The organism is Nocardia sp. NPDC004068 (assembly GCF_042874315.1).
Classification (GTDB): Bacteria; Actinomycetota; Actinomycetes; order Mycobacteriales; family Mycobacteriaceae; genus Nocardia.
In genome coordinates, this window is record NZ_JBIAMW010000005.1 from 221207 (window position 1) to 328491 (window position 107285).

The window sequence follows — 107285 nt, forward strand, 5'->3', positions numbered from 1 at the left end:
GGGGCGAGGCGCCGATGTCGGTGAAGGCCATCGCCGAAGCGATCCAACTGGATTCGCCCACGCTCTCGCCCCTGCTCAAACGGCTCGAGGCGGCGGGGCTGATCACCCGGCGGCGGCACGAACACGACGAACGGACATTGCTGATCGACCTCACCGCGGACGGCCGGGCGCTGCGCGCGCGGGCCGAACGCATCCCGCCCGCGGTGGTGGAACGGCTCGGGGTGAGCCTGGCCGATCTGGAGGAACTGCGCGAGGTGCTGACCCGCGTCAACGAGGCGGCCCGGCGGGCGGCCACCGGCAGGGAGAACTGATGGACCGACCGAATCCGATGCAGCGCGTCCGCTACGCCCTCGGCGGGACGCTGCCACCGAACCTGCGCGAGTGGGTGCTCGAGGACCTGACCGGCCCCGGCGCCGCGCGGCGCTACCTGCTGCGCTTCCTGATCCCGGTCGTTCCTGTGCTGTGCCTGTTCCTGCTGGTCCCCGGCCCGGCGTGGATCGGGCTGTCGATGATGGCGCTGCTGTACATTCCGCTGATCTTCTTCACCGTCGCGCTGATGTACGTCTACCGTCGTCACCGCCTGCTCCAGCACGGGCTCGACCCCGAACTCGCCGACATCCGCGACCGTCGCCGCGCGGCCGCGGAACGGGAGGCGTACGAGTCGCGGCACGGCCGGGGGTGATCACCCCTCCGGGGCCAGCAGGCCCTCGCGGCGCACCGTCGGCAGCGACAGCGTGCGATAGCCCGCCGACTCGAAAAGCACTGTGACACGGTCGTTCTCGACGTGTACGACCTCGCCGGGGCCCCACTCCTCGTGCCGGACGGCCGTGCCGGGGGCGTAGGTGTCGTCGGCCGGTTCGTGGTCCCGGGCGGTGCCCGCGGCGCAGGTGTCGCAGAAGCCGCACGGGCCGGGCAGGGTCTCGCCGAAGTAGCCGAGCAGCAATTGCCTTCGGCAGGAACGAGTTTCGGCGTACTCGCGCAGCACGTGCAGGCGGGTGCGGTCGAGTCGGTCACGGCGCTCGGCCGTTTCGCGCACGAGGTCGGCCGCGTGGGCCGGGTCGTCGCCGCGGTAGTGGAAGCGGCCGTGCCGGTCGGCGTGGGCCAGGCGGGTCTGCTCGAGGAGGTTCAGGGCGGTGGTGACGCGCCGATGGGAGTGTCCCAGTTCGGTTTCCAGCTCCTCGGTGGTGCTGCCGTCGTGGTCACGCAGGGCGGCGGCGACCTCGGCGACGGTGTCGGCGTCGAGGCGGCGGGCGGTGAGGAAGGTCTGCACGCCGAGATCCTCGGGGCGGTAGCACAGCAGCGCGTCGGCGCGCTGGCCGTCGCGTCCGGCGCGGCCGATCTGCTGATAGTAGGAGTCCAGCGAATCCGGGACCGAGGCGTGCACGACGAAGCGCACATCGGGTTTATCGATGCCCATGCCGAACGCCGACGTCGCCACGACCACGGCCACCCGGTCGGAGAGGAAGTCGTCGTGCACCCGGTCGCGTTCGGCCGCGCGCATCCCCGCGTGATAGGCCGCCGCGCGGACGCCGCGCCGAACCAGTTCCGCGGCAAGGGTTTCGGTGTCTGCGCGGGTGGCGGCGTAGACCAGTCCGGGTTCGGGGAAGCGGTCGACCGCGGCGTGCACGGCGTCGCGCTTGTCGTCCTCCTCGATCGCGCGGTGCACGGCCAGGAACAGGTTGGGCCGGTCGAAGCCCGACACCACCTGCACCGGGTCGCGCAGGCGCAGATTGTCGACGATGTCGTCGCGGACCGGTCCGCCCGCGGTCGCGGTGAGCGCCAGCACCGGAGGATGGCCGAGGCGTTCGATGGTGTCACCGAGGCGCAGGTAGTCGGGTCGGAAATCGTGTCCCCAGGCCGAGACGCAGTGCGCCTCGTCCACCACGAACAGGCTCGGTCGCATGCGCTCGAGTTCGGCCACGACCTCGGGTTTGGCGAGTTGTTCCGGGGCGAGGAACAAGTATTCGGCGGTGCCGTCGCGCACGGTGTCCCACGCCTCGCGCTCGGCGGTACGGGACAGGGTCGAGTTCACCGCCACCGCGGTCGGGGCGTCGCTGTCGGCGATCTGCCCGACCTGGTCGCGCTGCAACGCCGTCAGCGGCGACACCACCAGCGTCGGCCCGTCCAGCAATAGCGCGGGCACCTGGTACACGGCGGATTTCCCCGCGCCCGTGGGCATCACCACGACCGTGTCGCGGCGCTGCGCCACGGCGGTCATCGCGGTCAGTTGATCGTCGCGCAGTTCGTCCCAGCCGAACGTCTCGCGGGCGACGCGCCGCAGTTCGGCGCCGACATCTCGAGGCACGGGCTCGGCGTGCCCGCTGGATCGCGGTCGAAACCGCGTAGTGGTCTTGTCCGCGGGGTACGGCCAGGACGAGCGAGCGAGGAGGATGTCATGGCGAACGATCTGACGCGGATGCTGCACGAGATGATCATGAGCTTGCAGGCGATGGGGATTCTGGCCCCGATCCAGACGTAGTCTCCCGGGTGGTCAGTCGCGGCGGCGCAGGCGGGTGGCCTCGGCGTCGAGAGCCGCTGCGCGCAAATAGGTTTCGGTGGCCTCGCCGACGCGGTCGTGCCAGAAACCCACCCGCTGCGCGCAGCGTTCGACGTGCGCGGTGGCGGCGTCGAGCGCGGACTCGTCGGCGTCGCGAGCGAGCCGCCGTTCCCGGCGTTGGGCCTCGGCGAGACGCTGTTCGGCCTCGAAGAGTTTGCGGCGGCAGTGATCGGGGTCGACGACGCTCTCGCGCAGATCGTCGGCCTCGGCCTCGAGGTCGGTGATGCGCTGCTGCTCGGCGGGCGGCGGCTCGGGGGGATCGGGGCGCGGAATGACCGGCGGCGCAATGATTTCGGTGAACCACCGGTCGGTTTCCTCGGGCTCCTCGGCGCGCAGTCGCCGGGCCTCCGCGGCGCGGCGGTCCTCCTCCTCGCTGGCGCGCAGGCGTTCGATCGCGTCCTGGACGTCCTCGGCGGTGACAGGGACGTGTTCGAGGCGGGCGGTCATGTGCACGAGTTCGGCGCCGGACCGGTCGCGCAGGACGACCGAGACCGTGCCCACCGGGCGCGGATCGGGGCGGCCCTCCATGCGGGCGTCGATGGTGGTGTCGTGGCAATCCTCGATGGCGCAGGCGCAGGCCAGGTCGAACAGTTCGCTGCCCATCTCGTACGGGCTGGTGGCCGCCTTGCCGGTCCAGGGATGTTCATCGCTCCAGGACAGTGCGCCGTACTCCACGACCCGATCGTCGTGGCGCAGCTCCCAGGAGTAGTCGGCGTCGGATCCTTGTATGGACACTCCTCGATTGTGGCCCGGCCGGGGTCGCTCGCGCGGCGGATCCCCGGTTATCCCGTATTCCGGGCTACGTGCCGATGACGGCGTTCATGATGGTGCCCGCGCTGGTCGCGACGATGCCCCCGATCATGGCTCCCGCCACCATCTTCGGCGCGTTGGAGCCGCCGCCGGTCCACTTCTCCCACGCGAAGCGACCGCCCGCGTAGGTGATCGCGAGAATGCCGGACAGCAGCACGAACCAGGTGAAATACCGCACCAGCTTCATGAGCTTGTCCGCGGCGGGCGGGGTCTCGGGGGTGGGATTGCCGATCTGAGCGAGGACGGTGTCGTGCAGGGCCGCGAGAATCATGGTGAGGCTCTTTCGAAGTCGTGACTTGCTCGGAACCGGACAATGAAAATGCTAGAGCCCGAGCGAGTTTCACCGCCAGTCCTCCCGAAAACCTCCTGCTCAAACCACATTCCGACCCACCGGTACCCAAACCCAGCCGCACCCCTTGTTCGGATCCGCAACCGTTTCAGGGCCGTGCAGGGGGTGCGGATTCGAACAAGGGGTGCGGCTGGGGTGGTCAGCGGGTGGGGGTGGCCAGTTCGGTGCGGAGGTGGGTGATTTCGCGGGCCAGGGTTTCGCGGTGGTGTTCGCGTTCGCGGAGGCTGGCGCGGAGGCTTTCGAGGGTGTCGTCCATGGCGGCGAGGCGGCGGGTGGCGCCCTCGAGGCGCCAGGACAGGACGGCGTGCTGGTCCACGCGGGTGCTCACGTCCTCGAGCCAGGCGACGGTGTATTCGATCCAGTCGGGCTGTTTGGGCATGGGGTCGGTGTCGGTCCAGCCGCGGCGGAGGGCGGGCTTGGTGGAAAGCACGCGCTCGGAATCGTTTTCGACCAGCGTCACCAGGGTGAGTTTCCCGGCGCTGGTGACCACCGCCGTGATCCGGTACCGCCCCGCCAGATGCATCCGCAACTCCGCCGTCCCCCGCCCGTCCGCGTCCATGGCCCCCAGCCACGGCCCGTACGCCGAATCCAGCAACGCCTCGAGCATCCCCAGCTGCCCCACCCCCCGCCGCAACCGCCCCGCCCGTTTCCGCAGCTCCTCCGGCGTGGCGGTCATCTGGTCCCAGTGCATCCCCCGAATCTATCCACCCCATCCCCTTACCCCTGGTAACGACTCCGGCGCGCCGAACCCGGCGCGCGCCGCCTGCCGGGACTACCTCGCCATCGCCCGCGAGCCCCGCGCGGCACCGAACCCCACGGCCGCTGACGGCAACGCCGATTGTGCTGGCAACGATGAGCGATCGTGCACGCCGCAACCCGCGTGGTGGTCGTGTGCGATGTTCGTTCGGGGGCACGCGGCGCACACCGCGCGGTGGTCACGTGCGATACGCGATCGGGGGACGCGCCGCAAACCGACGCGGTGGTCGCGCGCGGTGTCGTCGGGTGCCGACGGTGGTCCGGGACCGCGCAGTGCGGGTGACCGCGAACGCGGTGGTCGTGGGCGGCAGCCGAAATCGGATCCGACGTTGGCGCCAGCGCCGTGAAGTGTGCTGGCCGTGGTTCGATTACAGCGCTGCCGGGGTCGGGCCGATTGGGCACGAGTGTTCCGGAGGTGCCTCGGTGGTATCGCCCTGGCATCGCGTGGACGGGCTGCCGCTGTCCGCATGCTTGCGCAGCGCGACAGCGTTCGTCATCACGGCCGTGTACCGCGTGGGAACGCTTGCGCCGCAGGGTCTCTCGCGGTACTCGTGGCCGTAGGGGAGGGGCGCGGTGCCCCTCCCGGTCGGGTCGTTCAGCCCTCGCTCGGTTGGCCGCTTTCGGTGCGGGTGGTGCGGTGGCTGTGTCTGCCGCCCTTGGCCTTTGCCTCGGTCGGTTGTGCTTTGGCCCCCTTGCGGCCCGCCGCGCGCGGGTCGGCGGACTTCGCGGCACCGAAACTTCCGGTGCTGGCCAGGCCGCCCTTGCGGGCTTGTTCCTTGGTGTCCGCGCGGTTGCCGAACTGCCCAGGATTCTTCGGATCAGCCATCTTCGGCTCGCTCCTTCGTCGATGGTCGACACTTCGGCCGTATTACGCCGGTACCCCGGCTCTACCCCGAGGCAAGGGGCGTAATCGTCACGGTTGGACCTGCCGTTCGCGGGTACGTCCGCAACATGATCACGCGAGGACCCCTGCGGTATTGCGCGGCGGCGGCCATCACGGCCTCGGCCCTGTCGGTCTCCCTGTTCGTGAGCGGTTGCGAGCAGACCAAGGAGGCGGTGAACAAGGGCGGGGACACCCCGTGCAGCGAATTCGTCCAGCAGGACAACGACAAGCAGCACGTGACCGTCCGCAAATACCTCGAGCAGGACAACAAGACCAACGGCAAACCCGACGACCAGCTGGTCGACCGCTCGGTCACGGCCATCCAGCTCATGTGCAAGGCGCAGGCCAACCCCGACACCCAGATCCGCAACGCGGACCTGACCGGCATCCTGGTTCCGAAGTAGGAGATTCGATGAGTACCGACGCGATCGTGCTGCTGCGCGAGGACCACAAGGCGATCCGCAAGCTGTTCCGCAAGTTCGAGAAGGCGGGCGACCGGGCGCACGCCACCAAGGGGCGGCTGGTGAAGAAGATCATCGAGGCGCTCACCGTGCACACCTACATCGAGAACGAGTGCATGTACCCCGAGGTCCGCAAGCTCGTGCCCGACCTCGAGGACGACATCCTCGAGTCCTACGAGGAGCACCACGTCGCCGATGTGCTGACGATGGAACTGGCCGCGATGAAGCCCGCCGACGAGCACTTCACCGCCAAGACCACCGTGCTCATCGAGAACGTCGACCACCACATCGACGAGGAAGAGAAGGAGTGGTTCCCCCAGGTCCGGGAAGCCTTGAGCCGCAAGCAACTTCAGGAGATCGGTGCCCGCATGCTCGAATTGCGCAAGCAGGCCCCGACCTCGCCCAAGCAGCCCTCGGCGATCGAGAAGGCCGTGCACGCCGTCACGGCCTGAGGATACGGATCGACCACACAGAACCGCCCCGGACGCCGAAGCGTCCGGGGCGGAAGTCTGCCGGGAACCGGGGTCAGACGCCGGGGCGGGGTACGTCGCCGCGCCAGGCGCCGGTCTCGCCGCCGCGCTCCTCGATGTACTTCTTGAAGCGGTCCAGATCGCCCTTGACGCGGCGGTCCAGGACGCCGAGCTTGTCGCCGACGTTCTCCACGAAACCCTCGGGGTCGACGTCCATTTGGGTGATGACCCGGGTGGTGGAGTCGTCGATGCGGTGGAAGGTGACCACGCCCGCGTGCTCGGGGCCCGCGTCCGAGCGCCAGGCGATGCGCTCGTCGGGGTGCTGCTCGGTGATGGTGGCGTCGAATTCGCGTTCGACCGGGCCGATCTTGACCTTCCAGTGGGTGTGGGTGTCGTCGATCTGATCGATGCGCTCGACGCCCTCCATGAACCGCGGGAACGATTCGAACTGCGTCCACTGGTTGTAGGCGGTGTGGATCGGGACATTCACTTCGGTCGAAGCGGTCACGGTGCTCATGTACAGACCTCGCTTCCTCCGGCGGCCGCCGGACATCGTCGAACTTGCTGTGCAGTGGGCCCATCGCTCGGCTACCCGGCGGTTGCCGCACCAAACGACGGGTCGAGTCGTGACGGAACGCTGACGTTTCACGAAATCGGCCGTGTCCAGGCGCGATTCGCCGCCCGGGACGGCGAGAATGCTTCGCGTCCGGGCGTCGTCTCCTTCAGAAAGGCCGAATGATGCGGATTCTGCTCACCGGTGCGGCGGGCTTCATCGGAACCCACGTGCTGCGCGCGCTGCACGACGCGGGGCACGAGGTGGTGGCGATCGATACGATGCTGGCCGCCGCGCACGGTCCCGGGGCCGCGCCCCCCGACGGGGTGGCGCGGGTGGACGTGCGCGATCCCGAGGCGCTCGACGCGCGGTTGCGCGGGGTCGAGGCGGTGTGCCACCAGGCGGCGGTGGTGGGGGCGGGGGTGAGTCCGCAGGACGCGCCCGCCTACGCCAGCCACAACGATCTGGGGACCGCGGTGCTGCTGGCGGCCATGGCTCGGGCGGGCTGTCGCCATCTGGTGCTCGCCTCGTCGATGGTTGTGTACGGGGAGGGGCGCTATGTGGACGGTCGCGGCGAACCCGTGGAACCGGCGCCGCGCGAACCCGCGGATCTGGCTCGCGGTGTGTTCGACCATCGTTCGGCTACGGGAGAGGTACTGACCTGGGCGCCGGTGGACGAGGACGCCCCGTTGCGGCCCCGTAGCCTGTACGCGGCGAGCAAACTAGCCCAGGAGCACTACGCCGCCGCGTGGGCCGCCGCCACCGGGGGCACGGTGACCGCGCTGCGCTACCACAATGTCTACGGAGACGGAATGCCCAGGGACACACCGTATTCCGGGGTCGCCGCCATCTTCCGTTCGGCCCTCGAACGCGGCGAGGCGCCCCGCGTCTTCGAAGACGGTTGCCAGGCACGCGATTTCGTCCACGTCCGCGATATCGCCGCCGCGAACGTGGCCGCCCTCGAACACCCACTCTCCACCTTCCGCCCGGTCAACATCGCCTCCGGCCACCCCGTCACCATCGCCGAGGTCGCCGCCCTGCTCGCCACCGCCGCCGACGGCAAACAGCCCGTCACCACCGGTGAATTCCGCCCCGGCGACGTCCGCCACATCGTCGCCTCGCCCGACCGCGCCCGCCGCGACCTTGGCTTCACCGCCGCGATCTCACCGCGGCGCGGCCTCACCGAATTCGCCTGTGCCCCTTTGCGTCCCGCATCCGGCACCGGTGCGCCGGAGTGGCGCTGAGCGGGGCCGTCCGAATCGCCAGATCTCCACTCTGGGAACTTCGAGTACTCGAACTCGAACGGGCGGTCCACCCTCGCCGGGTGGGTCATCCGGCGAGCGGCAGGCTCACCTCGAAGCACGCTCCGGCACTGCGTGATTCGCCCGCCGGGACGGCCCGAATAGTCCCCCCGTGCGCCGCCACCAGCCCGGCGGCGATGGCCAGACCCATGCCGCTGCTGCTGCCGAGGTCGTCGGCGGTGGGGGTGCGGGCGGTGCTGCCGCGGTAGCCCGCCTCGAAGATGCGGGGGAGGTCGGCGGGGGAGATGCCGGGGCCGGTGTCGGTGACGCGGACGAGGGCGTGGTGGTCGGCGGTGGTGACGGTGATGTCGATGCGGCCACCCGCGGGGGTGTGGGCGACGGCGTTGGCGATGAGGTTGGTGAAGACGCGGGTGAGGGCGCGGTTGCTGCCCGCGACGGGGACCCGGTCGGCGGGTTGGGTTGTGCCGAGGGCGATTTCGGCGCGGGCGGCGGTGGGTTCGGCGGCGGCGGCGACCTCGTCGACGACCTCGCGCAGGTCGAGGGGTTCCAGGGCCAGGCGCAGGGCGCCCGCGTTGATCTTCGACATCTCGAACAGGTCGTCCACCAGGGCGGCGAGGCGATGGGTCTCGCGGACGACGGTGCGGCCGTAGCGGGCCACGTCGCCGGGCTGGTCCACCACGCCGTCGGCGAGCGCCTCGCCCATGGCGCGGATCCCGGCCAGGGGCGTGCGCAGGTCGTGGCTGACCCAGGCGACGAGTTCGCGGCGGGAGCGTTCGGCGGCGCGTTCCTGTTCGCGCATCTGCTTCTCCCACACCATGGTTCGGGCCTGGGCGCGGCCGAGCAGCACCGCCGCGGGGACGGTCACCGCGGACACCACGCCCAGGACCACGGCGGTGCGCTCGAGTTCGTCGGTGAACATCAGCCCGCTGACCGCGATGACGCCGGTGAGGGCGGCGAGGGTGGGGATGAGCACCAGCACGGCCGTGCTCGTGCCGAGCGAGCGGTCGCGGGTCCAGCGCAGCAGCAGCGCGCCGAGACCGACCACCGGCAGCGAGCCCGCCAGCGCGTAGGCGATCAGCCCCCAGGTGTCATTCGGCATCGTCGGAATCTGTTCTGCCCCAGGCGTATCCACGACCCCAGACGGTGTCGATGCGATGCGCGTCGCCGAGTTTGGCGCGCAGCCGTTTGATGTGCACGGTCACCGTGGACAGGTCGCCGAACGTCCAGCCCCACACCTGGGCGAGCAGTTCCTGGCGGCTGAACACCCGCTGCTGATGCGCGAGCAGGAAGGCCAGCAGATCGAATTCGCGGGCGGTGAGATCGACCGGCGCGCCGTCGATCTGGACCGTGCGGGAGGCGCGGCGCAGCTCGACCGCGCCGCCGCGCAGCACCTCGTCCTCGCCGCCGGGCGCGGGGTGGGCGCGGCGCAGCACCGAGGCCACCCGCAGGGCCAGCTCGCGCGGGCTGAACGGTTTGGTGACGTAATCGTCGGCGCCCGCGCGCAATCCGATGATCCGGTCGTCCTCCTCGCCGAGCGCGGTGAGCAGGATGATCGGCGTGTCGGGATGCGGTCCGGCGCGGACGGTCCGGCACAGTTCGACGCCGTCGGGCGGGGGCATCATGACATCGAGGATCGCCAGGTCGATGTCGTTGTCGGCCAGGACTTTCGCCGTCGCCGGGCCGTCGGCGGTCTCGACGACGGTCAGCCCGTCGCGTTCGAGGTAGCGGCGCACCACCTCCCGGACCACCGGATCGTCGTCGGCCACCAGAATGCGCATCGGCTCACCAATTCGTCAGGATCAGATGGTTGATCAGCAGGGCCGCCACGGCTTGGGCGGCCAGCCACCAGCGCGCCCCACGCGCGGGCAGCAGGGCGGTGGCGGCGAGCACCCACATGTCGAACGGCAACCAGATCCGTTCGGTCTCGGCCTTGCTCAGCCCGCTGAGGTCCGCGGCGAGAATGGCGGCGAGGCCCGCGGCCGCGAGCACCGCCGCGGGATCGATGGCCGCCAGGCGTCGCCGGAATGGCCGCGCGGGAACGTTCGGTGCGCGGGTGACGGTCGCGGCGCCGCCGCTCGGGGTTTCCCGTATCGGGACCGGTCGTGCCTCGGGGACGACGGGGATCGACGAATCTCCCTGTGGTGCGGGGCGTTCGGCTTTCGAAGAGTCTCGACGCAACGGCAGCAGGAACGCGCGCGGGACGCGATGGATCGCCGCCACGGCGGCGGGCCCGAGAGCGCAGGCGGTGGCCGCGAGATTGCCCCACACCCAGTACGAGAACGGCCGCTCCGCGGCGATGCCCTGGTAATAGCGTTGCACCACAAGGTGATACCCGTCGAACCACCGGAACCCGGCCGCGGTGAACACCCCGGCCACCAGGAGCGCGCCCACCGCCACGGCGAACAGCGGCCGCGCGATCGACGCCGCCCGCCGCGCGCGCAGCATCCCGAGGATCAGCACCCCGGCCGCCGGAACCGCCATCAGAGCCAGACCGTAGCTGAGGTAGATCCCGAATCCGAACAACACCCCCGAGACGAAAGCCTCAGCGAGCCAACGGTTCCCGAGCCGCACCGCGAGCGCGAGCAATGCCACCGCCCAGGCCGTCACCCCCGCGAACAAGGCGTCCGCCGACACCGCCACCCAGATCGCGGCCGGGGCCAGCACCAGGAAGGGCATTGCCGCCCGGGCGCTGTCCTCGGAGCCGAGCGCCCGCACCGCCACCGCCACCGCCGCCGACGCGCTCGCCCCGACCAGCGTGCACAGCGCCGCCGCCCACGCCCCGCCGCCCAACCCGACCCGATCCAGCAGGACGAACGTCAGCAACGCCCCCGGCGGATGACCGGAGACGTGGGTGGTCCAGGAATCGGGCTGGAAATCCAGGATGCGCCCGGCGAATCCGCGCAGCGTGGCGGCGATATCGGTGACGCCGCCGACCTCGTGCAGATACTCGTCGCGGGTGGTCAGCCGCCCGGCGAAACCGCGCTGCCAGCCATCGATCATGGCCAGCGCGAACGCCCACGCCGCCGCGGTGAGCCAGCCGGACACGAGCAGCCGTCGCCACGGCGCGCGGCGCGTCAGCGCCGGCCCGCGCGCGACCACGACCACCGCGATCGCCACGGCGGGTACGGTGCCCCAGCCGATATGGCCGAGCCACTGCCCGAACAGCGGGGCCGCTCCCGCGTACAGCCGACGACTCCACTGTTCGCCGAGAATTCGCGGGACTTCCACGGCGGCGGCCACGAGGGCGAGCCCGGCGGCGGCACAGGCGATGTCGGCCCGGGTGGCGGTCTCGGCGGTCTTCGGCACGGGTACACCCTAGGGCCGCGCGCGGCCGGAGGCGGGGAGGACGGGCGTCGGTCCAGGTGCCGTCATACTTTTGTCACCGATTCGCTGACCCGTTCCGGGGTGTCGCGGCCCTACGGTCTTCGGTGTGACCGAACCAGAGGAGGAGCCGGGAGTCACCGTGGTGATCCCGTGCCGTGACGAGGCGGGTGCGTTGCCGACTGTACTCTCGGCCGTTCCGCCGGGTTATCGAGTGATCGTGGTGGACAACGGTTCCACCGACGCGACCGCGGCCGTCGCCCGCTCGGCGGGGGCGACGGTGGTCGTGGAACCCCGGCCCGGATACGGCAGCGCGGTGCGGGCCGGAATAGACGCCGCCCGCACCGATGTGGTGGCCGTCCTGGACGGGGACGGATCCATGGATCCGGGCGAATTGCCCGCTCTGGTGGCCGAACTCGGGCCGCGGGTGGACATGGTCGTGGGGCGGCGGCGGCCCGTGACGCGCGGGGCCTGGCCCTGGCACGCGCGGCTCGGCAATGTGCTGGTGGCCCAGCGGCTCCGGCGTCGCTACGGGTTGCCGGTCCATGATGTGGCCGCGATGCGGGTCACCCGGAGGGCGCGGCTGCGGGCGCTCGGGCCGCTGCATCCGCGGTCGGGCTATCCCCTCGAGCTGCTCGTGCGCGCGGCGCGGGCCGGGTGGCGGATCGTCGAACGCGATGTGAGTTATCGGCCCAGAAGCGCTGGGGTGTCGAAGGTTTCGGGTTCGGTGCGCGGCACGATCCGCGCGGCGCGCGACTTCTGGAGCGTGCGATGACCGGGACCGATATCGCCGCGACGCTGCTCGTGGTCGCCAAGGCGCCGATCGCCGGATTCGCCAAGACGCGGCTCACCCCGCCGCTGGCCCCCCGCGAGGCGGCGCGGCTGGCCGCGGACGCGCTGCTCGACACCCTCGCCGCCGTGCGCGCCAGCGGCGCCCGGCACGCGGTGGTGGCCTGGACGGGGGACCTGTCGCGCGCCGAGCACGCCGACGAGATCGCCACGGCCCTAAGGGAATTCACCGTGGTGCCCCAGCGCGGCGACGGCTTCGGCGAACGGCTCGCCAACGCGCACGCCGACGCGGCCCGATTCGGCCTGCCGGTGGTGCAGATCGGCATGGACACGCCGCAGGCCGATGCCGAAACGCTCGGCGCGGCGGCACGATTGCTGCTGGTCACCGGCGATACCGTCCTCGGGCTCGCCGCCGACGGCGGCTGGTGGGCCCTCGGCCTGTCCGACCCCCGCCCCGCCCGGCTGCTCACCGAGGTCCCGATGTCCACCGACCGCACCGGCGAGCTGACCCGGAACATGCTGCGCCGCTGCGGTTTCCCCGTGCACGCGCTGCCGGTCCTCACCGATGTCGACCACTATCGCGACGCGCTCACCGTGGCCGCGCAGAGCGACGGCCGCTTCGCCCACACGGTCCGGCTGCTCGACGAGTCCGCGCTCACGCCCGCCACGAGTTCGTCTCCGCGCGTGTGAGTTTCGGTGTCTTCCGGGATCGGCGACCTGACGGTCGCGTCCCGGAACCTCGCCGTGGACACCGGGTTCGGTTGGCGCGTCCGGAATCTGGCCGTGGGCAGCGGGTTCGGCGGTCGCGTCCCGAACCCGGCCGCGGATACGGGGTTCGGCAGTCGCGTCCCTAATCTCACTGCGGACACCGGTTCGGCTGCCCGGGTTCGGGTTCCGTGCGGGCCGTCGTTCTCGGCCGGGATGGGTTCGGGTGGGTTTAGGGCGGCGCGGGCGGGTATGGCGAGGGTGATGATCGCGCCGGAAGATCCGGCGCCCGCGGAATGGAGGACGACATGCTCGGACTGGGCATCATCGGGTGGATCGTGGTCGGCGGCCTGGCGGGCTGGATCGCCAGCAAGATCATGGGGACCGACGCGCAGCAGGGGATTCTGCTGAACGTCGTCGTCGGCGTGATCGGCGGCCTGATCGGCGGCTTCCTGTTGAAGCTGTTCGGTGTGGACGTGGCCGGTGGCGGGCTGATCTTCAGCTTCCTGACCTGCTTGGCGGGGGCGGTGGTACTGCTGTTCCTGGTCGGACTGGCGACCGGTCGGCGCGCGGTGCGCTGACCGGATCAACGGAACGGGCCGGTGGTCACGACCACCGGTCTTTTTCGTATCCAAAGAGTGCCATTGACAAATGGCACATAAGCCGGTGATGCTGTGGGCATGGCTAGTACATGGTCAACGGCGACCAGCGCCCCGGCCCCGGTTCCCGCCGCGGCCGCCCTGCGCACCCGGCTCGCGGCCTCGGCCTCCGTGCTGGGTTTGCGACAGGTGCACGCGGTGTTGCCGCCCAATCGAATCGGCATCGGCATCGGCCGGGCGATCATCGCCAGCGTCATGGCCGCCTTCGGCCCACCCCTGCCCGGCACCCGCGTCACCCCCGTCCGCGCGGGTGAGGTGCGTGGGGAGTGGGTGCGGGCGGCCGGGGTCGCGCACGGGACGCGGGCGATCTACTTCATCCACGGCAGCGGGTACGTGGTGTGCTCGGCGCGCACGCATCGGGGGCTGGCCTCGCGGCTGTCGAAGGCGACCGGGCTGCCGGTGTTCGTGATCGACTACCGGCTCGCGCCCGAACACCGGTTCCCCGCGGCGGCCCGCGATGTGGAGGCGGGCTACCGGTGGCTGCGGGAGCAGGGTTTCCGCCCCCACGATCTGGTGGTCGGCGGCGACTCCGCGGGCGGGCATCTGGCCCTGGATCTGGTGCTCGAGAATCTGCGCACCGGAACCGAGCAGCCCGCGGGCGTGTTCACCTTCTCGCCGCTGCTGGATCTCACCCTCGGCCTGGCCGAGACCCAGGACCGGCTGCGGCCCGACCCGATGGCCCCCGCGCGCGTCGGCCGCCGCCTGCTCGAGCTGTACACGGTCGGCCATCCGCCGGATTCGCCGCGGCTGCGCCTGGTCGTCCCGGCCGGGGCCGCGCTGCCGCCCATGCTGGTGCAGGCCGCCGCCGAGGAGATGCTGTCGGCGGACGCCCGCGCGTGGCACGACATGATCGTCGCCGCCGGGGGCCGCTGCGAACTCGAGCTGTGGCCGGGCCGGATCCACGTCTTCCAGGCCCTGCCCCTGCTGGTTCCCGAGGCCGCCCCGGCCCTCCGCCGCGCCGCCGCCTTCGTGAAAGGCGCGCTCGCGCAGGCGGATTCACCCATCGACACGAAGGCCGGCTGAGATGACCGCGTTCTCGACCCTGTTCTCCTCCCTCGTCCCGGCGGCCCTGCTGCCCGGTACCCGCCGCACCCACGACGCCAAGGCCGTCGTCACCGGCGCGGGCAGCGGCATCGGCCGGGCCTTCGCCCTCGAGATCGCCGCGCGCGGTGGAGAAGTCGTGTGCGCCGACATCGATGCCGAGCGCGCCGCGGAGACCGTGCGGCTCATCGCCGACCGCCACGGCCGCCCCGCCCACGCCTACCGCTGCGACGTCGCCGACCGTGACGACATGGAGAGCCTGGCCCTGCACGCCGAACTGATCTTCGGCGGTCCCCCGACCCTGGTGGTGAACAACGCGGGCGTGGGCATCGGCGGAAAACCGGTGGGCGAAATCGGTTTCGACGACTGGCGCTGGGCGCTGGGCATCAATCTGTGGGGCGTGGTGCACGGCTGCGAGATCTTCGCCCCGCGCCTGCGGGCGGCCGGGCGGGGCGGCATCGTCAACGTCGCCTCCGCCGCCGGATTCGCGGCCGCGCCCGGCATGGCCGCCTACAACGTGTCCAAGGCCGGGGTGCTGTCGCTGTCGGAGACCCTGGCCGCCGAACTCGCGGGCACCGACGTGGCCGTGACCGTGCTGTGCCCGACCTTCGTCAAGACCAATGTGGTGCGCGACGGCCGGATCACCTCCGGCTCGTCGAACCTGGCCGAAAGCCTCATGCGCCGCACCGGTTTCGCGCCCGAACGGGTCGCGCGCGACGCGCTCGACGCCAACGACCGCGGCCGGCTGTACGTGCTGCCGCAACTCGACGCCCGGGCGATCTGGCTGCTCAAGCGGCAGTTCCCGAGTCTGTACACGCACGCCCTCGGCGTGCTCAACCACGTGCTGCCGCAAGCGGATTCGCCGTCCGCGGCGCACGCGAGCAAGACAGGAGTGTGACATGGCCTTCGACTTCGACGCCATGCTGGCCAAGATCAAGGCCCGGCAGTGGGCCCTGGCCGAGATCGACTGGGACGCCCCGGGTGCGGACCTGATCACCCCCGAACAGCACGCCAAACTCAAACCGTTCATGGCCGATCTGATGTGGATCGAGAACGTCGGCGCGCGCGGCTTCGCGGCCATGGCCAAGAAGGCGCCGACCGCGACGCTGCGCGAGATCTACCGCTACTTCCACGCCGAGGAGCAGCGGCACGCCAACGCCGAACTCGCGCTCATGCGCCGGTGGAACATGCTCGACGGCGACGAGATCCCCGAGCCGAACATCAACGTCAAACTCGTCATCGACTTCCTGGACAAGTACTCCGACGGCATGTCGCTGTCGTTCCTGGGCACGGTCATCCCGATGCTCGAGGTTGCCCTGGACGGCGCGCTGATCAAGTTCATCACCGACGAGATCGCCGATCCGGTCGCGCAGGAGGTGTTCAAGAAGATCAATTCCGACGAATCCCGCCATCTGGCAACCGATTACGCGGTGATGGAACTGCTCGGGCACGCCGAGGCGCGCAAGCTGCTCATCGATCTGGTCGGCGGCTGGGCGAAACCGAGCCTGCTGATCGGCGTGCTCAGCTACATCCCGCTGCTGAACAAGATGCGCGACAACATCGTCGCCATGGGCGTGGACGAGGAGAAGCTCTACGCCGCGCTGCGCAAGTACAAGGCGGTGGGGGAGCGGATGCCGCTGGCCAAGCGGGTGCCCATGTACCGGATCGTCAGCATGCACGGCATGTGGGTCGTCGACCGCCGCCACCCCTATCACCTGTTCGCCGACGCCCTGGTGAAACTCACCGCCCGCGTGCCCGACCGGCTCCTGCCGCCACAGCCCACGTGGTCGAAGGAACTGACCTACGAGCCGGTCGCGTGAGCGGGGTCAGCGCGCCGCTGGACGTGGCGATCATCGGCGCGGGATTCGCCGGGATCGGCACCGCGATCCGCCTGCGGCAGAAGGGAATCGGGAACTTCGCGCTGTTCGAGCGCGGCACCCGGGTCGGCGGGACCTGGCGCGACAACACCTATCCGGGTGCGGCGTGCGATATTCCGTCGCGGCTGTACTCCTACCGGTTCGCGCCGAATCCGGACTGGTCGCAGACCTATTCGGGGAGCGCGGAGATCCTGGGCTACATCGATCGGATGGTCGAGCAGTTCGGGCTCGCGCCCGCGATCCGGTTCGGCCACACCGTGACCGGGCTCGAGTTCGACGAGACCAGCGGGCTGTGGGACGTCGCGCTCGACGGGCGGCCGAATGTCAAGGCGCGCAGCGTGGTCGTGGCCTCGGGGCCGCTGGCCAATCCGGGGTTCCCGGCGCTGCCGGGCCTGGACGACTTCGAGGGCCACCGGATCCACAGCGCCCGGTGGGATCACGACTACGACTTCACCGGCAAGTCGGTCGCGGTCGTCGGGACCGGCGCGAGCGCGGTGCAGATCATTCCGGAGCTGGTGCGAAAGGCGGGCAGCGTCAAGGTCTTCCAGCGCACCCCGGGCTGGGTGCTGCCGCGGGTGAACCGGTCCACCCATCCGCTCACCCGGCAGCTGTACCGCAGCGTGCCGCTGACCCAGTCGCTGGCGCGCGAGGCGTGGTTCTGGGGACACGAGTCGGTGGCGCTGGGCGTGGTGTGGAATTCGCCGCTGACCCGGGTGGTGGAGGCGGTGGCGCTCGCGCATCTGCGGCGGCAGGTGCGCGATCCGTGGCTGCGCCGCCAGCTGACCCCCGACTTCCGGGCGGGCTGCAAACGGCTGCTGCTGAGCAACGACTACTACCCGGCGTTGCAGGCGCCCAACTGCCGCCTGGTCACCTGGCCGATCGCGCGGATCGTGCCGCACGGCATCCGGACCGCGGAGGGCATCGAGCATCGCGCCGACTGCATCGTGTTCGCCACCGGCTTCGAGGTGTCCAAGCAGGGCACCCCGTTCCCGATCGTCGGGCGCGCGGGCCGGGTGCTGGCCGAGGAGTGGAGTCGCGGGGCGTACGCGTACAAGAGCGTGACCGTCGCGGGGTACCCGAATCTGTTCTTCACCTTCGGGCCCAATTCCGGTCCGGGCCACAATTCGGCGCTGGTGTACATGGAGGCGCAGATCGACTATCTCACCGACGCGGTGGGCCTGATCCTGGATCGCGATCTGCGGATGTTCGAGGTGCGGCGCGACCGTCAGGACCGCTACAACGCGGGGCTGCAACGGCGGCTGGCTGCGACCACGTGGAATTCCGGTTGCCGCAGTTGGTATCTCACCGAGGACGGCTTCAACGCCACCATGTATCCGGGCTTCGGCACCCAGTACACCCGCCAGCTCGCGGCCGTGGATCCGGACGACTACGTGGCCGTGCCGCGCGACGCGGCGCGGATCGGCCCGCGGATCGGGGCCGGACTGGGCTAATGTCGACACCTGTCGAGTGAACGACCGGGCGAGCAGGAGGGGCGAGACGCGAATGGCGGAGTACCGCATCGACGATCTCGCCCGCGCGGCCGGAACGACGACCCGCAACGTGCGCAACTATCAGGAACGCGGCCTGCTGCCCGTGCCCACGCGGCGCAGCGGCCGCGCCCTGATCTACGACGATTCGCATCTGGCCCGGCTGCGGATCATCGACGCGCTGCTGGCCCGCGGCTTCACCACCGCGCACATCGCGGACTTCATCACCAGCTGGGAGACGGGCAAGGACCTCACCGAGATCCTGGGCCTGCAACAGGCCGTCACCGCCACCTGGGGTTCGGGCGAGGAGCCGATGTCGGTGCCGCGCGAACTGGTCGATAGCTTCCTCGGCGACGGCGAACCGGTCGGACAGGCGGAACTGGATCGGCTGGCCGACCTCGGCTTGGTCCGATTGCACGGGGACACAATCGAATTCACTCAGCCCGAACTGCTCGAGACGTTTGGCGCGCTGCACAACTACGGCTTCGGGCTGAGCGGGCTCATCGAGGTGTACGCGGCGGTGACCGGGCGGGTCAACGACATCGCCGACACCATGGTCGCGGCGGCGAAGGACCACATCGAGGCCGAGCACGGTCCGGGCTGGCTGCCCGACAGCGACGCCGAGATCGCCGAGACCACCCGCATGCTCAACCAGCTGCGCGAACTCGGGGTGGCGGCGGTGCACAACACGCTCAATCAGGCGCTCGACCACACCCTGCGACGGGAGTTGAGCGCGTATCTGGCCACCGCGGCCGAGCGGCACGGCAGCCGCGAGAAGGCGTGAACGCGACCGGGCGGCGGGAACGAATCCCGCCGCCCGGTGCGCTCGTCGGTCGCCTACTTCTTGAACGCGTCCTTGATCTTCTCGCCCGCGTCCTTGAGGTTGGACTTGATCTGGTCGGCCTTGCCCTCGTTCTGCGTGTCCCGATCGCCGGTGGCCTCGCCGAACTTCTCCTTGGCCTGCCCGCCCAGATCGTCGAGCTTGTTCTTCGCCTTGTCGGTGCCGCTCATGGTGCGTCCCCTTTCCGGAGTGAAACTCTCGACCCGCGTCGGTCGGGGCCGACATGGAGGCGATAACCCGTGCGGGGGGCGGTAAACGGATACCGCCCGTCGTTCACGTCTCGAAGGGGCGCGAAAGTGATGTGGATCACCTATTGTCGGTCCGATCCGCCCGGTGAGGCAGCGCGAAGTCCTTCGAGTCCTGGGTCCTTCTCGGCAGGAGCAGATATGGATACACCCTCGTGACGGCCCCCGACGAGGCGCGGGGCGTCGGCGTGTTCCCGGAGGCCGGGCCGTCGTGCCCGGTCGAGCGGCGCGGCGAGCCGGAGCTGGCCCGGCTGTTGGCCGGGCTGCTCGGCCGCGTCGGGCGCGGCGATCGGGCGGCGTTCACCGAGTTCTACCGGCTGACCAACCATCGCGTGTTCGGGCTCGCGGTGCGGATGCTGCGCAACCGGTCCGCGGCCGAGGAGATCACGCAGGAGGTGTATGTGCAGGCGTGGTCGCTGGCCGACCAGTACGACCAGCGGCGGTCGAGCCCGATGGGCTGGCTGATCATGCTCACCCATCGCCGCGCGGTGGACCGCATCCGCAGCGAGCGGGCCGCGTCCGATCGGGACGTGGTGTACGGGCACACCCAGCTCGGCCGCGACCACGACGTGGTGGCCGAGACGGTGACCCAGCGCGCGGAGGAACGAGCGGTGGTGCGCTGCCTGGACACGCTCACCTCCCGCCAGCGCGAGACCATCGCGCTGGCCTACTACGGCGGCCGCACCTACACCGAGGTGGCCCGGCAGCTCGAAATCCCCTTGGCCACAGTCAAATCCCGGGTCCGCGACGGGTTGAAACGACTCGCGGCCTGTCTGACCGGAAGTGAGTCGCGGTGAGCACCACCGAATCGCCGGACGAGCTGTCCGACGCCATCCACCCCTACGCGCTGGACGCCACCTCGGAATTCGAGCGCCGCCGCATCGAACGCGCCCGCGCCGCCGCCGCGCCCGAGGCCGCCGACCGGTTCGACGCGGAGGTCGCCCGGGTGCGCGAGCTGCTCGCCGAACTCACCGTCGTCGACTCGCTCGCCCCGCCCGACGAGCTCGAGGCGCGGATTCTCGCCGCCGTGGGCTCCGCGCCCGCCCGCCGGACGATCCGGCCGAGGCACACCCAGTGGCTGGCCGCCGCGGTCGTGGCGGTGCTGGTGGCGGTCGGTGGGATTCTCGTGACAACCGTTGTGCGCCAGGGTGATTCGCCGTCACCGGGGGTCAGCGCGGTGCGGACGATCGAGCGGCAGCGCGACGCGATCACGCGCAGCGCCGAGCTGGCGGGCGGCGGCACGATCGTGGTGCGCACGTCTGCGGCCTTGTCGCTGATGGCGGTGAGTTTCGAGGATGTGCCCGCGCCCGGCGCGGGCCGCAGCTATCAGATGTGGGTCGGGCCGGGCGACGGGGTCATGCACTCGGCGGCGGTGCTGAGCCGGGTCCCCGCCGAACCCGTTGTGGCGCGGTATGTTCCGGCCGAGAGCATGGCCATCACCGTCGAACCCGCGGGCGGTTCGCCCGGTCCGACCACGACGCCGATGGTCGTGGTCGAACTGAGCTGAGCCGCGGGCTATTTGGCGGGGTACTCGTGCTCGGTCAGCACGCGGGCCAGATGCGCCGCGTTGCGGGCCATGGTCGCGGTGGTCGACGCCACCGCCTCGGGCACGCTGTCCAGATCGCGGTAGTCGGTGCTGCCCATGGCCTGGTCGTTCCAGTACGTGCAGCCCTGCGCGGGGATGGTGAACCCGATGTCGTCGAGTCCCTGGAACAGATCGGCCACGATCTTGTGGGCGCCGTCCTCGTTGCCGACCACGGCGGCCAGACCGATCTTGCCGGTCATGGCCGGGCGGCCCTGATCGTCGGTCTCGGACAGTTCGGCGTCGAGCCGCTCGAGCACCCGCTGCGCCACCGAGGACATATGTCCGACCCAGGTGGGGGTGGCGATGAGCAGGATGTCGGCGGCCCGCAGCCGTTCGCGGATCTGCGGCCACTCGTCGCCCGAGCCCTCGTCGGCGCTCACCCCCGGATGCACGTCGTAGTCGACCACGCGCAGCACATCGCCGGTCACGTCGTGCACGGCCAGTTCGTCGAGCACCTGCCGGGCGATCAGATCGCTGGAGGAGTCCGCGGGGGACTTCTTCAGCGTGCAGACCAGGGCGAGGGCGTTCAGTGGCATGATGCGATCCTTTCGTCAGTGTCCGCGCTGTTCGTGCAGGGCCAGCCCCTCCTGGGCCTTGACCCGCCGATGTTCGAGCAGCAGCCAGCCGAATCCGCCGAGCAGCGCGGCCGCGCACAGCACCCCGGCCACGATCGCCCATCCGGTGAAGCCGTATCCCGCCGCGGTGAGCGCGCAGGCGAGCGCGACCAGACCCAGCGCGCAGAGCACGATTCCGGGAATGTTGTAGCCGTCCTCGATACCCTCGCCCGCGTGATTGCGCGTGTTCCGCGAGGTGTCCGGAAAGTTCGCTCGCGCCTGATCCGCTGCCATCGTGCACCTCCCTGTGAGTGGTCACCGGGGTCCTCCGCGCCCCGGAATCTGGTTCAGCACTACCCGGGTTCGGGCGCGGCAATCAGCGAGGCGGCCACGACGGTCACGTTTGCCGACGGGCGGGTGGGGTAGCTCGGCGGCATGGTCGGGATCTTCCTCGTCGACGATCACGAGGTCGTCCGGGTGGGTCTGCGTGGTCTGATCGATGCGCAGCCCGACCTCGAGACGGTCGGCGAGGCCGGTAGCTGTGCGGAGGCTCTCGCGACGCTGCCGCGCTCGGGCGCGGATGTGGCCGTGCTCGACGTGCATCTGCCCGACGGCAGCGGCATCGAGCTGTGCGGCGCGCTGCGGGAGCGGATGCCGGGTCTGCGCACGATGATCCTGACCTCCTACACCGACGAACACTCGGTGATGGGGGCGGTGCTCGCCGGGGCCGACGGTTACGTCCTCAAGGACATCGACGCCCCGCACCTGCTCGAGACCGTGCGCGCGGTCGCGAAAGGCCAAGCGCTGCTGGACAATCGGGCCACCGCGGTGCTGATGGCGCGGGTGCGGGCCGAGGCCGCCGAGCGGCGCGGGCCGATCGCCCATCTCACCGACCGCGAGCGGGAGCTGCTGCGGCTGTTGGGGGAGGGCCGCACCAATCGCGATATCGCCGAGCGGATGTTCCTGTCCGAGCGGACCGTGAAGAACTACGTCTCCCAGCTGCTGCGCAAACTCGGGCTGGATCGGCGCGCCCAGGCCGCGGTCATGGCGGCCAAACTCGGCCTCGACGGCGGGAAGTGACCTTCGGACCCGACCTTGGTCACGGGGGTCGGTGACCTTCGCGCCGATGCCGGATCGCGGCGGGCTCGCGAGGCTGGACGGTGTCCCGTTCGCTTCCGAAAGGAATCATCCGATCATGGTCCTCGCGCGTCCCGAAGCCGAAACCCTCCGGAGCGCAATCGGATCGGCGCAGCACGCGCCGTCGGTGCACAATTCGCAGCCGTGGCGGTGGGAGGTGGACGGCGCGACGGTCCGGCTGTACGCCGACCCGTCCCGGCACCTGGTCGCGACCGATCCGCAGGGCCGGGCCCTGATGCTGAGCTGCGGCACGGCCCTGCACCATCTGCGGGTCGCGCTGGCCGCGCGGGGCTGGGCGTCGCGGGTGCGGCATCTGCCCGAGCCGGGCGATCCGCTGCGCCTGGCCGAACTGACGCTCGAGCCCCGCCAGCCCGAGCGGGACGACATCGAACTCGCCGCGGCCATCGCGCACCGCCGCAGCGATCGCCGCCGGTTCCGGTCCGGCCGGATACCGAGCCTGCGCACCTGGGCCGCCGCCGAATACGCGCGCCGCTTCGGCGCGGACGTGTGCACGCTGGGCGAGGACGAGCGCGCCCGCCTCGCCCCGATGTTCCGCACCGCCGCCCGAGAGCACGCGCAGGACGCCCTGTACCAGGTCGAACTCGCCACCTGGAGCGGGCACGACGGCGAGACCGGCGACGGCGTCCCGGCCCGCAACGCCGCGCCCATCCACACCGACGACCAGCTGCCGGGTCGCGCGTTCGCCAACCCCGCCCTGATCGATCCGGCCGCGCGGCCCGACGGCGCCGAATGGCTCGCCGTCTGCACCGAGGCCGACGACCGCGTGGACGAACTGCGCGCGGGGGAGGCGCTCAGCGCGCTGCTGCTGTCGGCCACGAGACTGGGCCTGGCCACGTGTGTGCAGACCGAACCGCTCGGCGTCGTCGAACTGCGAGAGCGGATGCGCCACTCGGTCTGCGGGGACGCCTATCCGCAGGCCCTGGTCCGCACCGGCGTCCCGCTCGGCGCCGCGCCCCTGCCCGAGACCCCGCGCCGCGGTGTCGACGAGGTGGCCGGACCCTAGACGCGCGCGGGAGAAGCCTTGGCGGCCTTGCGTTCTCGGGGTACGAGCAACGCGAGCAGCGCGACGACGGTGGCGCCGCCGAACAGGTACAGCCCCCACGTCCCGCTGAGCAGATGACGGTAGTCGTGGCGCAGCCGGTCGTCGAAGCGCTCGTCCAGCCGCCAGGTGAGCACGGCCAGCGCCGCGATCGCGGCGAGCACGCCGAGCCAGCCCAGCAGGCGCGAGCCGGTCAGCGCGGCGAGCAGCACCACGGCCGCACAGCACAGCAGCACCAAGGCGAGGGAGAGATAGAACTCGACCGACACCCCCGCCAACTGGTCGAGGCCGCGATCGGTCGGGAGGCCGTCGCGCAGATCGAGGAGTCGAACGTGCCGGGCCCGCAGCGATCCGAGCAACGGCCCGAACGCGCCGACACCCATCACGATGGCACAGGCGAACAGCAGCAAATGGACGAACGTGCGCATACCTCCACGGTATTGCGCGTCGCGGGGAAACGCCCCCTTACATCTCGAGTTCCTCCTCGATGCCCTTGAGGCGGTGCCGCGCGAGGGCGAGATTGGCCCGGCCGCGATCGAGGGCCAGATACAGGAACAGCCCCTTGGCCTTGCGTCCGGTCATCGGGCGGATGATGTGGTACTGGCTGGACAGGGTGATGAGGATGTCCTCGATGTCCTCGTTGAGATTGAGCTGATCGATGGTGCGCATCTTGGCCCGCACCACCTCGGTGTTGCCCGCGGCGGCGACCTGGAGGTCCAGGGCCTTGGAGCTGCCCAGCATCCCGAGCGCCATACCGCTGCCGTAGTCGACGACGGCGGCGCCGACCGCGCCGTCGATGACCATCATGTCCTTCAACGCCAGATCCATGTTCACGGCGGTGTTTCCTCTCAATCGGTGTTTCATCGGGTGGTTCCATCGGTGGTGGCGGTGAGGTGATCGGCGATCGCGCGGGCCACCGGGCGCGATTCCAGGTGCAGCCGACCGACATTCACGTCCGGTTCGGCGAGCACGGTGAGCGCGGACCAGCCCGCGGCGTAGACCACCACGTGGCCGGCCGAGCCCTGCACGACCACCTCGTCGAACCCGCCGCCGTGGGCCGTGGTGGCCAGCCGGTACGACAGCGCGAGCTGGGAGGCCGCGAGCGCGGCCATGCCGTCGGGTTCGATGTGATCGGGCAGGTCGTGGGCGATGAGCAGGCCGTCGCTCGACGCCACGAGCGATCCGGTCAGCCGCGGGACGCGTTCGCGCAGCGCCCGCAGCTCCGCGAGCACCGCGGCATCGGGTTCCGGTCCCGTCACGCTCACCTTGGTCCGCCTTCCCATCAGATCGCCGAATCGCTTCTTGCGCGTGGTCACGCGAGTTCCTCCAGCGCCGCTCGCAGGCGGACGAGCGTCTCGTGGTCCACCGGGCTCCAGCGCTCGGGCACGGTCACCGCCGGGGTCGAATGCCGCACGGCCGCAGGCGTTTCCGCGTCCACCGGCGGCAGGGAACGGCCGGACACCCGGCGCGGCAGTGGCACCGGCACCGGCGATTCGGGCGCGTCCGGCTCGGCCCGGTCGGTCGCGGGCGGCTCGATCAGGCCCGCCGCGGTGAGCTCGCGCACCGAGACCAGGCAGCCGTAGGTGGTGCGGCCCAGCTCGCGCGCGATCGCGGCCACGCTGCGTCGGCCGTCGGCCGTGCCGAGCACCTCGATCTGCCCGCCCGTCAACGCGATTCGCCGCCGCCGAGCCCGGCGCACGGGTACGACCGGGGCCCGGTCCACGAGCCGCGCGGGCCACGGCCCGGCCTCCGGATCGCCGCGGCGGGCGCATTCGTGCACCAGGGCGTCGGGTGGGATGTGGCACACCGGGGCGAGCCAATGCGGTGGGGCGGGCCGGAATTCGCACGCCGACGGGGAGGCCAGCAGGAAGTAGGCGGCGTCGAACACCGACAACAGGGCCAGCGTCTCGAGCCGCGGGCGGTCCAGGACGCGGCCGGGTTCGCCCGCGCCCGCGCGGCGCCAGTCCTCGGCGGTGGCCACGCCCGCCGCGACCACCAGCCGATCCAGGCCCGGGGTGCGGCGGCAGTCCGCGCTCGCGATGGCGCCCTCGGTGAGGTGGAAGGCCCCGTCGGCGGCCCGCAACACCCCGGTGCCGCGCTGAATCCCCAAGCGCCGCAACTCGTTCGCGAGATCAGCGCGCACCGGCGTCCGCTCCGGCGAGTTCGGCCAGGATCGCCTGCACCTTGAACCGGGCCAGGGCGAGGGTGCCGGTGTCGCCGTCGAACCGCACGTGCACGAACAGCCGCCCGTCGTAGTCCCCCGCGATCAGGCGCAGCAGATGGAAACCGCCAGGACCGCCGATGATGATCTCGGTGACGTCGTCGTCGGTCCGCCCGGTCGACAGGGCGGGACAGGTCAGGACCGCGCGCACGATATCGGTCGTGGTCGCCGCGTCCTCGTGCCGATCGACCGGGTCGTGCCGCCCGGCCGCCGCGACCGCCAAGCCGCTCGCCCCGTCCACCAGCGTCACGCTGCGCGCACCCGGAATCGCCATGAGGCGTTCCATGCAGTCATCGATACCGATCACGTCACCGTTCCCCGGAAGTGGTTACGGTTCCGAGACGCTACCCAATTTCAATGGCTGATGTTCGGCAAATTCCGGAGAATACCTCGCAGTATTGTCTACGCCGCGGAAAATGGCGACCGCGCGGTTTTCCGAATGCGAAAAGTGTTCGCTCGTACCGGATTTCGTACCGTGTCAGGCCGGGACGAGATGAATCGGGAACGCCGCGAGATCATTCTGCGTGAGCACCGGAAGATTGCCGATCTCCTCGACCGGAACCGCGAGCCGCAATTGCGGGAACCGCTCGAACAACGCGGGCAGCGCGATCGCGGCCTCCAGCCTCGCCAGCGCCGCGCCGGGGCAGATGTGCGGGCCGAAGCCGAACGACACGTGCCGATGCGCGGTCGGCCGGGTCAGGTCGTAGGCGTCGGCGTCGGGGCCGTGCACGGCGGTGTCGCGGCCGATGGCCCGGTACGACATGACCACGCCCTCGCCCTTCCCGATCACCGTCTCGCCGATGGCGATGTCCTCGGTGGCGAAGCGCATGAGCAGATGGATGACCGGGCCGTCCCAGCGCAGCGTCTCCTCGATGGCCTGCTTCCAGTCGTAGTCCCCGGCCCGCAGCCGCGCGAACTGATCCGGGTGGGTCAGCAGCGCGCGCACGGTGGTGAGGATGAGCGAGACGGTGGTCTCGTGGCCCGCGGCGACGAGCGCCTTGAGATTGCCGACCACCTCCTCCTCGGTCAGCCGCTCCCCGCCGTCGTCGGCGAGGATGAACGCGGAGGTGAGATCGTCCTGCGGCTGGGCGGTCTTCTTGCGCACCAGATCGGTGAAGTACTCGTCCAGCTCCGCGATCACGCGCAGCCGCTCGTCCTGCGGGGTGAGCAGCGAGAAGAACGCCTTGTAGGACCGGAGCAGCCAATCATGGTCGGCGCGCGGCACTCCCATGAGTTCGCTGATCACCCGCATCGGCAGTGGATAGGCGAAGACCTGCTTGAGATCCACCACGGCCCCGTCGGCCCCGGCCGCCGCGAGGTCGTCGAGCAGTTCGGCGGTGGTCCGCTCGATCACCGGGCGCAGCGCGTCGAGGCGGCGCGGCGAGAGCGCCTGGGTGGTCTTGATCCGCAGCCGCCGATGTTCGGCGCCGTCGACGGTGAACATCGACCGGCCCGCGTCGATCATGCCGATCAGCGGCCACTGCCGGGTCACCACACCGGACTGCCACAGCCCCCACGCCGAGATGTCCTTCACCAGACGCGGATCCACCAGCAGCTGCCGGGCCAGCGCGTGCGTGGTGACGGTCCAGGCAGGCACGCCCAGCAACTCGATGCGGGTCAGCGGTCCGGCCGCGCGCAGCGTCGCCGTCTCGCCCGCCAGATCGCCGATCATCGGATCGATCACCAGGGTCTCGGCATGTGGGCAGGGCGTGGTCATGGGGTACCTCCGACGGCGCGAACTGGGGTGAAACAGACTGGGAGAGAGGTCATTCCGCGCAGGAAGGGGGACGGCCGCCGGACCAGGTTCTGCGCGGGCACGGCCAGATCGATGTCGGGCAGCCGGTCCAGCAGCACCTCGATGCCGGTGCGGGCGATGATCTCGGCGATCTGCTGGGCCGGGAACGGGCAGCGGTACTCGCCGTAGCTGAACGCGAAGTGCGCGCTGTTGCCGTTGTGCGCCGGTTCCGTCCCGTCCGAGACGTGCTGGCGCACATGGGGATCGGCGTTGGCGGCGGCGAGGCCGAGCAGCAGCATATCGCCCGCGTGCACGATCTTGTCGCCGAGGCGGGTGTCGCGCGCGGCCCAGCGCCCGGCGAGGATCTGGGTGGGGGTGTCCTCCCACAGCACCTCGTTCATCGCCTGCCCGATGCTGTGCCGCCCGCCGCCCAGCGCGGCGGCGAACCGGTCGTCGGTCAGCATGAGCCGCACCGAATTCCCGATCCAGTCCGAGGTCGGCAGGTGCCCGGCGGCCGCGATCGCCATCAGGTCGAGCACGTACTCCTGATCGGTGAAGGCCATGGGGCAGGCCAGCATTCGCGAGACGAGATCGTCGCCGGGCCGCTCCTTCTTGGTGGCCACCAGGCGGCCCATCCGCTCGGCGAAGCGCAGATGCGCGGCCTGGGCGTCGGGTCCGCCGTCGGTGAAGGTCTTCATGATCCAGGCCAGTTCCGGCCCGTCCTCGTCCGGGAACCCGAGGATGCGCGCCAGCGCCAGCACCGGCAGCGGTTCGGCGAAGTCGGTCACCAGCTCGGCCTGTCCGCGCCCGCAGAACCCGTCGATCAGCCGGTCCGCGAGATCCTCGCAGGCGACGCGCAATTCGAACGGATCGACCGCGTCCAGGGCGGGTTCCACCATCGAGACGTGGCGGCGGTGCTCGGCCCCGGCGGTGTAGTAGATCGAGGGCATGGGCCGGCCGACCATGGGCAGCAGCGGCCAGTCCGCCGGAATGTGGGGCCACTGGTTCCACAGGCTCACATCGCGCGGGAACGACTCCGGATCGCTGGTCACCTGATGCAGTTCGCGATAGCCGACGACCAGCCACGCGGGCACGCCGCCGGGCAGTTCGACCGCGACCACCGGGCCGTGCTCGCGGCGCATCTCGCGGTAGAGCTGCTGCGGGTCGGTGTGGAAACGCGGGCCGCTGAGCGGGACCACGTCCGGTTCGGCCGAGGGACCGGGGGCGGGGTGCGGCAGGGTCACGACGCGATCTCCGGATTCGGTGCGGCGTTGCGGTAGAGGTGCTCGACCAGGGTGATCAACACTTGTTTGCTCGAGGTGCGCGAGCGGGCGTCGCAGCTCACCAGCGGCACGAACGGATCCAGATCGAGCGCGTCGCGCAGCTGCCCGGGCGGATAGGGCGTGCCGCCGAAGTCGTTGCACGCCACCACGAACGGCGTGTGCTGATGTTCGAGGCGGTCGACCGCGTACCAGCAGTCGGCGATGCGGCGCGGATCCACGAGCACGATGGCGCCGAGCGCGCCGGTGAACAACCGGTCCCACAGGAACCAGAACCGCTCCTGGCCCGGCGCGCCGAACAGATACAGCACATGCTCGGCGTCGAGGGTGATGCGGCCGAAGTCGAAGGCGACGGTGGTGGTCGTCTTGCCCGGTGCGCCGCTCGGATCGTCCACGCCCACACCGAGATCGGTCATGGTGGCCTCGGTGTCGAGCGGACGGATCTCGCTCACCGAGCGGACCATGGTGGTCTTGCCGACGCCGAATCCGCCCACGATGACGATCTTGAAACCGCTGTGCGCGGAGCCGGGCAGCGGCGCGTCCGAGCGGACCGGCCGCGAATCATAGCTTGCGGAGACCAACGAGCACCTTCTCGAGCGTTTCGGTATCGGGCAGCGAACTCCACGGCGCCCCAGGGGTATTCGCGGTCGCGTGCGGATGCCGCACGGTGATCTTGCCCGCGGCCAGCAGATCCGACAGCAGCACCATGGCGATGCCGACGGGCACCCGCAGCTCGGCGGCGATCTCGACCACGGCGGTGGGCGCGCGGCACATCGACAGGATCGCGCGGTGTTCGGACTGCATACCGGGCGTCGGCTCGGACTCGCTGACCACGAGGGTCACCAGATCGAACGCGTCGCTGTCGGGTCGGGAACGCCCCCCGGTCAGCGTGTACAGCCGATCGGGGTCGTCGTCGCGGCCGGGCCTGCTCACGACCGGCTCGCCCCCGGCGTTCGGGGCGCGGCGGCCAGGTGGTCGGCGAGCTGTTCGACCAGTTCGCGCATGTTGTGGCCGACCAGTCCGGCGTCGGCGTCCTCGGCCGCGACCACCGCGATGTGCGCGCCCATCCCGGCCTCCACGATGAACAGGATGCCGCCGTAGAACTCGGTCATGGACTGGCGGACCCCGGAGCGGCCGTCGCCGAATTCGACCGAGGCGCCGTGCGAGAGGCTCTGGATGCCCGCGGCGATGGCGGCCAGCTGATCGGCCTTGTCGGCGCTGAGTTCGGGGGTGTGGCAGATCTTGAGGCCATCGCTGGACAGCAGCAGCGCGTGCCGGGCGCGCGGGGTGCGCGCGAGCAACTGGTCGAGTAGCCAGCCCAGCTGTGAGGTCACGGGCAGTGTCATGAATTCTCCTCCAGGACAACGGGTTCGGCGTGCTCCGCGCGCCCGGACACCGCGCGCTGGAAGGCGCCCATCGCCGACGGGCGGACGGGAGCGGGCGCCGGGGGAGTACTCGGTCGCGGCGCCGACAGCCCCTCGGGATGCACGGCCGCGAGCGTGCTGCCGCGGCGGCGCTTGGGCAGGGCGATCTCGGCGACCGGCTCGGCGGGGACCGTGATCGGCGGCGGGGCGGGCTGCTGCCGCGCGGGCGCCGCGGGCAGGGTGAGGGTGGCGGTGGAGCCCGGGGCGCGGTCCAGGCGCACGATCAGATCGCGCGGGACGACCACCACGACGGCGGTGCCGCCGATCGCGGACGGCCGATAGGACACGGTCATGCCGTGTTTGTGGGCGAGGTGACCGACCACGGCCAGGCCGAGGCGGGTGCCGGTGAGCGAGGACAGGTCCAGGGCGCTGCCGCCGCGTTGTCCGTTCGAGGCGATGCCCGAGACCGTGCGTTCGGCGCGGGCCAGCGCGGATTCGCTCATGACCAGGCCGCTGTCCTCGATGGTGACCACGACGCCCGCGGGCACCTCGGCGGCGTAGACGTGCACCTCGGTGGTGGGCGGGGAGAAGTTGCAGGCGTTGTCGAGCAGTTCGGCGAGTGCGTGCATGACGCCCTCGGCCGCGTGTCCGGCGATGGCGATCTCGGCGACCGCGCGCAGCCGCACGCGTTGGTAGCCCGCGACGCGGCCCATCGCGCCGCGCAGAATCGATTCCATCGCAATGGGTTTCGCCCACCGGCGGCCCGAACGCGCGCCGGAGAGCACGGCGATGGAGTCGGCCAGGCGGCCCGCCTGCGCGGTGCGGTGATCGAGTTGCAGCAGATCGGCCAGGACGGTGGGATCGGCGTGGCGGTGTTCCATCTCGCGCAGTTCGGCGAGCATGCTCGTCATCATCGCCTGCATGCGCCCGGCGGCGTTGGCGAAGGCGGCCATGGCCGCGGTGCGGCGGGCGTCGCTGGTCTTGGTCTCGCGGACCTGGGCCGCGGCGGCGTCGCGGGCGGCGGCCAGCGCGGCCGCCGCCTCCCCGGCGCGGGCCTCGCCGAGCCGATGGGCCGCGGCGAGCGCGGCGCGGGCCTCGCCCACGGCGAAGCGCAGCCGCACGACCTCGGCGATCGCGACGCACAGCAGCAGCGCCGCGACGCCGCCGCCGATGGCCAGCGGGAGGCGGACCGAGTCGGGGGCGAGCAGGGCGGACACCGCCACGACGGTCGCGGCGAGCACCGCGCAGAACAGGAAGGTGAGCGTGACCCGGGCCACCACGGCTCCGCCGCGGGTACGACCCCCCTCGGGTGTGTGCACAGGTCCTGACACGTTCCGCACTCTCGCATTCCCGACGCCCGCAGCTCCCCCGAATCGTGGACCGCGGACGGGCGGGCCGAAACACGTGCGCTGCCAGGCTCTTTCGAATTTCGGCACGAGCATAACCGGACGGCACCGCAGCCGCTACCCGAACCGGTCGCCCCCTAAACCTCGCAGGGGTAGGGGATTCGGGCGTGCCCGCGGCCGGCGTCTCGTGCGACCGCCGACGAGCACAACAGGCGGAGACGACCCGGTGTTTGCCGGGACGATGCGCGGGAACGACGCAGACATGAACGATCGAGGCCAGCCCGACGAGGACATGTTGGATTCCACCGAGAGCCTGGACTCCGACGAGGTGCGCAACCGCGACGGCGACGCCGTGGTCGATCCGCCCGACGACTGGACCGGCGTGGACCGGTACGGGATGACGTCGCGCGAACAGCGGGAGGGGGAGCCGCTGGCCGACCGGCTCGCGCAGGAGGAGCCGGACGTGGGGGAGCGGCGGCGGCCGGTCGAGGACGAGGATTCGGGAACCGGTGTCGAGGGGTTGGACGAGGTGCGGCCCGATACGCGGGGGCACGACGCCTCGCCGACGCGCGAGCACGCCGGACAGATCGACGGGACGCCGGAGGACGGGGAGTCCTTCTTTCCCGTCGAGGAGTGAGGGCGGTCGCCGAAACCTCTCCCGTCTCTCGCGCCGCAAAACCTACCGGGAGTTCCGGACCTGGGCGTGAATTCCGGCCCGGGTGGGTAACTTTCATCGAAATCATGCCTTCGACTTGGGCATTCACCCAGCGGACCGGACGCCGATATGCAATGTTGTTAGCGCCCAACCTGATAGCGCTGCGGCGGGACGGAATCGCGAAAGGGGGTGCGGCGAGGCCATGTCGTCGGAGACCGAATTCAGCGGCTCGCGTCGTGCCGGGAGGATGCGGGCCGCCGCCCCGGTGAAAACGGTGTGGCCCGGCATGATTCCCCCGCCCCAGCCCCGTCGCCGCCACGCCCTGCCGACCGCCCGCCGCGGCCGCCGCGTGCTGTTCGGTTCGTTCGCCATGATCGGCACCGCGGCGGTCGCGGGCGGGGTCGCGCTGGCGCGCGCCGAGATGCACGTGCAGCAGGCCGTTCCCGAGGCACTGGTCAGAACCGGCGACATCGGCCTGGGCGGCGCCCCCGGCTGCGACCCCACCCGTACCCCGGATCTGGTGCGCGGCAACGGCGTCGGCTCCACCGCCTCGGGGCCCGACGCCATTCTCGCCTTCCAGCACGCCTACTACGTCGCCCGCTCCGGCGCGCTCGCCCGCACCGTCACCACGCCCGACGCCTGGGTCTCCCCGCCCCAGGTCATCGATCTGGGCATCGCCACGATTCCCGCGGGCACCCACCACTGCGTGGAGATCACCCCCGTTCCCGACGGCCGGTTCGATGTGCGGGTGACCGAATCGCGTCCGGATCAGACGAGCCGCGTGTACCGCCAGATCGTCACCACCACAACGCAATCCGATGTCACGCTGATCACCCGGATCGATATTCCGCCGCGCTGAGCTCCGGTGCTCAGAGCGTGTAGGTGAGGGTCAGGACCTCCCGGCGGTCCTCGACGGCCCGCCCCGAGATCGCGGCCAGCTCGCCCGTGCCGGAGCCGGGGACGATGGCGCCGAAGGTGCTCTGGGAGGTTCCCTCGGCGAGGCCGCCGTGCTGGATGACGAAGGTTCCTCGGCGTCCGTCGAGAACGCCCTCGATCCGCTCGGAGGCCACGAATCCCGCGCCGGAATCACCTTGGGCGGTAAGCACTTCCACCACACCGGTGCCCTCGAGGACGCCTTCGTAGCGTTTGCGGATCCGCACCCGGGTCAGTTTCGGCCCGGCCTGCGGGTGGTCGTAGATCGTCTCGTCGAATTCGACGATGCGGAACGGTGCTTCGGCGGTCCGCGCTTCATGTGTCTCGGTCATTGCGCGAGCTCCTGTTCGAGTCGGTGATCGGCGGCGATGCGCGCGATCTCGGCGGGGGTTCCGGCCATGATGGTCCGGGCGTGCTCGGTGACGAGTTCCACCGGCCAGTCCCACCAGGCCGCGCGGCGCAGGGCGGCGATGTCGTCGTCGGCGAAGCGCCGCCGGATCGGGCGCGCGGGATTGCCGCCGACGATCGTGTAGGGCGCGACGTCGGCGGTGACCACGGACGCCATGCCCAGCCGCGGGGACACGGTGATCGGCAACGACGTCTGGCTGGGCCACCAATCCACCGTCCTGCCCGGGGCCACCCTCGGCGACGGCGCGATCGTCGCGGCCGGGTCGGATGCGGGGTCGTCGGATTCGGTGCCACGCGAGCCAGTCTGGTCGCCGCGCGACCCCCGAAAAAGGAGCGTTCGCGCATCGGATTGTTAACGTGGGGCTTCACGGTGTGGAGGTGTGGGTGGAACTGCGGGATATCGAGATCTTCCTGACGTTGGCGACCGAACTGCACTTCGGCCGCACCGCCGAGCGCCTGCACATCAGCACGGCGCGGGTGAGTCAGGCGATCCGGAAGCAGGAACGCGGGATCGGGGGCCGGCTGTTCGAGCGGACCACGCGCACGGTGCGGCTCACACCGCTGGGGGAACAGTTGCGGCGCGAGCTGTCGGTGGGATACCGGCAGATCATGGCGGGTGTCGAGAGCGTCTCCGCCGCCGCGCGCGGCTTGGCGGGTGTGTTGACGCTGGGCACGATGGGTCCGCACGGGGCGGCGCTCGCCGACGGCATCGATCTGTTCCGCGCGCGCCACCCCGGGGTGGAGATCCGCCATCGCGAGATCCAGCCGTCCGGCCCGCTGGACGCGCTGCGGTCTGGCGAGGTGGATATCGCGCTGGTGTGGCTGCCGGTGCGGGAGTCGGATCTCACCGTCGGTCCCGTCACCCACACCTCTCCGGTGCTGTTGATGGTCGACGCCGCGCATCCCTTCGCCGCCCGCGACGCGATCACCCGGGAGGATCTCGGCGACTGTGTCGTGGTCGCGGGCGGTTCGATTCCCGCGTACATGGAGGAGGTTCTCAACCCGTTCCACACCCCGTCGGGCAAGCCGATCGGGCGCGGCCCGCGCGTCGACACCCTGCACGAGTTGTTCAACGCGGTGGCGGCGGGCCGATGCGTGGCCGCCGTCTCCGGCGAGGCGGCCGACTTCTACCCGTGGCCCGGACTGGCATTCGTCCCGATCCGCGACGCGCCGCCCTGCCGATGGGCCCTCGTGTGGCGCACCGCCGCCGAGGGCCCGTTGCTCCGGGCGTTCGCCGACGCGGTCTCCCTCGACGCTACGCACCGAGCGGTCGGGGCATCGGAAGGCGCGTGAGGACATTGCGAAACACGATGCCGCCGTGGGTTTTCGGGATCATGAGGCGGAGGTTGGGACCGAGCCGCTGCTTGGTGCGGGTGAGGGGGAGATGGGTGGCGGTGTAGCGCGGGAAGGCTCGCTGGTGGTCGCCGTCGGCGGCGGTGAGGGCGGCGGCGAGGCGGTCGGCACCGACGAGGGCCAGTTCGGCACCGGCGCCGGAGGCGGGGGAGGGCGAGTAGGCGGCGTCGCCGACGAGGGCGACGCGGCCGGTGGACCAGGCGGACATGCGGATCTGGGTGAGGGAGTCGAAGTACAGGTCGGGGTCGGCGAGGACGCCGTCGAGGAGGCGGGGGATCTGCCAGGCGGTGCGGTGCCCGAAATGCCGGGTGAGTAGCAGGTGGGCGGTGGCGGGATCGCGCGGGTCGAGGTCCAGCCGCGGACTGCGGAACATGAAGTACGCCTTGGCCTGTGGGTGGTTGCCCGACCGGTAGAGACCGGCCATCGCGCCGGGGGCGTTGTACATGGTGACCCAGCGATCGGGCCCCAGGCTCGCGTCGGCGTCGCCGAAGGCGAAATAGTGGCCCATGTGGCGGGCGTGGTCGCGCTCGGGGCCGAAGGCCAGGCGGCGGACCCGGGAATGCAGTCCGTCCGCGCCGATCACGAGGTCGAAGCGTTCCGCCGCGGCGTGCTCGAAGGTGACGGTGACCCCGTCGCGGTCCTGCTCCAGGGTCTCGATCGAATCGCCGAAGCGGTATTCCACAGCGCCGCTGCCGATCTCGTGCAGGAGCTCGATCAGATCGCCCCGCATGATCTCCACATCGGCGGCGGGCTCATCCCCGGGCCGGCGCAGCCGCACCTCCGAGACGCGTGCCCCGGCCGCGTCGACGAACCGCATCCCGAGCACATCGGCCCCCGCCGCCCGCACGCGCGCCAGGATGCCCATGCGCTCGCCGACCTCGAGGGCCTCGTCGCGAATGTCGACCCCCTGACCGCCGCGGCGCAGCGTCCCGGCCCGTTCCACGATGGTCGGCCGGAAACCGTTGCGCGCCAACAGATATCCCAGCGCTTGCCCGGCGATGCCCGCGCCGGAGATCAGTACCCGTTCGTTCCGCATGACGACTCCTTGTCTCAAAAAGTCTGACCGTTGGTCAGTGATTCGACTGTAGGCTCCTGACCGATGGTCAGTCAAGGGGTAGGATCGGCGTCGTGATGGATGATTCGCGCGCTCGTATCCTGCGGACCGCGCTCGAGCTGTTCGCCGAGCGCGGCGCCCACGCGGTGTCGGTCCGGGAGATCGCCGAGGGGGTGGGTCTGACGAAAACCGCCGTGCTGTACCACTTTCCGAGCAAGTCGCACATCCTCGCCGCGCTCGTGGAGCCGCTGCTGACCGAGAGCGAGGCCGTCGTCGAGGCCGCGCGGGCGATCGAGGATCCGGCGGCCCGCGGCTGGGCGGTCCTCGAGGCGCTCGTGGACGTCTGGCTCTCGCACGCCCGGCTGTTGCGCGTCCACCTGCGCGACCAGTCGCTGTCCGAGGACGCGGAGACCTTCGCGCGCATGCGCGACCTGGCCGTCTCGGTCCAGGAGCTCCTCGCCGGGCCCGCCCCGGAGCTGGTCGATCGCGTCCGGGCCGCGCAGGTCTACGCGGCGTTGAGCGACCCGATCGTCTTCTTTGCCGACCAGCCCCGCGACGCGCTGCGCGCCGCCGTCCTCGACGGCGCCCGCCGCCTCCTCGGCACCACGGCCCCGGTGTCCGGCGGTATTCCCGCGCCGCCCCGAATATTCTCCGCCGCAACGGATTCCGCGCGTCGCGGCCGTCCCGGTGTGGTGACCGACGAGATGGTCCGAGCCGCCCGCCGCCGCCGCGCGTCGGGAGAGTCCATCGCGGACATCGCCGCCGGGCTCGGCGTCTCCCGCGCCACGCTCTACCGGCGTCTCGCCGCGGAGTCTCGATAACGATCCGAATTTCGAGACTCCCGGGTGTTGCTGCCCGGCTCCGCGCCGATCCCTCGGTAGCCTCGGGATGGCCTACCGAGTGGTCGGTCGGGGATGGACGCGACGGCAGGAGTATGCGTGGACGAGTCGGTCGATCGGGTGGTTGCGGGGATGGGGCTGGCCGAGAAGGTGCGGTTGATCTCCGGGGCGGGATTGTTCCGGATGGCGGGGGACGCGCGGGTGGGGTTGCGGGAGATGGTGATCTCCGACGGGCCCACCGGGGTGCGGGGGGAGGACTGGGACGAGCGGGATCCGTCGGTGAGTCTGCCCTCGGGGACCGCGCTGGCGGCGACCTGGGATCGGGAGTTGCTGGCCGAGGTGGGGGCGCTGATCGCGGCGGAGGCGCGGCGCAAGGATGTGTACGCGGTGCTGGGGCCGACCGTGAATCTGCACCGATCTCCCTTGGGCGGCAGGCATTTCGAGTGCTACTCCGAGGATCCGATGCTGACCGCGGAGATGGCCGTGGCCTACGTGGCGGCGGTGCAGCGGCACGGGGTGGGGGCCTGTCCCAAGCATTTCGTGGCCAATGATTCGGAGACGGACCGGTTCACCGTGGACGTGCGGGTGGACGAGCGGGCCCTGCGGGAGCTGTATCTGTATCCGTTCGAACGCGCCGTGGCGGCGGGGGCGTGGATGGTGATGGCGGCCTACAACTCCGTCGCCGGGGTCACCATGACCGAGAACCCGCTGCTGGACGAACCACTCAAGGGCAGTTGGGGATTCGACGGCGTGGTGGTCTCGGACTGGACGGCCGTGCGCAGCACCGAGGGCGCGGCCCGCGGCACCGACCTCTGCATGCCCGGCCCGCCGATGCTGTGGGGTGACCCCCTCGAACAGGCGGTGCGCGCGGGCGCCGTGCCGGAATCCGCCATCGACGACAAGGTCCGCCGCATCCTGCGGTTCGCCGCCCGCGTCGGCGGACTGCGCGACAAGCCCGCTCCGACACCGGCTTTCACCGACGAACAGGCCCAGGCCCTCGTCCGCCGGGTCGCCGCCGACGCCATGGTGCTGGTCCGCAACGACGGCGTCCTGCCGCTGCCCCCGGGCGCCGGGATCGCCCTGCTCGGTCCCGGCGCGGCCGAACCGCGGCTGATGGGCGGCGGCAGCGCCACGGTCATCCCGAGCCACGTCACCACCCCGCTCGACGGGCTCAAAGGCGTTGTGCCCGTGGTGCATACGCCCGGCGTCCGGGTCACCGACACACTCGCCCCGGCACCGCTCGAACTGCTCACCGATCCGGACACCGGCACCCCCGGCCTGAGCCTGCGCTACCTCGACGGCCACGCGATCATCGACACCCAGCACCGCCTCGCGGGCGGCCTCGTCCTGTTCGGCGACCCGGCCGCCGCCCGCGCCACCACCCTCGAACTGCGCGCCCGCCTGCGCGCCGACGCCGACGGCGAGTGGCGGATCGGTACCGGCGCGCTCGGCCACGTCCGGCTCGACCTCGACGGGGAGACCGCCGTCGACGAGACGCTGACCCCGTCGGGCTCGGATTTCCTTGCCGCCCTGCTGGATCCGCCGCAGCGCGCGGTCACCCGCACCCTGCACGCCGGACAGGACGTGGACGTCCGGATCACCATCGACGTCCCCGATCCCGTCCCGGGCCTGGGCGTCCTGCTCGGCGTCGCGCTCGTCGCCGACCGCCCCCGCCGCGACGAGCGGGCGGAATTCGACGCCGCCGTCGAGGCCGCCCGGCACGCCGAGGCCGCGGTGGTCGTCGTCGGCACCACCGAACTCATCGAGAGCGAGGGCGTCGACCGCACCACACTGCGCCTGCCCGGCCGTCAGGACGAGCTGGTCGCCGCCGTGGCGGCCGTGAATCCCCGGACCGTCGTCGTCGTGAATTCCGGTGCGCCCGTGGAGATGCCGTGGCGCGACGACGTGGCCGCGGTGCTGCTGACGTGGTTCCCGGGCCAGGAGTTCGGCGCGGCCCTCGCCGACGTGCTGACCGGCGCCCGCGAACCCGGCGGCCGCCTGCCCACCACCTGGCCCGCGACCATGGCCGATGTCCCGGTGCTGAACACCACCCCGGACGCGGACGGCGTCCTGTGCTACGCGGAGGGCATCCATATCGGTTATCGCGCCTGGCTGCGCGCGGGCGTCGAGCCCGCCTACCCGTTCGGGCACGGAATCGGCTATACCACATGGCGTTTGAGCGACCTCTCGGCGACCGCCGACACCGCGACCCTCACCGTCGCCAATACCGGCGACCGACACGGCAAACAGGTCGTGCAGGCGTACCTGTCCCGTTCCGAGAGCGCGATCGACCGTCCGGTGCGCTGGCTCGCCGCCTTCGCGACCCTCACCCTCGGCCCGGGGGAATCGCGCGAGATCGCCATCGCCCTGCCGCACCGCGCCTTCGAACACTGGACCGCCGACGGGTGGGCGACCGAACCGGGAACCTTCACCCTGCACGTCGGCACCTCCGTCGCCGATCTGCCGCTCACCGTCGACATCGCCCGATAGCACACCCCTGGCGTACCGTCACTGAGAATGCGCTGACAATCGCCCGCGAAACCCGTGAGAGTGTGGGTCGGGTCATTGTGAGTCCGGCTGGGCGGCTGTAGGTTTCGACGCGTCGCCTGGCGCACCAGGGCCGTGCCAGGCGACGCCCGTGAGGGCGGCCGCCCGGCCGGATCCTTCCGATCCGGCCGGGCGGCCACATCTTTCGGGGATGATCGTTCGCGGCTCGTGCGCTGGCGTACTGGACGAGTGACCAGTACGCTTCGCCGAATCAGGTATTCGCAAGCGACGGCGACGTCCCCGGAACCCTCAGGAGCACATGTGACGTTCTCCCGGCGAACGATGCTGGCCGCCGGCGCGGGCGCGGTGCTGGCCGCGCGCGTGCCCGTGACGGCCGGGGCGAGCCCGGACGGGCAGGACTATCTGATCGGCTGCGGCATGGCCGATGTCACCGGGGCGGTCGCCGGGCAGGGCATGATGGGCTACTCCGAACTCGACCAGGTGGCCACCGGCCTGCTCATGCGCTGCTGGGCGCGGGCCTACGTGATCGTCGACCGGGCCACCGGCGACCGCGTCGCGTTCGTGACCGCCGATATCGCCTGCCTGTTCCAGTCGGTGCACCAAGCCGTGCTGCGGAGGCTGGCCGAGCGCTTCGGCGGGCTGTATACCGAACGCAACGTGAATCTCAACGCCACCCACAACCACAACTCCTGCGGCGGCACCGCCCGGGAGTACGCGTATTCGCTTGCGGCGTACGGCTTCCAGCGGAACTCGCACGACGCCGAGGTGGACGGCATCGTGGCCGCGATCGCCGCCGCGCACGAGCGGCTCGCCCCGGGCGCCCTGCTGCTCGGGCGCGGCGAACTGCGCGACGCGTCGGCCAATCGCTCCCGCTCGGCCTTCGATCTGAATCCACCGGAGGACACCGCGGAGTTCCCCGACGGCATCGACCCCGCGGTCACCGTGCTGCGGCTGCGGCAGGGCGGCCGCGACGTCGGCGCGATCACCTGGTTCGCCACCCACGGCACCTCCCTGACCGACCACAACACCCTCATCTCCGCCGACAACAAGGGTTACGCGAGCTACCGCTGGGAGCACGACGAGATGGGCGTGCGGCACCTCGACGGGCCGCCCGCCTTCGTCGCGGCGTTCGCCCAGACCAACCCGGGCGACATCACCCCGAATCTCGCCGTGACCCCCTGGCATCCGACCGGCCCGACCGGCGACAACCGCGCCGACTGCGCGCTGCTCGGCGAACGCCAATACCAGTGCGCGCGTGCGGCTTTCGCGTCCGCGCGACCCATGGCGAGCGGCGGGGTGGACACCGCGCTGCGCTATGTGAACATGGCCGACACCGCCGTCGACGGCGACTACACCCCCGACGGCAGACCCGCGCGCACCACCCCGGCCATGATGGGCGCCGCGGCGGCGGCCACCAGTTCCGAGGACAACTGGAAGACCCAGCTGCCGTTCCTGTTCGAGGGCGAGCGCAATCCCGTGGTCGCCGCGCTCGGCGGGACGGACGCGCCGATCGAGCAGTGGATGCGCGACGCGCAGTCGCCCAAGCTCATCGTCGCGCCGCTCGGGGTGCTGCCGCCGCGGCCGTGGGTGCCGCAGGTGGTGCCGATCCAGATCGTGCGGCTCGGCGAACTCGTCCTGGCCTGCGGCCCGGCCGAATACACGGTGGTCTCCGGGCTGCGGATCCGGCGCGTGGTCGCCCGCGCGCTCGGCACATCCATCGACAACGTGCTCGTCCAGGGCTACGCCAACGGCTACTGCGGCTACGTCACCACCCCCGAGGAGTACACCGCGCAGCAGTACGAGGGCGGGGAGACGCTGTTCGGGCGCTGGACCCTCTCGGCGTACCTCCAGGAGTTCGACCGCCTCGCGCGCGCGGTGGCGGCCCGCATCGATCCCGGCCGCGGCCCGGCGCCCCTGGACTGGACGGACGGACCGCAGCCGAATCTGCTGCCGCCCGTGCCGCCGGACGAGCCCGTCGCCGGATACGCCTTCGGCGCGGTCGTGGCCGCGCCCGCCACCGGCTACCCGCCGGGCGCGACCGCGTCGGTCACCTTCTGCGGCGGCCACCCCAACAACGACTTCCACAGCGGCGGAACGTATTTCGAGGTGCGACGCGGCGAGGGCGACGACTGGCGACGCGTGCACGACGACAACGACTGGTGCACCGAACTGCACTGGTCCCGCCCCGACGGCCAGCCCGCGGCCTCCCTGATCCGCATCGACTGGACCATCCCGCCGACGACCCCGCCCGGCCGCTACCGCGTCGAGTACTTCGGGGATCTGCGCGACGCGGCCGGGACGCGCACGCCGATCCGCGGCGTCTCGCCCGAATTCACGGTCGGCTGAGGGCCGCTCACCGGGTTCGCTCGCCGACGTCTGCCCCCGGCTCTGGCGTCTTTCCGGCGGACCCGCGACCGGTCATGCTGTCCACGTGGGCGGCCAGCGCCCGCCCGGCCGCGTGGAGGGGAGTGGCCGAGCGCAGCGTCCGGCTGAGGATGAACGCCCCCTCGAGCGCGCTGAGCATGGCGATCAGCAGTTCGCGGGCCACCTCGGGGCTCAGCCCGCGCCGCACGAAATACGCAGTGCCCTGGTCGATCCACGACGTGATCACCTCGGCGGCCACCTCGCGCAGCGCGGGCTCGCTGTCCGCGATCTCGCCCGCGACCGTGCCGACCGGGCACATGTTCATCCAGCCCGACCGCTCGAGATCCTCGGCCGCGGCGGCGAACGCGGCCGGAATCGCCTCGCGCAGATCGTCGTACGGGTCCATCAGCAGCGGTAGCAACTGGATGTAGACCGCGCCGCTGGTGCGCAACGCGGCCGCCGCGACCTGCTGCTTGCCCTCGGGGAAATGGTGATAGAGCGAGCCGATGGGCGCGCCCGCCGCGGCGGTGAGCTGCTTGACGCTGGTGGCGGCGTACCCCTGCCGCCGCATGAGCTCCGTCGCGGCGGTGAGGAATCGATCCCGGGTGGTTGACACGTTCTCCGCCATACCCCCACACTAGAACATACGCTCTAGAGTGATCGTTCTAGGAGGAGGTGGGCCATGCCGGTGGTCGAGGTGACGGCGGGACGGGTGCATTACGTCGAACACGGCGACGGGCCGCCGGTGGTGCTGCTGCACGGGCTGCTGATGGATCACACCGTGTGGGATCGGGTGCTGCCCTTGCTGCCCGGCGGCTTCCGGTACGTGCGGCCGGTGCTGCCGCTGGGCGCGCATCCGGAGCCGATGCGCCCCGACGCCGATCTGAGTCTGCGCGGGCTGTGCGGGGTGATCGCGGATTTCCTTGCGGCGCTGGACCTTCGGGACGTCACGCTGGTGCACAGCGATTGGGGCGGCGGATTGTTCCTCACCGCGTACGGACTGGATGAGCGGGTGGGGCGGCTGATCGTGCTGCCCTGCGAGGCGTTCGATAATTTCCCGCCCGGCCTGCCCGGCAAGCTGGCGGTCCTGGCCGCACGAGTGCCGGGGGGACTCACCTTGGCGGTGCGGCAGTTGCGAATTCGATGGTTGCGGGAGACGCCGCTGCTGTTCGGTTGGATGGCGCGCACCTCGCTGCCGGACGAGCTGGTGCGCGGCTGGACCGAACCGGGGCTGCGCGACCGGCGCGTCCTGCGCGATGTGCGCAAGTACGGGCGGACGCTGACCGCGGCGGCCGAGCTGATCGCGAATACCGAAGCGCTGCGCGGGTTCTCGGGGGAGGCATTGGTGTTGTGGTCGTCCGCGGGCAAGGTCATGCCACGCGAACACGGCCCCCGGTTGGCAGGTCTGCTGCCCGGGGGCCGTCTCGTCGAGATCGACGACGCCTACGTGCTATCGATGATCGATCAGCCCGAGGCCGTCGCCGGGGCGATGGCCGACTTCCTGGTCGGCACTAGTAATACCAGCGTCGACCCCCGACCGGGCGGCCGACCGCGCCCAGCAGGATGAGGATCGCGCCGATGACGGCGAGGATGATGCCGATCGTGGTGAGGATCGGAAGGCCGAGCAGATAGCCCGCGATGATGAGCAGAATTCCAGCGATGATCATGATGTACTCCGGGTCCTTCAGGATTGGGTGGCGGCCCTGTCGCCCTGGCGGCGCAGGAAGGGATTGCGGGACCAGACCGGCTTGCGCTGCGGCTCGGTCCGCTGCTGAGCGGTGACCGGCCGGGCGGCGGGCTGGGGCGCGGTATTGGCGAGATCCTTACGCGCGGCGGTCATTTCGCGCCGCGATTGACGCAGCTCGCGGCGGATCTCCGCGTGCCGGCGCGCCGAGGAGAACGCCCCCGCCAGCAGCAGCGCCAGCCCGAGCATTCCGACCGCTCCGACCGCGGCCCCGGCGGCGAACAGCTCACCCTGCGTAGGCGTGAAATGCTGGTTGAAAACGGTGAAATCACTCGACAGCACGTGGGCGGTGCCGGAGTTCGCCACCACGGCGGCGACGCCGACGATCACCGCGGCGATCAATATGATCAACCCGAGCAATACGATCATGACAATTCCAATTCCCGATGGTTGGTGGATCGTGGTGTTCCGGCAATGCCCACCGGCACGCCCGTCAAACCCGGGTTTGAGCGATCGGGGGTGTGCTACCCGAATCACGAAGTCCCTTCGCACCCGGGAGATCCCATGGGCACCTACACCTATCAGCTGCCGCGGTTCGCCGACGAGGCCGATCGCGCCGAGCGCACGCTGCGCGGACTGGACACCACCAGCGGAGTCGACGTCGACCCCGGCTCGGAGTCGATCACGGTCACCTCGTCGCTGACCCACGGCGAGGTGCTCGAGATCATCCGCGACGCCGGTGTCGCCGCGCGATGACGGCGGTACGGTGATCTCGTGCCGAGAAATCCGTTGCCCGCGGTAGGCCGGGCGCTCGCTCGCCGTCCGCTGGTGATGCGGGCGGCGCCCGCGATCGCGCGGCTGGAGAGCCTGATCCGCCGCCTCACCAAGGGGCGGCACGGCGTGCTCGACATCGCCGGGCTGCCCTCGATCGAATTGACCGTCGCCGGGCGCAAAACCGGTGTGCCGCGCACGGTTTCGCTGCTCTACGTCCCCGACGGGGCCGACACCTATCTGCTGGTCGGTTCGAACTGGGGGCGGCCCGAGCACCCGGCGTGGTCGGCCAATCTCGCCGCCGCCGAATTCGCCGAATTGCACAGCGGCGGTGAGCGTTTCAAGGTGCGGGTGCGGCGGCTGACCGGCGAGGAGCGTGCGGCGGCTTGGCAACGGGCGGTGGACTATTGGCCCGGGTACCTGATGGAGGCGCGCCTGTCGCGGGGGCGTGAGTTCCGGTTGTTCGAGCTGACCCGGATCTGACGTCGCTCGATCGCGCTGTGGCGCAACGATTCTCGCGGTCCCGCACTCCGGCCGCTGTCGAGCGCGCGGCGGCCCGGGGCCGCCTACGACAACGGCCGCGCCCCGAGCCTGGGACGCGGCCGTCGCGTGCGCCTACGACAACGGCCGCGTCCCGAGCCCGGGGACGCGGACGCCGGGTCCGCCTACGACAATGGCCGCGTCCCGAGCCTGGGACGCGGCCGTCGCGTGCGCCTACGACAATGGCCGCGTCCCGATTCCCGGGACGCGGCCGTGGCGTGTGTTCAGCGGTTGAGGCGGGAACGGGCGTTGTCGGCCAGCTCCTCGGTGCGCGACTGGGCCCGATCGGCCAGCTTCGCGCTGCGCTTCTTGGCCTTGTCCGCGAGTTCGGCGCTGCGGTTCTGCGCCTTGTCGGCCAGCTTCGCGCTGCGGTTCTGCGCCTTGTCGACGATCTTGGTGCCGCGCGTCTCGGCCTTGTCGGCGAGCTTGGCGGCGCGGGCCTCGGCCTTGTCGGCCAGTTTGGCCGCGCGCTTGCGGGCCTTGCCCGACAATTCGACGCCGCGGTCGGCGAGGTCGGAGCCCCGGGCGCGGTCGGCCAGTTCCGAGCCGCGGTCCTGGGCGAGTTCGGCGAGCCGGGCGGCGCGCTGGCGGGCGGCCTCGGCGACCTCGGGTCCGCGATCGGCGGCGATATCGATGAGCCGCGACCCGCGCTGGCGGGCGGCCTCGGCCAGTTCCGGCCCGCGATCCTGGGCGACCTCGACCAGATGCGCGCCGCGCTGACGGACCGTCTCGGCCCAGTCCGGGCCGCGATCCTGCACGGTCTCGACGAGTTCCGCGCCCCGATGCCGCGCGACCTCCGACAGCTCCGCGCCCCGCTCGGCCGCCGCCTCCGCGAGCTCGCGACCACGAACGGCCTGCTGCGCCAAGCGATCTCGCAACGTGTCGCTCGACGCCGCCCCGATCGGGAGCGCGGCGGCCGCGCGGCGGGCGGCCCGGCGGCCCCGCCAGCCCAGCGACGGCTTGCCCTCCGTGTCGGCGGCGGCGATCATCAGCCCGCCCAGCAGGCCGAGATCCTTCAGGAACGCCACGCGCTTGGCGTCGCGGCGGCCCGGATCCTGCTCGTTCCAGAAGTCCTGCTCGGTGACGGTCGCCGGAATGACGGTGGCGGCCAGCACGAACGCCGACAGTCGCGGCAGGCGGCCCAGGGCCAGCAGCACGCCCGCGCCGACCTGCGCGGCGGCATTGGCCTTGACGACCATGCCGGGGTCGGAGGGAAGTTTGGCGGCGACCTGCTCCGGCAGCTTCTGCTCACCCTGCGAGACCAGCTCGTGCGCGGCCTTGGCCCGCGGTTCGGGGTGCATCAGCGTGTCCACCCCGTCCACGACGAAGGCGGTGGCCAGCAGCGGGCGGGCCAAGCGGCGGATCAACATGTCAGAAACCCTTTCCTCGATGGCTGTCCGGCGAGTTCCCGCAGTTGTGCACACCAAACGCGGGCGTGCCCGTCGTCCTCAGGGAACGACGGTGACCGGCCAACGTCCGGCCTTGACCAACCGTACAGCCACCGACCCGACCAGCCGATGACCCGTCTTCTCCGACGCGCCGACCACCACCGCGTCGGCCTTGAGTTCGTCGGCGGCCTCGGCCAATCCGGCATAGGGGTCGCCGCGGCGGGTCAGGAACTTCCAGCGGGTGGAGTAGACGTCCTTGACGCGTTCGGCGTGATCGTGGATCTCGCGGGCCAGATCCTCGGCCATCTCCTGGGTCACACCCTGCACATCCGCGCCGTACGCGCCCGCCATCGCCATGTACGGCTGCACGTAAACGATTGCCAGCAAGGCGTTCTGGCGACGAGCGAGACCGGCGGCGTAGGCGCACGCGCGCCACGAGGAGTCGGATCCGTCGACGCCGACCATGATCACGCGGGGCCCGTCGGTGCCCAGTTCGAAGCCCGACCCGCTCGACGTCCAATCCGGGGTGATCTCCTCCGTCACGCCGTCGAGCCTAGTTCAGCCGTAGGGTCGGGGCATGGGTGACGTTCGACGACCGATCGCCGTCATGGGCGTATCGGGTGCCGGTAAGACAACGGTCGGGGTGCGCCTGGCGGCCGACCTCGGGGTGGAATACGCCGAGGGCGACGACTTCCATCCGCGCGCCAATATCGAGAAGATGTCGGCGGGAACCCCCCTCGACGACACCGACCGCGCCCCCTGGCTCGACGCCATCGCGGCCTGGCTGGCCACCCACCGCGACGGCGGCGTGGTCAGCTGCTCGGCGCTCAAACGCCGCTACCGAGACCGGCTGCGTGTGGCCGCACCGAACCTGTTCGTGGTCGAGCTCGCGGTGCCTCGGGCCGAACTGGAACGTCGATTGGTTACGCGGACAGGGCATTTCATGCGGGTGCGGATGCTGGAGTCGCAGCTCGCCGACCTCGAACCGCGCGGCGACGACGAGGCGGGTGTCACTGTGGACGGCACGGCGGGTGTGGAGGCTGTGGTGGCGTCGGTGCGTGTGGCGTTGGGTGATCAGCCCAGATAACTTGTGTACCAGTCGGTTACGCGCTGCCATGCCTCGGTCGCGGCAGTCGGGTTGTAGCGTTGGCCGGTGTCGTTGAAGAAGGCGTGGTCCGCGCCGTCGGCGACGAAGGTGTCGTGTGGGACGCCCGCCTGCGCGAGGGCCTGCTCGGCCGCCGGGCGGGTGGCGTCCACGCGGGTGTCGAGCGCCCCGTAGATCGCCAGAACCGCTGCGGGCGTGCGGATCTCGCCACCCGCGAAGGGACCGTAGAACGGTGTCGCCGCCGCCAGTTCGGGGACCCCGGAGGTCAGCAGCAGCCAGGTCAGGCCGCCACCGAAGCAGAAACCGGTGGCGCCCAGCTTCTTTCCGGGCACCCGCCGCGCCAGCTCGGCGACCCCGGCCCGCAGATCGGCCACGAACCGCTCCTGCGGCGTCTTGCCCAGCGCGGCGGTCGCGGCGGCGGGATCGGTGAAGGTCGCCGTGCCACCCTCCTCGGAGAGCAGATCCACCGCCAGCGCCGAATAGCCGATCCCCGCGAAGCGCCCGGTGACCGACCGGATGAACGGCGTCAGCCCGGTGTTCTCATGGATAACCAACACCCCACCGCGCGGCTGGGCGGCCTCGGCCCATGCACCTTGCAAGGTGCGGCCCTCCGGTCCGGCGAAGGTAACGGAACTCGACGGCACCGCGCCCGCCGCTCCCGGCGGCGCGGAGGACGGTGCGCCTCCCGGCGACGTGGAAGACGGTGCGGCGCTGGAGGTTCGCGCGGGCGCGGCATTGTCGCCCCCGCACGCCGCCAACAGGGCCGACGCGGCAGTCGCCCCGAGCCCGAGCAACCCGAGACGCCGTAGCGCCTCCCGCCGACTGAGCAGTCCCTCCGCGTGATCGGTCGCGATCTCCTCGAGAATGTAGCGCTGGAGCGGCGTCATGAGGCTCACCCTATGCCGCGTCCCGCCGCCCCGCCGGGGGAAACGCGAGCCTCCCCATCCACCTCCAACTCCAGCCGCGCGAACCCGGGCGCGAACTCAGCCCCACGAACCCGGGCCGCACGAACCCGGGCCGCACGAACCCGGGCGTACGAACCCGGGCGTACGAACCCAGGCGTACGAACCCAGGCCCACGAACACAGCCGCACGAACCCGGGCGCGCGAACCCAGCCCCATGAACCCGGGTGCACGAACCCAGGCGCACGAACCCAGGCCCACGAACACAGGTGCACAACCCCAGGCGCACGAACCCAGCCGCACCCCTTATTCGAATCCGCACCCCTTGCAGGGCTATACAACGGGTGCGGATCCGAACAAAGGGTGCGGCTGGGTTCGTGGGCCTGGGGGTCGGTGGGCGCGGGGGAGGTCAGGTTTGGAGTTTTCGGAGTAGGTCTCGGAGGGTGCGCAGGTCGGCGGGGGGCAGGGTGGTGAGCGCGTCGGGGGCGGGGTCGGGTGTGCTCGCACCGAGTTCGAGCATGGCGCGGCCGGCCTCGGTGAGGGAGACCCGTTTGAATCTGCGGTTGGTGCGGTCGATCTCGCGCACGACCAGGCCACGGTCCTCGAGGTCGTTCACCGCGACGGTGGCGGCGGGGGCGTCCATGGTGGCGGTTTGCGCCAGTTCCTTGATGGTCAGCGGGCCCGAGCGCAGGCGGCGCAGGACGCGAAACCTGCTGAACGGCATGCCCGTTCGCTCCATCACGGCCCGTTTGTAGCCGTCGCGGGTGTCCTGGACCAGGTGGGTGAGCAGCCCCCAGACCTCGTCGGGGGTGGGGGAGTCATCCGGCATGGGCGGGCACCTTCTGTTCGAGCAGGGGAGCGACCCGGTCGCGCGACCGCTCGGCCCACCGGGTGTTGGCGGCCACGCCCAGGACGACGATGATCGCCGCCAGCGCGGCCAACGTCCACCACAGGCTCGCGCCGGTCAACAGCCCACACAATGCCACACCGAGACTCACGCCGACCTGCCGGCTGGTGGAGGCCACCGCCGCCGCGGCGCCCGCGCGATCGGTCGGCATCCCGCTCACCGCCGCGGTCGTGATGGGGGCGTTGACCGTGCCGAAGCCGATGCCGAAGGTGGCGAACATGATCACCAGTTCCCACACCGGGGTGTCGGCGCGCAGGGTGGTCAGCATGACCGCGGCCGCCGCCATCAGGGTGCCCGCGGCCACCAGCGGCAGCCGGGTGCCGTGGCGACCCACCAGCCGCCCCGACAGCGGCGAGAAGATCAGCACGCCCACCGCCATCGGCAGGTACAGCAGTCCGGTGTGCACGGCCGAATAGTGCCGTGTCCCTTGCAGATACAGCGACGCGCTGAACAGGAACGCGCCCAACCCCGCGAACGCGCACACCGCGGTCACCGTCGCCGCGCTGAACGGCACGCTGCGGAAGAAGCGCAGATCGATGAAGGGCGACCGGTGCCGCGACTCGGCGTAGAGGAATCCGGCCAACGCCACCGCGGTCACCGCGAACACCGCCGGGCGATGCTCGATGAGCCCGAACACCAGCGTGAACATGACCGCGATCGCCAGCACCTGTCCCAGGGGGTCGATGCCGCGCGCGGTGGCCGACTTCGATTCGGGCACATAGCGTGTGGTCAGCACGAGCGCGACCGCGCAGATGGGCAGATTGATCCAGAACACCGACTGCCAGCCCAGCGCGTCGATGAGTCCGCCGCCGACCATCGGGCCCAGCGCGGTCGAGATGCCGACGACCGCGCCCCACACGCCGACCGCGCGGGCGCGTTCCGCCCGGCCGGTGAAGACGGTGGTGATGATCGACATCGCCACCGGATTGAGCATCGACCCGCCCAGCGCCTGCACGAACCGGGCGCCGATGAGGAATTCCACGCTCGGCGCGAGGCTGCACAACAGTGAACCGAGCGCGAAGACGCTCAACCCAATGCGGAACACCCGGCGGCGGCCGAACCGGTCGGCCGCCGCGCCCGCCAGCATGAGCAGGCTGGCCAGGGTCAGGGTGTAGATGTCGACGATCCATTGCAGCCGCGGCAGCGGCGCGTCCATCCGCGCGCGAATCGTCGGGATCGCGACATTGACGATCGTCGCGTCCATCGACGAGATCAGCAGACTCAGACAACACGTCACCAGGACGATCGTCTTGCGCCGAGCCGACAGCCCCTCAACAGTTGTAGTCACACAACGATTGTGAGACTACAACTGTTAGCTTGGCAAGTGATGTGCCGGGCGTCACTGCGAGACGGCCTCGCTCACCGCGTTCGGCCCGTTGTAGGTGCGGTCCGGAATCTGTTACAGCTGATTGATCACGTCGTTGTCGGCCCCGTTCCCCCGTGCCGCGTCCACCAGACCGTCCCGATCGCACGGGTAATCGACCCCGCTCAGATACTTCTGCAACTGAATCGGATTCGCCATCGTGTATCTCCTCTCGCTCGGTACTCGCTCTGACGCCTGCCGAGGTACCACCCCACCCCGACCACAAACAGCCCCGGCAACCCATCCGCACCCCTTATTCGAATCCGCACCCGTTGCTGGGCTCTGAAAGGGGTGCGGATCCGAATAAGGGGTGCGGCTGGGTTCGTGAACCTGGGGGAGCGATCCTGGACACAAAGCGGCGGGCGCGTGGTGTGGGGACCGCCTGGGCGGGTAGAGCGTCGGTATCCGTCGAGGAGGAAGGAGAACGGCCGTGGCACAACCCATCACCACCGCTCTCGATCAGGAACAGCAGCGCATCGCGGGCGAGGCGCTCTCGGGCACGGTGGTCGACCTGATCGACCTGAGTCTGATCGCCAAGCAGGCGCACTGGAACGTGATCGGTCAGCGATTCCGCACCGTGCACCTGGCGTTGGACGAATTGGTCGACGCCGCACGCGAATTCACCGATTCGGCGGCCGAGCGGGCCACGTCCATCGGGGTCAGCCCGGACGGCCGGGCCCGGACCGTCGCCGACACGTCCGGCGCCGAGGGCTTCCCGGCGGGCTGGCAGCGCGACGACGATGTGGTCGAGTCGATCACCACCAACCTCGCCGCCGTCATCACCCGGTTGCGGCAGCGCATCGACGCCACCGAGAAGGCCGATCCGGTCACGCAGGACCTGCTCATCGAGATCACCGCGCGGCTCGAGCAGCTGCACTGGATGTGGCAGGCGCAGCTCAAGTAAGCGCGCGCGGCGGTGCCCGGTAGCCTGCGGTCCATGACGACGGACCGCAGAGCGGGGGCACCCGCTCTCACCGTGACAGGTGAGGAAGAAGGCTACAAGCGGGGTCTGAACCCCCGCACCATCCAGATGATCGCGATCGGCGGTGCGATCGGCACCGGCCTGTTCTACGGCGCGGGCGGCGCCATCGAACAGGCCGGGCCCGCACTGATCCTGTGCTATCTCGCCGCCGGACTGGCGATCTTCGTGATCATGCGCGCCCTCGGCGAGCTGCTGACCTATCGGCCCGTATCGGGCAGTTTCGCCGAGTACGCCAACGAATTCCTCGGCCGCTTCGCCGGATTCGCGACCGGCTGGACCTATTGGGCGGTGTGGGTGACCACCTGCATGGCCGAGATCACCGTGGCGGGCAAATACGTCAAGTACTGGTTCGCCATTCCCGAGTGGGTCACCGCGCTGGTGGTCCTCGGAATCCTGTTCGCCGCCAACCTGATCTCGGTGCGGCTGTTCGGCGAGGGCGAGTTCTGGTTCTCCGCGATCAAGGTGACCGCGATCCTCGCCATGATCCTGATCGGCGTCGGCGTGCTGATCATCGGATTCGGGCACGCGGCGCATCCGACGGTGACCAATCTGTGGGCCGACGGAGGCGTGTTCCCGAACGGATTCGGCAAGTCGCTGTTGGCGTTGCAGATCGTCGTATTCGCTTATGTCGGAGTCGAACTCGTGGGTGTGACCGCGGGGGAGGCGGCCGAACCGCGCAAGACGCTGCGCAAGGCGATCAACTCGCTGCCGCTGCGCATCGGGCTGTTCTACGTGGGCGCGCTGCTGGTCATCATGTCGGTGGTGAGTTGGCGCGAATTCCATTCGGGGCGTAGCCCGTTCGTGGAGGTCTTCGCGCAGATCGGGATCCCGGGGGCGGCGGGGCTGATCAACTTCGTGCTGTTGACCGCGGCGCTGTCGTCGTGCAACTCCGGGATCTACTCCACCGGACGGATGCTGCGCAGTCTCGCGCTGCGGCAGGAGGCGCCCGCCGCGCTGGGCGGGCTGAGCCGCCGGCAGGTGCCGTACGCGGGGATCGTGGTGTCGGCGGCGGCCATGGTGATCGGGGTGATCGTGAATGTGATCTCGCCGGACAAGGCGTTCGGCTACATCACCTCGGTGAGCACCATGGGGATCATCTTCGTGTGGGGCGTGATCCTGGTGTGCCACTTGATGTATCGGGCCAAGGTGCGTCGCGGCGAACTGCCCGCGGCGGACTACCGGCTGCCCGGCGCGCCCGTGACCCCGGTGCTGGCGTTGGCGTTCCTCGGGCTGGTGGTCGTGCTGCTGTTCTTCAGCGCCGACGGCCGGACCGCGCTCGTGGTCGGGCTGGTGTGGGCGCTGCTGGTGTGCGCGGGCTATCCGTTGGTGGATCGGTTCGTGCGGCCGCGGCGGGCGGCCTGAGTCAGGCCACCACCTTCTCCTTGATCAACTCCAGGGAGCGCACCCGGTCGTCGAGGTCGTAGATCCGGGTGTTGAGCATGACCTCGTCGGGCTCGGTGCGGCGCAGCAGATCGTCGAGCTGCCGCCGCACCGTGGCCGGGGAGCCGATCAGCTGATCCTTGCGGCGCTGGGCGACGAACTCGCGTTCCTGCGGGGTGCTCGGGAAGGACGCGGCCTGTTCGGGGGTGGGCAGCGCGGTGCGGCGGCCCAGCCGCAGTTGCAGGAAGGCCAGTTCGTTCGGGCGCGAGAGCAGGTCGGCCTGGTCGTCGGTGTCGGCGCAGACCGCGGAGACCGCGATCATGGCGTGCGGGCGCTCGAGGCGGTCGGAGGGCCGGAAGTTCTCGCGGTACAGCGCGAGCGCGGCCTCGGTGTTCTCGCCGCTGAAGTGATGGGCGAAGGCGAATCGGACGCCGAGCATCCCGGCGAGCTGCGCGCTGAACCCGCTCGAGCCCAGCAGCCAGATCTCCGGATTCTCGCCGATGCCGGGGACCGCCACGATGCCGTCGGTGCTGTCGCCGCCGAAGTAGCGCAGCAGGACCATGAGTTCCTGCGGGAACGATTCGGCGGAAAGACCTTCGGTGGTGCGGCGCAGGGCCAGCGCGGTTGCGCGGTCGGTGCCGGGTGCGCGGCCGATGCCCAGATCGATGCGGCCCGGGTGCAGCGCGTGCAGGGTGCCGAACTGCTCGGCGATCACCAGCGGGGCGTGATTGGGCAGCATGACCCCGCCCGAGCCGACGCGAATGGTCTCGGTGTTCGCGGCCAGATGGGCCAGCAGTACCGCGGGCGCGGAGCTCGCGATGCCGGGCATGTTGTGGTGCTCGGCAACCCAGAATCGGGCATAGCCGAGGCGTTCTGCCTGCCGGGCCGCTTCGGTGGTCGCGTTCAGGCCGTCGCCGACGGATTCACCGAATTGGACCGGCGCCAGGTCGAGTACGGATAGGGGGACGTCGATCATCTAGCACCTCCGTTCGGGGGGAACGCGGGAGTCGTCGGATGTATTTCGTCGGTTGTGTCTCGGTCTGGGGTCCGGGGTGTTGGTGGGTGGTGGATTCGTTTGGGTGTCAATGGGTTTCGCTGTTCGGGTGGCTGTGGAATCAGGCTCTTGCGACCGGAGGGAACGGTCAGTCCGTCATCTTTCCGCCGCGGGGTTCCAGGACGGCGTCCGGGCCGGGGGCCATGATGCTCTCGTGGCCGTTCTCGGCTCGGACTCGATAGGGTGGCGCGCCGTCGGGACCGAGCACCGCGACGATCTCGACGACCTGCTCATGTGGGGGGAACGTGTGGCCGCGCACGATCAGTCTGTCGCCCTTCGATGCGTGCATGGGAAGCCTCCTCGTTTCGGTTGGGTGGCCTGACGGTCCGAACCGGATTTCGCCGACGTACCGAGGCCGAGGCCCGACGGTCAACCCGCGGTGGTTCCGGCGCCGATCGCCAGGTACGCGAGGGTGATGGTAAGCAGGAACCACCCCGCGCCCTGCCAGATGGGCCATGCCCGTCCGGCGCGCCAGGTGCGGAAGGTCGCCACGAAGGCACCGACCGTCCCGACCAGCAGCACCAGCCCCGGCGCGCCCAAAATCATTGCGCGCGAAGCGGTATCGCAAAAGGTACTGTCCGCCCCCGCACACGGTTCCCGGCGCCGCGCCCACTCCTCGACCACCGCGAACACCAACGCCGCCGCGGCCAGCACGCACACCGAATACACCACCGCCCGCCGATACAACCCCGGATCATGCCACCGCTTCTCGACATCATCGACCATCTCGATCACCTCCTCCTGCTCGGCGATACCCAGCCGCACCCCTTATTCGCATCCGCACCCGTTTCAGGGCCATACAAAGGGTGCGTATTCGAATAAAGGGTGCGGCTGGGTTGCCTTGCGAGGGGTTAGAAGAGGCCGCCGCCGGCGTGGAGGCGTTGGCCGGTGATCCAGCGGGCGTCGGGGGAGGTGAGGAAGGCGACGACGGCGGCGATGTCGTCGGGTTCGCCGAGGCGGCGGAGCGGGGTTTGGGCGGCTACCTGGTCGAGGGTGGTGGGGTCTCGATGGGTGAGGAGGGCCTCGGTGCGGACCGCGCCGGGGAGGACGCTGTTGACGGTGATGCCGCGCGGACCGAGTTCGGCTGCGGCGGTGCGGACGAGTTGGTCGACGGCGGCCTTGCTGGCGGCGTACGCGCCGGAGCCGGGGCGGGCGGTGGCGACCGCGCCGCTGGAGATCACGACGATGCGGCCGCCGTCGCGCAGGCGGTTCGCGGCCTCGCGCAGGGCGTGGAAGGTGGCTCGGGTGTTGACCGCGAAGAGTTCGTGGAAGGCGGCGTCGGTGGTTTCGGCGATGGGGGCGAAGTGGGCCACGCCCGCGTTGACGACCAGGACGTCGAGGCCGCCGAATCGGTGTTCGGCGGTCTCGAACAGCGCGCGCAGGCGTGGGGGATCGGCCACATCGGCGGCGACGGCCAGCGCCCGACCGCCCGCTCGTTCGATCTCGGTCACGACTTCCGTTGCGGCCGTGGCGTTTCGGTGATAGTTGACCACCACGGCCGCGCCGTCGGCGGCGAGACGAAGGGCGATGGCGCGGCCGATGCCCCGCGAGCCGCCGGTGACGATGGCGACGGTCATGGCTACTCCCTGAAGTAGAGATGATTGACAGTCGAGATGCTCGACTATTAGATGGAGGTTGTCAACAGTCGAGAAGCTAGACTGCCCGAGTGAGCCCCGATGCCGATGAACGCGATCCCGCCGATCGCCTCGACGGCCCCGATGACCTGACCACCGCGGTGATGTCCCTGCACCGGGAGACCGCGGTGCTCTACGCCGAGGTCGCCCGCCAGTTCGAATTGACCAGTCAGCAAACGCAATTGCTGTGCCTGCTCGGCGCCGACCCGCCCTCCTTCGGCGACATCGCCGCCCGCCTCGGCTGCGACAAGACCAATGTCACCGGCATGGTCGACCGCCTCTCCCGCCGCGGCCTGCTCACCCGCGACCCCGACCCCACCGACCGCCGCGTCTCCCGCGTCGTCCTCACCCCCGAGGGCGAAACCCTCCGCCGCCAAATCCGCGCCACCCTCACCACCGCCCTGACCACCCGCCTCCCCACCCTCATAGCCACCAACCCCACCCGCTTCGCCCCCTTGGCAGCCCTCCTCCACCCGTGAACGACCCCCAGCCGCACCCTTTATCCGGATCCGCACCCGTTCCAGGGCGCTACAAGGGGTGCGGATCCAAATAAAGGGTGCGGCTGTGCTGCCTCACCTTTGACCGCTTTGCCCACCTGTGTACGAACCCGGGCGCACCCCTTGTTCGGATCCGCATCCCTTTCAAGGCTCTACAAGGTGTGCGAATCCGAATATGGGGTGCGGCTGTGCTGCCTCACCTTTGACCGCTCAGCCCACCTGTGTACGAACCCAGCCGCACCCCTTGTTCGGATCCGCATCCCTTTCAGGGCCCTACAAGGTGTGCGGATCCAAATAAAGGGTGCGGCTGTGCTGCCTCACCTCTGACCGCTCAGCCCCACCTGTGCGCTGTGCTGCCTCGCCTTTGGGTGCTCTGCCTCGGCTGGGGCGCTCGCCGAGGCGTTCGAGTTGGGTTGGGGGTGAGGAAGTTACGTGCCCAGGATGGAGTTCATGATCGTTCCGGCGCTGGTTGCCAGGACGCCGCCGATGAGGGCGCCGGCGACCATTTTGGGGGAGTCGAGTTGGCTGCCGCTCCATTTTTCCCAGGCGAAGCGGCCGCCGGCGTAGATGATCGCCACGGTGCCCGAGAGGAGCATGAACCAGGTGAAATAGCGGACCAGCTTCATGAGTTTGTCGGCGACCGGGGGTGTTTCGGGGGTCGGGTTGCCGATCTGGGCCAGGACGAGTTCGTGTGCGGCGGTGAGGATCATGGCGTTCGCTCCGCGTTGTCCGGTGCTGCCTTTTCCTCCATGGTAGGGGGTTGGATGACGTGACATCCAAGTGGGACGGGGCGGCGCGCGACACCCGAAGGGGCGCTGGGTTATTCGTCGTCGAGGCCCGCGGAGAGGTAGGCCGCGGCGGCGATCCACTGGCGGCAGCCGAGATGTCGATCGTGGGCGCCGAGGATGGCGCGGGCGCGACGATAGGTCAACTCCCGAGGTTCGATGCCACAGTCGCCGATCGAATCGGCGGCACCGACGGAGTCGCGGGGACCGGAATGATGGAGCACCTGAGTCATGGGAATGCCTCTAACCGCTTGCGGGGGGCCATCTTCGTTCCGAAAAGCTTAGGCCGACGGACTGTGCAGATGCAAGCACATCTGCACAGTCACAAGCGAGTGTCCCCAATGTTGTGACCGCTTGCGCGATCAGGGTTTCCGGGCGACTCCGCCGTAGGCGGCGATGTCGCGGGCCGGGGGTCGTTCGGTGTCGGGCCGCCGCCACGCGGTGATCGGACCGAAGCCGGGATCGAGCAGTTCGAGCCCGTCGAAGACGTGGCGCAACTCCTCCTGGGTGCGCGGGTGATACGGCACCCCACCGGATTTCGTGTACTCCTCGCACATCCGCACGTAGTACTCGCTGTCGGTGGTGCCGTCCCAGTAGACCAGGTGACTGCCCGAGGGCACCGCGTCGATCACCGTCCGCACGATGCGCAGCAGATCGTCGGTGGTGGGCGCGTGCCCGAGCACGCCCATGAACATCACCCCGATGGGCTTGGTGAAGTTCAGGATGTTGCGGGCCTCCTCGAGGATCTGCTCGGGGTGGTTGAAGTCGGCCTCTATATAGGTGGTCACGCCCTCGTCGGTGGTGCTGGTCAGCAGCGCCCGCGCGTGGGTGAGGACCAGGGGATCGTTGTCCACGTAGACGACTCGCGCGTCGGGCACGATCGACTGCGCGACCTCGTGGGTGTTCTGCATGGTGGGCAGCCCGGTCCCGATGTCGAGGAACTGCGTCAGCCCGACCTCGCCCGCGAGATGCCGCACCGCGCGGATGAGGAACCGGCGGCTCTCGGTCGCCATTGTGCCGATGTCCGGATCGATCTCGAGGCTCTGATCCCCGACCGCTCGATCGATGTCGTAATTATCCTTTCCGCCCATCCAGTAGTTCCAGATCCGTGCGGAATGTGGGATGTCGGTGCGGATCTCGGTGTTGTGCCCGGCTGGCATGAGTCGGCTCCCTCGCGTCGAGAGGCCCGGCCGTGCCACCGGCCGACGACCGGGACGCGGGCGGGCGGTGGGTCTGATGCCCAGTGACAGTACAAGATTCGGGTATCGCGGACAGCGGGATGGACAGACCCGGCAACGGCCCGCGAATTACCAACTGGTCGGACTTTATTCACGCACTCGTCACACCCGCCGCGGGCCGCGAAAATCCAAGATCAAAGCCGTTGGGGCGCAGGTAGATCCGGCTTTCGTCAAAGGGTCGATCTCCGGCAACCCGCGTGCTATCGTTCTAACGTCGGTTTCAAATGCAAGAACAGTTGCGCGAACAGATGCAAGCACTGGTCCCCCGTGGCCAACGGTGGGCCCTCCGATCGAGCAGGAGTAAGGCAATGACCGATATGACAGCGATGGGTTCCGACCGGCCGACCAACCTGGCGTGGCGCAAGAGCACGTTCAGCAACCCGAGCGGAAACTGTGTCGAGGTGGCCGACATGCCCAACGGGCTGGTGGCCATGCGCAATTCGCGCGATCCGGAGGGTGCGGTGCTCGTGTACACCCGTCCGGAGATCGACGCGTTCCTGCGCGGCGCGAAGAGTGGGGAGTTCGACGATCTGGCCCTGTGAGCGGTAGCATTGGCCTTCGGCGCGGTGTGGTTCGCGACGAGGCGGTCGTGACGCTCGCTGCCGGTGGTCGTCGAGCATCGGAGTTGACCTCATGATCGCAGAGCCCGTCGGGATCGGCCGCGTCGAATCGCTTGTCGCCGAACGCGGTCCGACCGCGCTTCGGATCGCGGTCGGCGGTCAGCTCCGCAAACTCCGAGAAGAACGCGGGATCACGCGTGAGGCCGCGGGTGACTACATCCGCGGCTCGCACGCCAAGATCAGTCGGCTCGAACTCGGCCGGACCGGTTTCAAGGAGCGCGACATTCGGGATCTGCTGACGCTCTACGGCGTGGTGGATCCCGAACAGCGCGAAATGTTCCTGGATCTGGTTCGCAAGGCGAACCAACCCGGGTGGTGGCATCGATACAGCGACCTGTTGCCGCCCTGGTTCGAGACCTATCTCGGTCTCGAGCACGCCGCCAAGGCGATTCGCAGTTTCGAGGGCCAGCTCGTGCCCGGCCTGTTGCAGACCGACGACTACGCTCGCGCCGTGGTCGCGCTCGGGCACGAGAACTCCGAGACCGCGCGCCGGGTGGAACTGCGCCGCAAACGGCAGGAGATCCTGGAACGTCAAGGCGGCCCGACTCTTTGGGCGGTCATCGACGAGGCGGTGCTGCACCGGCCGATCGGCGGGGCCGACGTCCTGCGCGAGCAGGTGCTGCACCTGCAGGACATGGCGAACCGCCCCAACATCACCATCCAGGTGCTGCCGTACGCCGCGGGTGGACACGCGGCCGCGGGCAGTTCGTTCACCATGTTGCGGTTCGCCGAACCGGAACTGCCCGACATCGTCTACATCGAGCAACTGACCAGTGCCCTCTACCTGGACCGGCAGCAGGACCTCGAGCTCTACCGTCAGGTGATGGACCGGCTCAGCGTGCAGGCCGAATCGCCCGATCGCTCCCGCAAGATCCTGGAAGAGGTCGCGGCGACCCTGTAGCGAAACACTGGGAGCGGCCGTCGGCTTCTGGCCGACGACCGCTCCGAGCGCGGGTGCCGCGGGTAATGTCCGAATCGGTATTCGGTGGTGACTACTCTCTGATGCAGCTCGACGCGATGCGCCAGAAGGTCTCCGGCTGCATCGAATGAAAATCCCAATCGTTCACCATCGCGTGCGCGGTGGCGACGATCCGGTCGATATCGAAATCGTCACGGGTGGCCGCGCCGGTGGACTCGACCGCGTCGATGACGAAACGAGTCGCGGATTCCCGCGACGAGATATGTTGCTCGGTCCGGTTTCTGTCGATAATTCCGAGCCGGCCGAGGTCCAATGGCTGGTTCATGCGAACGCCCCTGACGCCAGGCCGAGAGCTGACCGATGGCGAAATGTGACCTCGGGTCAACCCTGCGGCTCCCCTGGTAGTCCCCTGGACTGCCTTGACGTGTCGAGTCTAGGTCTGTGCAAGGAGCAGATGCAAGTACATCTGCAACTTCTAATTCGCACTCGCAGTGAGGATTTGGGCTGCTGAGCGGTTGCTCTTCGGGTTCGAGGATAACCGGTGTGGTCCCGTGGAGCGGCCGATCCTCCGGGGACGGCGTGTTGGAAATCTTGTTCCAGATATTTGCGGGCGGTCATTTGCCGTTCGTCTGGGCGTTGCCCGGCAGCCCCTAGTCCTCGGCGTGTCGCGGCTCTCGCCGCCGTGGCGGCGGGTGTGGCGGCGACGCGGCGGCGACGCGGCGGCGACGCGGAACGCCTTCCGGCGCAACGAGTTCGGCGACGATGGGGTACCTACCGGTCGGGACTGTGTCACGGGTGGGGCTAGTGCGCCGTCCGGGGTGTCCGGTGCCCGTGCGCACGCATGTGGCCCGGTCGGAGGGTGGTACCGACCGAACGGTTCGCACGTGAGGACGCGGGGAGGTCGGGAGCGCCGCCGCCCGAACGGGATTCGCGGGCGCGATCGCCGGACCCGGGCGGACACGTGCCCGCCCGGGATCGCCGCACAGGGCGCCCGGGCGGGCCGACGCGGTCCCCGTGTCCCCCGGCACCCGTTCGTGTCGCTCAATGGCCCTGAGGGTCCCGTAAACCGTCCGAGGCGTGCGCGCGGACGCGGCGATGTTCGAGGATCAGCGTGAGCCCCCCGGCGACCAGGCAGACGACGGCCACGATCGCGCCGACGATCGCCCAGCCCGCGAAGCCGTACCCGGCCGCGGCGAGGGTCGCGGCGATCGCGACGACGCCGATGCCCAGCAGGATCAGGCCGGGCGTGTTTCGGGCGTCGGCCACCGACTCGCCCGCCCGGGAGCGGAATGTGCGGCCGCTGTCGGGGCGGTACTTCGCGTCCTTCTTCGGGAAGGAGTTGACGCCGGTCTCGGTGACGCGGCTGGTCTCGGCGGCCTGATGCGGCTCGTATCCGGCGCGCGGCGCGGAGGCGCCCTCGTCGCCTCGGAAACCGGCCGGTTCGTTGGGAGTGGTCATGACTGTATCTCCTTCTGGTGCGCGGACGGCGCGGCGCGGGGGAGCAACTCCGCGACCGCGCGCAGAACGGCCTCGTCGGTGATGCCGTCGAGGCAGGGGTGGCCGGGAACGGGACAGACACGGGCGCGGGTTCCGGCGCACGCCGCGCCCTGATCGCCGAGCACGACCGTCGGCACGCCGTAGGGCGCCCACCGCGCCGCGGGCACGACCGGCGCGAACAGCGACACCACCGGGGTGCCGACGGCCGCGGCCAGATGCGCCGGGCCGGTGTTGGGCGCGACGACCACGTCGGCCGCGCGCAACACCGCGGCCAGGCCCGAAAGGTCCACGCGCCCACCGAGATCCAGCGCCCGATCCGCGGCGACGGCGGCGGTGAGGTCGCGTTCGTCCGGTCCGCCGGTGACCACGATCCGGTACCCGGCGTCGGCGAGCGCGGCGACCAGCGCGCGGCTGCGGGCGGGCGACATGCGCCGGGCGGGGACGGCCGCGCCCGGATGCACGACGAGATAGCCTGGGCCCCCGGTGATCTCGTCGATGTCGGGCAGCGTCTCGGCGCGCACGGCGAGCCGGTGCCCGACGGGCGGGAAGCCCGCGGCGGTCGTGAGCGACAGGGCCCGTTCGGTTTCGGGGATGTCGTCGTCGAGCTGATGCCGGACGTCGAGCAGCGAACCCGGGTAGTCCACGCTGATCGCGCTGATCCGCACGACCCCGGCCAGGCGCAGCAGCAGGGCCAGCGGCAGCGGCGACTGGTGGAACGAGGTGAAGATCACCGCCTCGTCGGGCAGCTTGTCGCGCAGGCGCGCCAGCAGTTCCGTCACCGCCTCGTCGATGGCGGCGGGCGGGGTGAAATCGACCCAGGCGGCATGGAATTCGATGATGCGATCCACGCCGGGCAGCAGTTCGGCCGCGGCCCGGCCGCGCGGTCCGGCGAGGAAGGTCACCGTGTCCGCCCGCGCCGCGACCGCGCGCACGGCCGGACCCATCAGCAGCACGTCGCCCGCGCTGTCCAAGCGCGCGACCAGGACGTGCCCGGCGGAGGTCATACCGCGGCCCGGCGCGCGGTCGCGTGTTCGGCGAGCAGCCCGTCCCAGCGCTCGAGGAAGGGCGCGATGCCGAAATTGGCCTGCGCCCAATGCCGTGCGGACTTGCCGGTGAGTTCGGCGAAGCAGGGTTCGGCGACGAATTGCCGCACGGCCTCGGCGAGGATGTCCGGATCGGTCGAGACCACCCCGGCCTCGGCGGGGATCGACGCCGACGCCTCGGTGGTGCCGACGGCCACGATCGGCATGCCCAGGTACATCGCCTCGATGACCGACAGGCCCAGCGAGGTCCAGCGCGGGGTGTGCGCGAAGACGCGGCGGCGGCCGAGTTCGCGGTGCAGCGTGGCCTGATCGAGGTCGCCGCCGCCGCGCACGCGGTCGGGCGGGCAGTCGAGGGCGCGGTGCACGTCGTCGGTGCCGATGCCGTAGACGTCGATGGGCGCGGCCTCGGACAGTCCGGCGAGCAGATCGGTGCCGGTGATCCGCCAGCGGCGGACCGGTTCGTTGATCGTGGTGGCCGCGCGTTCCAGCTCGCCGGTGTAGAGGTAGCCGGGGTCGATGACGCCGTGCGGGACCACCCGGGTGGGGCAGCGGCCGTTGTCCCACATGAGGCGGTTGAAGCAGGTGACGTGGACCAGGGTGATGTCGTCCTGGTCGGCGAGCGGGTGCCGGGTGAGCGCGGCGTGCTCGCGCGGGGTGTTGTGCTCGACGTAGATCGCGGGCAGGTCGCGGCCGGGCACGCGGCCCAGCCATTCGCGCACGAGGTCGATCTCGCGGGGACGTTGCAGCAGGACCACATCGATGTCGGCGTCGGCGAGATCGGCCGGGGCCACCTCGCGCACCGTGTCCGGCCACGGTCGGCCGCAGCGGCCCAGCGCCCACTCGCCGAGCGCGGGATCGGTCGGCAGCAGATAGTTGTGTCCGCCCTGCACGAACGACGTGGTCCAGGAGCCGTGCACGTGCCACAGCAGGACGTTGAGCGAGCGGGGCTGCGAGTAGGTGACGGGTGCGCTCATGGTGCGCGGGTGCCCCCTGCGCAAGGTGTGAAACCGATTACGGCCCTGGTGGGCGGGTAGGCGCGGAAGAGGTACCGAGAGGAGGAGGTTAGGCAATGACCACCGCACGCGAGATCATGAGCTCGGGCGTGGAATGCGTCCGCTCGAGCGATACCGTCGTCGAGGCCGCCCGCAAGATGGCGAGCCTGGACGTCGGCGCCCTGCCGATCTGCGGTGAGGACGGCAAACTGAAGGGCATGCTCACCGACCGCGACATCGTGGTGAAGGTGATCGCCGAACGCAAGGATCCGCTCGGCGTCGACGCCGGGGAACTCGCGGATCATCCGCCGGTGTGCGTGCGGGCCGATGACGACGTCGCGCTGGTGCGCAAGAAGATGGCCCAGTACCAGATCCGTCGCATCCCCGTACTGGACGCCGATCACAATCTGGTGGGTCTGGTCGCCCAGGCCGATGTCGCTCGCGCCCTCAGCGACAAGAAGACCGGGGAGGTCGTGGAGGCCGTCTCGCAGGAGTGAGTGATGAATTCGCCTGTGCCCCGGCGCGATTCGCGCCGGGGCACAGGGCAGGTTCCGTCGAGGTCGCCCGCGTGGTGCGCCGCGCCGGGGCGGCGCGTCAACGCACGATGGAGGGCTCCCGCACGGGCACTTCCAGTTCGTACACCGCGAAGGCCGCGCGAATGACCGGCTGGGCGACATTGCGGACGCGGATGCCGCCGGGCGTGGTGCCGCGTTCACTGCCCGCGTGGGCGTGGCCGTGCACGGCGAGGGCGGCGCCGCAGCAGTCGACGGCCTCGCCGAGCAGATAGGACCCGAGGAACGGGTAGATCTCGCGGGGCTCGCCGTGCAGGGTGTCGCTGACGGGGGAGTAGTGGGTGAGGGCCACCTTGACGTCGGTGTCGAGTCCGGCCAGCGATTCGCGCAGCGCGTCCGCGAGATGGACTGTGTGCGAGGCGAATTCGCGCATGATGCGCTCGCCGAACACGCTCGCGCACTTGCCCGCGAACCCGCCGCCGAAGCCCTTCGTGCCCGCCACGCCGAGGGTGAGCCCGCCGACCGGGACGGTGGTCGCGTCGCCCTCGAGCACGACGATGCCGTGATCGATGAGCAGCTTGGTGATCTCGTCCTGGGCGTCGCTGTGGTGATCGTGGTTGCCGAGCACGGCGATCACCGGCACCGCCAGATCGGCGAATTCCGTTGCCACGACGCGGGCCTCGTCGAGGGTCCCGTGCCGGGTCAGATCCCCGGCGAGCAGGAGCACGTCGGCACAGTCGGGCAGCTCGTCGAGCGCGGGGCGCAGCATCCCCGCCGAATCCTCGCCCAGATGCACATCGCCCACGGCGGCGATGCGGACCAAGCCGCCCGCTTGGCCCGGCTCGCTCGCGCGGTCGGCCGAGGCGTCGACGGAGCGGCCCAGCCCGCTCGCGCGGTCAGCCGAGGCGTTCATGGTCGGCGGGGGCGGTCGTGGTGGACACGCGAACGTCGTTGTGTACGCGCAGGTTCGGGGCGTGTTCGTGGACGACGTCCTCGAGGTGGGTGCGGCGCTGCTCGCAGGCGACCTCGCCGTCGAGCACGACCACGTCGCCGCGGATGGTCACCTGCACGCCGAGTTCGGCGGTGCGCGGATCCTCGGCGAAGGCGCGGCGCAGATTGGCCACGAGATATTGCGGCAGTACGTCGCCGCTCGGATCGTCCATGACGATGCCTCCCTTGTCGGTGATGCCCAGGTCGTCGAGCAGGGACAGGAACGCGCGGGCGTACGGCGACGGTCCCGTCTCGGCCCGCACCCGCTCCCAGTCCACCTGTTCGCGCAGCCCGCGCGCGATCTGCAACAGCACGGTCAGGTCGAGCCGGTGCGGGTCGAGCACCATGATCTTGTCGACCATGAGATCGGTCGCGCTGACCACCGGCGCCGCGGCCGGGCCGATCCGCATCCACGTCGCCCGCGCGAGCATGTCGTCGGTGACGGGACGATAGTTGGGCCGAAAGATCAAGTCCACCAACGTATCCCCGTCGTAGGCCTTGGTGAGCCAGTCCTCGGCCGGATCCACCAGCCGCAGCCCCGCCTCGGCCAGCACCTGTCGCGCCCGCGCCACGTCCGCGGGTTTGACGAAGATGTCCACATCGTGGTCCGACGCGGGCCCGCCACGCGCGTACACCGCGCACCCCCCGGCCACCGCGAACGGCACCTCCGCCTCGAGCAGCGCGTTCACCACCCGAGTGAGGGTGCGCAACAGCTGCTCGATCGGCGTGGACATGCTGGGGACCTACCCCACCACGGGCGTGGCTAATCGCCGTGTGGGCTGGGGAGGGGTGGCTGGGTTCGCTGGTTGCCGCGGCGGCCGGGGCGGTGGCCGGGTTGCCGCGCGGGCGGTGTCACTCGCCGCGGGCGGGGGCGAGGTCGGTGGTGGCGGGGCCTTCGAGGACGGTGCCGTCGGGGGCGAAGCGGGAGCCGTGGAGGGGGCAGTCCCAGGAGCGTTCGGCGTTGTTCCATTCGACGACGCCGCCGAGGTGGGGGCAGACGGCGGAGAGGCGGTGGGTGTGGCCGTCGACGGTGCTGACCGCGCAGGGGGCGACGCCGTGGTGTTCGAGGTGGCCCGTGCCCTCGGCGGGCGGGGCGGGGGTCTCGCCGCGGCGGGTGAGGGGCGCGGCGAGAGCGGACAGCCAGCCCTTCGAAAAGCGCAGGGCCACTTCGCCGTTGTCGCGGACCGCGGTGGGCAGCGCGGCCAGTTCGCGGGGGCTCCAGGTGTCGAAGACCGACTGCCAGGGCGCGGGGGCGCCGGTGATGCGGCCCACGAGGGTGTGCGCGGCGGCGACCGCGTTGGCCAGGCCCCATTTCGCGTAGCCGGTGGCCACCAGGATGCGGTCGTGGCCGGGCAGGATGGGTCCGGCGTAGGGGAGTTCGCCGCTGGGCTTGTAGTCCTGGGCCGACCAGCGGTACACGGGTTCGGCCTCGGGGAACCAGCGGCGGGTCCACGCCACCACGTCGTCGGCGTGCGACCGCGCGTCGCCGGTGCGGCCGACGCCGTGCCCGCTGCCGCCGACCAGCAGCAGCTCCCCGCGCTCGGAGGGGACGTAACGCAGCGAGCGCACCGGGCTGTCGGCGCTGAGATACATGCCGCGCGGAATCGGCTGGGAGACCTCGAAGGCCGCGGCGTAGGAGCGCTGCGCGGTCACCCGGGCGAAGAAGCCGCCGCGATCGAGAATCGGTGTGCCCGTTGCCAATACGACCGTGTCCGCCGCCACGTCCCCATGCTCGGTGCGCAACACGTGATCGGCGCCGTCGCGGCTGTGCATGCTCTGCACGCGGGTGCCCTCGAACACGGTCACCCCGCGCGCCTCGAGATCGGTGTCCAGCGCGTCGACCACATCGATGGCGTCGAGCTGCACCTGATCGCCGAGCCGGATCGCGCCGTGCACGGGGAAGGGCACATCCAGATCCGTGACGAATTCGGTGTCCAGCCCGGCCTTGCGGGTCGCGGCCAGCTCCGCGCGCACCGATTCCAGTCCCGCCTCGGTCTGCGCGTAGGTGTAGGCGGCCTCGCGCTGGACCTCGATGCCGTGCGTGGCGCAGTAGTCGATCAGCCATTGCTGCCCGGCGCGATTGGCGTCGGTGTACTCGCGCAGGGTGCGGCCCGAATGTCGCCGCGCGATGGAACTCGCCCGGGTGCCCTGCAACAGGCTCACCTTGCCGGTGGTGTTGCCGGTCGTGACCGCGCCGAGCCGCCGCGCCTCGAGCACCGCCGTCGTGCGGCCCTGGTCGGCCAGCAACAGCGCGGTGACCAGCCCGGTCAGGCCGCCACCGACCACGACGACGTCGAATCGCAGGCCCGGGGTGAGTGGGGGATGGGCCGGGGGCCGCGGCGTCTTCAGCCACATCGAAGTCATGGGTCGGGGTTGCCCGGCCGCGGCGGCGGGAAACCAGCGGCCGATTGAGGCGTGTGACCTCGGGTAACCCCCCGGTACGAGAAAAATCCGAGAGGAAGGTGGCCGCGATGCCCAAGACCGACAAACGCGGTGATCCGAAGCAATCGGAGCTGCCGAGCACCTTGCGAAAATCCGACGAGCACGCGCAACGGATCTTCGCCGAGACCCACGATTCGGCGCTCGAGGAGTACGGCAGCGAACAGCGCGCACACCGGGTCGCCTACGCCGCGCTCAAACACAGTTACGAGAAGGTCGGCGACCACTGGGAGGCCAAGGAACAGCGCGGTCCCTCCGACGAGCGCGCCGCGCGGGGCGGGCCGAACGCGAAGGGCGAGACCGCCGAGGGCGTGGACGCCAACGCCTCCAAGCGGCATCTGCTGGATGTGGCCAAGCGCCTGGAGATCTCGGGTCGCTGGCAGATGACCAAGGACCAGTTGGTCGACGCCATCAAGAAATACAACCGCCGGGCACGCTCCCGCGGCCAGGGCAAGGCGGCGCCGACGCCGTGAACGAGCAGTCCGACGAACCGCCCGCGGACGACCGGCTCTGGAACTGGCAGACCCGGCACGAGACGGATACCGAACGGCTGGACCGCAATTGGACCGCGCTGATCCAGGAGACCCGCGTGGTGCAGACCGGGGTGCAGCTGCTCACCGGCTTCCTGCTGACCCTGCCGTTCCAGGCCCGGTTCCCCGGGCTGATGACCACCTGGATGCGCTGGCTGTATCTGGTCACGGTCGCGGCGTCGATCGGGGCCACGGTGTTCCTGGTGGGTCCGGTGTCGGCGCACCGCATCCTGTTCCGCAGGCATCTGCTCGGCCGGGTGGTGTGGACCGCGCACCTCTACGCCATGATCGGGCTCGCGCTGCTCGGCATCGCGCTGACGGGCGTGGCCGTCCTCATCTTCCAGGTGGTCGCGGGTACCGGTCCGGCCGTGGCGGCCGGGGTGGTGTTCGCGGCGCTGTTCCTGACGGTGTGGGTGCTGCATCCGTGGCAACAGCGGCGTGCCGGTGGAACCCCTTGACGCCGTGGATGTTTCGGTGCCCTACTCGCGGGTAGCACCAGAGTGTCCGTGATTCCGACATTCGTGGAGGTGAATGTCTTGTCCGAGCACGAAAAGGGCGGCATCCGTGAGGGTTTCGAAGGCGCCGTCGAGGATGTGAAGGGTAAGGCCAAGGAGGCCGCCGGCACCGTCCTCGGCAACGAGAACCTGCGCGACGAGGGCCGCACCCAGCAGGACCGCGCCGACTCCCAGCAGGAGGCCGCCAAGAAGGAGGCCGAGGCCGAGAAGGAACGCGCCAAGGCCGAGGTCAAGAAGCAGCAGGAGCAGGCGTACCAGCGCGGCAACGCCTGACCCCGCCCTAATACCGAAACAGCGGCTGCCCGGTTCCTCCGGGCAGCCGCTTTTCGCGCCCTCGCCTCGCTTCGCTCGGCGAGGGACATGGGCGGGGCCGCGGGTGCGAGTGCATTCAAGGAGCAGTGCGGAACGGAGCACCCTGCGATCGGTGGGTGGGTAGGGCTTGGTGGGGGCGCTCAGCGGGGGATCGGAAGTAATACGGCCAGTTGGTCTTTCGCGGCATCCAGGACCTCGTCGGTGGAGATGAGGAGGAGGCCCGGGTCGGGGGTGTCGGCGAAGGGGTCGCCCAGTTGGCCGGACCAGAGGGCGCGGTGTTCCGGGCGGTCGGGTGGGGGGCCCCACCAGGATGGGGGGTTGGGGCCGAAGACCAGGACGGAGGGGGTGCCGAGGGCCGTTGCTAGATGGCCTATTCCGGTGTCGCCGGATATGACCAGGGCTGCTCCGGCGACTGCGGCGGCGAGTTCGCGTAGGGTGTATCGGCCTGCGGTTACGGCTGTTTCGGGGAGGCCGGCGTGGTGGGCCACCTCGCGGGCGAGGTCGTACTCGTCGGCGCTGCCGGTGATCAGGACGCGGTGGCCGGCGCGGCGCAGGGCGGCGGCGACGGTGGCGAAGCGGTCGGCGGGCCAGCGGCAGGCGGCGGTGCTGGCGCCGGGGTGGACGAGGATACGGCCGTCGTATTCGGTTTCGGGTGGGGCCGGAATGCCCAGGGCGCCAGGCGAAGACGTTATGCCCGCGAATTCGAGTAGTCGGCACCAGCGGGTGACCTCGTGGGTGCCGTAGGCCCACTCGGGGCCGTCCACTCCCGGGTAGCGGGCGTGGCGGTGGGTGATCAGGTGGCGGGGCCGCAGGGCGAGCAGGTCGCCGATGCTCTCGGGGCCGCGCCCGTGCAGGTTGACCGCGAGGGCGGGGCGCGGGCCGGGCCAGCGCAGCGCGCCGAGGCCGGGGGTGGGCAGCAATTCGTCCACCGCGCCGGACAATTCGATGATCGGCCGCAGCCATTCCGGTGCCGCGAGGACCAAACGGTGTTCGGGGCGGGCGGTGCGCAGCGCGCGCAGGGCGGGGACGGCGGTCAGGAAGTCGCCCAGGCCCAGCGCGCGCAGCGCCAGCGTCACGGCCACGACGTCTCCGTGGACGGGCACACCACCAGTTCGCGGATCTCGCAGCCCGCGGGCTGGGTGAGCGCGAAGATCACCGTGGCCGCCACGTCCTCGGGGCGGTTGAGGCGCGCGTCGGGGCCCGGCTTGTACTGGTCGGGGCGATCGTCGAAGAACGCGGTGTGCATGCCGCCGGGAATCAGCAACGTCACCCCGACCTCGCCGGCGGTCTCGGCGGCGAGCGCGCGGGTGAAGCCGACCACGCCGAACTTCGAGGCGCAGTAGGCGGTCGCGTCGGGCAGGGCGCGCAGGCCCAGCGTGGACGCGACGGTCACCACGCGGCCGCGGGTGCGGCGCAGGCCGGGCAGCGCGGCGCGCACGACCGCGGCGGTGCCGAACAGATTGACCCGCACCACGCGTTCCCACTCGGCGGCGGGCACGTCGGTGAACGCCCCGCAGCGGTCGGTGCCCGCGGCGGTGAACACGCCGTGCAGGTCCCCGCCCGCGCGTTCGACCAGGGTCCGCACCGCGCGCTCGGCGTCCTCGGGATCGGCGAGATCGGCGTGCTCCCAAAGGAATTCGGCACCCGGATCCTGCCGGTCGATGATGAGCGGTGTGCCGCCCGCCTTCTGCACGGCCTGCGCCACGGCCGCGCCGAGGCCCGAGGCGCCTCCGGTGATGACGATATTGCCCAGCGTCGTGCTGTCAGTCATACCAGCCCTGCCTTTCTCACGTGGTCGTCGAGGGGGAGTTCGGATCCGATGCGCACGCTGGAAGCGGCTCCGGCGCAGACGAATTCGGCCGCGGTCTCGACCGCGACGCGCACCGCGTAGGCCGGGCCGTGCCCGGCGCGCAGCGCGGCGGTGGCGGCGGCGCTGAACCGGTCGCCCGCACCGCAGGTGTCGGCCCCGGAACCGGGCCGCGACCGGTCGGGGATGGGGACGGCGACCGTCTCGGCCCCGCCGCGCCGATGGAACAGCGCACCGCGGTCGCCGAGCGTCACCGCGATCGCGCGAGCCTGCCACCGTTCGCACAGCGCGCGGGCCACCGCGTCGAAATCGTCACTGCCGCCGCCGAATTCGACGGCCTCGCCGCGATTCGGCGTCACCAGGGCCGCGCCCGGTACGGGCGGTGCGCCGCGCGGATGCGGATCCCACACCACCGGGATCCGGGCGGCGCGCTCGGTGAGCACCGAACGCAGTTCGGGGTGCGCGCTCACGCCGCGCCCGTAGTCGGCCACCAGGATCGCGCCCGCCGCCTCGAGCGCCGAGCGCACCTTGGGGGTGAGGCGGTCGTCGCCGACGCGGCCGTCGCCGTAGTCGAGCCGGGTGATCGGGGTGGGCGTCTCGCCGTCCTCGCCGCGCGGTCCGGAACTCGCGCACGGTCCGGTGGCGCGAATTCGCTCCTTGCACACCGTGGTTCCGCGCAGCGGCAGCTCCGCCAGCCACACCCGGCCCTCGAACAGCCCGCGCAGCCGATCCGCCGCGGCGTCGGCGCCGAATCCGCCGACCAGCACCACGTCGTCGGCGTCGCGGGCGGCCAGCAGCGCCGCCAGGCCCGCGCCGCCGGGCCGGAACTCCTGCGCGCGGACGTCGACGACGGGCACGGGGGCGTCGGGGCTGCGGCGGTCGGCGCGGCCGTGCACGTCGATGTCGAGCAGCACGTCGCCGACCACCACCAGCGGGGCGCTCACCGCGACCTCATCGCCGATTCCATTGCCGCGCAGAGGGAATGGATGAGCAGCAGATGGATCTCCTGGACGGTCGCCACCCGCTCGGCGTCCACGGCGATGGCGTCGTGGCACAGCGCCGCGAGGGGATTGGGGGCGGGACCGGTGAGCGCCCAGGTGACCGCGCCGATCTCCTGCGCGGCCTTCGCGGCGGCGACCACATTGGCGCTCGAGCCGCTGGTGGACAGGACCACCAGCACGTCGCCGGGCCGCGCGTGCGCGCGGACCTGGCGGGCGAACATCTCATCGATGCCGTAGTCGTTGACCACCGCGGTGACCGTCGAGGTGTCGGCGTGTAACGGTATGGCCGCCAACGGGATTCGCTCGCCCTCGAAGCGTCCGGTCAGCTCGGCCGTCAGATGCTGGGCCTCCGCGGCGCTGCCGCCGTTGCCGCAGGCGAGCAGGCGGCCGCCGCGCGCGTAGACCCCGGCCAGGTGTTCGCCCCAGCGCCACAGCCGCGCGGTGGCGGATCTGTTGTGGCGCAGCGCGTGTTCGAGTGCGGAGAAGCGTTCGTCGAGTATGTCGCCGTGCTGCGTGCTCACCGTCGACCTCCCTTTCCTACAGCGCGAGGGCCACCGCGGTGACCAGGTCGGGCGCCACCCGGGCGGCGGCGCGCGCGTGTTCGATCTCCTCGAGGCGAGTTCTGGCGGTCGGGACCAGCACCGCGTCGGCGCCCGCCGCGAGCGCGGCCCGCACATCCGCGCCGATGTCGCCGATCACCACACAGTGGGCGGGATCGACGCCGAGCGCGCGGGCCGCGGCCAGGATCAGGCCCGGTCGCGGCTTGCGGCACGCGCAGTCGTCGGCGGGCGCGTGCACACAGATCTGCCAGGTGTCGAACGGGCCGAGCAGCTCCTCGACCCGCGCGTTGACCGCGGCCAGCTGGTCGACGGTGAGCAATCCCCGGGCCACCCCGGACTGATTGCTCACCACCCCGATCGGGATCCCGTCCGCGCGCAACCGGTCGAGCAGTTCCACCGCGCCCGGAACCGGTTGCACCAGAGCGGGATCCGACAGATAAGGGACGTCGACGATCAGGGTGTCGTCGCGATCGAACAGCAGCGCCGCGGTCATCGTCGGCCTCAGCGCGCCGCGGAGGCGATCTCCCCGGCCAGCGCGGGCACGGCCTGCCGGTAGACCGCGGCCGTCTGGTTGGCGATGCGGTCCCAGCCGTAGCGGGTGCGGGCCCGCGCCGCCCCGGCCGCGCCCCACGCCGTGCGCAGCGCGTCGTCGAGCAGCAGCGGACGCACCGCCTCCGCGATCGCCTCGGGTTCCAGCGAGGCGACCAAGCGGCCGGTGACGCCGTCGGCGACGGAGTCGATCATCCCGCCCACCGCCGTCGCCACCACCGGTCGCGCGCACGCCATGGCCTCGAGCGGCACCATGCCGAACGGCTCATACCACGGCGTGCACAACACCACGTCCGCCGAGCGGAACAGCCCCGGCATGGCGTGCCGCGGCACCTGGCCGAGCATCGTGACCCGTTGCGCCACACCGACTTCCGCGGCGATCGATCGCAACCGGTCGGCCTCGTCGCGTTCGGCGTCGGTGCCGCCCACGACGACGAGTTCGGTATCGGGCAGCGCGGCCAGCGCGCGCACCGCGATCTCGAATCCCTTGCGCGGCACCATCCTTCCGACCGAGAGAAGCCGGTGCGGGCACGGGCCGCGCGCGGCCGCGGGACCGTCCGGGGTGAAGGTGCCGGTGTCGACGCCGCACGGCACCACCGAGATCCGATGCCGCGGCACGCCCATGCGGGTCAGCTCGAACACCTCGTCGGAGCAGGTCGCCACGACCCGCGAGGCGCGGGTGGCGATCATGCGTTCGAGGCGGATCCGCGCGGGCGGGCTGGTGTCGGCGGCGCCCTGATGCCGTCGCTTCACCGTGCCCAGGGCGTGAAAGGTCTGTACCACAGGCACTTCCACGTCGCGGGCCGCCAATTCGGCGGCCAGTCCGGACATCCAGAAATGGGCGTGCGCGACATCGGGCCGGGCGGCCGACCAGCGGTCGCGCAGGAATGCCCCGAATTCGCCCATATGCGGCAACAGCTCGTCCTTGGGCAGGTGCCGCGCGGGACCGGCGGGTACGTGGACGACTCGGTACCCGTCGGCCGTGGTGACCTGTTCGGGCGCGTCCGGATCGTCGCGGCGGGTGTAGACCGTGATCTCGTGACCGCGCTCGGCCAATGCCGCGGAAAGCGCTGCCACGTGCACATTCTGGCCGCCCGCGTCGACGCCGCCCAACGCGGCCAGCGGGCTGGCGTGTTCGGAGATCATGGCAACTTTCATGTGCACGTCATGCCCGTGCTTCTCCTATCGAAACGCTTCGTGCTATATGTGCCGGAAGAACCAAGATCGGTCGCACTACCAGGCAGGATGTGAGAAGTGGGCGAGGGAAACGGCTATTTCGACGCCGTCGGGGACGGGTACGCGCCGCGGCCGGTGGCGGCGAGCCAGTGGTCGTCGGACCAGATCGTCGGACCGGCGTTGTGCGGTTTGCTGGCCGGTGCCCTCGAGGCCGAGCACGGCGGGGACGGTTTCGTGCCCGCGCGGCTGACCGTGGATCTGTTCAAACCCGCGCGGATGCGGCCCGTGTCGCTCACCACCACGCGGGTGCGCGACGGTAAGCGGATCCGGCTCGCCGACGCGCTGGTGAGCCAGGACGACGGACCGGTGGCGCGCGCGTCGGTGGTGTTCCTGCGGCCGTCGCAGGATCCGCCCGGGGCGATCTGGAAGCGGGGCGAGCACCCCGCCCCGCCCCCGGTCGACCTCGCGCCGCCGGAGGTGGTCGAGCACGCCCCGTGGTGGCACAGCGACGAATCCGGCCGCTGGTCGCGGATTTTCACCGAGCACGAGAACGGCAGCCGCAAGCGCAGCTGGCAGTCGCCGCTGCCGGTGCTGGCCGGGACGCCGCTCACGGCGTTCACGCGCGCGGCCATGGCCGCGGAACAGACCAGCATGGTGACCAATTGGAGCGACGCGGGCGTCGGCTACATCAACACCGATCTCACCCTCGGCCTGGCCCGCCTGCCGATCGGCGAGTGGATCGGCGTCGAGGCCGACAACCATCTCGCCGCGGACGGCATCGCGGTGGGCAGCGCGACTTTGTTCGACCGGCAGGGAAGTTTCGGCACCGCCATGATCACCGCGGTGGCCAACGCCGCCCGCCAGATCACCGCGGCCCGCCTCGACGACGTGTTGGCGACGGCGCGCACCCGGAGCTGAGCGTCAGCGGCTGAGGCGGTGGGCCTGCGACTTCCGGGCCGCGACGGCGGCGCGCACCCCGACCTGAGCGTCAGTGGTCGAGGCGGTGGGCCTGCCACTCTCGGGCCGCGTCGCGCAGGCTGCGGGTCCAGACGTTGGGGTTGCGGTCGGCGGTGGCGGACCACTCCTCGGCGAGGGCGGTGGCGAAGACGGCGAGTTGGCGTTCGGTGGCGGTGTGCCAGGCCGGGACTCGGGCCGCCCAGCCCTCGGCCGCGGCGGGGGTGTGCCCGGCGAAGATCAGCCAGACGATCCAGCAGCACGGGTCGATCCAGCCCGCGCCGCGGGTGGACCACGGCCAGTCCACCAGGCGCGCGGTGCCGCCCTCGGTGATGAGGACGTTGCTGTAGTTCCAGTCGGTGTGCAGCAGCGCGTCGCCCGCCAGCAGATCGCGGTCGAGGGGATCGGAAAGGTAGATGCCCCAACGCTTCTCGGCGTCCTTCAGCTCCAGATTCGCCGGGCTGCGCAGCCCGCCCAGCGCGGTCATGGCGGCGGCGGTGGCCAGCAGGTCGGCGTTGACCCGGTAGTCGGCGAAATGCCCTGCGACACAGTCAAATCCGAGCAGATCCCAGCCCGCGGTGTTGATGTGCCAGCGCACCCGCGGACCGATCGGGGTGACGTAGGGGCCGAGCGCGGCCTCGCGATGCTGGGTCCACACCTCGGGATCCTCGGCGCGCATCCCCTTGACGAAGGTGCGGCCGTCGGCGGTGTCGACGACGGCGGCGAGATGGCTGCTGAATCCGGCGATCACGGATTCGGCACGCAGGACCGGCCCGGTCATCGCCGCCACCGCGGTTCGGGCGGCCGCGGGCAACTGTTCCCAGCTGCGCCGCCGCGACGAGGTCTGGGCTCGGTCGACGGTCACCTCCGACATGTACTCCTTATCGAAATGGGGAGCAAGCGCGTCACAGTGGATCCAAGGGCCGCAGTGCCCGGGTCTGTGGAATATGGATCATAGCGTCGAATTGCCGGGCGGGCCGGACGTAGAAGTAATGGCTGTGTCGTTCGGTGTCGGGGCGGTACACCACGCCGATGGCGCGCGCCAGCCGCGGCGCGTCCCACGCGGCGGCCGCCGTCGCGTCGCCGATATCGGAGCGCAGCAGGATCGGGCCCGCCTCGAGCTCGGTGAGCAGATCCTCCACGCTGTCGGGCAGCGCGGGGACGACGTCGAATCGCCGTGCGGGACCGTCCCATTCGTCGGCCGCGAGCACCGTGCCGCCCCGGGTGCACAGGCCGATCAGCCGCGCGGCCGGACCGTACGCGCGGCGCGCCAGCTGGCCGAGGGTGAGCTGACCGTCGTCGGCGAGTTCGGTGGCGGCGCCGTCGCCGACGTGAGAGTTGTGCGCCCACACCACGATTTGCGCGGGACGGCCGCGGCGGCGGGTGAGGTGCTCGTCGAGGGCGCACAGCGTCTCGGCCATGTGGGTGTCGCGCAGATTCCACGACAGGGTGCGGCCGCCGAACATCGCGCGGTAGTACTCCTCGGCGGCGCGCACGGCCGAGGCGTTGCGCTCGGCGTAGAACCGGGCCTCCTCGGCGTCGGGGGCCGGGCCGTCGACACCGAGTCGCCGAAAGGCGTTGTCGCGCAACTCCTTCAGCTGTTCGATCACCTCGCGTTCGCAGGTCTCGCCCGCCCCGAAGGCCGCGGCGTAGCCGTAGGACCGCTCGTGGTCGGGGAAGCGATCGAAGCAGCCGTAGCGGTCGCGGGCGCGGGCGGCGGCGTCGGGATCCACCCGATCCAGGTAGTCGATCACCGCGGTGGCCGAGCGGCGCAGGCCGAACAGGTCCAGTCCGTAGAATCCCGCCGCGTCGCCGGGGCGGTCGGCGTTGTGGCGGCGCAGCCAGGTCAGGAAGTCGCGGACCACCGTATTGCGCCACATCCAGGTCGGGAAACGGGTGAAATCGCCGAGGGCGTCCCCGGCGTGGGCGTCGCGTCCCCGGCCCCGCGCGAAGCAGTCGGCGCGATAGGCGTCGGGACAGTCGGCCTCGACGGCCACGGCGCAGAAATCGTGTTCGGCCAGCAGGTATTGCGTGATGGCCGCGCGGGCGGCGTAGAACTCGTGGGTGCCGTGCGTGCTCTCGCCGATGAGCACCACGCGCGCGTCGCCGACGAGGTCGTCGATCGCCTCGGGGGCGGGAATCCCGTTGGGGCGGGCCGGGCTCGGCGGCGCAGCGCGGTCAGCGGCGGATCGGGCTCGGGGACGTGCCCGGTGGTGGGGGCGCCCAGCCACTGGGCGACCTCGGCGTCGGTGGTCTGGGTGAAATTCCAGTACGAGTCGCCGACCGCGCGGAAGGGGGTGGGCGTGGTCGCGCAGACCATCTCGTCGACGAGCCGCGACATCTCCGCGCACGTCGACTCCGGCGCCGCCGGGACCGCCGCCACGATCCGGGCCGGACCGAGATCGCGCAGGGCCGCGATCGCCGCGCGCATGCTGGCGCCGGTGGCCAGCCCGTCGTCGACGAGGATCACCGTGCGCCCGCGCACCCGCGGCGGCGGGCGGTCGCCGCGGTAGACGGATTCGCGGCGGGCCAGCTCCCGGCTCTCGCGGGCGATGATCCGGTCCAGTTCGTCCGGACGCACGTCGAACGCGCGCACGATGTCGTCGTCGATCACGATGCGCTGACCCGGGGCCAGCGCGCCGACGGCGACCTCCGGGTTCGCGGGCGCGCCCAGTTTGCGCACCACGAACACGTCCAGCGGCGCGGCCAGGGCCGCGGCGACCTGCCAGGCGACCGGGACCCCGCCGCGCGCCAGCCCGAGCACCAGCACGTCGTCCCCGCGATGGTGCGAAAGCTGTTGTCCCAGAACGGTTCCGGCCTCGCGGCGATCGCGGAACAGATGCGGTCGCGCCGCCGCCGGGGTACGGGTCATGGCGGTTCACCTCACATCTGGATCACCAGCAGCACGGCCACCACCACGAAGGCGATCACCAACAGGACCGCCGCGGCGATCACCGCGATCCCCGTCGGCGGCATGTGATTGCGGGTGCGCGGTTCGGGGGCGGACAGCCCGGAGGTCTGTGGGGTGTCGGGGGGCGTGGACCCGGGGCGGACGCCGCCGCCGGATTCGAGGTCGGGGGTGCGGGCGGGATCGGGATCCATGGACATCGCTCTACCTCCCGTCGTTGCCGGGGACCAGGGGATCTCCGGGACGGTTGCCGCGCCGTCGCCGCACGAGCACGACGGCCACCGGAATGACCAACAGGATCAACAGGAGTTCCATACCCGGCGCGTACCCGCCCGCGGCCGGAATACGTGCGCTCGGGCCGAGGACCTGAGAAGACCAGGTCCCGGAATACGTGCGCTCCGCCGGACGACCTCAGAAGACCAGGTCGCGGGGGTGTGGAAATCGTTTCGACCGGAAGCGATGACACTCGGTCGGGGGCGTGCGAGAATGGAGGGCAGGTTGAGACTACAGCCGATCCCGGTTCGCGTTCGGAGCCGTCCGAGACACCGGGCGACGGTCATGTAGCAGACCTTTGATCGCTGGCTCGACGGATCGTACTTCGCGCAGGAACTGGACACCCCCTTTCGGGAGGCTCTGGTTATGTCAGCAATCGCCGTTCTGCACCGCCGGATCGATGTCACATCCGGCGTGCCCGAGGGTCCGCCGACGCGCTCGGTCGACCGGCGGCCGTACACGATCGTCCGCGTCGAGGGCGAGTTGGACGCGACCGTCGCCGAGGAATTCCACGACGCCCTGGGCCGCGCCGTGACGAGCAGTTCGCGGGCCGTGGTGCTGGACTTCCGGCCGACGCGGTTCCTGAGCATCGGATCGGCCCAGGCCCTGGTGGCCGCCAAGACCATGGCCGCCACGCTCGGCGTGGATCTGCGGGTGGTCTCCGGCCGTCGCGAGATCGAGCGCATCCTGGACAAGACCGGGCTGCGCCCCCTGTTCCGCTACTACCCCTCGGTGGAGGCCGCGCTGACGGAGTAGGGCAGGCGAATTCGTGTGGGACCGGTCACGACCGGTCCCACCTTTTTCGGGCATGTTTCGATCCCGCGAACCCGGGTAAGCGCCGAAAGATATTGCTGGAGCAGAAAGGCCAGGACTTGGCAGCCGCGATCAGGGTCGCGCCCGCGCACAGCCGCGGGCGCGTCTTTCGTGCCAGACCGGGGAATCCGACCCGACCGTCGCGCACCGGCGACGGTCCGCCTAAGGTCGTGGATTGCGGGGCACCGTGGACGTGACAGGGAATGGACGGCGAGACGGCGGAAGCGGGCGCGCCCCGACGACGCTCGCCGGTTGGGAGGAGGAGAGGGACGTGTCAATGAGCGAGTGGGTTTCGAGGTCACCCGCGCAGACCTCGAGCGTCGGCATTCGCGTGCCGGCCCACCTGGGGCAACTCACCATGCTGCGAGCGCTTGCCGAAACCGTCGCGCTGATCGCGGATTTCGCGCTCGACGAGGTGACCGACATCCGGGTCGCGCTCGACGAGATCGCCACGGCCCTGATCGCCGAGGCCGTTCCCGGTTCGGCGGTGGACTGTGACTTCGCCTATGACGACGGCCGCATGACCGTGCGGGTCGCGGGGGTGGCCTCGGTCTCGGATGCGCTCGACGAGAACAGTTTCGGCTGGCACGTGCTGCAGACGATCACCGACACGATCTCCTCGGAGACCGAGCCGTTCGACGCTGTGCGCAACGGCTTCCCGATTCTCGTCGAGTTCAGTCGGGCGCGAGGGGAAGCCGATGGCGGATGAGCGCAGCCGCCGTCACCGCGGTGGCGACAGCTACGACAACATAGAGCCCGTCTTCGAGGAACTGGCCGCGTTCGCGCCGGACGATCCGCAGCGAGAAGCGGTGCGGGAGAAGGTGATCGGGCTGTGCATGCCGCTGGCCGATCACATCGCGCGGAAGTTCTCCGGGCGCGGCGAGAACTTCGACGATCTGTTGCAGGTCGCGCGGGTCGGTCTGGTGCAGGCCGTGGACCGGTTCGATGTGAGCCGGGGTTCGTCGTTCCTGTCCTTCGCGGTGCCGACGATCATGGGCGAGGTGCGGCGGCATTTCCGCGACAACACCTGGGCGGTGCGAGTTCCGCGCCGTACCAAGGAGATTCAGCTGTCCATCGGCGGGACCGTCGATCAGCTCGCGCAACGGCTGGGCCGCATGCCCCGCGCGCGGGAGATCGCCGAGGAGCTCGACGTGGATCTGGTCGAGGTCACGCAGGCGCTGATCGCGGGCAATTCGTATCAGGTGTCCTCACTGGACGCGGTCACCAGCGACGACGGCGAGAACAGTCCGCTGTCGCTGATGGAGGTCCTCGGTGAGGCCGAGCCCCGCTACGATCGCGTCGAGGAGTTCATGGCCGTCAAGCCGTTGATCGCCGAACTCCCCGAACGCGAACGCAACGTGCTCATGATGCGCTTCTTCGAGAACAAGACCCAGACCCAGATCGCCGAGGCCCTGGGCATCTCGCAGATGCACGTCTCCCGCATCCTCGCCAAGACGCTGGGATGGTTGCGTGAGGAAGCGTTGCGGGAGTAGCACTTTCGCGCTCAGCTCACCTCGGGTGGCTGCGGGGCGGTCGGTGACACCGGTCCCGGTTCCGGTGGCACGGGACCGGGGCCCGGGATCGGATCCGGCTGTCCCGGATGCGGGAGCGGGTCGGGGGTCGGCACCGGATCCGGGATCGGATTCGGCGCGGGATCGGGCGCGGGGATCGGGTCCGGCGGACCGGGGTCGGGTCCGGGAACCGGGGGCAGGGTGTCCATGGCGAAACCTCCTCTAGCCGTGCCGAAGTAGGGCGCCGACGCCGTCGGCGGGCGCGTCGGCGTGTCCGGTGGTGACGACGGTCGCGCGGGCGGCGAGCGCGGCGACGGGCAGGGCCTCGTCGGCGCGCCGCGGCCAGGTGCGGTGCGGGGGCCGGTCCACCGGCACCACCTGGGTCGGGTCCGGGCCGACGCCGACGGTGCTGTCGCCCAACCGATCCGGATCGATCAGCAGCGTGTCGGCATTGGCCTCGCGCAGCGCGGCCGTGGTGGCCGCGAGACCCTCGACCGCGAGGCCGCGGGGACGCGACCGTTCCTGGGCGAACAAGCGCACCACCGCGCGGCGGCGCAGTTCGGCCTCCTCGTGCAGCACCCGCCGGATCTGTTCCTGGAGCGCGGGGGAGTCGAATTCGATGGCGCGCGAATCGTGTTCGAGTTCGACGACACGGCGTCCGCGCGGCCCGAGGGCGTCGGACAGGGCCGCGCGCACGCTGGCCTCGCCCGCCACCAGCACCAGCGTCGCGCCCGCGCGGTCGGCGAGCCACGCGACCTCCTGCGCCGCCGCGCCGGGCACCGCGCCCGCCACCTCGCGGCCCCGGGAGTCCACGCCGCGGATCTGGGCGCCCGCGCGGTCGGCGAGCGCGACGATGTAGGGCGTGCGCGGCTCCCGGAACTGCAACAGCGGCAGCAGGTACGGCAGCGGGGACACCCGCACGACCGGGCGCGGCGGCGGCACCGGCAACGGCTCGGCGACGAGCACCTCACCGCCCCCGGCGATCACCGCGTGCCCGGTCCGTCCGGGTTCGGTGCTGGTCAAGGTGTCGTCGACGAGGTCGAGAAGCGGTGGGGGAGCGCCCTTTTCGGCCAGTTCGGCGCGCAGCGCCGGGATGTTGCCGCTGTTGTCCACATAGACCGACACGAAGGGACCTTCGTGGTCGGCCAGTTCTCGCAAGCTCGTCGTGACCACGTGGTGCGGATACCCGTCGAACCCCGGGGCAATCCTCACGCCCGCGGCGTTTGTCCCGGCGACAGCGTGGTAGCCGGACCACGACCGCAAGGAGGGCATGATGGCCGAATCCATAGTCGATGACGACCTGTGGGAGGACTTCCACCAGGTGGTCAACATGAGCTCCCGGGAACTGCGGGACTGGCTGCGCACCGACGCGGCGGGCCCGCGCACCGAGACCGAACCCGATCGGGCGGGCGCGCCGCTGGGCCGGGACGTGCTGGCGATCCTCGGCAAACGCCGCACCGACCTCGACCGGGGCGACGCCGACGTCATGCGCACGGTGGTGCGCCGGGTCCTGGACGAGCGCGGCGCCGAACCGGAGTCGGAGGCCGGGCGGCCGGAGTGGCGGCACCGGCTGATGTCGGTGGGTCACGATCCGCTGCGGGTCGGCTGAATGACGCGCGCACCGGAACCATACGGAATAGGGGAGATCAGCGAACCGTGGCCGGACGTGCGCCGCATCGCGGTCCTGCGCGGAGGCGGCTTGGGCGATCTGCTGTTCGCGGTCCCCGCGATCCACGCCCTCGCGGCCGCCTACCCCGAGGCGGAGATCGTGCTGCTGGGCAGTCCCCTGCACGCCGAACTGCTGCGTGGGCGCCCGAGTCCCGTCGACGAGGTGATCGCGCTGCCCGCGGGCCTCACCGCCGGGCGGGCCGAGGATCCCGAGGCCGAGGCGGAGTTCTTCCGACGGGTCTGCCGCGCCCCGATCGATCTGGGCGTGCAGTTGCACGGCGGCGGTCGCTGGTCCAACGGCTTTGTGCACCAATTGAATCCGCATTGGAGCGTCGGCTCGCGCACGCCCGACGCCGCGCCGCTGACGCGCACGCTGCCGTTCCGCTACTACCAACACGAGACGCTGCGCGCCCTGGAGGTCGTGGGCCTGGCGGGCGCGCCGCCGGTGCGGCTGGACCCCACGCTCGCGGTGACCGCCGCCGACCTCGCCGCCGCCGACCGGGTGCTGGGCAATCTGCCCGATCCCGTCGTCGCGCTGCATCCGAGCGCGACCGATCCGCGGCGGCGCTGGCCGATCGACCGGTTCGCGCGGGTGGCCGCGCACTGCCTGGATCGCGGCCTGGGTGTGGTCGTCCTCGGCGAGCACGGGGAACGGGAGCTGCTCGACACCCTGCACGACGCGGTGCGCGAGCTCGCGCCCGAGGCGGGCAAGGCGTTCGAAATCATTGTGGGACAGGACTTCTCGACGGTGACCGGGGTGCTCGCGCGCAGTTGTCTGCTGGTCGGCAACGACAGCGGCCCCCGGCATCTGGCCGCGGCGGTCGGGACGCCCACGATCGGGATCTACTGGATCGGCAATGTGATCAACGCCGGACCGCTCGGGCGCGGGCGGGATCGGATCCTGTTCTCCTGGACCACGCACTGCCCGGTGTGCGGGCGCGACTGCACCGACGAGACCGTGCCGCGCTGCGAACACGACGACTCGTTCGTGGACTCAGTGTCGGTGGCGCAGGTGCTCGCCGAGGTGGACTCGCTGGTGCCGTAGCGGCGCTCACTCGGTCCAGAAGTCGGGCGGCACGATGTCGTACGCCTCGACCTCGCGGCGGGGCACGGTCGTCGGGGACTCCAGATGGACCGCGCCGCTGGGCAGGATGCCCGCGCCGCCGTAGCGCGCCTGTACCCGCAGCTGGGCCAGCACGTCCTCGCCGCTGTGATGGCGCGGCAACTCCCGCCAGAACTCGAAACCGCCTGTGCGGACGAGCTTCTCGCGGTCGTAGAGCACGCAGCCACCGACCCATGCGACCTTGTAGGCCAGCCAGTCGCCCGGCCGCAGGGCGAGTTGTTCGGCGAGGTGGGTGGGGTTGGCGGCATTGTGCAGGGTGTAGCGCTGCCACGCCTTGTCCTCGCGGGTGATCCGCTCGGGTTCCGGTGCGCCGGGCCAGATCTCGAACGGGTCGAGTTCCTGCGGGCGGTGATCGTCCAGATACGACAGACCCTGCACCGCGCAGCCGACGAAGCCGCAGCGCAATTCGCCGATGGCCGTGCGCATCCGGCGCAGCGTGCCGGGTTCGAGCCAGACGTCGTCGTCGAGGAACAGCACGTAGCGCGACCGGGAGCGGCTCAGCAGATGGGCGCGCTGCTCGGCCATGCCCGCGGGCGGGCGATGGGTCGACAGCCGCACCCGGTGCCCGCGGTAGCGCAGCATCCTCGCCATGGCCAGCGCGGCGGGGGTGTCGTAGCTGGCGGCGTCGTCGGACTGGTCGCTGACCACCACGGCGAAATCCGAAAGGTCCTGTGCCGCAAGCCCGGACAGCGTGGTGGCCAGTTCGGTGGGGCGGTTGCGGGTGGGGATCAGGACCTCGAGTTCCGGCTCACCCATCACGTCCGCGCCCCGGCGCGGATGCGTTCGATGAGCGCGGTGGTGGAGCGCTTGGCGACGTACCCCAGCACCTGGACCTCGCCGCCGTATTCGGCGACGACGTCTGTCTCGCTGAGCATTTCGGGCCGGTAGTCGCCGCCCTTGACATACAGTTCCGGGCGCAGCCGCCGCAGCAGCGCGGCCGGGGTGGGTTCGTCGAAGATCGTCACGTGGTCCACGCAGCTCAGCGCCGCCAGCATCGCGGCGCGGTCGTCCTCGGAATTGACCGGGCGGTCCGGGCCTTTCAGCTCCCGCACGCCGCGGTCGGAGTTGACCGCGACCACCAGCACGTCGCCGAGGCGTTTGGCCTCGTTCAGATAGGCGATGTGGCCGGTGTGCAGGACGTCGAAACAGCCGTTGGTGAACACGATTCGCCGTCCGGCGCGGCGGTGCGCGGCGAGGGTGGCGGCGAGTTCGTCGTGGGTGAGCACCCCGCCGCCGCTGCCCGCGACCCGTTCGTGCAGATCGGTGGTCGAGCAGACCGAGGTGCCGGGGCGGTGCACGACCACGTCGGCGGCGGCCTGGGCGACCTCGGCCGCCGCGGATTCGGGCAGCCCGGCCAGCAGGCCCAGCGTGAGCGCGGCCACGAAAGTGTCTCCGCCGCCGCTGCATTGGCGTTCGGGCACCGGTTCGGCCCAGGTGCGGTGCGCCGGGCGGTCACCGGCGAGCAACAGCGCGCCGTCGCGGTCGAGGGTGACCGCGACGGTCTGCGCGCCGGTCAGCTCGAACAGCCGCGCGCGGTGGCGGTCGAACAGGTCCACGCGCTCCTCGCCGTCGGCCGGGAGCGGTAGTTCGAGGGCGGCGGCGGCCTCGGCGGCGTTGGGGGTGGTCACATCCGGGCGCACCGACTGCCAGGCGGCGGGGCGGTGGCTGTCGACGACCAGCAGCGGCAGGTTCGCGCGCAGGGTGGCGAGGTGGTCGCGCAAACCCGCGGCCAATCCGCCGTCGTAGTCGCAGACCACCAGGGCGTCGGCGCCGTCGAGGGCGGCGGCGAGGCTCGCGGTGACGTCGGGCGCGGAGCCGTCCAGGGGCAGCTGATCGCCCTCGTCGAAGCGGATCATGAGCTGATCGCCCGCGAGCACCCGGCGCTTGACCACGGTCGAGCGGTGCGGGGCGGTGTGCACGTGGTCGTCGGCGACGCCGTGGCGGCGCAGTTGGTCGCGCAGTTGCCGTCCGGCCGCGTCGTCGCCGATCAGCGATACCAGGCGCACCCGGGCGCCGAGCGCGGCGAGATTCGCGGCGGTGTTGGCGGCGCCGCCGGGCGCGGCGACGCTGCGGGCGATGTCGACCACGGGGACCGGCGCCTCGCGGCAGAGTCGTTCGGAGCGGCCCCACATCCACACGTCGAGCATGGCGTCGCCCAGCACGACCACGTCGGCGTCGAGGCGGGCGAGGCGTTCGGCGAGGGCGGGGGTCAGTTCGTGACCGTCCGGGAGCGGGCGGTTCGGGGTGTCGCTGGTCGGAGTGCGCATCGCGTACCTTCCGTCGGCGGTCTGGTCCCGCGATTCCACGCGCTCGCAGCGATAAACGGGCGAACTGAGAAGTAGGGGTGTTTCATCCCGGCGGCGAACCGGTGCGCCGCGCCGAATTGTGAAGGAGTCCAACGCATCAGGAGCGCGGGTGTGAGATGGCTCAGAGACCGCCACGGCGGTCGCCGGACCGTCGGCCGGGTCGTAGGGTGAGGGCGCGCGAGAGCGTGCGCTTGCCGGGTCCGATACCCGCTACTTCCGGTCCGACGAGCGCCGCGCCGACGAGGACGGACGCGTGGTCAGGTCAGCGACTCCCGCCTGCCCGCGCCGGGTCGGCGCCCGGCCCGCCGGACGACCAGGTTCGGCGGGTCAGTGCCAGAGTCGGCGGCACGGCAGCGGCCGCATGCCCGGACGGACCTTGCCGTCCACGGTCACCGCGAGGCCGGTGCTCACCGCCGCCGTCGCGAACTCCTGAGCCTCGGCGTGGGTCGCGGCGTATTCGAGGATCAGTTGGTCACCGGGCTCGGGGCCGTCGAAGTAGACCGTGACGCGTCGAGCGGTCGCCGCCGGGACGGTGTCGCGCATGTCCATGCCGTGCTCCTTCGCCTGCTGCGCTGCGCGCCGAAGGTCCGGCAGCAGCGCCGAATTCGACGGTACGGTCCTGTTCGGGGGCCTGACCAGCGGTTGTGCCGTAATTCGTCGCGCGACACAGGGCATGGGTACGGAACTTGTGATTTTTCAGGACTACTCGCGTGTCGGCGGCGCGCCCGATAATGTGTGCGGCCATGGGGAACAAAGCGTTGCGCCGTGCGTTCGGCGCGTGCGCGGGCGGCCTGTTGCTGCTCGTCGCCGCGAGCACGACGGCGGTCGCGCAACCGATCTATCCGACACCCGATCCGGACCCGTTCTACGCCGAACCGGCCGATATCGCCGACCATCAGCCCGGGGATGTGCTCGACGTGCGCGCGATGTCGCCGTTGGCCATCTTTCCCGACACCGACGTCACGCTGATCAAATTCCGCTCCACCAACTCCGAGGGCAAGCCGATCGCGGCGACGACGACCGTGCTCACGCCGCACGAGCGGGCCGCCGACGGGCCGCTGCTGTCGTATCAGACGATCATCAACGGGCTGGGCACGCGCTGCGGCGTCTCGCGGGTGCTCTACACCGACGATCCCAACCTCATGATCCGCGAGGCGCCCGCCTACAACGTGGTGCTGCGGCAGGGCTGGAGCATCGCCATGCCCGACCACCTCGGGCCCGACTTCGCTTACGGCGCGGCGCGTTTGGGCGGACAGATCACCCTCGACGGCATTCGCGCGGTGCAGAACGTCAAGCAGCTGCGGCTCGAGCACAGCCCGGTCACCATGGCCGGTTACTCCGGCGGCGGCATGGCGACCGCCTGGGCGGCCGCGCTCGCGCCCAGTTACGCGCCCGACCTGCACATCGCCGGGGCGGCCGCGGGCGGCGTGCCGATGAACCTGGTGAAGATGCTCGAGGGCCTGGGATACAACTCGCATCCGGTTTTCGGCCTGGCGATGGCCGCCGGGCTCGGCTTGGAACGCGAATACCCCGACCGCTTCCCGCTGTCGGATCAACTCAACGACAAGGGCAAGGCCCTGCGCGACCAGATGGCCAACGCCTGCACCAACGACCTGCTCACCGAGGGCGCGGGCCGCAGCGTCCTCGACGTCGCCCGCACCACCTCCATGACCCAGGACCTGCGCGCCCGCAAGGTCGTCGAGGAGAACAGCCTCGAGCTCTACACCGACAGCGTCCCGAACATGCCTGTCCTGGAATGGCATTCACCCATCGACGGCCTGGTCCCGGTGGACGCCATCGTGAACACGACACACCGCTGGTGCGGCGAGGGCGTCCGCCTCCAATCGGAGACGATCCCCGTCCCGGACCACCTCACCGCCGCGGTCCTCGGGCTGCCGGAGGTACTCCAGTGGCTCACCGACCGCTACCACGGAGTGGCGGCACCGAGCAACTGCTGACCCCTCGCGCTTCGCGCTCGGGGACAGGGGAGAGAGCGCCCCGGGGCCATGGGGTGCGCCCGGGCTCTCTCTTCTCCGGGCGCTGGGCCTCTCTCTTCTGGGGGCGCTGAATTCCCTTGTCCCCGAGCGCGAAGCGCGAGGGGTTAGGTGAGGGCGCGGATGGCTTCGGGGATGGGGGTGTCGCCGGAGATTAGTTCGAGGGTTTTGCCGTGGGTGTTCTCGGCGGGGAGGAGGTCGGCGAGGACGGTGGCTACGTCGGCTCGGGGGATGGAGCCGTAGGGGGCGGGGGGTGGGGTGAGGGTGATGTGGTGGGTGGGGTCGGTGTCGGTGAGGCGGCCGGGGCGGAGGATGGTCCAGTCGAGGCGGCGGGGGTGAAGGTCGTTCTCGGCCTGGGTTTTCGCGTCGATGTAGGCGGCCCAGACCTCGTCGCGGGACGGGTCGGGGGGCTGGCCCGCGCCCATCGAGGAGATCTGGAGGAAGCGGCGGACGCCGGCCTGTTCGGCGGCGCGGGCCAGGCGGATCGCGCCGTCGCGGTCGACGGTGTACTTGCGGGCCACGCCGCTCCCGGCGCCCGCGCCCGCGGCGAAGACGGCCGCGTCGGCGGCGGTGACGGCGGCCAGCACCTCGTCCTCGGCGGCGTGCTCGAGGTCGAGGAGCACCGGCTTCGCGCCCGTCGCCGCGACCTCGGCGGACTGCTCCGTTTTACGGATCAGGCTGTGTACCTCGTCCCCGCGCCGGGACAGCTCCCCGGCCAGCAGCAGCGCGATCTTGCCGTGTCCACCCGCGATGACGATTCGCATAACAACTGATCGTACCGATCCCCGATTCGTGTCCCGGCATCTCGAACCGGACTCGTCCTGCGCACGAAACAGCGACATCCGGGCGTTCGACCAAGTGACTTTCGTACTCTCGACTGACCTGGTCTGGCGGGTCCGGGGGAAGCTCACAACGGGAGTGGGTCATGCGGTACTGGCGCGTCCTCATCGCAGTGTTATCGATCGTCGCGGGCTCCGCGGTGGCCGCCCAGGCGCAACCGGCACAGCCGGACCCACCCGCGCCCCCCGGCCTCCCCCTGCCCCCGAATCTGTCCCTGCCCGGCCTGCAACAGTGGATCGACGCGGTGATCCCGCCGCCACCGATCCCCGCGCCGCCCGGACCGATGGCCGCGGCGGGCCTCACCCCGGCGCTGACGAATCTCCAAAGCGCCGTCATGCCAAGCGATTCCGGTGATCCGCTGTTCGACGCCTGGCCGCCGGATCTGGCCGAGCACGCCCCCGGCGACGTCCTCGAGGTCCGCGACGTCACCGCGACGGGCGGGCCGCTGGTGCTGGTCCCGGTGCGGCAGGTGCTGCAACTGAAGTTCCGCACCACCGACGCGCACGACGCGCCCTCGTTCGCGACCGCGTCCCTGGTCGTCCCGGCCGCCCCCTGGCCCGGCCCGGGTCCGCGGCCGGTGCTGGTCAACAACCTGCCCATCGACGCGCTCGGCCGCCACTGCACGCCGAGTTACACGCTGGCGCACGGCCTCAACGGCGCCGACAGCGCCACCACCGATTGGATCCCGCCCACCACCCAGCTGGCCGCGCTGCGCGGATACGCGGTGCTGATCCCCGACCACGAGGGCCCGCGCATGGCCTACGCCGAACCCTACGTGGCCGGGCACGCGGTGCTGGATTCCATTCGCGCCCTGCGCAATTGGCTGCCCGACGAATTCGCCGACAGCCGCTTCGTCATGCACGGCTACTCCGGCGGCGCCATCGCCACCCGCGGCGCGGTGGCGCTGCTCGACTCCTACGCCCCGGAACTGACCCCGGTCGTCGCGGGCGCGGCGCTGGGCGGCGTGCCCGCCGACTACAAGATCCTCGCGCGCAGCATGAACGCCAACCTGGCCTCCGGCGTGTTCCTGGCCGCCACCTTCGGCGTCGCCCGCGAACGCCCGGAGATCCTCGGCATGATGAACAACCTCGGCCGCTGGGCGGCGATCTCCCCGCTGAAGGACACCTGCGCGGGCATCTTCGGCGCGACCGGCGTGCTGATGCTGCCGATCGATATCGCCGCCGACGTCCCCGATCCGCTGCACAGCGACCTGGCCGCCGACATCTACCGCGTCACCCGCATGCAGGGCATGAAATCCGCTGTGCCGCTGTATGTCTACAACGGCGAACAGGAGTTCTGGATCCCCGCCGAGGGCGCGCGCACGCTGTTCCGCGAACAGTGCGCCCTCGGGGTGCACGCGGTCTACCGCAGCGTGCCCGGTGAACACATCATCGCCGCCGCGACCGGCTACCCGGACGCGATGAACTGGGTCGATCAGCGGTTGCGGGGCGTGCCCGCCCCGAACGAGTGCTGATCACACGGGGAACAGATTGTGCTTGCGCGGGTTGGGCTTTCGCGAGTCCTTCTCGCGCAGCAGGCGCAGCGCCTTGCGGATCTCGAGGCGGGTTCGCGACGGTTCGATGACCGCGTCGATGTAACCGCGCTCGGCGGCGATCCACGGCGTGGCGACGGTGGCATTGTAGAAGTCGATCATGTTCTGCCGCACCGTCTCCCGCTGTTCGGGCGGGGTCGCGGCGAGCTGGCGACGGCCGACGATGCCGACCATGCTCTCCGCGCCCATGACCGCGATCCGCGCGGTCGGCCAGGCCAGCGAGATGTCCGCGCCGAGCTGTTTGCAGCCCATCACCGCGTACCCGCCGCCGTACGCCTTGCGCACGACCACGGTCACGATCGGCACGCTCGCCTCGATCACCGCGCGGAAGAACCGGCCGCCGCGCTTGATCACCCCGTTGCGTTCCTCGTCCACGCCCGGCAGCACGCCCGGGGTGTCGACCACGAAGATCAGCGGCAGCCCGAACGCGTCGCAGAGCCGGATGAAGTGGGTCGCCTTGTCCGAGCACTGGGCGTCCAGCGCGCCGCCGAGCACCAGCGGCTGATTGGCGACCACGCCGACGCTGCGGCCGTCCACGCGGGCGAAGCCGGTGACGAGATTGGCGGCCGTCGCCGCGCCGATCTCGTGGAACTCGCCGTCGTCGAAGATGCGCAACAGGATGTCGTGCATGTCGTAGCCGGACTTGTCCGAGTCAGGGATGATCGCGTCGAGTTCGCGGTCGTGCGCGGTCACCTCGGGTTCCAGGCCGGGATTGACGATCGGCGGCTGCTCGAGGCAGCTCGACGGCAGGTAGCCCAGATACGAACGCACCCAGTCGAACGCCTCCCGCTCGGTGGTGGCGACGTGGTGGATGGTCCCGTTGCGGGCCTGCACCGCTGCCCCGCCCAGCTCCTCGGCGGTGACGTCCTCACCGGTCACCGCCTTGATCACGTCGGGTCCGGTGACGAACATGTAGGACCGGTCGGTGGCGACCAGGACGTCCATGTTGACCGGCCCGTACACCGATCCGGCGGCGCACTTGCCCAGCATCACCGCGACCATCGGCACGTAGCCCGACAGCTCCTCCTGACGGCGGCACATCAGCGCGTACCAGGCCAGGGAGGTGACCGCGTCCTGGATGCGGGCGCCGCCGGAGTCGTTGATCGCCACCACCGGGCAGGCGTTCTCGTACGCGAATTCCATTGCGGCGGCGACCTTCCGGCCGAACATCTCGCCGACCGACCCGCCGTAGACGGTCTGGTCGTGGGCGATCACCACCACCGGCCGCCCGTCGATGCGCCCGCGCCCGGTGACCACGCCGTCGCCGTAGTAGGCGTCCGGGGTGCCGGGCTGGCGCATGAGCGCGCCGGTCTCCACGAAACTGCCCGGATCCACCAGCATCCGAATCCGTTCGCGGGCACTGGGGATGCCTTTGTCGCGGCGTTTGTCGATTCCGGCCTGTCCGGTCGGTTCCTCCGCCAGTTCGAGGAGCTTGTGCAGTTCCTGCAGCTTTCCTCGCGTGCCCGTCATGCTCGATATGCCTTTCCGCTGTACCGCGGCCGCCGCGCACCCGTTGTGGTGCTCGGCGACCCGTGCTGCACGCTACCGCGCGGATGCGTGCCCGACCACTGATCGTTCGCGGACCGATCGCTGTCACAGAAATTCGCGATCCGGTCTGTTCCGCGTCATCACCACGGCGGGTCGGCGAATTGTGCCGAGCCCTAGCCTTCGGTCCGGCGGGTTGATGAATTGTCATCGGATTCAGCGTGATTCGAGCTCGCGACGTTTTCGTGGCCGTATCGTGATGCGGACGCGGCGCCGGAATTGCGCGGACGGCGCCGCGTTCCGGCGAATACCCGCCGGGAGTTCAGCCGGTGCGTGACCGCAGCGACGCGGCGCGTTTCGGATCAGCGCCTGGTGCACTCCAGGACGCGAATCTGGCAGGGACCGGGCAGAGGAAAGGAGGCGCCGGTTCGGTCGTGCCAGCCACCGCCGGACGGTGCCCCGATACTCGAACCCGCCGTCCGGTCACGCGACGTCGCCCATGACGAAGTCCAACCCCCTTCGTGCGCGATGCGCGTATGCGGTGGTGGACCGCCCGCCGGACGCGTTCTCACCCCTGGCGCCCGGCGGGAATCCGCATCGAGACTCGAAGTCTGGAGAGCGAAGCGATGAGCCCCACCGCATCGGACGTCGTCACCGTCACCCTGGCGACGCGAATGGCCGAGCATTTCCGTTCCGAGCGCCCCGGCGCCGAGCCCACCGAACCCGCCGCGGGTGTGCGCGACTGCCTGGCCGCGGCGTTCCAGACGCCCTACGCCCTCAACGGCCGCATGCCCGAACTGGTCGGCCGCGCCGAGTCGTGGGCGCGCGAGGGCATCGACCTGGACACCGTGCTGCGGGCCTACCACGAGGCGATCCGCGGCGGATTCGAACGCGTCGTCGGCGAGCACTCGCCGAGCTCGGCCGAACTGCTGGCCGGGACCGAACAGGTGCTGCGGCTGCTCGAGACCGTCACCATCGCCACGTCGGCCGCCTATCTCGATCAGCACCGGCTCGCCGCGCGTCAGCATCAGACGGCCGCGCAGACCCTGGTGACGGCGCTGCTGAGCGGGCGCGGCAACACCATGCTCGCGCGGCGTACCGGGATCACCGTCGCCGAGACGTATCAGGTTGTGGCGCTGTCGATTCCGCCGCATCCCGATGAGCGCAACCCGCGCATGCACACCGAGGTCGCCGCGCGGCGGAAGCTGCGCCGGTTGCAGAGCGCGCTGGCGTCGGTGCTGGGTTCGCGGGCGCTGTCGCTGTTGTCGACCGACGGCGGCACCATCCTGGTCCCGGTCGACGACGCGCCCTCGGTCACCGGCGGCCTGGCCATGACCGCGGAGACCCTCGACGTCCTCTCCGCCGCCGCCTCGGTCTCGCTCATGGCCACCGTCGTCACCGGCCCCACCGACCGCATCCCCGACCTCGCCGCCGAGGCCGCCGACCTGCTCGACCTGGTCCGGGCCCTCAACCGACCGCCCGGCCTCTATCACATGGCCGATGTCGCCGTCGAATACCAGATGACCCGTCCCGGCCCCGCCCGCGAACACCTCGCCGCCCTCCTGAACCCCCTCACCCCCCACCCCGAACTCCTCGAAACCCTCCGCGCCTTCCTCGACACCGGCCTCGACCGCAAGGCCACCGCCCACCGAATGCGCGTGCACGCCAACAGCATCGGCCACCGCCTCCGCCGCATCGAACGCCTCACCGGCTTCGACCCCGCCGCCCCCTCCGGCATAGCCCGAGCCAGCCTCGCCCTCCTCGCCCACGACCTCTCCACCACCCCCTGACCCCCTGTACACCACCCCAGCCGCACCCCTTATTCGTATCCGCACCCCTTATATGGCTCTGAAAGGGGTGCGGATCGGAATAAAGGGTGCGGCTGGGGTTGGTGGGGCTGGGGTCAGGCGCCGAAGGGGATGGCGAGGAGGGGGTGGAGGAAGTCGGGGGTTACCTCGGCGACTATCGAGACTCCGGCGTCGGTGAAATTGCTTGCGGCGCGGGACATGTGGTCGGCGGAGGTGACCAGGACGGCGTCGGCGGCGCCGAGGGCGCGCATCAGGTCGGCGGAGTTGGCGGCGTTCTCCAGGGTGTCGGTGGCGGCGGGGTCGAGGTGGATGCGGTCGGGGGCGATGCCGCGGGCGATGAGCCAGCCCGCCATGGCGTCGGCCTCGGTGACCCCGGCGCGCGGGTTGCCGCCGGTGACGATGATGGGGGAGCGGGGGGAGAGCAGGGCCTGGACGTATCCGGCCTGCAGGCGGGCGATGAGTTCGTCGCGCATGGTGCCGTCGGGGCGTAAACCGTAGCCCAGCACCACGATCGCGGTCTCGGGGCCGCGGGCGACGGCGACGGGCAGGGCGTCGGCGTGGGCGGGCGGGGCGGGTGTGGGCGCGGCGAACAGCGCACCCGTGAATACCACGGCGCCACAGAACATTCGGACGAGGTTCGCATTGAGAAACATGGATCTCCAAAAGGCCGATGCGCGGCGGGAATACTGCCTTTCGATGATGCGGCACGGAGTCGTGATCGCCTCGTGATTGCCTCTGGGACTGGACAACTCACGGGCGTGCCGACCGGGCACTTGTGATTTCGGAGACCGCCGGAATCGCGCCTCGAATTGGCTTGTATTCCTTTGATTGTGCGCTGTCACCGCGACTTCGCCGGAATCATCGTGAGATATGAAGGAGATCCCCCCGCCCGCTTCCCTTACCGTCCGCCGCGGCTTTACCGTAAGGAAGCAATACCGAACAGACCTGAATCCCGGTGGCGGTGACAACACCCTGGCGCTCCCGCCCCCCGACTGCCCGCCCGGCGGCGGACCTCCCCACCCCGCCCGGCGGGCAGTCGCATGTCCGGGATCGAGCTTGCACGGGGGTCAGCCGTTCCTGGTACGAGAGTGCGCCGCCCGGTGCCGCATAGGCACGCCGCTTCGGAGGTCGATATGGCGGTCACTCGTGGGTGGTCGCCGGGCGGGAACGACCGCTGTGACAGCGGGGCCGCCCGCCCGCCGTCCGCGTGTCGGCAGGGTGGGTCGTAGACTTTTCGTCGTATACCCGTAGGGTGGCGCGACGACATGGCGTTTCGAACGATGAGGACAAGGCGGTCGGAGCGGTGCAGATGAATCTGGCTGGAGCACGGACGGTCGGGGTGGTCGGGCGATGACCGCCGCGGCCGTGGGGACCGAGGAGCAGGCGGCGGACGCGCCGCTACGACCCGCGCTGGAGAAATTCGGGTTCGCGGAGTTCCGGCGCACGGCCGTGATCGGGTCCGTGCTCGGCGGGTCGGTGGTCAAGCGGGTGCTCGCGGGCAATATCGGCCGTCGCAAGCGGCGCCGCGCGGTCGCCGACGGCATGGTGGACGGCTTCGAGGTGCTCGGCCCGATGTTCGTCAAACTCGGCCAGCTCATCGCCTCCTCGCCCGGCGCGTTCCCGCGCGAACTCGCCGACGCCTGCCTGCGCTGCCTCGACGACGTGCCGCCCTTCCCGGCGGTCGACGCCCGCGCGATCATCGAGTCCGATCTCGGCAAGCCGATCGCCGAACTGTTCCGCGAATTCGACGACACCCCGCTCTCGGCGGCCTCGGTCGCCCAGGTGCACGGCTGTGTGCTCGCCGACGGCCGCCCCGCCGTGGTCAAGGTGCAGCGCCCCGACATCGCGCGCCGGATGATCGTGGACCTGCGCGCGGCGTTGCGGCTGGCGCGGCTGATGGAGAAGCGGTCGGAGAACGCGCGGGTCGCCAACGCCGAGGGCGTGGTTCGCGACCTGTACGAGACGACCGTGGCCGAACTGGACTTCCGCAACGAGGCCGACAACCAGACCCGCGCCCGCACGAATCTGCACGCCTTCGGCGACAACGCCGGAGTCGTTGTGCCCGAGGTCTATTGGGACTACAGCGGCCCACGCGTGCTGTGCATGGAACGGATGCGCGGCATGCCGCTGGACCGCTTCGACGACATCCGCGCGGTGCACCCGGACCCCGAACTGCTGATCCGCCGCCTGGTCAAGGCGTGGGTGGAAAGCGTTGTGGTGCACGGCCTCTTCCACGGCGACGTGCACGCGGGCAACCTGTGGCTGCTCGAGGACGGCCGCGCGGCCATGCTCGATTTCGGCATCGTCGGCAAGATGACCCCGCAGTGGCGCGAATTCGTGCGCGCGTTGTTCCACGCCAGCGCCATCGACGGCGACTTCCGCCCGGTGGCCCGCGCGCTGCGCGAACTGGATCTGCTCGACGCCGACTCCGGCGACGACGCCACCATCGGCCGCCAGCTGGCGACCGCGCTCGCGCCGGTGCTGTCGGGCAAACTCGCGCAGCTGGACATGGGCAAGGTCGCGGCGCGGCTGGTCGAATTCGGTAAGCGCCGTGGGGCTTTCGGCCCCGAACAGTTGATCCTCATGGGCAAGCAGCTCGGCTACTTCGAGCGCTACGCGGTGGCGCTGGCCCCGGGCTGGCGGCTCGGCCAGGATCTGTACCTGTTCCGCAACGTCTTCCCCGACGAGGTCGCCGCCAAGGCCGCGGCGACCGGGACCGAATTGCCCACGGACTGAACGGGATTCAGCGGAACCGTTCCCACGCCGACTGGCGGGACATGTTGATCGACGCGCCGATGCGCTCCCAGCTCACATTGCGGGTGCGCAGGTGGGCGATCCATTCGCGCAGATTGTCGTCGACCTGATGCTGGACCGCCACGATCTTCGGCAGGTGGTCCAGGATCTCGTCCTCGGTCATCGACTCCCACATGGGTACGCGCGGCGTCTGCGCGTCGGTGCCGGGCTGATCTTTCAGGATCAGCACGCACAGGTCGACGCACTGATCGCAGATGTGCACGCCGGGCCCCGCGATCAGCTTGGTGACCTCGGGGCCGCGCTTGTGGCAGAAGGAACAGCGGGTGTTCGTGTACCAGGTGTCAGGCATGTCCTGACAGTACGGTGTCAGGACATGCCTGACAACCCCTAGAGGCTGCGCCCGATGATCAGCTTCATGATCTCGTTGGTGCCGCCGTAGATCTTCTGGATGCGGGCGTCGGTGAACGCCCGGGAGATCGGATATTCGGCCATGTAGCCGTAGCCGCCGAACAGTTGCAGGCATTCGTCGGCGACCTTGCACTGCTGGTCGGTGAGCCACCACTTGGCCTTGGCGGCGGTCGGCACGTCGAGGGCCCCGCGCAGGTGCTTGGCGACGCAGTCGTCGAGGAAGGCCCAGGACACCGACTTGATCGTGTCGCATTCGGCGAGTACGAACTGGGTGTTCTGGAAGTTGAAGATCGGCTTGCCGAACGCCTCGCGCTGTTTGGCGTAGTCGACGGTGATCTCCACGGTCTTCTCGATGGCCGCCGCGGCGCTGACCGCGAGGATCAGGCGTTCCTGCGGCAGCTGCTGCATGAGCTGGATGAAGCCGAGGCCCTCGGTGGCGCCGAGCAGGTTGGTGCGGGGGACGCGCACGTCGTCGAAGAACAGTTCGCAGGTGTCCTGGCCGTGCTGGCCGACCTTCTCGAGGTTGCGGCCGCGGCGGAAGCCCGCACGGTCGGTCTCGACGGCGATGAGCGAAACCGTGTCGGCGCCTTTGCCTTCCGCGGTCTTGACCGCGACGAGGACCAGGTCGGCGAGCAGGCCGTTGGAGATGAAGGTCTTGGCGCCGTTGATGACGTACTCGTCGCCGTCGAGGCGGGCGCGGCTGCGGATGCCCTGCAGATCCGAGCCGGTGCCCGGTTCGGTCATGGCGATGGCGGCCACGATCTCGCCGGTGGCCATCTTCGGCAGCCAGGCCCGTTTCTGCTCCTCGGTGCCGTAGGAGTTGATGTAGTGCGCGACGATGGTCGAGTGCACCGGGTTGCCGAGGCTCGGCGCGAAGGCCCGGGTCTGTTCGATGGCCGCGACCGCCTCGTGCGCGAAGGTGCCCCCGCCCCCGCCGTATTCCTCGGGGATGCTCAGGCACAACAGGCCGACCTCGCCGGCCTTGTTCCAGATCTCGCGGTCCACGTGGTGCTGACGTCCCCAGCGGTCTTCGTTGGGCGCGCACTGCTTTTCGAAGAATTGGCGCGCCAATTCCGACAGCGCGTCCAGATCCTCGTCCATCCACGGGGAACGGTGCAAAGGCACGGCGGAACTCCTCCTGATCGAATACGTGCTGCCGACGGTATCGACGCCGTCGGCGCGCGCCAATGACCGCTTCGCTCGATTCGTTGACCGGATCGCTCGCCTCGTGGCCCGGCCTACCGGGCCTCGCTGGCCTGACCACCGGGCCTCGCTGGGCCCGACCTACCGGGCCTCGCCCCGGCCTACCGGGCCTCGCTGCCCGGCCTACCGGGCCTCCGGGGTGGCGGCGGGAGCGCCGAGGGCGCGGTAGGAGCCGGGCGGGCTGCCGGTCCAGCGGCGGAAGGCGCGGGAGAAGGCGCTCGGTTCGGAGAAGCCGAGGCGGCGGGACAGGGCGGCGAGGGTCTCCTCGCCGCGGACCAGGCTCGCGATGGCGGCGTCGCGCAGCACCTGTTCGCGGATGCGGCGCAGCGAGGTGTTCTCCTCGCGGAGGCGGCGGCGCAGGGTCTGCGGGCTCATGGCGAGTTCGGCGGCGATGTCCTCGACGCCGGGGTCGCTGCCGTGCGGGGTGCGTTCCAGGATCCGGCGCACCCGGGCGGCGGGGGAGACGGAGTAGTCGCGGCGGGCGAACAGTCCCGAGGGTGCGTCGCGCAGGAACTCGAGCAGGTCGTCCTCGTCGCGGATCAGCGGGCGGTCGAGGGCGGCGACGTCGAGCACGAGGGCCGGGCGGGGAGCCGAGAAGATCACGGGCGCACCGAAGATCTGCTCGTAGTCGTCCAAACCCGAAGGCGGATAAGGCACTTCGACCCGCCGCAACCGCAACCGTCCCCCCGCGGCCCAGCCCAGGAACCGATGCGCGATCATCAGCATGGTGTCGATGATCACCCCGGCGGGATGTCGAATCTCGCTGATATCGAACGAGATTCGCGCCTCCTCGCCGTCGAGGGTCAACTCCAGCGGCGGAAATCCGGGCAACGACTTCTGGAACCGGATGAACCGCCGCACCGCCGCCCCCACCGTCGGCGCGCCCAACAATCCGAAGCATACCAACCGGAACGTGCCGCGCGGCATCGGCCCCAGCCCCAGCCCGAACAACTCGTCATCGGTCACCCGCCACAGGCCCTGCGCCATCCGCACGGCCTGATCCACGGTCACGCGAGCCCGCCCCTGCCGCAACAACTCCGGCGAGATCGCGGCCCCCGCCAACATCGACTCCCCATCCCACCCCCGCCGCCCCGCCAACTCCACGATCGCCCGCACCCGAGCAATGGGCACCGTGAACCCGGCCTCGATCGACGACACGCGTCGACCGTATCAATGGAGGTCACGGCAGCCGGAGGCGATCATCGGTCGCCGAAGACCTCGGTGGCCGTCTCGGCGGTGATGGCGCGTTCCAGCCAGACATCGAGCTGGGCAAGGTCGGTGCAGCTGGTGATCCGCTCGCGGTCGGCGTCGGTGAGGTCGATGCCGCGGCGGGTGAGGATTCTCAGGATGCTTCCGGTCAATGCCTCGGCTTTGCCCTCAACCAAGCCCTCGGCCTTACCCTCGGCCAAGCCTTCGGCGCGTGCTTCGGCGCGCACGCGGCGCGCGGTCTCGGAGCGGAAGAACGACGAGTCGACGGGCATCAGTTTTCTCCACAGGTCGGCGGCCGGGGTGGCACCCAGGCCGAGTTCGGTGAGTTCTCGGAAAATGACTCGGTCCTCGTCGCCGGGGTCGAGTCGTTTCAGCACCGTGGCCAGCGTGTTCAGTATGGCACCGATGCGGGGATCCGCGGCGTGGGTGACGGCCGACAGGGTGGCCAGGGGTATGTCGGCGGCCGCCGAGTCGGTGTCGGTCACGATGGGAACGTTGTCCGGGCCGAGGACGAAGGGGAGCACGGTCATGCTGACCCAATCGCCCACCTCGACCCGGATCGGGCGTCTGGCCCACTTGGCGGTGATCGGATCGTGGCACACGATCACGAGGATCACCGGAATGCGGTATTTGGCATGGCAATACGCCACGTAGTACGCCCACGCGGCGGGCTTGTCGAGATCGTCCCGCTGTTGCGCCTCCACCAACAGCAGGAACGACCCCTGGGCGGACTCGATCCGCAGGACCGTGTCCACCCGGCGTTCGACGGGTTTGATCTCGGTGAGGTCGCACGTTTCCAGTACGACCTCCATCGGATCCGGAAACGGCAGACCCAGGGCGCGAAAGGCCCGAGCGAACACCGTCGGATCGTGCTGGAAGATCCGGTGCATCACTTCGTGTCGGGAGCTGACCATGCGGACGAGCATAGCTCGAGTCGAAAGTATGTTCGAATCCCTTCGGCGTGTTGTCGCGTGTCGCGCGCGATCGCCTCCGGGGCTCGAATCTCATTGTCCCACAGATCGATTCGCGTAGACTAACGAGCGTCGGCCGCTGCTCGCCAGCGGCGCACCAGCAGTACCGTCAGCCCGATGAGGCCGCCGATCGTGGCGATCATGAGGACCGTCGACAGCCACACCATGGTCGCGATGGGCAGTTGGTAGGCGAGCACCACGCGGACGACGGCCTCGGTGAGCAGGCCCGCGCCCCAGAGGATCGTGAGCATCCGCAGCGAGCGGCGCATGCCGGGTCGCGTGCGGTATCGCTCGTCGAAGGCGGCGAGCGCGGTCGGGTTCGACGAGGCCAGGCCCCGACGGGCGGCCACGTAGATCAGCGGCTTGCCCAGGGCGAGGCTGCCCAGGAAGGCGCAGCCGATGACGCCGGAGCCGATCGAATCCTTCGCGATCATGAAGTGGTCGTCTCCGGAGACGAAGGTCAGGGCCAGTCCGAGCGCGAAGCCCACCAGGATCACCCCCGCGAACAGGTCGATCCGCCGCGAGCGCGCGATCTCGATCAGCAACAGTGCCGCCGACAGCACGGTGCCCGCCAGCAGCGCGACCAGATTGCTCGCCCCGAGCGCGTGCAACACGTAGTACGCGGCCAGCGGCAACCCCACATCGCGGAGCATCTGCCGGGCGAACGCGCGCCGGTCCATTCCCGGGGCGGCGGGTGTGGCGGTGGTGGCGGTCATCTCGAATTCCTAACTCCCAGTTTCGGTGTCGCATACCAAGTTATGGCCGCGCGGCCCGCGCCGCCCCGACGGTTCGTCACGACCCGTCCATGACAGATGTCATCCCCGAGTCTGGATAACTCTCAGTAGATCGCTTAGTATCTAAGCGAACTTGTAAGGGAGAACGATGACGGACAACGACCGAGCGGCCTACACGACCTCGATACTGGAGAGCATCGGCCGCAGGCACGCCACCGCGACCGTGCTGTTCCACCAGGCCCTCGCCGAGAAATTCGCCCTGGCCCCGAGCGATCACAAATGCCTGGACCTGCTGCGCGACCACCCCGGGATCACCGCCAGCCGCCTGGCGGCCCTCACGGGACTGACCACGGGCGCGATCGCGGGGGTGGTGGCGCGCCTGGAACGCGCGGGATACCTACGGCGCGAACCGGATCCGATCGATCGACGCAAACAGACGCTGTTCGTGAACGACGATCGCGCGGCGGAGATCCATCACGCCGTCGAGCCCATGCGCCGCGATCTCGCCGGACTCCTGGATCGCTTCGACGAGCGGCAACTGGCCGCGATCGCCGAATTCCTCACGGAGAGCACCGATATCGCCTACCGCAATGCCGTGCTGCTGCGGCTGTCCGCGGCCTCCGGACGGGGATCCGCGTCATGAGCACTCTGGAGGTGCCTGGTGCGCGGCTGTACTACGAGGTGCGCGGCGAAGGTCCGCTGCTGGTGCTCGTGCCCGGCGCGAACGGCGACGCCCACGCGTTCGCCGGGCTGGCGGAGCGGCTCGCCCGCCACTACACGGTCGTCACCTACGATCGGCGCGGTTTCACCCGCAGCGCCTTGGTCGGCGCGCAGGACTACGCGCGCCGACTCGCCACCGACGCCGACGACGTCCGCGCGCTCATCGAAAGTCTCAGCGCCGCACCGGCGATCGTGCTGGGCAGCAGTTCGGGAGCGGTCGTCGCGCTGCGGTTGCTCGTCGATCACCCGTCGGTGGTCCGGGCCGTCGTGGCCTTCGAGCCCGCGGCCATGCGATTCCTCCCGGACGGTGGCGGCGACTGGATCGCCTTCTTCGCCGAGCTCTACCGGCGCTATCGGCGCGAGGGCCCCGAACCCGCGCTGGCCGCGTTCCGGGAACGCACCTTCCCGCCCGTCGACCACGAGGTCATGACGCGCGCCCGCACCACCGACGCGCCTTTCGGACTCGCCAACGTCACCTACTGGTTCGAACGCGAACTGCGCGAATACACCTCCGTGGAGATCGACCCGGAATCGTTGCGCCCCTGGGCCTTTCGGCTCATCCCGGCCCTCGGTCGCGCCTGCGCGGGATACCCGAACCACGGCGTGACGCGGGAGCTGGGCCGACTGTTCGACCGCCCCGTCCTCGAACTGCCCGGCGGCCACGTCGGCTACGTCACCCACACCGCCGAATTCGCCGACACATTGCTCGCGCGCCTCGCCGCGGCGGAGGACATCCGCTAATATAAGTAAAAACTTATGAAGGAGGAGATGTCATGCCCCTGCTCACCGACCCGGCGGCCATCGCCGGGCTGACCACGCGCGAGGTCCGGACCGGATCGCGGGACGGTGTGCCGACCCGGATCGCGGTCGCGCGGCGCACCTACGCGACCGATCGCGAGGATCTGTGGGACGCGCTCACCGACGCCGAGCGGATCCCGCGCTGGTTCCTGCCGGTGACCGGCGACCTGAAGGTCGGCGGGCATTACCAGCTCGAGGGCCACGCGGGCGGGGTGGTCGAAAGCTGTGATCCGCCAACGCGTTTCGATCTCACCTGGGGGATGGGTGATCAGGTGTCGTGGGTGCGGGTGACGCTCACCGCCGCCGACGCGGGCACGACGCTCGAGCTGGTCCATGAGGCGGTCGTCGACCCGGATATGTGGACGCGATTCGGTCCGGGCGCGGTCGGCGTCGGCTGGGATCTGCTGTTCATGGCGCTGGGGTTGTACACCGCCAGCGGGGTCGCGGTGGATCCGGCCGAGGGCCTGGCCTTCCCGACGACGCCGGAGGGTACGGAGTTCGTACGGGTCGCGGCGCGGGGCTGGGCGGAGGCGGCGGTCGCCGACGGGGACGACGCGGACACCGCGCACGCGGCCGCCGAGCGGACGGTGGAGTTCTACACGATCGAGCCCGAGCAGGGCTGACGGATTCGATGAACGCCGGTCCGGCCGAGATCTTCCAGGCCCTCGCCGATCCGGTCCGCTGTCACATCCTCGAATTGGTCGCCGGTGACGAGCGGCCCGCGGGAGCGATCGTGGCGGCGGTCCGGGAGCGCGCGGCCATCTCCCAGCCCGCCGTCTCGCAGCATCTGAAGGTGCTGCGCGACGCCGGGCTGGTCCGCGTGCGCGCGGAGGGCACCCGCCGGTTCTACGCGTTGGACCGTACGGGCCTGGACGCGGCCCGAGAATGGTTGGCGCACTTGATCGATCCGCTCGCCGCCTTCGCACAGCCGCTGGACGCCCTGGCCACCGAGGTGGCACGCGGCAAACGTGCGCGCCGCGGCGCGAATTCGCAGGAGAGCGGGGGTGATGTGGCGAAGCACGCCTGAGGAAGATTCCCTTCCACTTTCAACATATAGCCGACCCCGGGGCTTGCCGCAAGGCCCCGGGGGTGCCGCACAATGGCTGGCCTGAGGCGTGTGCCTGCGGAAAAGCTGAGATGGAGGGGAATGTCGACTCAGACGTACGACGACGAACTGCGGTCCGAGCAGGAGTACGTGACCGACCTGTACGCGCGGCTGGACGCCGAGCGGGCGCGGGTGCGCGACCAGTATCGGGCGGCCCTGCGGGGAACCGGCGGGTCGCCGATGGAACGCGATGTCGAGGTGCGGACGCTGGCCCGGGAGGCGAAGCGGCTCGACGTGGCCGACAACGGCCTGTGCTTCGGGCGGCTGGACGCCGACTCCGGGGAGCGGCGCTACATCGGGCGGATCGGCATCCAGGACGAGGCCGACGACTTCGAACCGCTGCTGCTGGATTGGCGGGCGCCCGCCGCGCGCGCGTTCTACACGGCCACCGCCGCGAATCCGGAGCACATGGCGCGGTGCCGCCAGTTCCTCACCAGAGGCCGCCGTATCGTCGACTTCACCGATGAGGTGCTCGGCCGTCCGGGCGGCGGGGAACGCGGTGACGCGGCGCTGCTCGCGGCCGTCAACGCGCCGCGCGGCGAGGGCATGCGCGACATCGTGGCGACGATCCAGGCCGAACAGGACGAGATCATCCGCCTCGAGCACCCCGGCGTGCTGGTGATCGAGGGCGGTCCGGGCACCGGGAAGACCGTGGTGGCGTTGCACCGTGTCGCGTATCTGCTCTACACCCAGCGCGAGCGGATGGAACGCCACGGGGTGCTCGTGGTCGGGCCGAATCCGGCGTTCCTGCGGCACATTTCGCGGGTGCTGCCGTCGCTGGGCGAGACGAATGTGGTGTTCACGACCACCGGCGATCTCGTGCCCGGCCTGCGCGTCACCGCCGAGGACACCCCCGAGGCCGCGCGGCTGAAGGGATCGCTGCGGATCCTCGACGTCCTCGCCGCCGCGATCGCCGACCGGCAGCGCGTCCCCGCCGAGCCGCTGCCGATCGAACTGGCCGATGTCACGACCCGCATCGACGCCGAGACCGCGGAGTGGGCGCGGGAGGAGGCGCGCGCGAGCGGCCTGCCGCACAACGAGGCGCGCACGGTGTTCCGCGAGATCCTCACCTACGTGCTGTCCGAACGCGCGACGAGCCGCATCGGTCGCGGATGGCTGACCCGCGAGGATCGCGACGCCTGGGCGCAGCTGCGGTCCGACGTGCTCACCGAACTCGCCGACAACGAGCGGTTCACCGCCGCCCTCGACGCCCTGTGGCCGATCCTGACCCCGGAAACCCTACTGGCGCAACTGTTCTCGTCGAGGGAGCGGCTGCGCGCGGCGGGCGCGGACGAGGCGCTGTGGCGGGCCGACGGCGACGCCTGGACGATCTCGGACGTCCCGCTGCTCGACGAACTGGTCGATCTGCTGGGCCGCGACAAACCCGCCGACGACACCGCAGAGCGCGAACGCCGCGCCGAGGCCGAGTACACCGCGGGCGTGCTCGACATCCTGGTCCACCGCGAGGACATGATGGACGACGAGGACCATCTGTTCGCCCACGACATGCTCTACGCCGAGGACCTCGCCGAACGGTTCATCGAACGCGACACCCGCGAACTCGCCGAACGCGCTGCGGCGGACCGGGATTGGACCTATCGGCACGTCGTGGTCGACGAGGCGCAGGAGCTGTCGGAGATGGACTGGCGGGTGCTCATGCGGCGCTGCCCGGGCCGGTCGTTCACCATCGTGGGCGATCTGGCCCAGCGCCGCTCGCCCGCGGGCGCGACGTCGTGGGCGGCGATGCTCGAGCCGTATGTCCCCGGTCGCTGGAAGTACCGCTCGCTGACGGTGAACTATCGCACCCCGGCCGAGATCATGGCCGTCGCGGCGGCGGTGCTCGCCGATTTTGCGCCGGAGGTCCAGCCGCCGGACTCGGTGCGCGCGTGCGGTGTCCGGCCGTGGTCGCGGCGGGTCGACGCGGCCGAATTGCCTTCGGCCATAGCGGAATTCGTGCGCGACGAGGCGGGCCGGGAGGGCACGAGCGTGGTGATCGGCCCGGTGGGTGTGCCGGGCACGGTTCCGGCGTCGGCGACCAAGGGACTCGAATTCGACGCGGTGCTGGTGGTGGATCCCGAACGCATCCTCGCCGAGAGTCCGCGCGGGGCGGCCGAACTCTACGTCGCCCTGACCCGCGCCACCCAGCGCCTCGGGGTGCTGCACGAGGGCCCGCTGCCGTCGGTGCTGACCGGTCTCACCGAGTCGACCCCACCGGCAGCGCCGCCGGTGGCAGCGGCGGGCGGTCCGGGGCGGCGCGGAACGCCTCGATCATGAGCGCGGCGAACCGCCGTGACGCCGCGATCCGGGCGGCCGCCGATTTCGCGCGGATGCCGCGATGCGCCATGAGCACGAGGATCAGATCGTCGGGCAGGAAATCCGGACGCAGGTGACCGGCCCGCTGCGCGCGGCGGGCCACGTCGGCGACCGCGGCCAGGGCGTATTCGCGGTCGGCGGCGAAATCGAGCGCCTTGGGATAGGACGCCATGAACGCGTCGGTGAAACCCTGGTTGTGACAATGCAATTCGCAGAGGTTCTCGATCATCGAACGGAAGCCGCGCCACGGATCGGTGTCGGCGAGCCCGGTCTCGACGATGGCGCGGCACTGCCGCATCTGATCGGCGAACGCCTCGGTCGCGAGGATCTCCTTGGTCGGGAAACGCCGGTACAGGGTGGCCGGGCCGACGCCCGCGCGCCGGGCGATCTCGCGCATGGGCACCGTGATGCCCTGCTCGGCGAACAGGTCGCGGGCCGCGGTGAGGATGCGTTCGCGGTTGTCGCGGGCGTCGGAGCGCAACGGGTGAGGCAAACGGTCGGGCACCGCTCTCACTTTAGCGAAGTGGACGGGGGCGTCCGTTAGCTTCGGCCGCATGAGGACAGTCGAGATTCGGACATTCGGTTCTCCCGGTGAACTCGCGGTCGCCGAGCGGCCCGACCCGGTGCCCGCGCGCGGCGAGGTCGTGATCGACACCGAGGCCATCGGCGTCGGCGGGGTCGACGCGGTGATCCGGCGCGGGACCGTCGGGAGCTACGGATTCACCGCGGGACATGTACCCGGAAGCGAGGTGGCCGGGGTGGTGTCGGTGGTCGGCGCGGATGTCGACCGGGCGTGGATCGGCAGGCGGGTGTGGGCGTTCACCGGGACGGGCGGCGGCTACGCCGAGCGGGCGGTGGCGCCGATCGAGCAGGTGCTCGCCCTGCCCGACGAGATCGCGGCCGCCGACGCGGTGACCGTGGGGACGTCCGGTACGGTGGCCGAATTCGGTTTGGCGCGTGCGGGTTTCGCGCCGGGGGAGAAGGTGCTCGTGCGTGGCGCGGCGGGCGGCATCGGGGTGCTGGCCGTGCAATTGGCGGCGCGCGGCGGGGCGGGAGTGGTGGCGGTGACGACGTCGTCGGCCGAGCGCGGGGCGCGGCTGCGGGCCTTGGGCGCGACCGAGGTACTGGATCGGTCCGGGTCCGATGCGGAGTCGGGATACGACGTCGTCCTCGATCTGGTCGGGGGGCCGGAGCTGCCGTCGTTCCTGTCCCGGCTCGCGCCGAACGGCCGCATGGTCGCGCTCGGGGTGGTCGGCGGATTCCCGCCGCCGGACTTCGGCGCGGCGATCCTCGCGGCGTTCCGGCGGTCGATCTCGTTCGGCACCTTCAGCGCCGACACCGTGCCGACCGCCGATCTGCACGCGGTGCGGATCGAACAGTTCGGCGCGGTGGCGCGCGGCGAGCTGCGGTCGGTGGTGCACGAGGTGCTGCCGTTGGATCGGGCCGCGCTCGCGCACGCGAAGATGGACGCCGGGGAGGTGTTCGGCCGAATCGTGCTGACACCGTAGCCGCGGTCGGGCAGGATGGATTCGACCGAGTGTGTTCCGCGATCCACTTCCGCCACGCAGGAGGACGAGATCCATGGAAATTCTTCGGAAGTATCGGCGTTCGGCCCGTACCGTGACCGTACTCGGGGCGCTGGGCGCCGCGCTCGCCGTCGCCGCCGGGCCCGCGTTCGCCGCCAACAGCATCGACGTCACCGGCGTCGGTCCGATCAATATCGGGGTGAACTACAGCTGCGACGCCGACGCCGGGGTGGTCGCGGTCAAGGTCATGGTCGGCGATCCGCAGGCGGATCAGCCCTCGGCCACCGGCAGTGAGACCGGCGTCGTCTGCGACGGCCAGCAGCAGTCCACGGTGGTCGTGCTGACCGGGGCCGGCCTCGCGGCGGGCCAGACCGTGCAGGTGCGGGCGGCGCTCGTCGATCGCGACGACACCGTGGTGTCCGGTCAGGCCAAGGTGTTCGAACTGCGTTGACCCACGGTCACCGGCCGCCCAGCCGCACGCGGGCGGCCGGTGCCGCGCCGTGGTAGAAGTGGCGGCCCAGGCCGATCGTGAACACGAGCATCCCGTACACCGAATGTTCGACGGTCGCCGCGAACAACGACCGCGTGCGCAGGTACCGCATCGCGAACAGCCACCCGCCGACTCCGCTGGCCGCCACCGAGAACCAGCTCCCGAAGATGATGTGCACGTACCCGAAGGCCAGCGCGCTCGCCGCCGCGAGCCCCGGCCCCTCCCCGAACACCGGCGCGTACCGGTGGAACAGGAACGACCGATAGATCACTTCCTGCGGATACACGCTCACCGCCGGATACAACAGCATCACCGCCAACCAGAGCAGCGGGCTGCGCCGCGGCAGATCGAACAGATCCGCCCGGCGCAGCACCGCCACCCCCGCGGTCAAGGCCGCGGCGTTCGCCCCCGCCGTGAGCGCCATCGCCCCCGCCTGGGGCCGCAGGGCCTCCGCCCGCCACAACGACTTCCGATCGAAATCCCTCGACCGCCGCAGATACACCGTCGCCCCCGCCGCGAGGGCCAGCAGGGCCGGGATCGGCGGCTTCCCCCGCAACACCGCGTTGTACGCGGTCGTCCCCCCGAAGAACAGCGCCACATACTCCGCGGCCAGATAGGCCCGCCGAAACCGTCGAATCCGCATGGGGCCCACGATAATTCCCCGC

At 70.7% G+C, this 107285-nt stretch carries 124 protein-coding genes and 3 pseudogenes (1 of these 127 cut by a window edge); 54 read left to right on the forward strand and 73 right to left on the reverse strand.

What is annotated here, in order from left to right; translation table 11 throughout:
* A protein-coding gene (locus tag ACFYTQ_RS14410; RefSeq protein WP_387360621.1) for a MarR family winged helix-turn-helix transcriptional regulator crosses the window boundary here: on the forward strand, positions 1-311 show its 3' portion. It extends 145 nt beyond the left edge of the window; the window shows 311 of its 456 coding nt (coding positions 146-456); its start codon lies off the left edge, out of view; the stop codon is at positions 309-311.
* Entirely contained in the window at positions 311-682 is a 372-nt protein-coding gene (locus tag ACFYTQ_RS14415) for a DUF5313 family protein (RefSeq protein WP_387360623.1), read from the forward strand. The genes ACFYTQ_RS14410 and ACFYTQ_RS14415 overlap by 1 nt, the downstream gene beginning before the upstream one ends.
* Here ACFYTQ_RS14415 and ACFYTQ_RS14420 read toward each other — a convergent pair whose 3' ends face one another.
* From ACFYTQ_RS14420 to ACFYTQ_RS14440, 5 genes are all read right to left on the reverse strand, one after another.
* Positions 683-2305 carry a RecQ family ATP-dependent DNA helicase gene (locus ACFYTQ_RS14420; protein WP_387360625.1) on the reverse strand — a complete coding sequence of 541 codons (1623 nt, stop codon included), beginning with the start codon at positions 2303-2305 and terminating at the stop codon, positions 683-685. It abuts the gene before it with no gap.
* 186 nt (positions 2306-2491) lie between these two features.
* Positions 2492-3292, reverse strand: coding sequence for a hypothetical protein (locus ACFYTQ_RS14425; protein WP_387360627.1), 801 nt, complete (start codon positions 3290-3292; stop codon positions 2492-2494).
* Between the two features lie 64 nt (positions 3293-3356).
* On the reverse strand, positions 3357-3638 hold the full coding sequence (locus ACFYTQ_RS14430) for a hypothetical protein (RefSeq protein ID WP_387360629.1): 282 nt from the start codon (positions 3636-3638) through the stop codon (positions 3357-3359).
* A gap of 217 nt (positions 3639-3855) precedes the next feature.
* A complete protein-coding gene (locus ACFYTQ_RS14435; protein ID WP_387360631.1) occupies positions 3856-4407 on the reverse strand; it encodes a hypothetical protein in 552 nt (183 codons plus the stop codon).
* A 660-nt stretch (positions 4408-5067) separates the two neighbouring features.
* Entirely contained in the window at positions 5068-5298 is a 231-nt protein-coding gene (locus ACFYTQ_RS14440; protein ID WP_387360633.1) for a hypothetical protein, read from the reverse strand.
* Between the two features lie 125 nt (positions 5299-5423).
* On the opposite strand from ACFYTQ_RS14440, the gene ACFYTQ_RS14445 reads away from it, so the two are divergent.
* Together ACFYTQ_RS14445 and ACFYTQ_RS14450 are read left to right on the forward strand one after the other, a co-directional pair.
* Positions 5424-5759 (forward strand): hypothetical protein, encoded by a 336-nt coding sequence (locus ACFYTQ_RS14445; RefSeq protein WP_387360635.1) that lies wholly within the window; start codon positions 5424-5426, stop codon positions 5757-5759.
* A gap of 8 nt (positions 5760-5767) precedes the next feature.
* Positions 5768-6268, forward strand: coding sequence for a hemerythrin domain-containing protein (locus ACFYTQ_RS14450; protein ID WP_387360637.1), 501 nt, complete (start codon positions 5768-5770; stop codon positions 6266-6268).
* Between the two features lie 73 nt (positions 6269-6341).
* On the opposite strand, the gene ACFYTQ_RS14455 is transcribed toward ACFYTQ_RS14450, so the two are convergent.
* Complete coding sequence (locus ACFYTQ_RS14455) at positions 6342-6803, reverse strand: SRPBCC family protein (RefSeq protein WP_387360639.1); 462 nt, start codon at positions 6801-6803, stop codon at positions 6342-6344.
* A 218-nt stretch (positions 6804-7021) separates the two neighbouring features.
* On the opposite strand from ACFYTQ_RS14455, the gene ACFYTQ_RS14460 reads away from it, so the two are divergent.
* Complete coding sequence (locus tag ACFYTQ_RS14460) at positions 7022-8083, forward strand: NAD-dependent epimerase/dehydratase family protein (protein WP_387360641.1); 1062 nt, start codon at positions 7022-7024, stop codon at positions 8081-8083.
* A gap of 85 nt (positions 8084-8168) precedes the next feature.
* On the opposite strand, the gene ACFYTQ_RS14465 is transcribed toward ACFYTQ_RS14460, so the two are convergent.
* Genes ACFYTQ_RS14465 through ACFYTQ_RS14475 form a run of 3 tightly spaced genes read right to left on the reverse strand, consistent with a single transcriptional unit; the run spans position 8169 to position 11407 of the window.
* Positions 8169-9200, reverse strand: a complete 1032-nt coding sequence (locus ACFYTQ_RS14465) for a sensor histidine kinase (protein WP_387360643.1) — start codon at positions 9198-9200, stop codon at positions 8169-8171.
* Positions 9190-9879, reverse strand: coding sequence for a response regulator transcription factor (locus tag ACFYTQ_RS14470; RefSeq protein WP_387360645.1), 690 nt, complete (start codon positions 9877-9879; stop codon positions 9190-9192). Before ACFYTQ_RS14470 ends, ACFYTQ_RS14465 begins: the two co-directional genes overlap by 11 nt.
* A 4-nt stretch (positions 9880-9883) precedes the next feature.
* The gene (locus ACFYTQ_RS14475) at positions 9884-11407 is read right to left on the reverse strand and encodes a hypothetical protein (protein WP_387360647.1); all 1524 of its coding nucleotides are present in this window, start codon (positions 11405-11407) and stop codon (positions 9884-9886) included.
* 124 nt (positions 11408-11531) lie between these two features.
* On the opposite strand from ACFYTQ_RS14475, the gene ACFYTQ_RS14480 reads away from it, so the two are divergent.
* The 8 genes from ACFYTQ_RS14480 (at position 11532) to ACFYTQ_RS14515 (ending at position 18764) form a co-directional block, all read left to right on the forward strand.
* A complete protein-coding gene (locus ACFYTQ_RS14480; RefSeq protein ID WP_387360649.1) occupies positions 11532-12197 on the forward strand; it encodes a glycosyltransferase family 2 protein in 666 nt (221 codons plus the stop codon).
* Positions 12194-12901 (forward strand): DUF2064 domain-containing protein, encoded by a 708-nt coding sequence (locus ACFYTQ_RS14485; protein WP_387360651.1) that lies wholly within the window; start codon positions 12194-12196, stop codon positions 12899-12901. Before ACFYTQ_RS14480 ends, ACFYTQ_RS14485 begins: the two co-directional genes overlap by 4 nt.
* A 323-nt stretch (positions 12902-13224) precedes the next feature.
* Positions 13225-13497: a GlsB/YeaQ/YmgE family stress response membrane protein gene (locus ACFYTQ_RS14490; RefSeq protein WP_387360653.1), complete on the forward strand. Its 273-nt coding sequence runs from the start codon at positions 13225-13227 to the stop codon at positions 13495-13497.
* A gap of 99 nt (positions 13498-13596) precedes the next feature.
* On the forward strand, positions 13597-14598 hold the full coding sequence (locus ACFYTQ_RS14495; RefSeq protein ID WP_387360655.1) for an alpha/beta hydrolase: 1002 nt from the start codon (positions 13597-13599) through the stop codon (positions 14596-14598).
* Position 14599: 1 nt separating this feature from the next.
* Complete coding sequence (locus ACFYTQ_RS14500; RefSeq protein WP_387360657.1) at positions 14600-15514, forward strand: SDR family NAD(P)-dependent oxidoreductase; 915 nt, start codon at positions 14600-14602, stop codon at positions 15512-15514.
* A 1-nt stretch (position 15515) separates the two neighbouring features.
* Entirely contained in the window at positions 15516-16436 is a 921-nt protein-coding gene (locus tag ACFYTQ_RS14505; RefSeq protein ID WP_387360659.1) for a ferritin-like domain-containing protein, read from the forward strand.
* Complete coding sequence (locus tag ACFYTQ_RS14510; protein WP_387360661.1) at positions 16433-17944, forward strand: flavin-containing monooxygenase; 1512 nt, start codon at positions 16433-16435, stop codon at positions 17942-17944. Before ACFYTQ_RS14505 ends, ACFYTQ_RS14510 begins: the two co-directional genes overlap by 4 nt.
* A gap of 52 nt (positions 17945-17996) precedes the next feature.
* Entirely contained in the window at positions 17997-18764 is a 768-nt protein-coding gene (locus ACFYTQ_RS14515) for a MerR family transcriptional regulator (RefSeq protein WP_387360663.1), read from the forward strand.
* 53 nt (positions 18765-18817) lie between these two features.
* On the opposite strand, the gene ACFYTQ_RS14520 is transcribed toward ACFYTQ_RS14515, so the two are convergent.
* Positions 18818-18991 (reverse strand): CsbD family protein, encoded by a 174-nt coding sequence (locus tag ACFYTQ_RS14520; protein WP_387360665.1) that lies wholly within the window; start codon positions 18989-18991, stop codon positions 18818-18820.
* Between the two features lie 230 nt (positions 18992-19221).
* Between ACFYTQ_RS14520 and sigK the strand changes: the two genes are divergently transcribed.
* A complete protein-coding gene (sigK, locus tag ACFYTQ_RS14525; protein ID WP_387360667.1) occupies positions 19222-19863 on the forward strand; it encodes an ECF RNA polymerase sigma factor SigK in 642 nt (213 codons plus the stop codon).
* Positions 19860-20573: an anti-sigma factor domain-containing protein gene (locus tag ACFYTQ_RS14530; protein ID WP_387360669.1), complete on the forward strand. Its 714-nt coding sequence runs from the start codon at positions 19860-19862 to the stop codon at positions 20571-20573. Before sigK ends, ACFYTQ_RS14530 begins: the two co-directional genes overlap by 4 nt.
* Before the next feature lie 8 nt (positions 20574-20581).
* Here the strand turns inward: ACFYTQ_RS14530 and ACFYTQ_RS14535 are convergent, their stop codons facing one another.
* Both ACFYTQ_RS14535 and ACFYTQ_RS14540 read right to left on the reverse strand, forming a co-directional pair.
* Positions 20582-21187, reverse strand: coding sequence for a flavodoxin family protein (locus tag ACFYTQ_RS14535; RefSeq protein ID WP_387360671.1), 606 nt, complete (start codon positions 21185-21187; stop codon positions 20582-20584).
* Between the two features lie 15 nt (positions 21188-21202).
* Positions 21203-21499 (reverse strand): hypothetical protein, encoded by a 297-nt coding sequence (locus ACFYTQ_RS14540; protein ID WP_387360673.1) that lies wholly within the window; start codon positions 21497-21499, stop codon positions 21203-21205.
* 141 nt (positions 21500-21640) lie between these two features.
* Between ACFYTQ_RS14540 and ACFYTQ_RS14545 the strand changes: the two genes are divergently transcribed.
* Both ACFYTQ_RS14545 and ACFYTQ_RS14550 read left to right on the forward strand, forming a co-directional pair.
* On the forward strand, positions 21641-22285 hold the full coding sequence (locus ACFYTQ_RS14545; protein WP_387360675.1) for a response regulator: 645 nt from the start codon (positions 21641-21643) through the stop codon (positions 22283-22285).
* A 115-nt stretch (positions 22286-22400) separates the two neighbouring features.
* Complete coding sequence (locus ACFYTQ_RS14550) at positions 22401-23366, forward strand: Acg family FMN-binding oxidoreductase (RefSeq protein ID WP_387360677.1); 966 nt, start codon at positions 22401-22403, stop codon at positions 23364-23366.
* Here the strand turns inward: ACFYTQ_RS14550 and ACFYTQ_RS14555 are convergent.
* The 11 genes from ACFYTQ_RS14555 to ACFYTQ_RS14605 form a co-directional block, all read right to left on the reverse strand.
* The gene (locus tag ACFYTQ_RS14555) at positions 23363-23830 is read right to left on the reverse strand and encodes a hypothetical protein (protein ID WP_387360679.1); all 468 of its coding nucleotides are present in this window, start codon (positions 23828-23830) and stop codon (positions 23363-23365) included. The genes ACFYTQ_RS14550 and ACFYTQ_RS14555 overlap by 4 nt on opposite strands.
* A 37-nt stretch (positions 23831-23867) precedes the next feature.
* Positions 23868-24230 (reverse strand): hypothetical protein, encoded by a 363-nt coding sequence (locus ACFYTQ_RS14560; protein WP_387361296.1) that lies wholly within the window; start codon positions 24228-24230, stop codon positions 23868-23870.
* Positions 24231-24262: 32 nt separating this feature from the next.
* Positions 24263-24718 (reverse strand): roadblock/LC7 domain-containing protein, encoded by a 456-nt coding sequence (locus ACFYTQ_RS14565; RefSeq protein ID WP_387360681.1) that lies wholly within the window; start codon positions 24716-24718, stop codon positions 24263-24265.
* A complete protein-coding gene (locus tag ACFYTQ_RS14570; RefSeq protein ID WP_387360683.1) occupies positions 24715-25545 on the reverse strand; it encodes a hypothetical protein in 831 nt (276 codons plus the stop codon). Before ACFYTQ_RS14570 ends, ACFYTQ_RS14565 begins: the two co-directional genes overlap by 4 nt.
* Positions 25535-25930, reverse strand: coding sequence for a hypothetical protein (locus ACFYTQ_RS14575; RefSeq protein ID WP_387360685.1), 396 nt, complete (start codon positions 25928-25930; stop codon positions 25535-25537). Before ACFYTQ_RS14575 ends, ACFYTQ_RS14570 begins: the two co-directional genes overlap by 11 nt.
* A 171-nt stretch (positions 25931-26101) precedes the next feature.
* Entirely contained in the window at positions 26102-27340 is a 1239-nt protein-coding gene (locus tag ACFYTQ_RS14580) for a cytochrome P450 (protein ID WP_387360687.1), read from the reverse strand.
* On the reverse strand, positions 27337-28602 hold the full coding sequence (locus tag ACFYTQ_RS14585) for a cytochrome P450 (RefSeq protein WP_387360689.1): 1266 nt from the start codon (positions 28600-28602) through the stop codon (positions 27337-27339). Before ACFYTQ_RS14585 ends, ACFYTQ_RS14580 begins: the two co-directional genes overlap by 4 nt.
* Positions 28599-29171 (reverse strand): ATP/GTP-binding protein, encoded by a 573-nt coding sequence (locus tag ACFYTQ_RS14590; RefSeq protein ID WP_387361298.1) that lies wholly within the window; start codon positions 29169-29171, stop codon positions 28599-28601. The genes ACFYTQ_RS14585 and ACFYTQ_RS14590 overlap by 4 nt, the downstream gene beginning before the upstream one ends.
* A 28-nt stretch (positions 29172-29199) precedes the next feature.
* A complete protein-coding gene (locus ACFYTQ_RS14595) occupies positions 29200-29571 on the reverse strand; it encodes a DUF742 domain-containing protein (RefSeq protein WP_387360691.1) in 372 nt (123 codons plus the stop codon).
* Positions 29568-29984 carry a roadblock/LC7 domain-containing protein gene (locus ACFYTQ_RS14600; RefSeq protein ID WP_387360693.1) on the reverse strand — a complete coding sequence of 139 codons (417 nt, stop codon included), beginning with the start codon at positions 29982-29984 and terminating at the stop codon, positions 29568-29570. The genes ACFYTQ_RS14595 and ACFYTQ_RS14600 overlap by 4 nt, the downstream gene beginning before the upstream one ends.
* Positions 29981-31279 (reverse strand): sensor histidine kinase, encoded by a 1299-nt coding sequence (locus tag ACFYTQ_RS14605; RefSeq protein ID WP_387360695.1) that lies wholly within the window; start codon positions 31277-31279, stop codon positions 29981-29983. The genes ACFYTQ_RS14600 and ACFYTQ_RS14605 overlap by 4 nt, the downstream gene beginning before the upstream one ends.
* A 331-nt stretch (positions 31280-31610) precedes the next feature.
* Here ACFYTQ_RS14605 and ACFYTQ_RS14610 point away from each other — a divergent pair, with 331 nt between their 5' ends.
* Positions 31611-31985, forward strand: a complete 375-nt coding sequence (locus tag ACFYTQ_RS14610) for a hypothetical protein (RefSeq protein ID WP_387360697.1) — start codon at positions 31611-31613, stop codon at positions 31983-31985.
* Positions 31986-32205: 220 nt separating this feature from the next.
* Positions 32206-32862, forward strand: coding sequence for a hypothetical protein (locus tag ACFYTQ_RS14615; protein ID WP_387360699.1), 657 nt, complete (start codon positions 32206-32208; stop codon positions 32860-32862).
* 10 nt (positions 32863-32872) lie between these two features.
* Here ACFYTQ_RS14615 and ACFYTQ_RS14620 read toward each other — a convergent pair whose 3' ends face one another.
* Together ACFYTQ_RS14620 and ACFYTQ_RS14625 are read right to left on the reverse strand one after the other, a co-directional pair.
* On the reverse strand, positions 32873-33268 hold the full coding sequence (locus ACFYTQ_RS14620) for a DUF3224 domain-containing protein (RefSeq protein WP_387360701.1): 396 nt from the start codon (positions 33266-33268) through the stop codon (positions 32873-32875).
* Between the two features lie 98 nt (positions 33269-33366).
* Positions 33367-33489: pseudogene (locus ACFYTQ_RS14625) on the reverse strand (antibiotic acetyltransferase); the annotation flags it as partial.
* Between the two features lie 10 nt (positions 33490-33499).
* On the opposite strand from ACFYTQ_RS14625, the pseudogene ACFYTQ_RS14630 reads away from it, so the two are divergent.
* Together ACFYTQ_RS14630 and ACFYTQ_RS14635 are read left to right on the forward strand one after the other, a co-directional pair.
* A pseudogene (locus ACFYTQ_RS14630) lies at positions 33500-33610 on the forward strand (DapH/DapD/GlmU-related protein); the annotation flags it as partial.
* 91 nt (positions 33611-33701) lie between these two features.
* The gene (locus ACFYTQ_RS14635) at positions 33702-34637 is read left to right on the forward strand and encodes a LysR family transcriptional regulator (RefSeq protein ID WP_387360703.1); all 936 of its coding nucleotides are present in this window, start codon (positions 33702-33704) and stop codon (positions 34635-34637) included.
* On the opposite strand, the gene ACFYTQ_RS14640 is transcribed toward ACFYTQ_RS14635, so the two are convergent.
* Positions 34600-35733, reverse strand: coding sequence for an FAD-dependent monooxygenase (locus tag ACFYTQ_RS14640; protein WP_387360705.1), 1134 nt, complete (start codon positions 35731-35733; stop codon positions 34600-34602). The two genes, ACFYTQ_RS14635 and ACFYTQ_RS14640, sit on opposite strands and share 38 nt — an antisense overlap.
* A 95-nt stretch (positions 35734-35828) precedes the next feature.
* Between ACFYTQ_RS14640 and ACFYTQ_RS14645 the strand changes: the two genes are divergently transcribed.
* The 3 genes from ACFYTQ_RS14645 to ACFYTQ_RS14655 all read left to right on the forward strand — a co-directional run bounded on the left by ACFYTQ_RS14645 (position 35829) and on the right by ACFYTQ_RS14655 (position 41444).
* On the forward strand, positions 35829-36572 hold the full coding sequence (locus ACFYTQ_RS14645) for a TetR family transcriptional regulator (RefSeq protein ID WP_387361300.1): 744 nt from the start codon (positions 35829-35831) through the stop codon (positions 36570-36572).
* A 117-nt stretch (positions 36573-36689) separates the two neighbouring features.
* A complete protein-coding gene (locus tag ACFYTQ_RS14650; protein WP_387360707.1) occupies positions 36690-39080 on the forward strand; it encodes a glycoside hydrolase family 3 C-terminal domain-containing protein in 2391 nt (796 codons plus the stop codon).
* A gap of 339 nt (positions 39081-39419) precedes the next feature.
* Positions 39420-41444: a neutral/alkaline ceramidase gene (locus ACFYTQ_RS14655; protein ID WP_387361302.1), complete on the forward strand. Its 2025-nt coding sequence runs from the start codon at positions 39420-39422 to the stop codon at positions 41442-41444.
* 7 nt (positions 41445-41451) lie between these two features.
* Here ACFYTQ_RS14655 and ACFYTQ_RS14660 read toward each other — a convergent pair whose 3' ends face one another.
* Positions 41452-42090 carry a TetR/AcrR family transcriptional regulator gene (locus ACFYTQ_RS14660; RefSeq protein ID WP_387360709.1) on the reverse strand — a complete coding sequence of 213 codons (639 nt, stop codon included), beginning with the start codon at positions 42088-42090 and terminating at the stop codon, positions 41452-41454.
* A gap of 54 nt (positions 42091-42144) precedes the next feature.
* On the opposite strand from ACFYTQ_RS14660, the gene ACFYTQ_RS14665 reads away from it, so the two are divergent.
* Complete coding sequence (locus tag ACFYTQ_RS14665; protein ID WP_387360711.1) at positions 42145-43029, forward strand: alpha/beta fold hydrolase; 885 nt, start codon at positions 42145-42147, stop codon at positions 43027-43029.
* Here ACFYTQ_RS14665 and ACFYTQ_RS14670 read toward each other — a convergent pair.
* Positions 42974-43129, reverse strand: a complete 156-nt coding sequence (locus tag ACFYTQ_RS14670; protein ID WP_387360713.1) for a DUF6131 family protein — start codon at positions 43127-43129, stop codon at positions 42974-42976. The two genes, ACFYTQ_RS14665 and ACFYTQ_RS14670, sit on opposite strands and share 56 nt — an antisense overlap.
* 17 nt (positions 43130-43146) lie before the next feature.
* On the reverse strand, positions 43147-43575 hold the full coding sequence (locus ACFYTQ_RS14675; RefSeq protein ID WP_387360715.1) for a hypothetical protein: 429 nt from the start codon (positions 43573-43575) through the stop codon (positions 43147-43149).
* Between the two features lie 135 nt (positions 43576-43710).
* Between ACFYTQ_RS14675 and ACFYTQ_RS14680 the strand changes: the two genes are divergently transcribed.
* Together ACFYTQ_RS14680 and ACFYTQ_RS14685 are read left to right on the forward strand one after the other, a co-directional pair.
* Complete coding sequence (locus ACFYTQ_RS14680; RefSeq protein WP_387360717.1) at positions 43711-43902, forward strand: hypothetical protein; 192 nt, start codon at positions 43711-43713, stop codon at positions 43900-43902.
* Between the two features lie 18 nt (positions 43903-43920).
* Positions 43921-44400: a nitroreductase family deazaflavin-dependent oxidoreductase gene (locus tag ACFYTQ_RS14685; RefSeq protein ID WP_387360719.1), complete on the forward strand. Its 480-nt coding sequence runs from the start codon at positions 43921-43923 to the stop codon at positions 44398-44400.
* Positions 44401-44681: 281 nt separating this feature from the next.
* On the opposite strand, the gene ACFYTQ_RS14690 is transcribed toward ACFYTQ_RS14685, so the two are convergent.
* Positions 44682-45827 carry a DoxX family protein gene (locus ACFYTQ_RS14690; protein WP_387360721.1) on the reverse strand — a complete coding sequence of 382 codons (1146 nt, stop codon included), beginning with the start codon at positions 45825-45827 and terminating at the stop codon, positions 44682-44684.
* Positions 45828-45905: 78 nt separating this feature from the next.
* Positions 45906-46388: a universal stress protein gene (locus ACFYTQ_RS14695; protein WP_387360723.1), complete on the reverse strand. Its 483-nt coding sequence runs from the start codon at positions 46386-46388 to the stop codon at positions 45906-45908.
* Positions 46389-46422: 34 nt separating this feature from the next.
* Here ACFYTQ_RS14695 and ACFYTQ_RS14700 point away from each other — a divergent pair, with 34 nt between their 5' ends.
* Positions 46423-46932, forward strand: coding sequence for a gluconokinase (locus tag ACFYTQ_RS14700; protein ID WP_387360725.1), 510 nt, complete (start codon positions 46423-46425; stop codon positions 46930-46932).
* On the opposite strand, the gene ACFYTQ_RS14705 is transcribed toward ACFYTQ_RS14700, so the two are convergent.
* The 4 genes from ACFYTQ_RS14705 to ACFYTQ_RS14720 form a co-directional block, all read right to left on the reverse strand.
* A complete protein-coding gene (locus ACFYTQ_RS14705; protein ID WP_387360727.1) occupies positions 46920-47837 on the reverse strand; it encodes a dienelactone hydrolase family protein in 918 nt (305 codons plus the stop codon). The genes ACFYTQ_RS14700 and ACFYTQ_RS14705 overlap by 13 nt on opposite strands.
* 424 nt (positions 47838-48261) lie before the next feature.
* On the reverse strand, positions 48262-48681 hold the full coding sequence (locus ACFYTQ_RS14710; RefSeq protein ID WP_387360729.1) for a MarR family winged helix-turn-helix transcriptional regulator: 420 nt from the start codon (positions 48679-48681) through the stop codon (positions 48262-48264).
* A complete protein-coding gene (locus ACFYTQ_RS14715; RefSeq protein WP_387360731.1) occupies positions 48671-50047 on the reverse strand; it encodes an MFS transporter in 1377 nt (458 codons plus the stop codon). Before ACFYTQ_RS14715 ends, ACFYTQ_RS14710 begins: the two co-directional genes overlap by 11 nt.
* A gap of 111 nt (positions 50048-50158) precedes the next feature.
* Complete coding sequence (locus tag ACFYTQ_RS14720; RefSeq protein WP_387360733.1) at positions 50159-50281, reverse strand: DUF2795 domain-containing protein; 123 nt, start codon at positions 50279-50281, stop codon at positions 50159-50161.
* A 271-nt stretch (positions 50282-50552) separates the two neighbouring features.
* Here ACFYTQ_RS14720 and ACFYTQ_RS14725 point away from each other — a divergent pair, with 271 nt between their 5' ends.
* Complete coding sequence (locus ACFYTQ_RS14725) at positions 50553-51026, forward strand: Dps family protein (protein WP_387360735.1); 474 nt, start codon at positions 50553-50555, stop codon at positions 51024-51026.
* A 33-nt stretch (positions 51027-51059) separates the two neighbouring features.
* The gene (locus ACFYTQ_RS14730; protein ID WP_387360737.1) at positions 51060-52466 is read left to right on the forward strand and encodes an amino acid permease; all 1407 of its coding nucleotides are present in this window, start codon (positions 51060-51062) and stop codon (positions 52464-52466) included.
* Between the two features lies 1 nt (position 52467).
* Here ACFYTQ_RS14730 and ACFYTQ_RS14735 read toward each other — a convergent pair whose 3' ends face one another.
* From ACFYTQ_RS14735 to ACFYTQ_RS14750, 4 genes are all read right to left on the reverse strand, one after another.
* Entirely contained in the window at positions 52468-53460 is a 993-nt protein-coding gene (locus tag ACFYTQ_RS14735; protein ID WP_387360739.1) for an LLM class flavin-dependent oxidoreductase, read from the reverse strand.
* A gap of 166 nt (positions 53461-53626) precedes the next feature.
* Positions 53627-53827 (reverse strand): DUF1918 domain-containing protein, encoded by a 201-nt coding sequence (locus ACFYTQ_RS14740; protein ID WP_387360741.1) that lies wholly within the window; start codon positions 53825-53827, stop codon positions 53627-53629.
* 80 nt (positions 53828-53907) lie between these two features.
* On the reverse strand, positions 53908-54303 hold the full coding sequence (locus ACFYTQ_RS14745) for a hypothetical protein (RefSeq protein ID WP_387360743.1): 396 nt from the start codon (positions 54301-54303) through the stop codon (positions 53908-53910).
* Positions 54304-54389: 86 nt separating this feature from the next.
* Positions 54390-55115 carry a glucose 1-dehydrogenase gene (locus tag ACFYTQ_RS14750; RefSeq protein ID WP_387360745.1) on the reverse strand — a complete coding sequence of 242 codons (726 nt, stop codon included), beginning with the start codon at positions 55113-55115 and terminating at the stop codon, positions 54390-54392.
* 89 nt (positions 55116-55204) lie between these two features.
* Between ACFYTQ_RS14750 and ACFYTQ_RS14755 the strand changes: the two genes are divergently transcribed.
* Positions 55205-55651 (forward strand): MarR family winged helix-turn-helix transcriptional regulator, encoded by a 447-nt coding sequence (locus ACFYTQ_RS14755; protein WP_387360747.1) that lies wholly within the window; start codon positions 55205-55207, stop codon positions 55649-55651.
* Positions 55652-56097: 446 nt separating this feature from the next.
* Here ACFYTQ_RS14755 and ACFYTQ_RS14760 read toward each other — a convergent pair whose 3' ends face one another.
* The 3 genes from ACFYTQ_RS14760 to ACFYTQ_RS14770 form a co-directional block, all read right to left on the reverse strand.
* The gene (locus tag ACFYTQ_RS14760) at positions 56098-56379 is read right to left on the reverse strand and encodes a hypothetical protein (protein ID WP_387360749.1); all 282 of its coding nucleotides are present in this window, start codon (positions 56377-56379) and stop codon (positions 56098-56100) included.
* A gap of 110 nt (positions 56380-56489) precedes the next feature.
* Positions 56490-56687 carry a hypothetical protein gene (locus ACFYTQ_RS14765; RefSeq protein ID WP_387360751.1) on the reverse strand — a complete coding sequence of 66 codons (198 nt, stop codon included), beginning with the start codon at positions 56685-56687 and terminating at the stop codon, positions 56490-56492.
* Between the two features lie 129 nt (positions 56688-56816).
* Positions 56817-57614: an SAM-dependent methyltransferase gene (locus ACFYTQ_RS14770; protein ID WP_387360753.1), complete on the reverse strand. Its 798-nt coding sequence runs from the start codon at positions 57612-57614 to the stop codon at positions 56817-56819.
* A gap of 386 nt (positions 57615-58000) precedes the next feature.
* Between ACFYTQ_RS14770 and ACFYTQ_RS14775 the strand changes: the two genes are divergently transcribed.
* Together ACFYTQ_RS14775 and ACFYTQ_RS14780 are read left to right on the forward strand one after the other, a co-directional pair.
* Complete coding sequence (locus ACFYTQ_RS14775; protein ID WP_387360755.1) at positions 58001-58234, forward strand: DUF397 domain-containing protein; 234 nt, start codon at positions 58001-58003, stop codon at positions 58232-58234.
* A 91-nt stretch (positions 58235-58325) separates the two neighbouring features.
* Positions 58326-59213, forward strand: coding sequence for a helix-turn-helix domain-containing protein (locus ACFYTQ_RS14780; RefSeq protein ID WP_387360757.1), 888 nt, complete (start codon positions 58326-58328; stop codon positions 59211-59213).
* A gap of 91 nt (positions 59214-59304) precedes the next feature.
* Here ACFYTQ_RS14780 and ACFYTQ_RS14785 read toward each other — a convergent pair whose 3' ends face one another.
* The 4 genes from ACFYTQ_RS14785 to ACFYTQ_RS14800 all read right to left on the reverse strand — a co-directional run bounded on the left by ACFYTQ_RS14785 (position 59305) and on the right by ACFYTQ_RS14800 (position 62745).
* Complete coding sequence (locus ACFYTQ_RS14785) at positions 59305-59556, reverse strand: hypothetical protein (RefSeq protein ID WP_387360759.1); 252 nt, start codon at positions 59554-59556, stop codon at positions 59305-59307.
* Positions 59557-60272: 716 nt separating this feature from the next.
* Positions 60273-60689, reverse strand: coding sequence for a hypothetical protein (locus tag ACFYTQ_RS14790; protein ID WP_387360761.1), 417 nt, complete (start codon positions 60687-60689; stop codon positions 60273-60275).
* Positions 60686-61732: a glycosyltransferase family 9 protein gene (locus ACFYTQ_RS14795; protein ID WP_387360763.1), complete on the reverse strand. Its 1047-nt coding sequence runs from the start codon at positions 61730-61732 to the stop codon at positions 60686-60688. The genes ACFYTQ_RS14790 and ACFYTQ_RS14795 overlap by 4 nt, the downstream gene beginning before the upstream one ends.
* The gene (locus ACFYTQ_RS14800; RefSeq protein ID WP_387360765.1) at positions 61729-62745 is read right to left on the reverse strand and encodes a glycosyltransferase; all 1017 of its coding nucleotides are present in this window, start codon (positions 62743-62745) and stop codon (positions 61729-61731) included. Before ACFYTQ_RS14800 ends, ACFYTQ_RS14795 begins: the two co-directional genes overlap by 4 nt.
* A gap of 95 nt (positions 62746-62840) precedes the next feature.
* On the opposite strand from ACFYTQ_RS14800, the gene ACFYTQ_RS14805 reads away from it, so the two are divergent.
* The gene (locus ACFYTQ_RS14805) at positions 62841-63260 is read left to right on the forward strand and encodes a CBS domain-containing protein (RefSeq protein WP_387360767.1); all 420 of its coding nucleotides are present in this window, start codon (positions 62841-62843) and stop codon (positions 63258-63260) included.
* Positions 63261-63357: 97 nt separating this feature from the next.
* On the opposite strand, the gene ACFYTQ_RS14810 is transcribed toward ACFYTQ_RS14805, so the two are convergent.
* The 3 genes from ACFYTQ_RS14810 to ACFYTQ_RS14820 all read right to left on the reverse strand — a co-directional run bounded on the left by ACFYTQ_RS14810 (position 63358) and on the right by ACFYTQ_RS14820 (position 66629).
* Entirely contained in the window at positions 63358-64098 is a 741-nt protein-coding gene (locus ACFYTQ_RS14810; protein WP_387361304.1) for a metallophosphoesterase, read from the reverse strand.
* Between the two features lie 73 nt (positions 64099-64171).
* On the reverse strand, positions 64172-64999 hold the full coding sequence (locus tag ACFYTQ_RS14815; protein WP_387360769.1) for a nucleotidyltransferase family protein: 828 nt from the start codon (positions 64997-64999) through the stop codon (positions 64172-64174).
* A 118-nt stretch (positions 65000-65117) separates the two neighbouring features.
* Positions 65118-66629 carry an FAD-dependent oxidoreductase gene (locus ACFYTQ_RS14820; RefSeq protein ID WP_387360771.1) on the reverse strand — a complete coding sequence of 504 codons (1512 nt, stop codon included), beginning with the start codon at positions 66627-66629 and terminating at the stop codon, positions 65118-65120.
* 107 nt (positions 66630-66736) lie between these two features.
* On the opposite strand from ACFYTQ_RS14820, the gene ACFYTQ_RS14825 reads away from it, so the two are divergent.
* The 3 genes from ACFYTQ_RS14825 to ACFYTQ_RS14835 all read left to right on the forward strand — a co-directional run bounded on the left by ACFYTQ_RS14825 (position 66737) and on the right by ACFYTQ_RS14835 (position 68022).
* Positions 66737-67177 carry a ChaB family protein gene (locus ACFYTQ_RS14825; protein ID WP_387360773.1) on the forward strand — a complete coding sequence of 147 codons (441 nt, stop codon included), beginning with the start codon at positions 66737-66739 and terminating at the stop codon, positions 67175-67177.
* Positions 67174-67692 carry a DUF6328 family protein gene (locus ACFYTQ_RS14830; RefSeq protein WP_387360775.1) on the forward strand — a complete coding sequence of 173 codons (519 nt, stop codon included), beginning with the start codon at positions 67174-67176 and terminating at the stop codon, positions 67690-67692. Before ACFYTQ_RS14825 ends, ACFYTQ_RS14830 begins: the two co-directional genes overlap by 4 nt.
* A gap of 78 nt (positions 67693-67770) precedes the next feature.
* Positions 67771-68022, forward strand: a complete 252-nt coding sequence (locus ACFYTQ_RS14835; RefSeq protein WP_387360777.1) for a CsbD family protein — start codon at positions 67771-67773, stop codon at positions 68020-68022.
* Between the two features lie 179 nt (positions 68023-68201).
* On the opposite strand, the gene ACFYTQ_RS14840 is transcribed toward ACFYTQ_RS14835, so the two are convergent.
* The 6 genes from ACFYTQ_RS14840 to ACFYTQ_RS14865 are packed head-to-tail and all read right to left on the reverse strand — an operon-like array spanning position 68202 to position 73136.
* Entirely contained in the window at positions 68202-69143 is a 942-nt protein-coding gene (locus tag ACFYTQ_RS14840) for a glycosyltransferase family 9 protein (protein ID WP_387360779.1), read from the reverse strand.
* Positions 69134-69832, reverse strand: coding sequence for an SDR family oxidoreductase (locus tag ACFYTQ_RS14845; protein WP_387360781.1), 699 nt, complete (start codon positions 69830-69832; stop codon positions 69134-69136). Before ACFYTQ_RS14845 ends, ACFYTQ_RS14840 begins: the two co-directional genes overlap by 10 nt.
* Positions 69829-70812, reverse strand: coding sequence for a PfkB family carbohydrate kinase (locus ACFYTQ_RS14850; protein WP_387360783.1), 984 nt, complete (start codon positions 70810-70812; stop codon positions 69829-69831). The genes ACFYTQ_RS14845 and ACFYTQ_RS14850 overlap by 4 nt, the downstream gene beginning before the upstream one ends.
* Positions 70809-71369 (reverse strand): SIS domain-containing protein, encoded by a 561-nt coding sequence (locus tag ACFYTQ_RS14855; RefSeq protein ID WP_387361306.1) that lies wholly within the window; start codon positions 71367-71369, stop codon positions 70809-70811. The genes ACFYTQ_RS14850 and ACFYTQ_RS14855 overlap by 4 nt, the downstream gene beginning before the upstream one ends.
* A gap of 37 nt (positions 71370-71406) precedes the next feature.
* The gene (locus ACFYTQ_RS14860) at positions 71407-71922 is read right to left on the reverse strand and encodes a D-glycero-alpha-D-manno-heptose-1,7-bisphosphate 7-phosphatase (protein WP_387360785.1); all 516 of its coding nucleotides are present in this window, start codon (positions 71920-71922) and stop codon (positions 71407-71409) included.
* Between the two features lie 8 nt (positions 71923-71930).
* A complete protein-coding gene (locus ACFYTQ_RS14865) occupies positions 71931-73136 on the reverse strand; it encodes a glycosyltransferase (RefSeq protein WP_387360787.1) in 1206 nt (401 codons plus the stop codon).
* A 96-nt stretch (positions 73137-73232) separates the two neighbouring features.
* Between ACFYTQ_RS14865 and ACFYTQ_RS14870 the strand changes: the two genes are divergently transcribed.
* Positions 73233-74072, forward strand: coding sequence for an acyl-CoA thioesterase domain-containing protein (locus tag ACFYTQ_RS14870; RefSeq protein ID WP_387360789.1), 840 nt, complete (start codon positions 73233-73235; stop codon positions 74070-74072).
* Between the two features lie 70 nt (positions 74073-74142).
* Here the strand turns inward: ACFYTQ_RS14870 and ACFYTQ_RS14875 are convergent, their stop codons facing one another.
* The 3 genes and pseudogenes from ACFYTQ_RS14875 to ACFYTQ_RS14885 form a co-directional block, all read right to left on the reverse strand.
* A complete protein-coding gene (locus ACFYTQ_RS14875) occupies positions 74143-74982 on the reverse strand; it encodes a hypothetical protein (protein ID WP_387360791.1) in 840 nt (279 codons plus the stop codon).
* A gap of 31 nt (positions 74983-75013) precedes the next feature.
* Positions 75014-76980: pseudogene (locus tag ACFYTQ_RS14880) on the reverse strand (erythromycin esterase family protein).
* 11 nt (positions 76981-76991) lie between these two features.
* Positions 76992-77216: a DUF6480 family protein gene (locus ACFYTQ_RS14885; RefSeq protein WP_387360793.1), complete on the reverse strand. Its 225-nt coding sequence runs from the start codon at positions 77214-77216 to the stop codon at positions 76992-76994.
* A gap of 439 nt (positions 77217-77655) precedes the next feature.
* Between ACFYTQ_RS14885 and ACFYTQ_RS14890 the strand changes: the two genes are divergently transcribed.
* The 3 genes from ACFYTQ_RS14890 to ACFYTQ_RS14900 all read left to right on the forward strand — a co-directional run bounded on the left by ACFYTQ_RS14890 (position 77656) and on the right by ACFYTQ_RS14900 (position 79595).
* Positions 77656-78045 (forward strand): STAS domain-containing protein, encoded by a 390-nt coding sequence (locus ACFYTQ_RS14890; RefSeq protein ID WP_387360795.1) that lies wholly within the window; start codon positions 77656-77658, stop codon positions 78043-78045.
* A 232-nt stretch (positions 78046-78277) separates the two neighbouring features.
* On the forward strand, positions 78278-78811 hold the full coding sequence (locus ACFYTQ_RS14895; RefSeq protein WP_387360797.1) for an ATP-binding protein: 534 nt from the start codon (positions 78278-78280) through the stop codon (positions 78809-78811).
* Positions 78801-79595 carry an RNA polymerase sigma factor SigF gene (locus ACFYTQ_RS14900; RefSeq protein ID WP_387360799.1) on the forward strand — a complete coding sequence of 265 codons (795 nt, stop codon included), beginning with the start codon at positions 78801-78803 and terminating at the stop codon, positions 79593-79595. Before ACFYTQ_RS14895 ends, ACFYTQ_RS14900 begins: the two co-directional genes overlap by 11 nt.
* 11 nt (positions 79596-79606) lie before the next feature.
* Here the strand turns inward: ACFYTQ_RS14900 and ACFYTQ_RS14905 are convergent, their stop codons facing one another.
* Positions 79607-79822 carry a hypothetical protein gene (locus ACFYTQ_RS14905; RefSeq protein WP_387360801.1) on the reverse strand — a complete coding sequence of 72 codons (216 nt, stop codon included), beginning with the start codon at positions 79820-79822 and terminating at the stop codon, positions 79607-79609.
* A gap of 13 nt (positions 79823-79835) precedes the next feature.
* A complete protein-coding gene (locus tag ACFYTQ_RS14910) occupies positions 79836-80786 on the reverse strand; it encodes a hypothetical protein (RefSeq protein ID WP_387360803.1) in 951 nt (316 codons plus the stop codon).
* Between the two features lie 100 nt (positions 80787-80886).
* On the opposite strand from ACFYTQ_RS14910, the gene ACFYTQ_RS14915 reads away from it, so the two are divergent.
* Together ACFYTQ_RS14915 and ACFYTQ_RS14920 are read left to right on the forward strand one after the other, a co-directional pair.
* A complete protein-coding gene (locus ACFYTQ_RS14915; protein ID WP_387360805.1) occupies positions 80887-81222 on the forward strand; it encodes a DUF3140 domain-containing protein in 336 nt (111 codons plus the stop codon).
* Positions 81223-82326 carry a glycosyltransferase family 9 protein gene (locus ACFYTQ_RS14920; RefSeq protein WP_387360807.1) on the forward strand — a complete coding sequence of 368 codons (1104 nt, stop codon included), beginning with the start codon at positions 81223-81225 and terminating at the stop codon, positions 82324-82326.
* Positions 82327-82332: 6 nt separating this feature from the next.
* Here ACFYTQ_RS14920 and ACFYTQ_RS14925 read toward each other — a convergent pair whose 3' ends face one another.
* The 3 genes from ACFYTQ_RS14925 to ACFYTQ_RS14935 all read right to left on the reverse strand — a co-directional run bounded on the left by ACFYTQ_RS14925 (position 82333) and on the right by ACFYTQ_RS14935 (position 85259).
* On the reverse strand, positions 82333-83160 hold the full coding sequence (locus ACFYTQ_RS14925; protein ID WP_387360809.1) for a glycosyltransferase family 2 protein: 828 nt from the start codon (positions 83158-83160) through the stop codon (positions 82333-82335).
* On the reverse strand, positions 83160-84671 hold the full coding sequence (gene rfaE2 / locus ACFYTQ_RS14930) for a D-glycero-beta-D-manno-heptose 1-phosphate adenylyltransferase (RefSeq protein WP_387360811.1): 1512 nt from the start codon (positions 84669-84671) through the stop codon (positions 83160-83162). Before rfaE2 ends, ACFYTQ_RS14925 begins: the two co-directional genes overlap by 1 nt.
* 366 nt (positions 84672-85037) lie before the next feature.
* Positions 85038-85259 carry a hypothetical protein gene (locus ACFYTQ_RS14935; protein ID WP_387360813.1) on the reverse strand — a complete coding sequence of 74 codons (222 nt, stop codon included), beginning with the start codon at positions 85257-85259 and terminating at the stop codon, positions 85038-85040.
* Positions 85260-85453: 194 nt separating this feature from the next.
* Here ACFYTQ_RS14935 and ACFYTQ_RS14940 point away from each other — a divergent pair, with 194 nt between their 5' ends.
* Positions 85454-86668: a lipase family protein gene (locus ACFYTQ_RS14940; RefSeq protein WP_387360815.1), complete on the forward strand. Its 1215-nt coding sequence runs from the start codon at positions 85454-85456 to the stop codon at positions 86666-86668.
* A 143-nt stretch (positions 86669-86811) separates the two neighbouring features.
* Here the strand turns inward: ACFYTQ_RS14940 and ACFYTQ_RS14945 are convergent, their stop codons facing one another.
* Positions 86812-87468 carry an SDR family oxidoreductase gene (locus ACFYTQ_RS14945; protein ID WP_387360817.1) on the reverse strand — a complete coding sequence of 219 codons (657 nt, stop codon included), beginning with the start codon at positions 87466-87468 and terminating at the stop codon, positions 86812-86814.
* Between the two features lie 161 nt (positions 87469-87629).
* On the opposite strand from ACFYTQ_RS14945, the gene ACFYTQ_RS14950 reads away from it, so the two are divergent.
* Positions 87630-89018 carry a lipase family protein gene (locus ACFYTQ_RS14950; RefSeq protein WP_387360819.1) on the forward strand — a complete coding sequence of 463 codons (1389 nt, stop codon included), beginning with the start codon at positions 87630-87632 and terminating at the stop codon, positions 89016-89018.
* Here the strand turns inward: ACFYTQ_RS14950 and ACFYTQ_RS14955 are convergent, their stop codons facing one another.
* Positions 89019-90566 carry an acyl-CoA carboxylase subunit beta gene (locus ACFYTQ_RS14955; RefSeq protein WP_387360821.1) on the reverse strand — a complete coding sequence of 516 codons (1548 nt, stop codon included), beginning with the start codon at positions 90564-90566 and terminating at the stop codon, positions 89019-89021.
* Positions 90567-91207: 641 nt separating this feature from the next.
* Between ACFYTQ_RS14955 and ACFYTQ_RS14960 the strand changes: the two genes are divergently transcribed.
* Positions 91208-92371, forward strand: a complete 1164-nt coding sequence (locus tag ACFYTQ_RS14960; protein ID WP_387360823.1) for a PucR family transcriptional regulator — start codon at positions 91208-91210, stop codon at positions 92369-92371.
* Between the two features lie 113 nt (positions 92372-92484).
* On the opposite strand, the gene ACFYTQ_RS14965 is transcribed toward ACFYTQ_RS14960, so the two are convergent.
* Complete coding sequence (locus ACFYTQ_RS14965; protein WP_387360825.1) at positions 92485-93000, reverse strand: YdcF family protein; 516 nt, start codon at positions 92998-93000, stop codon at positions 92485-92487.
* Positions 93001-93739: 739 nt separating this feature from the next.
* Between ACFYTQ_RS14965 and ACFYTQ_RS14970 the strand changes: the two genes are divergently transcribed.
* Complete coding sequence (locus ACFYTQ_RS14970) at positions 93740-95125, forward strand: ABC1 kinase family protein (protein ID WP_387360827.1); 1386 nt, start codon at positions 93740-93742, stop codon at positions 95123-95125.
* 7 nt (positions 95126-95132) lie between these two features.
* On the opposite strand, the gene ACFYTQ_RS14975 is transcribed toward ACFYTQ_RS14970, so the two are convergent.
* The 5 genes from ACFYTQ_RS14975 to ACFYTQ_RS14995 form a co-directional block, all read right to left on the reverse strand.
* Positions 95133-95492, reverse strand: a complete 360-nt coding sequence (locus ACFYTQ_RS14975) for a ClpX C4-type zinc finger protein (RefSeq protein WP_387360829.1) — start codon at positions 95490-95492, stop codon at positions 95133-95135.
* A 38-nt stretch (positions 95493-95530) separates the two neighbouring features.
* The gene (locus ACFYTQ_RS14980; protein ID WP_387360831.1) at positions 95531-96676 is read right to left on the reverse strand and encodes an acyl-CoA dehydrogenase family protein; all 1146 of its coding nucleotides are present in this window, start codon (positions 96674-96676) and stop codon (positions 95531-95533) included.
* Between the two features lie 201 nt (positions 96677-96877).
* Positions 96878-97912, reverse strand: a complete 1035-nt coding sequence (locus ACFYTQ_RS14985; protein WP_387360833.1) for an AraC family transcriptional regulator — start codon at positions 97910-97912, stop codon at positions 96878-96880.
* 41 nt (positions 97913-97953) lie between these two features.
* Positions 97954-98877, reverse strand: coding sequence for a hypothetical protein (locus ACFYTQ_RS14990; protein ID WP_387360835.1), 924 nt, complete (start codon positions 98875-98877; stop codon positions 97954-97956).
* 119 nt (positions 98878-98996) lie between these two features.
* Positions 98997-99650 (reverse strand): VC0807 family protein, encoded by a 654-nt coding sequence (locus tag ACFYTQ_RS14995; protein WP_387360837.1) that lies wholly within the window; start codon positions 99648-99650, stop codon positions 98997-98999.
* A 166-nt stretch (positions 99651-99816) separates the two neighbouring features.
* Between ACFYTQ_RS14995 and ACFYTQ_RS15000 the strand changes: the two genes are divergently transcribed.
* The 5 genes from ACFYTQ_RS15000 (at position 99817) to helR (ending at position 104565) form a co-directional block, all read left to right on the forward strand.
* Positions 99817-100311 (forward strand): MarR family winged helix-turn-helix transcriptional regulator, encoded by a 495-nt coding sequence (locus ACFYTQ_RS15000; RefSeq protein ID WP_387360839.1) that lies wholly within the window; start codon positions 99817-99819, stop codon positions 100309-100311.
* Positions 100308-101129: an alpha/beta fold hydrolase gene (locus tag ACFYTQ_RS15005; RefSeq protein WP_387360841.1), complete on the forward strand. Its 822-nt coding sequence runs from the start codon at positions 100308-100310 to the stop codon at positions 101127-101129. The genes ACFYTQ_RS15000 and ACFYTQ_RS15005 overlap by 4 nt, the downstream gene beginning before the upstream one ends.
* Positions 101130-101161: 32 nt before the next feature.
* A complete protein-coding gene (locus tag ACFYTQ_RS15010) occupies positions 101162-101809 on the forward strand; it encodes an SRPBCC family protein (RefSeq protein ID WP_387360843.1) in 648 nt (215 codons plus the stop codon).
* A gap of 8 nt (positions 101810-101817) precedes the next feature.
* Positions 101818-102213, forward strand: coding sequence for an ArsR/SmtB family transcription factor (locus tag ACFYTQ_RS15015; protein WP_387360845.1), 396 nt, complete (start codon positions 101818-101820; stop codon positions 102211-102213).
* 120 nt (positions 102214-102333) lie between these two features.
* Positions 102334-104565, forward strand: a complete 2232-nt coding sequence (gene helR, locus ACFYTQ_RS15020; protein ID WP_387360847.1) for an RNA polymerase recycling motor ATPase HelR — start codon at positions 102334-102336, stop codon at positions 104563-104565.
* Here helR and ACFYTQ_RS15025 read toward each other — a convergent pair.
* Positions 104486-105109 (reverse strand): TetR/AcrR family transcriptional regulator, encoded by a 624-nt coding sequence (locus tag ACFYTQ_RS15025; protein ID WP_387360849.1) that lies wholly within the window; start codon positions 105107-105109, stop codon positions 104486-104488. The two genes, helR and ACFYTQ_RS15025, sit on opposite strands and share 80 nt — an antisense overlap.
* Before the next feature lie 49 nt (positions 105110-105158).
* Between ACFYTQ_RS15025 and ACFYTQ_RS15030 the strand changes: the two genes are divergently transcribed.
* Positions 105159-106112: a zinc-binding dehydrogenase gene (locus ACFYTQ_RS15030; RefSeq protein ID WP_387360851.1), complete on the forward strand. Its 954-nt coding sequence runs from the start codon at positions 105159-105161 to the stop codon at positions 106110-106112.
* A 73-nt stretch (positions 106113-106185) separates the two neighbouring features.
* Positions 106186-106581: a hypothetical protein gene (locus ACFYTQ_RS15035; RefSeq protein ID WP_387360853.1), complete on the forward strand. Its 396-nt coding sequence runs from the start codon at positions 106186-106188 to the stop codon at positions 106579-106581.
* A 7-nt stretch (positions 106582-106588) separates the two neighbouring features.
* On the opposite strand, the gene ACFYTQ_RS15040 is transcribed toward ACFYTQ_RS15035, so the two are convergent.
* Entirely contained in the window at positions 106589-107263 is a 675-nt protein-coding gene (locus ACFYTQ_RS15040; protein WP_387360855.1) for a CPBP family intramembrane glutamic endopeptidase, read from the reverse strand.
* Between the last annotated feature and the right edge of the window lie 22 nt (positions 107264-107285).

Excerpts from the sequence above, each read along its gene's own strand:
- ACFYTQ_RS14415 (WP_387360623.1), top strand. The coding sequence starts at position 311 with ATGGACCGACCGAATCCGATGCAGCGCGTCCGCTACGCCCTCGGCGGG.
- ACFYTQ_RS14430 (WP_387360629.1), bottom strand. The coding sequence starts at position 3,638 with ATGATTCTCGCGGCCCTGCACGACACCGTCCTCGCTCAGATCGGCAAT.
- ACFYTQ_RS14435 (WP_387360631.1), bottom strand. The coding sequence starts at position 4,407 with ATGCACTGGGACCAGATGACCGCCACGCCGGAGGAGCTGCGGAAACGG.
- ACFYTQ_RS14440 (WP_387360633.1), bottom strand. The coding sequence starts at position 5,298 with ATGGCTGATCCGAAGAATCCTGGGCAGTTCGGCAACCGCGCGGACACC.
- ACFYTQ_RS14445 (WP_387360635.1), top strand. The coding sequence starts at position 5,424 with ATGATCACGCGAGGACCCCTGCGGTATTGCGCGGCGGCGGCCATCACG.
- ACFYTQ_RS14450 (WP_387360637.1), top strand. The coding sequence starts at position 5,768 with ATGAGTACCGACGCGATCGTGCTGCTGCGCGAGGACCACAAGGCGATC.
- ACFYTQ_RS14455 (WP_387360639.1), bottom strand. The coding sequence starts at position 6,803 with ATGAGCACCGTGACCGCTTCGACCGAAGTGAATGTCCCGATCCACACC.
- ACFYTQ_RS14460 (WP_387360641.1), top strand. The coding sequence starts at position 7,022 with ATGATGCGGATTCTGCTCACCGGTGCGGCGGGCTTCATCGGAACCCAC.
- ACFYTQ_RS14465 (WP_387360643.1), bottom strand. The coding sequence starts at position 9,200 with ATGCCGAATGACACCTGGGGGCTGATCGCCTACGCGCTGGCGGGCTCG.
- ACFYTQ_RS14470 (WP_387360645.1), bottom strand. The coding sequence starts at position 9,879 with ATGCGCATTCTGGTGGCCGACGACGATCCGGTGGTCCGGGAGGTGGTG.
- ACFYTQ_RS14485 (WP_387360651.1), top strand. The coding sequence starts at position 12,194 with ATGACCGGGACCGATATCGCCGCGACGCTGCTCGTGGTCGCCAAGGCG.
- ACFYTQ_RS14490 (WP_387360653.1), top strand. The coding sequence starts at position 13,225 with ATGCTCGGACTGGGCATCATCGGGTGGATCGTGGTCGGCGGCCTGGCG.
- ACFYTQ_RS14495 (WP_387360655.1), top strand. The coding sequence starts at position 13,597 with ATGGCTAGTACATGGTCAACGGCGACCAGCGCCCCGGCCCCGGTTCCC.
- ACFYTQ_RS14500 (WP_387360657.1), top strand. The coding sequence starts at position 14,600 with ATGACCGCGTTCTCGACCCTGTTCTCCTCCCTCGTCCCGGCGGCCCTG.
- ACFYTQ_RS14505 (WP_387360659.1), top strand. The coding sequence starts at position 15,516 with ATGGCCTTCGACTTCGACGCCATGCTGGCCAAGATCAAGGCCCGGCAG.
- ACFYTQ_RS14515 (WP_387360663.1), top strand. The coding sequence starts at position 17,997 with ATGGCGGAGTACCGCATCGACGATCTCGCCCGCGCGGCCGGAACGACG.
- ACFYTQ_RS14520 (WP_387360665.1), bottom strand. The coding sequence starts at position 18,991 with ATGAGCGGCACCGACAAGGCGAAGAACAAGCTCGACGATCTGGGCGGG.
- ACFYTQ_RS14535 (WP_387360671.1), bottom strand. The coding sequence starts at position 21,187 with ATGCCACTGAACGCCCTCGCCCTGGTCTGCACGCTGAAGAAGTCCCCC.
- ACFYTQ_RS14540 (WP_387360673.1), bottom strand. The coding sequence starts at position 21,499 with ATGGCAGCGGATCAGGCGCGAGCGAACTTTCCGGACACCTCGCGGAAC.
- ACFYTQ_RS14545 (WP_387360675.1), top strand. The coding sequence starts at position 21,641 with ATGGTCGGGATCTTCCTCGTCGACGATCACGAGGTCGTCCGGGTGGGT.
- ACFYTQ_RS14550 (WP_387360677.1), top strand. The coding sequence starts at position 22,401 with ATGGTCCTCGCGCGTCCCGAAGCCGAAACCCTCCGGAGCGCAATCGGA.
- ACFYTQ_RS14555 (WP_387360679.1), bottom strand. The coding sequence starts at position 23,830 with ATGCGCACGTTCGTCCATTTGCTGCTGTTCGCCTGTGCCATCGTGATG.
- ACFYTQ_RS14560 (WP_387361296.1), bottom strand. The coding sequence starts at position 24,230 with ATGGATCTGGCGTTGAAGGACATGATGGTCATCGACGGCGCGGTCGGC.
- ACFYTQ_RS14580 (WP_387360687.1), bottom strand. The coding sequence starts at position 27,340 with ATGACCACGCCCTGCCCACATGCCGAGACCCTGGTGATCGATCCGATG.
- ACFYTQ_RS14600 (WP_387360693.1), bottom strand. The coding sequence starts at position 29,984 with ATGACACTGCCCGTGACCTCACAGCTGGGCTGGCTACTCGACCAGTTG.
- ACFYTQ_RS14610 (WP_387360697.1), top strand. The coding sequence starts at position 31,611 with ATGAACGATCGAGGCCAGCCCGACGAGGACATGTTGGATTCCACCGAG.
- ACFYTQ_RS14615 (WP_387360699.1), top strand. The coding sequence starts at position 32,206 with ATGTCGTCGGAGACCGAATTCAGCGGCTCGCGTCGTGCCGGGAGGATG.
- ACFYTQ_RS14620 (WP_387360701.1), bottom strand. The coding sequence starts at position 33,268 with ATGACCGAGACACATGAAGCGCGGACCGCCGAAGCACCGTTCCGCATC.
- ACFYTQ_RS14640 (WP_387360705.1), bottom strand. The coding sequence starts at position 35,733 with ATGCGGAACGAACGGGTACTGATCTCCGGCGCGGGCATCGCCGGGCAA.
- ACFYTQ_RS14645 (WP_387361300.1), top strand. The coding sequence starts at position 35,829 with ATGGATGATTCGCGCGCTCGTATCCTGCGGACCGCGCTCGAGCTGTTC.
- ACFYTQ_RS14655 (WP_387361302.1), top strand. The coding sequence starts at position 39,420 with ATGCTGGCCGCCGGCGCGGGCGCGGTGCTGGCCGCGCGCGTGCCCGTG.
- ACFYTQ_RS14660 (WP_387360709.1), bottom strand. The coding sequence starts at position 42,090 with ATGGCGGAGAACGTGTCAACCACCCGGGATCGATTCCTCACCGCCGCG.
- ACFYTQ_RS14665 (WP_387360711.1), top strand. The coding sequence starts at position 42,145 with ATGCCGGTGGTCGAGGTGACGGCGGGACGGGTGCATTACGTCGAACAC.
- ACFYTQ_RS14670 (WP_387360713.1), bottom strand. The coding sequence starts at position 43,129 with ATGATCATCGCTGGAATTCTGCTCATCATCGCGGGCTATCTGCTCGGC.
- ACFYTQ_RS14675 (WP_387360715.1), bottom strand. The coding sequence starts at position 43,575 with ATGATCGTATTGCTCGGGTTGATCATATTGATCGCCGCGGTGATCGTC.
- ACFYTQ_RS14680 (WP_387360717.1), top strand. The coding sequence starts at position 43,711 with ATGGGCACCTACACCTATCAGCTGCCGCGGTTCGCCGACGAGGCCGAT.
- ACFYTQ_RS14690 (WP_387360721.1), bottom strand. The coding sequence starts at position 45,827 with ATGTTGATCCGCCGCTTGGCCCGCCCGCTGCTGGCCACCGCCTTCGTC.
- ACFYTQ_RS14700 (WP_387360725.1), top strand. The coding sequence starts at position 46,423 with ATGGGTGACGTTCGACGACCGATCGCCGTCATGGGCGTATCGGGTGCC.
- ACFYTQ_RS14705 (WP_387360727.1), bottom strand. The coding sequence starts at position 47,837 with ATGACGCCGCTCCAGCGCTACATTCTCGAGGAGATCGCGACCGATCAC.
- ACFYTQ_RS14710 (WP_387360729.1), bottom strand. The coding sequence starts at position 48,681 with ATGCCGGATGACTCCCCCACCCCCGACGAGGTCTGGGGGCTGCTCACC.
- ACFYTQ_RS14720 (WP_387360733.1), bottom strand. The coding sequence starts at position 50,281 with ATGGCGAATCCGATTCAGTTGCAGAAGTATCTGAGCGGGGTCGATTAC.
- ACFYTQ_RS14730 (WP_387360737.1), top strand. The coding sequence starts at position 51,060 with ATGACGACGGACCGCAGAGCGGGGGCACCCGCTCTCACCGTGACAGGT.
- ACFYTQ_RS14735 (WP_387360739.1), bottom strand. The coding sequence starts at position 53,460 with ATGATCGACGTCCCCCTATCCGTACTCGACCTGGCGCCGGTCCAATTC.
- ACFYTQ_RS14740 (WP_387360741.1), bottom strand. The coding sequence starts at position 53,827 with ATGCACGCATCGAAGGGCGACAGACTGATCGTGCGCGGCCACACGTTC.
- ACFYTQ_RS14750 (WP_387360745.1), bottom strand. The coding sequence starts at position 55,115 with ATGACCGTCGCCATCGTCACCGGCGGCTCGCGGGGCATCGGCCGCGCC.
- ACFYTQ_RS14760 (WP_387360749.1), bottom strand. The coding sequence starts at position 56,379 with ATGATCCTCACCGCCGCACACGAACTCGTCCTGGCCCAGATCGGCAAC.
- ACFYTQ_RS14765 (WP_387360751.1), bottom strand. The coding sequence starts at position 56,687 with ATGACTCAGGTGCTCCATCATTCCGGTCCCCGCGACTCCGTCGGTGCC.
- ACFYTQ_RS14770 (WP_387360753.1), bottom strand. The coding sequence starts at position 57,614 with ATGCCAGCCGGGCACAACACCGAGATCCGCACCGACATCCCACATTCC.
- ACFYTQ_RS14775 (WP_387360755.1), top strand. The coding sequence starts at position 58,001 with ATGACCGATATGACAGCGATGGGTTCCGACCGGCCGACCAACCTGGCG.
- ACFYTQ_RS14780 (WP_387360757.1), top strand. The coding sequence starts at position 58,326 with ATGATCGCAGAGCCCGTCGGGATCGGCCGCGTCGAATCGCTTGTCGCC.
- ACFYTQ_RS14785 (WP_387360759.1), bottom strand. The coding sequence starts at position 59,556 with ATGAACCAGCCATTGGACCTCGGCCGGCTCGGAATTATCGACAGAAAC.
- ACFYTQ_RS14790 (WP_387360761.1), bottom strand. The coding sequence starts at position 60,689 with ATGACCACTCCCAACGAACCGGCCGGTTTCCGAGGCGACGAGGGCGCC.
- ACFYTQ_RS14795 (WP_387360763.1), bottom strand. The coding sequence starts at position 61,732 with ATGACCTCCGCCGGGCACGTCCTGGTCGCGCGCTTGGACAGCGCGGGC.
- ACFYTQ_RS14800 (WP_387360765.1), bottom strand. The coding sequence starts at position 62,745 with ATGAGCGCACCCGTCACCTACTCGCAGCCCCGCTCGCTCAACGTCCTG.
- ACFYTQ_RS14805 (WP_387360767.1), top strand. The coding sequence starts at position 62,841 with ATGACCACCGCACGCGAGATCATGAGCTCGGGCGTGGAATGCGTCCGC.
- ACFYTQ_RS14815 (WP_387360769.1), bottom strand. The coding sequence starts at position 64,999 with ATGTCCACGCCGATCGAGCAGCTGTTGCGCACCCTCACTCGGGTGGTG.
- ACFYTQ_RS14820 (WP_387360771.1), bottom strand. The coding sequence starts at position 66,629 with ATGACTTCGATGTGGCTGAAGACGCCGCGGCCCCCGGCCCATCCCCCA.
- ACFYTQ_RS14825 (WP_387360773.1), top strand. The coding sequence starts at position 66,737 with ATGCCCAAGACCGACAAACGCGGTGATCCGAAGCAATCGGAGCTGCCG.
- ACFYTQ_RS14845 (WP_387360781.1), bottom strand. The coding sequence starts at position 69,832 with ATGACTGACAGCACGACGCTGGGCAATATCGTCATCACCGGAGGCGCC.
- ACFYTQ_RS14860 (WP_387360785.1), bottom strand. The coding sequence starts at position 71,922 with ATGACCGCGGCGCTGCTGTTCGATCGCGACGACACCCTGATCGTCGAC.
- ACFYTQ_RS14865 (WP_387360787.1), bottom strand. The coding sequence starts at position 73,136 with ATGAAAGTTGCCATGATCTCCGAACACGCCAGCCCGCTGGCCGCGTTG.
- ACFYTQ_RS14875 (WP_387360791.1), bottom strand. The coding sequence starts at position 74,982 with ATGTCGGAGGTGACCGTCGACCGAGCCCAGACCTCGTCGCGGCGGCGC.
- ACFYTQ_RS14885 (WP_387360793.1), bottom strand. The coding sequence starts at position 77,216 with ATGTCCATGGATCCCGATCCCGCCCGCACCCCCGACCTCGAATCCGGC.
- ACFYTQ_RS14890 (WP_387360795.1), top strand. The coding sequence starts at position 77,656 with ATGTCAGCAATCGCCGTTCTGCACCGCCGGATCGATGTCACATCCGGC.
- ACFYTQ_RS14900 (WP_387360799.1), top strand. The coding sequence starts at position 78,801 with ATGGCGGATGAGCGCAGCCGCCGTCACCGCGGTGGCGACAGCTACGAC.
- ACFYTQ_RS14905 (WP_387360801.1), bottom strand. The coding sequence starts at position 79,822 with ATGGACACCCTGCCCCCGGTTCCCGGACCCGACCCCGGTCCGCCGGAC.
- ACFYTQ_RS14915 (WP_387360805.1), top strand. The coding sequence starts at position 80,887 with ATGGCCGAATCCATAGTCGATGACGACCTGTGGGAGGACTTCCACCAG.
- ACFYTQ_RS14920 (WP_387360807.1), top strand. The coding sequence starts at position 81,223 with ATGACGCGCGCACCGGAACCATACGGAATAGGGGAGATCAGCGAACCG.
- ACFYTQ_RS14925 (WP_387360809.1), bottom strand. The coding sequence starts at position 83,160 with ATGGGTGAGCCGGAACTCGAGGTCCTGATCCCCACCCGCAACCGCCCC.
- rfaE2 (WP_387360811.1), bottom strand. The coding sequence starts at position 84,671 with ATGCGCACTCCGACCAGCGACACCCCGAACCGCCCGCTCCCGGACGGT.
- ACFYTQ_RS14935 (WP_387360813.1), bottom strand. The coding sequence starts at position 85,259 with ATGGACATGCGCGACACCGTCCCGGCGGCGACCGCTCGACGCGTCACG.
- ACFYTQ_RS14940 (WP_387360815.1), top strand. The coding sequence starts at position 85,454 with ATGGGGAACAAAGCGTTGCGCCGTGCGTTCGGCGCGTGCGCGGGCGGC.
- ACFYTQ_RS14945 (WP_387360817.1), bottom strand. The coding sequence starts at position 87,468 with ATGCGAATCGTCATCGCGGGTGGACACGGCAAGATCGCGCTGCTGCTG.
- ACFYTQ_RS14950 (WP_387360819.1), top strand. The coding sequence starts at position 87,630 with ATGCGGTACTGGCGCGTCCTCATCGCAGTGTTATCGATCGTCGCGGGC.
- ACFYTQ_RS14955 (WP_387360821.1), bottom strand. The coding sequence starts at position 90,566 with ATGACGGGCACGCGAGGAAAGCTGCAGGAACTGCACAAGCTCCTCGAA.
- ACFYTQ_RS14960 (WP_387360823.1), top strand. The coding sequence starts at position 91,208 with ATGAGCCCCACCGCATCGGACGTCGTCACCGTCACCCTGGCGACGCGA.
- ACFYTQ_RS14970 (WP_387360827.1), top strand. The coding sequence starts at position 93,740 with ATGACCGCCGCGGCCGTGGGGACCGAGGAGCAGGCGGCGGACGCGCCG.
- ACFYTQ_RS14975 (WP_387360829.1), bottom strand. The coding sequence starts at position 95,492 with ATGCCTGACACCTGGTACACGAACACCCGCTGTTCCTTCTGCCACAAG.
- ACFYTQ_RS14990 (WP_387360835.1), bottom strand. The coding sequence starts at position 98,877 with ATGGTCAGCTCCCGACACGAAGTGATGCACCGGATCTTCCAGCACGAT.
- ACFYTQ_RS14995 (WP_387360837.1), bottom strand. The coding sequence starts at position 99,650 with ATGACCGCCACCACCGCCACACCCGCCGCCCCGGGAATGGACCGGCGC.
- ACFYTQ_RS15000 (WP_387360839.1), top strand. The coding sequence starts at position 99,817 with ATGACGGACAACGACCGAGCGGCCTACACGACCTCGATACTGGAGAGC.
- ACFYTQ_RS15005 (WP_387360841.1), top strand. The coding sequence starts at position 100,308 with ATGAGCACTCTGGAGGTGCCTGGTGCGCGGCTGTACTACGAGGTGCGC.
- ACFYTQ_RS15010 (WP_387360843.1), top strand. The coding sequence starts at position 101,162 with ATGCCCCTGCTCACCGACCCGGCGGCCATCGCCGGGCTGACCACGCGC.
- ACFYTQ_RS15015 (WP_387360845.1), top strand. The coding sequence starts at position 101,818 with ATGAACGCCGGTCCGGCCGAGATCTTCCAGGCCCTCGCCGATCCGGTC.
- helR (WP_387360847.1), top strand. The coding sequence starts at position 102,334 with ATGTCGACTCAGACGTACGACGACGAACTGCGGTCCGAGCAGGAGTAC.
- ACFYTQ_RS15030 (WP_387360851.1), top strand. The coding sequence starts at position 105,159 with ATGAGGACAGTCGAGATTCGGACATTCGGTTCTCCCGGTGAACTCGCG.
- ACFYTQ_RS15035 (WP_387360853.1), top strand. The coding sequence starts at position 106,186 with ATGGAAATTCTTCGGAAGTATCGGCGTTCGGCCCGTACCGTGACCGTA.
- ACFYTQ_RS15040 (WP_387360855.1), bottom strand. The coding sequence starts at position 107,263 with ATGCGGATTCGACGGTTTCGGCGGGCCTATCTGGCCGCGGAGTATGTG.